A 115343-nucleotide genomic window follows, 5' to 3' on the forward strand; every position below is an offset into this window, starting at 1 on the left:
GGGCCGTTCGGGGTCGACGGCGGCACCCCGATCATCAACCCCGGCGAGTCCGCGATCCTGTGCTTCGGCGCGACGAAGCGTCAGCCGTGGGTGGTCCCTTCGACAGGCTCAGCGCGATCGGGGGGCGCCGAGGAGCGGATCGAGATCCGCGACGTGTGCACCCTCGCGCTGTCCTTCGACCACCGTCACATCGACGGTCAACTGGGCTCGCGGTTCCTCGCCGACGTCGCCGGCATCATGGCTGACCCGGCGCGGGCGCTGCTGTTCTGAGCCGACGCAGCACCTCCTTGGCCAGTCGGTACCTCGGCGCGATCCAGCGCGCGCGCTCGAGGTCCGCTCTGGCGCCCGTGGTGTCACCGGTGCCGTACTTCGCGATCCCCCGCTGCACGAAGGCGTCCGGGCGCATCGGGTAGGCGTCGGTCAGCCGGGTGAAGATCGTGAGTGCGTCGGCCGGCCGGTTCTGGGTGAGCCGGGCGGTGCCGAGCGCGAGCAGCGAGGCATACGTCGTCGGCGTACGGCGCAGGCTCTGCCGCGCGATCGCCGCGGTCAGGTCGGCGGCGGCCCGATCGCCCCGGTTGGCCAGCGCGGCCAGGGTCTGGGCCTCGAGCATGGACACGTCGGAGTCCAGTGGTCGCAGTGCCCGGGCGGTGGCGAAGTCGTGTCGTGCCGTGGTCAGGTCGCCGCGCCCGGCCGCGACCATGCCCCGTTGCAGAGCGATCTCCGAGACGCAGCCGAGCAGCAGCGCGACCGAGGCGAGGCTCGCGACGCCGACTGCAACCGGGCGATACCAGCCGGGCTCGGTGAACGCGGTGACCGGCCTCGGCTTCCGCTCCTTGGGATCCGGCACAGGCGGCGGCGCCTCGGCCAGCAGGCAGCCGGCCAGGTACGCGGCCAGGCACGTCGAGCAGGCGATGGTGAAGTTCGCGAGCATCACCACCGCATAGCCGGTGACCGCGACGAAGAGGCCGAGGCCGAGCGCACTCTGCCGCGCCGCGTGGTAGCCGATGCGCGCCACCCAGAACGCCAGCACGCACGCCGCCAGCAGCAGTGGGATGCCGCCGGCGAGCCAGACCTGCAGCACCACGTCGTGGGGCGAGTCGGCGTAGGTGTGGATGCCGGTGAAGCGCACCCACTGGTGGGTCTCGTGCCGGCCGAACGCGTCGACGTACCTGCTCGGTCCCAGCCCCAGCAGCGGATGGTCGCCGACCATCCCGAGGGTCAGCTTCCACTGCAGCCACCGGCCGGACACGGTCGCCCCCGACAGCAGCCGGTCCCGTGACTCCGGTACGGCGAGCACGGCGACCACGAGTACGCCGATCGCGCCGAGCACCGGTCTGACCAGGCGCCGGTCGCGACCCAGCGCGATCGCGACCAGGCCGAGCACGGTCACCAGCATCGGCATCCGGCTGGCGGAGATCGCCAGCGTCCCGATCGAGGCAGCGACGGCGGTCAGCTGGGCGCGGTCCAGGGACTCCAGCGCCACCGGGGCGAGCACCAGGATCGTCAGCATCGCGACCACGCCCTGGTCGGTGGCGTTGCCGAGCACCGACCCGCTGCGGACCCCGTTGCTGGACTGCCCCAGGGGGCTGATGCCGATTGCGTCGAGCGCGGAGAACGCGAACAGCAACCATGCGGTCCAGCACAGCGCGCGCTCCAGCTCCACCCCGGCTCGGGTGCCGTGCCGGCCCACGCGGGCCCCGAGCCACGCTGCTGCGGCGTACAGGCCGAGCATGGGCAGACCCTCGTATCGCGGCCAGCGACCGACGAGAGAGGGCAGTGGTGTGCTGCCCAGCAGCGCGGCCAGGGTGAACAGCGCCGCGCCGGCGACCAGCGTCCAGGTGATCTGCCGCGGCAGCCGCCCGGTGCGAGGAGCCAGCGCGCCGAAGGCGCACGCGATCGTCAGCACCAGCAGCTTGGCGAAGACGAACCGGGAGAACCCGCCTGGGATCCACACCAGGGTGGACAGAGATGCGAGCCAGATCGCGGTCCGGGCGTGCCGGTCGACGCCGGGACGACGACCGCCGCGCATCGGGGAGTTGCGACGCGTCCGCGCGGTGACCATTCGAGGGACTCCTCGGACTCGAAAACCGACCCTGCCGCCGGCGAGATCCGGCCGCGCAGACATCTTCCGCGCAAACCTGGACGAATTGTCGGATTTCGTGAACAAGGTCGGGCCGCTGGGTCCATGCTTCCCCTCGGCCGGGTTCTCGGGTGTGGTCACCTCGATTGTCCTGATGCGCATCCAGGAGGCTCGTGATGAGTCGATCCAGTCACGTTGTCGCTCACGGTTCGTCGCGCCGCTCCCGGCGTCGGGTCCTCGGCCTCGTCGCACTTGCCGCCGCGCTGGTGCTTGCGCCGATGCAGGGCGTGGCGCAGGCGAGCACCGGCACCGGCCGCACGATCACGGTCTCGGTGAACAAGCCCAACGGACTGCCCGCCGAAGGCGCGCCGGTGACCCTGTACTACGGCGGCAACGGCATCGACTACGGCAGCACCGACAGCCAGGGGATGTTCACCTTCAACCGGCTCTCGGCCGACTCGTTCAAGGTCGGCGTGGACCAGCAGGGCTTCGAGCCCTGGTACTACAACGCCAAGACGAGCCTGGACAGCGCCGACCCGATCGACCTGACCTCGAGCACCACGGCGGACGTCACCGCGAACCTGACCCGCGGCTACTCCATCTCGGGACACGTGGGCCTGCCGGCGAGGATCACCTCCGACCAGGTCGAGGTCGTGGCCTACCAGAAGAACGACTCAGGCGACTGGAACCAGGTGAGCTGGGATGCCAGCGTGGACAGCGGCGACTACGCGGTCGGAGACTTGTCGCCGGGCGTCTACCGCGTCTGTGTCGACGGCGGTGGCAACCACGGCAGCGCTGGCACGGCCCCGATCCCGATGGTGTGCGCCGGGGCCAGCAGCTCGGTCTACGACATCGGCTCGGCCGCGGACCTCACCATCGCGCAGGGCGGCCCCAACCTGACCGGCAAGAACATCAGCGTCAACCCGCCGTCGGTCAGCGGCACCGTGACCGATTCCGGCGGCTCCCCGGTCGACGGTGCCAGCGTGTCCGCCGCGCAGGGTGGCTCCAGCGTCGCGCAGACCACCACGGCCGACGACGGCAGCTACACGATCTACGCGCCGCCTGGTGCGACCGTCCTCGACGCGCAGGCGGACGGCTACGACGACCAACAGTTCAACAACGGCACGCCGATCAGCCTGTCCGCCGGCCAGCACCTGACCGGCAAGAACATCCAGTTCTCCGACCAGCAACAGAGCTACACCATCAACGGCAAGGTGACCGGCCCCGGTGGCGTCGGGCTCGGAGACGTCGACGTCACGGCCTACGACGCCGACGGCAACTGGGCCGGCGAAGCCACCACCGGCGGCCACGGACGGTACAGCCTCGATGTGGGCGACGGTAGCTACAAGGTCGAGTTCACCCCCGAGGACTACGGTGCCAGCGCCGGCTTCCCGACGACCTGGTACGGCGGGTCCACCAAGGCCACTGCGACCCCGGTGACGATCACCGACGCCGCCTCCGTCGCGTCCGGCATCGACGTGCAGCTTCCGGGAGGCACCGTGTCCGGCACGGTGACCGACCAGTCCAGCACGCCGCTCTCCGGCATCACCGTGACGGCTTACCGCTACAACGCCGACGACGACTACTGGGAGGGCGGCGCGCACACCTCTACCGGTGCGAGTGGTGCCTACACCCTGGCTCTTCCCAAGGGCGACGTGCGGGTCGAGTTCGGCGGCCAGGGATCGACCGCGGACCGGCGGGTCGAGGCGCGGTTCTACGGCGCATCGGACGACCAGGCCGACCACGGCACCGACGTCACGGTGGCCGACGGCGGAGCCGTCGCCGGCATCGACGGCAGCCTTTCCGCGTTGACCAAGGTCACCGGCACCGTCACCGACCAGGACGGCCAGCCCCTGGAGGACGTGAACGTCGACTTCTACGACAACGGCACCGACTTCTCCGCCCGGACCAACGCAGTGGGCAAGTACGTGGCGTGGGTGGCCCCGGGCAGCTACACCGGCACGACGTATCTCGTCGACTACACCCAGGACGACCAGTCCGTGACCGTCGCGAACGCGCCGATGACCGTCGACTTCACCATGGCCGCCCACGGAGTGCTCAGCGGAACGCTCGACGGCGCCGGCGGCCAGCCGCTGGCCGGCGCACGGGTGGGCGCCTGCGGTGCGAACGACTGCGAGAGTGTGCGCACCAACGCCAGCGGGATCTACCGGATCGGCGTCGAGGCGGGCAGCTACACCCTGCGGTTCAGCGCGGACGGCTACGTCTCGCAGTACTACAAGAACGGACGCACCGAGCGACAGGCCGACCCTGTCCCGGTCCTGGCCGGTGGCCACGACAGCCTCGACACGGTGACGCTGACCCAGACCGGCTCGATCGGGGGCACCGTGAAGGCGGGCACGAACGCGATCCCCGGCGCCATCGTGCGGGTCTATGCGCCCGACCGCGCCAATCGGGACGGGTGGTCGCGGGTGGGTTCGGCCACCACCGACGCGAGCGGAGCCTACGTCGTGGCTGGCCTCGACCCCGCCGGGACCTATCGGGTGGGCGCCACCTGGCGATCGCAGCAGCAGTTCTATCCCGCCGCCCGCACCGTGATGGCGGGCGGGGACGTCACCGGCGTGCCGGCGGGCGGGACGAAGACCGTGAGCATCAGCCTGAGCACGCCGTACCAGTTGACCGGCACGGTCACCGGCGGTGCCGCCAGCGCCGCGGCTGCGAACATCACCGTCACCGTGCAGCGCAAGCACGCCGACCGGTTCGGCAAGTTCTCCTGGCAGAGCGCCGGACGCTCGACCACGACGGCGACGGGCAGCTTCGACGTCCCGGTGTCGCCGGGCGCCTACCGGCTGAAGTTCAGCGACCCTGCCGGGCACCTGCTGACCACGTGGTACACCGGCGGCACGTGGAGCAGCCACCAGCAGGATGCGGCTGAGATCAACGCGACCAGCGCGGGCCAGTCGGGTCTCGACGCCGAGATGCCGGCGAGTGACACCATCTCCGGCACGGTCACGCTCGGTGGTGCGTCAGCCGACGGGGGCGTGGTCTATGCGCTGACGTCCGATGGTGCCGGCGGGTGGAGATATGTGCGGCACGCGGTCATCGACGCGAGCGGCAGCTACACCCTCGTCGGCCTGCAGGCCGGGACCTACCGGGTCGAGTTCGAGGTGGACGGCGCCGCGCCGGCGTACTGGAAGAGCAGCGGCACGGCGGGCACCCCGGATGGTGCGGACGACATCACCTTCACCTCGCTCAACCAGAAGCGAACGGGTATCAGCGCCGACCTCAGCACCGCGCCGACGTACGCCCTCTCCGGCAAGGTCACCCAGACCGACGGCACCACGGGCATCGGCGACATCGACGTGGAGATCACCCGGCAGCAGCCCGACAACACCTGGGAGTACTTCACCGACACCTACACCAACAACGACGGCACCTTCTCCCTCGACGTCCCCACGGGTGTCTACCGGGTGGCGGCCGTCAGCAACGGCGTGTACGCCGGGGCCTACTACGTCAAGGACGGCTCGGGCGACACCGCAACCCCGGTGACCGTGAACACGGCGCCCGTCAGTCTGGCCAACGCGATCAAGCTCAGCCCGATCCCGAGCAGCACAGTCTCCGGCACGGTCACCAAGACCGGTGGCGGGGCAGTCAGCGGCGCGAGCGTGATGCTCTGCCCGTCCTACAGCGACGAGCCCGGTGACTACGACTGCTTCGACGGCGCTGCCTCGACGACGACCGACGGCAGCGGGCACTACACGTTGACGGTGCAGGACGGCAGCTACCAGCTGCTGGTGACCGCGGACGGATACGTGCAGTTCGACCAGGCCGTTCAGGTGAGCGGTGACCAGACGGTCAACGTCCCGCTGAAGCAGGCGGGCTCGGTGTCCGGCACAGTGGCTGGCCCGTCCGGCGCGGTCGACGGCGGCTTCGAAGTGGACGTCTACACCCAGCAGACCGCGGGCAGCTACAGCTACTGGGACATTGCCGGCTACGACTACGTCACCTCGGGAGACAGTTACAGCGTCACCGGTCTCCCCCCCGGGACGTATCACGTCTGCATCACCGCCCCGACGGGGCTGGCCAACGAGTGCTACAAGGAGCAGCTCAACGACGACCCCCAGTCAGCGACCGACGTCAGCGTCACGGCCGGACAGCCGACCACCATCGACTTCGGACTCCAGGCGCTGCACCACCTGACCGGCACCGTGCGCGACAGCGTGGCGAGCACCGGGCTCGGGGACGTGGAGGTGGACGCGTACGCCCAGGTCGGGGGTCAGTGGACCTACTTCGGCGGTGCCGGCACCGAGGCGGACGGCAGCTACGACCTCGCCCTGCCCGGCGGCTCCTATGTGCTGGCGCTCACCGACGAGGGGGGGGACTACCCGTACAGCGTCTATGCGACGCCGACGTTGGCAACCGACCTCGACCACGGCACGCCCGTCTCGGTGAACGCCGACAAGACGCTCGACATCAGCCTGGTCAAGGGCGCTGCGATCGCCGGCACGGTGAAGTGGCCGGACGCGTCGGACAAGTACGGCTGGTCCACCACGGTCTCCGCGGTCGACACCCACAGTGGCAAGGTCGTGCAGACCCAGTACGTCGACAGCAGCGATCCCTACTACGCGCTGATGGGGCTCGAGCACGGCACCTATCGCCTCGACTTCGCCCGCTCCTCGACCCAGCGGCTCAGTGGGCCGGCGATGACGGTGCCCGAGGCGCAGTTCAGCGGCGGCGTCAACGAGGGCGCCGGCCCGGGCGGCGCGAAGACCTTCACGCTCACCTCCGGCGGCGCGCCGACCGTGGCGAACACCAGCGCCACGTTGCACAACGGACTCGTGCTGACCGGCACCATCTCCGACCCGCAGAACCATCCGCTGGCGGGGTGCTACGTGACGGCGTACACCACCGACGGGCACCTGGTCAGCCGCGGCTCGGACGACAGCGACGCCAGCGGCGGCTACGTCATCTCCGGTTTGACCAACGGCGCCTACGACCTGCAGATCTCCGGTGACGACGGCGGCGACTGCAACCAGGGCACTCGCTTCCTGACCGGCAGCAACGGCGCCACCTCGACGAGCGACGCGTCCCTGGCGACGGTGGCGATCAGCCGGAACAGCACCAATACCCAGAACATCACCTACGGTGACCCGAAGTTCGCCGCCGGCACGGTGACGATCAGCGGTGCATCGGCGGGCGGTCCGGTCGTGGGCACTGTGCTGACCGCGAACAAGGGGACCTGGACGCCGACGCCGACGTCGTTCACCTTCCAGTGGTTCGCCGACGGCGAGCCGATCGTCGGGGCCACGGAGAGCACCTTCACGCCGACGGCGGCACAGGTCGGCTCGAAGCTCTCGGTGACCGTCACCGGGCACGGTGCCGGGCATTCCGACACCGACAGCTCCAGTGCGCAGACCGCACCGGTGGTGCTGCCGAAGGTCGTCAACAACGCGGCACCGACGATCAGCGGCTCTCCCGTCCCGGGCGACACGCTGACCGCGTCGACCGGCACCTGGACCCCGTCCACCGGCCTGAGCTTCCACTACGCCTGGATGAGCGACGGTAAGCCCGCGGTCGGCGCAGCTGACTCGCCGACCTACCCGGTGCAGCCGGGCTCCGTCGGTGACGTGATCACGGTGACCGTGACCGCCCACAAGGACGGCTACCGGGATGGCACGGCGACCTCGGCCGGGACGACGGTGCACAACGCGGCGGTGACGGTCACGGGCACGCCGACGATCGGCGGCGGAGCAGCGACGGTCGGGCAGAAGGCCACGGGCGACGACAGCGGGGTCACCACGACCCCGACGGACGCGACCCGAACCTATGTCTGGAAGGTGGACGGAAGCCAGGTCGGGACCGGGAAGAGCTACACCCCGGCAGCCGGTGACGCCGGTCACCTGCTCACCTTCGAAGTGGTCGCCAACAAGGCGTCCTATGCAACAGGGACCGCCGACTCCACAGCGGTGACCATCGCCAAGGGCACGCTCGGCCACTCCGGATCGACTGCCATCACCGGCACCGTCAAGGTCGGCTCGTCACTGAGCGCTCCGAAGCTGACGTGGACGCCCTCCGACGTGTCGCTGGCCTACCAGTGGTACCGCGGGGCGACCGCGATCGCGGATGCCACCGGTGCGACGTACGACGTGAGCATCGACGACGTCGGCCAGCGGCTGAAGGTCGTGACCACCGCGACCGATCCGGGCTACCACGACGCCACCGTCACGTCGGGTCAGACGGGCGTGGTGCCGAAGGTCGCGGTGTCGAACACGGCCGCGCCGACGATCACCGGCACCGCCAAGGTCGCATCCACGCTGACAGCGCACGGTGGCACCTGGTCACCGGCCGACGTGACACTCGCCTACCAGTGGCTACGCAACGGAGCCGCGATCGCGCACGCAACCTCGCCGACCTACCACCCGGTGGCAGCCGACCGCGGCAAGGCGCTGTCGGTGAGGGTCACCGGGACTCCGACCGACACGCACTACGCGGCCGGCAGGGCCACCAGCGCGGCGACGCACAAGGTGGCTGCGGGGACGATCACCGGTGGCACGCCGACCATCAGCGGCAAGGCCAAGGCGGGCAAGAAGCTCACCGCACGCCCCGGCACCACCAAGCCCAGTGGCGTGATCGTGACCTACCAGTGGTTGCGCAACGGCAAGTCGATCAAGGGCGCTACGGCCTCGAAATACACCCTGACCAAGAAGGACCAGGGCACGAAGGTCAGCGTGCGGGTGACCCGGACCAAGGCGGGCTACACCACGCTGAAGAAGACCTCGAAGGCCACCAAGATCGCCAAGCCCAAGCCGAAGAAGCACAAGAAGAAGCACTGAGCGCAGCGGCGTTCTGCCGGCGGACGGGACGCGGCGGACCTGACTTTTCCCAGGTTAGGAACCCATGCGTCACCTTCACCCAGGAGAGTCGGTGTGTGAACGTGACGCTTCCTGGGTTCAGTCCGGACCGATGGGTTCCTAACCTGGGAAAGTCCGCCTTGGCACACCAAGCGTCAGCCGTCGGCCAGCCGGACCAGCCCGGCGAGGGTGGCGATGTACGCCGCCCCGTCGGGCCCCAGGTAGACCGAGGCGTAGTGGTTGTTCCACTGGATGCCGTTGCCGGTGCGCTGCTGCCACACGGTCCGTCCGGTGCGCACGTCGAGGGCGGTGAAGTACCAGCTGTCGTCGAGAGGGTTCGAGGCCGGCTTGGCATAGACGTAGACGAGCCCGGCACCCAGGGAGATCTTCGGCACTGATGTCGGGGCGGTCACCTTCGAGGTCCAGGCCACCCGGCAGTGCCCCCGGCGTACGACGACCCGCGCGACACCCGGCGTGGTGCTCTTCCCGAGCATCGTGGCCTGCACGCCGGTGTAGCCGTAGTTGTTCTCCACGACGACCCCGTGGCCTGCCTCGGCCAGCGTGTTCTCGGTGTCTGAGGCGCCCTTGCCGAAGACCGCGGCCTGGCAGACGAGCCGATGCCGCCGGTGGCCGTCGCGGCGGTAGAACTGCACGTGCATCCGCGGGTCGGCGTTGTCGGTGATCGCCACCAGGTGCTTGCCGATCAGCGTCGGGGTGGTGCCCGAGCCCTGGGAGAGCTGACCGGGCTTCTGGGTGGAGCCGCGGTCGTAGCGCTGTGACCAGCGGACGTACGGCGCCCCGCGCCGGTCGGCGGCCACCGAATAGAGCCGGTGGTCGGTGACCACGTAGATCGCGCCGGTCTCGTCGCCGGAGATCGAGTTGTAGATCCCCTGGCCGCGGAACCGGATCGTGCGCACCCGATGGGTCTGCGGATCCACGGCCCCGACGCGACCCTGCTGACTGGCGAAGAAGATCCGTCCCTTCCAGTCCGGCATCGTCGCGATCGCGCAGTCCTTGCCGGGGAGGGCGGAGGCGATGTCGTAGGTGGCGGTGTGCTTCAGCCCGGTCGCGGTCACCTTGATCCGCCAGATCTGCTTCTTCGTGGTGAGAACGTAGGCGCGGTCATGGTTGTCGAGGTAGAAGTAGGTACCGCCGCACAGGTCGGTGAACGGGTTCGACACCGAGGTCAGGTCACGGTTGGACGTGCGCAGGCTGGCGATCTGGCTGAGCGTGGTCGGGTCGATCAGCCGCATCGTGAAGCCGTCGAGACCGCCGCACAGCCCGACGATCCGGCCGCGCGAGTCGAAGGCGATGGTCGCGCACTCCGAGACGCCGTACGACGCGCTGCGGACCTGCAGGCTCCTGCCCAACGGGCCGGTGACGGCGTAGGCATTGGTCCCATAGGCGTCGTTGTGCATCGAGTTGGTGCCATTGGGCGCGAGGTGCGGGTTCTGCGGATTGCGCAGCACCCGCATCGGGCGTGCGCGTGCCGCGTGCCCGGTGAACGCCTGGCTAAGCACGTCGGTCGGCAGCGGCGGGATCGGCACGGCTGCTGCCTCGGGTGCCGCGGCCAGGGCCGGTACGGCGGCGGCCGCCGCGACGAGGCAAACCAGAACACGTTTCACATCTGGGTGCAACGAGACCGCGGCGCCACGGTCACGTGCCCTGCGGGCTCATCGGGTGCAGCAGCGCGTCGGTGCCGCCATCGACGAAGACCACCGAGCCGACCATCAACGCCGAGGCGGGGGAGAGCAGGAAGGCGATCAGCTCGGCGACCTCCTCGGGGCGGCCGGGGCGACCGAGCGCCGAGGGGTAGGCATCGGCGAAGGCTCCCAACTGCGGATCCTCGCGCAGCCGCGCGGTCATCGGGGTCGCGATCAGCCCAGGGGCGATCGCGTTGAGCCGGATCCCGGCCCTCGCCCACTCCTCCTTGACCCCCTCGCGGCGCACCCAGTAGGCCAGCGCCGCCTTCGAGGCCGGATAGGCGTGCACGGCCTCGGCCTGCGCCGCGAGCGCCCGGGCCCTCGGCTCGTCGCGCTCGAGGCATGCGGCGGCCAGGTCGGCGGACCAGCCGGGCTGGGCGGTGACGGAGTTGCTGCTGAGCGCGACCACGGCGGCGCCCCCATCGGCCGAGCCGGCCCGGGCCAGCAGCGGCCGCAGGCCCTCGACGAGTTCGACGGCGCCGAAGAAGTTCACCGACACCAGCAGCGCCGGGTCCACGCCGGTGAGCCCGGCGATGCCCGCGCACGGCACGACGCCGTGCACCCCGTCAGCAGCCAGCCCGGCCACCGCATCGATCACCCGTCGCCTGCCCTCGGGCGTGGACAGGTCGGCGGTGACGTCGGTGTCGCGCAGGTCGACGCCGATCACCCGGTGGCCCTGCGACTCGAGCAGCGTGCGGGTGGCAGCGCCGATGCCGGACGCGGCACCGGTGACGACGTAGGTACGGGCGCTCATCCGAGAAGCACAACTGAAACGTGTTCTATTGTCCAGCGAACCGCGCCGCTCGGCGGGAGGCCAGTACTCGCGGATCCTGCGCGATCAAGCCGGTCAGCTCCTGCTCCAGGACCGCGCCCACTCGGCGACAGAACTCCTCGGGCTCGTCGGCGGCGTCGGGTCGCTCCGGAACGATCCGGTCCACCAGCCCGCGGTCACACAGATCGGTCGCCCGCACCTGCTGGGCCCGCGCCATCTCGGGGGCGTGCTCGACGTCGCGGTGCACGATCGCGCTGGCTCCCTCCGGAGGCAACGGCGAGAGCCACGCGTGCTGGGCGGCCACCACCCGATCGGCGGGCAGGAACGCCAGTGCGCCGCCGCCGTTGCCCTCGCCGAGCATCAGGCACAGCGTCGGCGCCTCGAGGCTGACCAGGTCGGCCAGGCAGCGGGCGATCTCCCCGGCCATGCCCCCCTCCTCGGCCTCGGCCGACAGCGCCGCGCCAGGGGTGTCGATGACGGTCACCAGGGGGAGCCCGAGCTCGTGCGCGAGCCGCATCCCGCGCCGGGCCTCGCGCAGGGCGCCGGGACCCATCGGCTGGTTGGTCTGGCCGCGTCGGTCCTGGCCGAGGAAGACGCAGGGCGCGTCACCGAAACGGGCCAGGGCGATCAGCAGACCCGGATCCGCCTCTCCCTCACCGGTGCCGTTCAACGGGATCACGTCCTCGGCGGCGTAGCGCAGCAGCCGGCGTACGCCGGGCCGGTCCGGCCGCCGGGAGATCGTGATCGCCTGCCACGCATCGACGTCCGGGGTGTCGAGCTCGGAGGTGGGCGACGGCGCGCCGACCTGTGCGGGCCGCAACTGCAGGATCGTGAGCGCCCGGTCGAGGATGCCGGCGATCTCCTCGGGGGGAAGGACCGCGTCGATGATGCCGTGTGCATAGAGGTTCTCGGAGGTCTGCACGCCCTCGGGGAACGCCTCGCCGTACAGCGCCTGGTAGACGCGCGGGCCGAGGAAGCCGACCAGCGCGCCCGGCTCGGCCACGGTGATGTGCCCGAGCGACCCCCACGACGCCATCACCCCGCCGGTGGTCGGGTGTCGCAGGTAGACCAGGTAGGGCAGTCCGGCCGCCTTGTGTGCCGCGATCGCAGCCGAGATCCGGATCATCTGCACGAACGCCGGGGTGCCCTCCTGCATCCGGGTGCCGCCGGACACCGGCGCCGCGACCAGCGGGATGCCCTCACGGGTGGCGCGCTCGATGCCGGCAACCAGCCGGTCCGCAGCCGCGCGTCCGATCGAGCCGGCCAAGAATCCGAACTCGCACGCCAGCACGGCGATCCGGCGCCCGCGCATCGTGCCCTCACCGGTCAGCACCGACTCGTCGACCCCCGACCGCTCGGCGGCGGCCTCCAGCTCCGCGGCGTACGACGGCGACACCCCGGTGCGGTCGGGTGGCACGTCCCAGGAGACCCATGAGCCCTCGTCGAGGACCAGGTCGATCAGCTGGTGCGCGCTGAGGCGCCGCGGGGAGTCGCTCACCCGCTGGATCGTAGGCCAGTGGGTACGCCGCCGCCGGTAGGTAGCCCGAACGGGCCCTTCCGGTGCTGGGGCAGCTCGCGCACGAGCAGCGCGACCAGGTGACCCTGGGACTCCTGCCGGCCGACCTCGACGTACCCGCGGCCACCGTGGAACGCGAGCGACGGCTCGTTGGGCGGGTCGAGGTTGACCTCCAGGGCCATCCGGCCGTGCTCGCGGGCCCGCTCCTCCACCTCGTCGTAGACACGCGTGCCGAGACCGAGGCGGCGGAACGGCTCGGCAAGCACGATCCGGTCGAGGTAGTAGAAGTCGTCGTACCGCTCGGCGAACCAGCGGTAGTTGACCGAGTCGTACGGCGAGCCGGGGGCGAGCGTGACCACGAACCCGGCGAACCGGCCGTCGTGCTCGACGACGTGAGCGAGGTCGGCCTGGCCGGCCAGCGCGACCAGGCCCGGCACGTCGAGCGGGGCGAGGAGCTCGACGTGGGCCTGGTTGAGGGCCAGCACGGCCGCATGGTCGGCGGCGGTGATCGGACGCAGCCTCACGGGTAGCGGACCCCGGTGGCGTTCTCGCTGATCTCCCACAGCCGTCGCTGGACGTCGGGGTCGTGGGCCAGCCGACGGGACCGCACGATCCGTGGCCAGCCACGCATCTCGGCGAAGCCGCTCGGGCCGACGTAGGTGGACCCGGGCAGGTCGGCGGTTGCGGCCATCAGCGTCGGCATCGCACCCATCCGGGGCGACTGCCCGGCCAGGTGGAACGCGCCGATCAGCACCCGCCCCGCGTGGTTCAGCTCGCCACCACCGGAGGTGCGGCCGGTCGCCATCAGCCCGGTCGAGGCGTAGCCGGGGTGCGCGGCCAGCGCCGAGACCGGGAGCCCGGCGTCACGGAGTCTCCGGTCGAGCTCGTAGGTGAACAGCAGGTCGGCGAGCTTGGACTGCGCGTAGGCACGCCAGCGCGAGTAGTGGCCACGCTCGACCCGCGGGTCGCCCAGTGGTGCGGAGAGCGTCAGCCGGTGTGCCTGGGACGAGGTGTTGACCACCCGGCCGCCGCCGGAGGCGACCAGCGTCGGCATCAGCAGCCCGGTCAGCGCGAACGGGCCGAAGTGGTTGGTGGCCATCTGCAGCTCGAAGCCGTCGGGGGTGCGATGGTACGGCGTCGCCATCACGCCGGCGTTGTTGACCAGCAGGTGCAGCTCGCCGAGCTCGGCGGCCTCGGCGGCCGCCCGCCGGACCGCGCCCAGGTCGGCGAGGTCGATCACGAGCCGTCGGAGCCGCGCCTGCGGCAGCTGGGCGCGCAGGTCCGCCTCGACCGTGTCCAGCTTGGCCTCCGACCGCGCGGCGAGGACCACCTCGGCGCCCGCCCGGGCGAGCTCGAGTGCGATCGTCTCGCCGAGCCCGCTGGTCACGCCGGTCACCAGCGCCCGACGATCGGTGAGGTCGGGCATGTCCGCCAAGGACCAGGTCATGGCGTGACCGCCATCGAGGTGAGCAGCCGTCGGCCGAGCTCCTCGTCGCCGTCGTACGCCGCCTCGACGGCGTCCACGCCGCGGCGTCCGCCGGCGAGGACGACGAACGCCTCCGGGGTGAGCGAGACGCGGACCGTCGGCTGCTCGGGAACCGCTCGGATGGCGCGGCCGTCGTCGCCCATCCGGGCACCGAACCGACAGCTCGCCTCGGGCACCTCGATCAGCACGCTGGTGCCCGCCGGCGGGGCGACCCGCTTGCCCAGCACCATCGGCAGCGAGGCGCCGAGCCGCCGCAGTGTGTGTGCCGCCGCGGGCGAGTCGTAGCCCCCCGGTCGGCCGATCGCGCGGCGGATGTCCTGCTCATGCATCCATACGTCGAGGGGGCGGTTCGCGAGCAGGGTCTCGTTGTCCCACGGAGCGCCACCCGGTGTCCGGGGCGGGGCGCTGGAGCCGTCGACAGGCGGGTCGGCCCGGAGCGCGGCGTACCTGGTCGCGACGGCGCTCTCGATCTCGTCGGCGAGCTCGGCGACCGTGCGGTCCCGCCGGGCCAGCACGCCCTGCTCGGTGTAGCGGTGCATCGGGCCGCGCACATGCGCCAGGCCGTCGGGCACGTCGAGGGTCTCCTCCGGCGCACCGGCCAGCACCGCCTCGAGGTGCGCGGTGTGCGCGACGTTGTCGTGCACGCTCCAGCCGGGCAGGTCGGTGGGCAGTGTGACCTCGTCCTCGGTGAGCGTGCGAGCCAGGGTCACGAAGTCGGTGCAGGCGCGGTGCCAGGTCTCGACGTACGCCGCGAGTCGCTGCTGGCCGGTCATCCGGTCACTCATGTCCGCACCCTATGGCCGCCGCGGGACAATGGGAGCGTGACCTCCCCCACCGTCGTGCCCACCCTTCCCCGAACCCGCGCGCCCGAGCTGATCGGCCGCGGCTGGCTGAACACCGACGGCCCGCTGCACCTCGGTGATCTGCGCGGCCGGTGGCTGCTGCTGGACTTCTGGACGTTCTGCTGCATCAACTGCCTGCACGTGCTCGACGAGCTGCGACCGGTCGAGGAGGCGCACCGTGACGCGCTGGTGGTGGTCGGGGTGCACAGCCCGAAGTTCGCGCACGAGGCCGACCCGGTCGCGCTGCGGCAAGCCGTGGAGCGGTACGGCGTGGCTCACCCGGTCCTCGACGACCCCGAGCTGCGGACCTGGCAGGCCTATGCCGCGCGGGCCTGGCCGACGCTGGTGCTCGTCGACCCCGAGGGGTACGTCGTCGCCCACTACGCCGGTGAGGGCCACGCCCACGCGATCGACGCGATGATCACCGCGCTGTCGCCGGCGTACGCCGAGCGGGGCACCCTGCAGCCCGGTGACTCCCCTTACGTGGCGCCCGTGACCGAGCCGAGTGACCTGCGGTTCCCGGCCAAGGCCGTCCGGCTGACCGACGGCTCGCTGCTGGTGGCCGACGCGGGGCACGACCAGCTCGTCCACCTGGAGAAGGACCTCACCGCGGTCCGCCGGGTGATCGGCGGGTTCCGCGAGCCCAACGGCCTGTGCCTGCTGCCCACCGACGTCGCCGATGCGCTCGGCTCCGACGTGGTCGTCGCGGACACGGTCGGGCACCGCCTGGTCGGCGTACGTCTCCGCGACGGTCGGGTCAGGGAACTCGCCGCGGGTCTGAACAGCCCATGGGACGTCGCCTGGTGGCAGGACCGGCTCTGGGTCGCGATGGCCGGCGACCACACGCTATGGACCTTCGACCCGGTCACCGCCCGGATGGCGCATGCCGGCGGCACCGCCAACGAGGGTCTGCTCGACGGGCCGCTGGCAGCGGCCTGGTTCGCTCAGCCGAGCGGTCTGGCACCGGACGGCGACCGGCTCTGGCTGGTCGACGCCGAGACCTCGGCACTGCGCTACGTCCAGGACGAGACGGTGCACACGGTAGTCGGCGAGGGGCTCTTCGACTTCGGCTTCCACGACGGGGACCGGGGGCAGGCGCGGATGCAGCATCCGCTCGGCGTCGCCGTCTACGACGGGGCGGTGCTGGTCGCGGACACCTACAACGGCGCCGTACGACGCTTCGACCCCGCCACCGGTGAGCTGCAGACCGTGGCCAGCGGACTGGCCGAGCCGAGCGGCCTCGTCGTGGTGGACGACGCCGTCGTGGTGGTGGAGTCGGCCGCGCACCGGCTGGCGCCGCTCGCCCTGGCCTCGCACCGCGTCGAGGGCCCGGTCTCGCGGACCCACCGGCCGCCGACCGAGGTCGCGCCCGGCGAGCTTCGTCTGCAGGTGACCTTCGCGCCTCCGCCGGGGCAGAAGGTCGACGACCGATTCGGACCGGCCACCCAGCTGCACGTCAGCGCGACCCCACCGGCGTTGCTCCGCGCGGGCGACGGGGTCGGCACCGATCTGACCCGGACGCTCGTCCTGGACGAGACCGTCGGCGAGGGCCTGCTGCACATCGCCGCTCGGGCGGCCTCCTGCGACGCGGACGAAGGCGAGGGCCCGGCCTGCCGGATGCACCAGCAGGACTGGGGCATCCCGGTCCGGCTCGCCACCGGCGGACCGGCCGAGCTGGTGCTGCCGCTCGGGGGAGCCGCCCGCTGAGCGATCGAAACCCGTTTGCGCAGGCCGTGATCCGGATACGTTGACAACGTGAACTACTTCCGTTTTGTCGCCCTCGGCGACAGCCAGACGGAGGGTCTGAACGATCTGGCCCCCGACGGGTCGCCGCGGGGTTGGGCGGACCGGTTCGCCGAGCGGCTGGCGGCGACCAGCAGCCCGCAGCTGCAGTACGCCAATCTCGCGGTACGCCGGTGCCGGGCCGCGCACGTGCGCCACGTCCAGCTGCCCGCAGCGCTGAGCCTCCAGCCCGATCTCGCCGCCGTGGCGGTCGGGATGAACGACGTGCTGCGCCACGACTTCGACCTCGAGTCCGCCGCCCGCGACATCGAGGAGACCGTCGCGGCCCTGCGCGACACCGGCTGCGACGTGCTGACCATGACGTTCCCCGACATCGGCCGGATGATCCCGTCCATGCGCTGGCTACGCGCACGTGAGGTCGCGCTCAACGAGCGAATCACCCGCATCGCCCGGCGGTACGACGTAGCCCTGCTGGATCTGTTCCCGTTGGCGATGTGTGGGGACCGGCGACTGTGGAGCCACGACCGGATCCACGGGAGCAGTGAGGGGCACTGGCGGATCGCGGCCGGGATCGCCGAGCTCGCCGGCCTGCCCGGTGCCGACGCGGGCTGGCGCCGGCTCGAGCCCTCGTCCCGCAGGACGGGACGCGCGGGGGCCCTCGCGCGCGATGGTCACTGGGCGCTGACGTTCATGGCGCCCTGGTTGGGTCGCCAGCTGGGCCGGCGGCTGCTCGGACGCGCACCGGGCGCGGCGCCGGTCGCCAAGCGTCCCGCGCTGACCCCTGTCCTGGCGGTGCGACCAACCGGCCGAGCCGCTGCATCGGCTGCCGGCGCAGCGACCTGAGGGCTGCTCAGACGCGCGGCGGCGGGGGCTGGTCGGTGCGGCGCTCCTCCACGTGGGTGGTCCGTGAGCGCTGGGCGTTCATCACCAGGGCAAGGATGATCGCCAGGGCGCCGACGATGATCAGGATCCACCCCAACGTGTTGCCGTCGATGTGGTCCTGCCAGCTGCTCGGCAGGCTGACGGCGTCCGTGGCCAAGATCAGGCCGATGACGAGCAGCACGATTCCCAGGCCGATACCCATGGGTCCTCCTTCGGTCGGTGTGGCTTGCTCTGCCGCTCTTCTACCCAGTCGGGTCGGACATATGCGTCGAAACGCAGCGGCGGGGCCGCCCGTCTCCGGTGCGGCCCCGCTCTGATCGTCCTGCGAGGTTTAGAAGGACGCTTCGTCGAGCTCCATCAGCGAGAGGTCGGTGCCCTCGGCGATGGCCAGCTCGGCGGCGAGCTTGGGCAGCGTGTTGCGCGCGAAGAACTGCGCGGCCGCGATCTTGCCCTCGTAGAACAGCTTGTCGGCCTCGGACACCTCGCCACCCAGCTTCGTCAGCGCGACCTCGGCACCGCGCAGCAACAGCCACGCGCAGACGATGTCGCCGAGCGTCATCAGCAGCCGGCTGGTGTTCAGCCCGACCTTGTAGATGTTCCGGATATCTGCGTCGCCCTCGCCGGTGTTGCTGCTCTCGTCGGCGCTCATCAGGGTGTTGACCATGAACCCGACCAGGGCCTGGCCGTCCTCGAGGGCCTTGGCCAGCAGCTCGCGCTCGACCTTCAGCCGACCGTTGCCCGCCTCGGACTTCACGAAACCGTCGATCTCGCCGGCGAGGAAGCCGAGCGCCTGCGCCTGGTCCTTCACGATCTTGCGGAAGAACAGGTCCTGGCCCTGGATCGCGGTGGTGCCCTCGTAGAGGGTGTCGATCTTGGCGTCTCGGACGTACTGCTCGATCGGGTACTCCTGGAGGAAGCCCGACCCGCCGAGGGTCTGCAGCGACTCGGTGCCCAGCAGCACCCAGGAGCGCTCCGAGCCGTAGCCCTTGACGATCGGGAGCAGCAGGTCGTTGACCCGCTCGGCCATCTCGTCACGCTCGCCGTTGTGCTCCGCGATCTGCACCTTATCCTGCCAGGACGCGGTGTAGAGCACCAGCGCACGCATCGCCTCGGCGTAGGCCTTCTGCGTCATCAGCGAGCGCCGTACGTCGGGGTGGTGGGTGATCGTGACCCTCGGGGCGGTCTTCGCCGAGTTGGTCAGGTCCGCGCCCTGCACCCGCTCCTTGGCGTACTCCAGCGCGTTGAGGTAGCCAGTCGACAGCGTCGCGATGGCCTTGCTGCCGACCATCATCCGGGCGTTCTCGATGACCTGGAACATCTGGGCGATGCCGTCGTGCACCTCGCCGAGGAGCCACCCCACGGCCGGCTCGCCACCGCCGACACCGGCGTCACCGAAGGTGACCTCGCAGGTGTTGGAGACCTTGATGCCCATCTTGTGCTCGACGTTGGTGACGTAGGCGCCGTTGCGCGCACCGGTGAGCTCACCGGTCTCCAGGTCGAAGTGGTGCTCGGGCACGATGAACAGGCTCAGACCCTTGGTCCCCGGCCCGCCGACGCCCTCGACACCGGCCGGTCGGGCCAGCACCAGGTGGATGACGTTCTCGGTGAGGTCGCTGGTGGCGGAGGTGATGAACCGCTTGACTCCCTCGACGTTCCAGGTGCCGTCCGCGTTCGGGGTGGCCTTGGTGCGACCGGCGCCGACGTCGGAGCCCGCGTCCGGCTCGGTCAGCACCATCGTCGTGTTCCAGCCGCGGTCCACGATGTGCTGGGCGATCTTCTTGTCCCGGTCGTTGCCGTTTCGGTGGACCACGCCGGCGAACATCGGGCCCGCGCCGTACATCCACAGGGCCGGGTTGGAGCCGAGCACGAGCTCGCCCATCGCCCAGTTGAAGCTGGAGGGTGCCGGCGTACCGCCGAGCTCGGCCATGGTGCCCAGGCGCCAGTACTCGGCGTCCATCCAGGCCTGGTAGCTCTTCTTGAACGACTCCGGCAGCGGAGCGCTGTGCGTCTGCGGGTCGAAGACCGGGGGGTTGCGGTCCGCGTCGGCGAAGGACTCGGCCAGCTCCTCGCGGGCCATCCGGTCGACCTCGGAGAGGATCGAGCGCGCAGTCTCGACGTCGATCTCCTCGAACGGGCCGGTGCCGAGCACCTCGCCGCGGCCGAGCACCTCGAAGAGGTTGAACTCGATGTCGCGGATGTTGCTCTTGTAGTGGCTCACTGATCCACCTTTTCCACGTCGGGCCCGGTGGTCCGGGCATCGGTGCCGGTTAGGCTACTGACCGGTAACATCCATTATGGTCCCGGTCCGCCGGCTATGCAAGGCGAAGTCGAGTGACATGACAGACTTGGTGCATGCGGGTGTCGGCGAAGAGTGACTACGCCCTCCGCGCCCTGATCGAGATCGCCCTGCGTGGTGCGGGCCGACCCGTCAGTGCCGAGGAGCTCGGCCGGATCCAGGACATCCCGCACGGCTTCCTGCAGGCGATCCTCGCCGATATGCGCCGAGCGGGCGTGGTGGTCAGCCAGCGCGGACAGTCCGGCGGCTGGAGACTGGCCCGCGACCCCGGCGAGATCACCGTGGCCGACGTGATCAGGGCCGTCGACGGGCCTCTGGTCAGCGTGTACGGGCTGCGCCCGGAGTCGGTCTCCTACAACGGCAACGCCGAGATCCTCCAACTGGTCTGGATCGCAGCGCGCAGCAGCCTTCGTGACGTCTTCGAGCACGTCACGATCGCCGCCCTCGCCGATCAGCGGTTGCCCCCCGACGTCGCCGCGCGGACCACCGACGAGGACGCCTGGCGGCCGCACTGACGGGGGCGACACGCTGGCCGGACAAACTAGAACGCGTTACAGTTCGCCCATGATCGAGTCGGAGTTCATCACCTGGGACGCGCCGGACGGCGATCATCCGGCACGCCGGATGTCGCAGCGTTCGTACGACGCGGTGTCGCGCAAGGCCAAGGACGAGTGGTTGGCGCTCTTCGCCGAGGACGCCACTCTCGAGGACCCGGTGGGCCCGTCGTTCTTCGACCCCGAGGGCAACGGTCATCACGGGAAGGACGGGATCGCGGCCTTCTGGGAGATGGCGATCGCGCCGGTGGCCGAGTTCCGCTTCACCATCCGCGACTCGTTCGCAGGAGGCAACGCGTGCGCCAACATCGGCACCTTCTCCACGCGGATGGAGGACGGCACTCTCGCCGACACCGACCTGATCGCGACGTACCGCCTGGACGACGACGGTCTGATCCGGCAGATGAACGCGCACTGGGAGGTCGACCGGACCCTGGCCACGGTGCGCAAGGCCGAGAGCTGACTCAGGCGACCTCTCGCTGCACCCACTCCACGAGCGGGCGCAGCGCACGCCAGTCCGCGCGCACCCGGTCCACCAGGGCCGCCGAGTGGATCACCTCGTCGAAGCCGTACTGCCGAGCGACGACGAGCGACCGGTGCCGCAGCAGGTCGATCCGCGGGTGCGCCGGGTCGTAGCCCCGTGGCTTGGTCTTGAGTCGGTCGCCGCCGACCTCGAAGCCCGAGCGGCGCAGGGTCTGGAGCAGCCCCTCCAACTCCTTGCCGCGCCGGTCGTCGTCGATCGCAGTCCTGATCCGGGCCAGCTCGGCCGTCTCTGCGTGGTAGAACCCTGCGCCCACGCGAAAGCCGGGCGCGGCGATCTCGGCGTACCACCCGGTGGCGGGCCCGGCGGCGACGAACGCGCCCTGGTGGGTCTTGTAGGGCGTCTTGTCCTTGGCGAACCGGACGTCCCGGTGGGGCCGGAACACCTTCGCGGCGCCGAACTCGGCGGCCAGTGCCTCGGTGAGCGCGACCATCGGCGTCCGCACTGCTTCGGCATACGTCGCCTTGTGTGCCTCCCAGAACGACCGGGTGTTGTCCATCTCCAGGTCGTCGTAGAAGTCGAAGGCGGCCACGGGGAAGCCGGCGAAGTCGGTCACGCCTCCTGAGGCTACGTCGTGTGCGCGGTCGCTCGGGCGTGGAGCGGATGACGAGATGCGAACTCGCGACATCGACGGTGGGCAGAGTGTCGCGCTCTGCTCGCGCGGCAGACCTCCAGTGTTTCTTGGAGCGGATGACGAGATTCGAACTCGCGACATCGACCTTGGGAAAGTCGCGCTCTACCAACTGAGCTACATCCGCACGAGGACGACGCGGGCCGTCCATCGAGGAGTGATGATAGCCCACGGCCGGCGCGGCGTGCAGCGGTGCGCCATCTGGCGGCCGGTGCGCCGATACTTGGGCGGGGTTGGCAGACTGGCGCAGTCTTTGACCTCACCTCGAATCGAGTTCCTCGTGAAGCTTCGCCCCTCCGTTGTCGCGTCGATCAGCGTGCTGGCCACCGCCGGCATGGTCCTCACCGGCTGCGGGTCAGGCTCGTCGACAGCATCAAAGAAGCCCACGGAGTCGAGCAGCCCCTCGTCGTCGGCGTCCTCGGCCTCGAGCAACGTGTGCCAGAAGCTGGTCGACGGTCCGACCAGCGAGTCGGTGAAGGTGTCCGGTTCGTTCGGCAAGACCCAGAAGGCGGCGTTCAAGTCGCCGCTGCAGGCCTACGACACCGAGCGCACGATCGTGAAGAAGGGCAGCGGCAAGCCCACCCACGCGGGCGAGCAGGTCAACACCCTGGTGACGGTCTACCTGGGCAACGGCAAGTCGCTGGGCACCCAGCCGCTCACCCTGACGGTCGGCAACTCGTCCGTGCCGCCGGCCTTCGCCGCTGGTGCGTCCTGCCTGCCTTTCGGGACCCGCTCGGTGACGACGGCGCGTGCCCAGGACGTCTACGGGCCGCAGGGCAACCCGCAGGCCGGCATCAAGCCCACCGACTCGATGGTCATCGTCACCGACCTGCTCTCGCAGAAGAAGCCGCTGGTGCCGGCCGCCTGGACCAACGACGTCCCGAGCGTCACCTTCGACTCCAAGGGCAAGCCCACCGTCAAGCTGCCGAAGACCAAGCCGCCGAAGCAGCTCGAGCTGAAGGTCCTCAAGCAGGGCAGCGGCACGGTGGTGAAGTCCGGTGACACGGTCAACGTCGACTACCAGGGGATCAGCTGGAACACCGGCAAGATCTTCGACCAGAGCTACGGCCGCGCGCCGGCGAGCTTCGCGACCGACCAGGTGGTCGAGGGGTTCGGCGCCGCCCTGGTCGGCCAGAAGGTCGGCACCCGGGTCATGGTCACGATCCCGCCGAAGTACGCCTACGGGCCGAAGGGCTCGGGGCAGCAGTTGGGCGGCCAGACCCTGGTCTTCGTGATCGACATCCACTCCACCAAGGCCAGCTGAGCGGGTCGAAGCTCCCCCCGGCCGACTTCGGTCGATCCGCGGACAACGCCGACAGGCAGTGTGCAGACTGATCCCGCGCGTTCTCTGCGCGTGACCCGCTGCTCACCGGTCGACAGGGGAAGCTCGTGACCCGTCCATGCTTCGGAGTGGTTGCTCAGACCCGCTCGCGCAGCCGGGCTGCGACGCGCCGGGGATCGGTACGGCGCGTGGTGGCGGCGATCTCGATGGCAGCGATCGTGGTCGTCGGGCTGCCGGCGGCGTACGCCGATGGCGGTGCGCACGGCGGTCACGATGCGGGCGCCGCGCCGTCGGGGATGGCCAGGCATGGGTGGATGCCCGTCGCCGGCCCGCTGTTCAACGACCCGAAGGGGTCGTGGGCGGCACAGGACAACCAGATGCATAACGTCATCGAGAGCATCGCGCATGCGCCGCGGCACTCGGAGATCGACATCGCCACCTGGAGCTACTTCCTCGGGCGGGCGACCGACGCGCTCATCGCGGCTGCGCGGCGCGGGGTCGTCGTTCATTTCGTGATGGCGCGGGGGAAGTCCGAGGTCGGTTCGGACTTCGGCCGGCTGCGGGCCGCCTTCCGGGCACGGAACGCCGCGCACCCCCGTGCGAAGCGCAGCGTGGCACGCACCTGTGCCGCGACCTGCCGAGGCACCCACGGCACGATGCACACCAAGATGTTCCTGTTCTCCCGGACCGGTGCGGCGAAGGACGTGGCGATGTGGGGATCCCCGAACGTCACGACCAACGCGATCCGCCACCAGTGGAACGAGCTGTTCACCGTCGTCAACCGCACGAAGGTCTACGAGTACGCGAAGTCCGTCTTCCACCAGCTCTGGCGCGACCGGCCCCATCCGCAGCCGTTCGTCGTCCACTGGTTCGGTCAGGTCGGGCTCGCGCCGCTGCCCTACCGAGGCCGGATCGACTGGGTCAGCCGGCAGCTCGACAAGGTCAGCTGTCGTGACACCGTGACCGGATCGTCGGGCGGTCGCAGCGTACGGCGTACCCGCATCCAGGCTGCGAACGCCGTGCTCAGCGGGTCGGTGGGTGCCAGCGTGGCCCAGCACCTGCGGACCCTGTGGAACCGCGGCTGCATGGTGAGCCTGATGTACACCCGGCTGGACCATGTCGTGCACGGGATCCTCGAGTCGCCCGGCGGCCGAGGCCCGGTCCCGATCCACCCGGTGCACATCGACGTCAACGGCGACGGCATCTACGACGACTACCTGCATCTGAAGGTGCTCGCCATCCACGGCGACATCGGCAACCGTCCCGACGCCACGCTGGTGATGGACGGCTCGGCGAACTGGGCGAACCTCTCGCGCAGCAATGACGAGATGCTCGGCTACTTCAAGCGTCCTTGGGTCTACTGGGCGTACTCGCGCTGGCTGGACCACATGTGGCAGCACGCCCCCTGGTCGGCGCGGCTCGCCCCCGGGGCGCGAACCCTGCCCTCCCGGGACCGGTTCGCGCACGTCGAGCTGGACTGATTCCGAGCTAGCAGGGACCGATCGGCGCCAGCGCGGGTCGCTTGGGGGCGATGCCGTCCCCGGAGGACCGGCCGGTGAGCCGACGGTGCACCCACGGCGCGGCATGGGTGCGTGCCCACGCGAGGTTCGTCGCCCGCACCTCGCGTGCCGTGCGCTGCACCGGAGCCGGCGCCTCGAGCAGGGCCAGATCGTGCGGCACCCCGAGGGCCTCGAGTACGGCGATGGCCACGACCTGGTGCCCGGCAGGGCCCAGGTGGAGTCGGTCCTCGGCCCACATCGTCTCCGGCCGGTCCGGGCGCATCCGCCAGGAGTCGAGGACGACGGCACCGTGCTTGTCCGCGATCTCCCGGACCTGCTCGTTGTAGAGGGCGAACCGCCCCCTCAGGCGCGCAAACAGTCCCTGCGATCCCGGGTCGAATGCCGTGAACAATCCAACGACGGCCCCGCTGGCGGTGAGGGTGCCGACGGCTTCGTCGTACCTCCTCGCCAGGGCGTCGATGTCGACCTTGGGCCGGAGGAGGTCGTTGGCGCCGGCGTAGACGGTGACCAGGTCGGGCTGCAGGGCGAGCGCCGGGTCGACCTGTTCGTCGAGGATCGCGCCGAGCTTGCGACCGCGGATGGCGAGGTTGGCGTAGCCGAACTCGCTGTCGGCGCGCTGCGCACGGTCCGCAAGCGCCTCGGCCACCCGGTCGGCCCAGCCGCGCAGGCCGTTGGGCCGGGACGGATCCGGGTCACCGACGCCCTCGGTGAAGGAGTCGCCGAGAGCGACGTAGCGGTGGAAGAGCAGCGCGTTCACCGAAGCATTGTGGCCGACGGCCTCGTCATGAGACCAACCAGATGACCCCGTGGTGGCCGGTCCGCGTGGTGCCGTGGTGGTCGGTGCGGAACCAGAACCCATGGGGGCTCCGCCAGAGGATCAGCCCGGGCTTCGGCTGGATGAGGCGCCACTCGCCATGAGTCTTGAGCCGATGGCTCTGGCGGGTCAGGCGGGCGCCGTTGTGAACGCCGGTCTGACCGGGCGGTCCGCCGCGGGACGGTGGGACGTAGGGAACGCTGTGGTCGGTGTCCTTGCGCCTGCTGGTGTTGACCGACCAGGGGAACGGATCGGCGGGCATCCGCTGGTGCAGCGACTCCACGATCCGAGCAGGGAACTCGTAGCCGTCCACGGGGCGTTGGTCGGCGATGTCGAGCACCGGGGTGACGGTGACGTGGGCGTCACTGGAGGCGAGCCAGTCGCGCAGCTGGCCGACGGTGATCGGGCCATGGCCCTCGAGCCGGACGACCCGGCCGACTCCTGGACATGCGCGAAGGGCGTCGTCGGTGAGGTGGGCGAACAGCCGGACCTGCGGGCGGAGAACCTCTGCGTCGACACGGGCGAGTGCACCGCGGAGCGTCTCGTCGGGATCCAGCTCGTGGTCGACCTCGGCATCGGGGACGCCCTCGCCCTGCGCCGCGTCCAGCAGCAGCTGCAACGCCTCGGCGGGGTGGCCGAGAATCCCGACCGCTCGCGCCCGACGCTCGTCCATCGAAGGAGCCGACTGCCCGGACGTGTCGGCGCGATCGACCAACACCTGGGCAATCCGCTCGACCATCGCGGCGAAGACCACGATGTCGCCCGTGTGGGCGCGCGCGATCAACAGCGACAGCCCGTCGCCGTCGGGCTTGGTGCGTACGAACCGCGCGGTCTCGGCGTGCCGACGGGCCTCCTCGGCAGTCGCCGGATCTGCCTCGATCACCTTGGCGGCCACCAGGTCGAGGAACCGGCCCGCCGGCAGGGTGCCGCAGAACGGCGCGACCGCGGCGTCGACGTATCCAGCGGCCCGCGCGTCGAGCTTGCGGGTATCCCGCGCCACCCGCCGTGCCACCCAGGCGTCCAGTCGAAGTCCCTGAACGGCGCTCCAGAGTCGAGGCAGTCGGTGCCGGAGATCGAGCGAGTCCGCCATCAGGTTGCGCGCCGCCGTGGGGTGCTGGTGGCGCATCGCACCGAACTCGGCGGCACAGAACTCCTCCACCCACGGCGTGCCCTTGCCTCCGATCCCGACCAGCTCCGCGTCGCCGTCGCAGCGCACCCGGCGCTCGTCGTCGTAGCGGACCTCGCCGTGGAGATCGCACCAGTGCGCAGCGAGGGCGAGGAGGTCGGCCTCCGCCTGCATCTGCTCGGCCCGGTTGGCCTCGACCGCGAGCAGCACCTCACGTGCTCCGAGGTCGGCCAGCCGATCGAGATCCATGGCTCCATGGTAGTCGAATGTATGAGCGAATACAAGGAATCCTCGTCACAAGGAGCCTTGGCGAAGACGGCGCCGCGTCAGATCGCCCGCCACATCCGCAGGTGCGGTCCGATGACCGGGTCCTCCCACGGCTCACCGACGACGGCGAACCCGGCGCGGAGGTACAGCCCGCGCGCGGGGACCCGCGCGTTGCACCAGACCGTCCGGCCGCCGCGCAGCCGCACCTCATCGAGAAGTCGCTCCAGGACCTGACTGCCGAGGCCTGCTCGGCGATGCTCCGGTGCGGTCGCCATCCCACGGATGCGCCACGGCGCGGGGGAGGCCGGTTGCTCGGGCAGAGCCTCGGGCGCCGCCATCGCGCAGGCCAGCACCAGGTCGTCGCGCACGGCCGCCACCGCCAACGCGCCCGGCGCATCGGTCTCGGCGGCCATCTCCGCGACGCTCTGGTGGGGGCGGAGTACCTGTTGGCGCAGGGCGAGGGTCGTCGGGGGATCGACCAGCGTGACGACGTACGAAGCCATGGCACGAGTACATCAGGCGCTCCACGATGCACGCTCCCAGCGGCCCCGAGCGGTGCACTGGGTAGATTACGTTCCGTGCTGCTCAGTGACCGCGACATCCTGGCCGAGATTCGCGGCGGCCGCATCACGATGGATCCGTGGAACGAGGAGATGCTGCAGCCCTCCTCGATCGACGTGCGCCTGGACAGGTTCTTCCGGGTCTTCGAGAACCACAAGTACCCACACATCGACCCGGCGGCGGACCAGGCGGACCTGACCCGGGTCGTCGAGCCCGAGGGCGACGAGCCGTTCATCCTGCACCCGGGTGAGTTCGTGCTCGGCTCGACGTACGAGGTGGTCACGCTGCCCGATGACCTCGCTGCCCGCGTCGAGGGCAAGTCGTCGCTGGGCCGGCTCGGCCTGCTCACCCATGCCACTGCGGGGTTCGTCGACCCCGGATTCTCCGGTCACGTCACGCTCGAGCTCGCCAACGTCGCCACCCTGCCCATCAAGCTCTACCCCGGCATGAAGATCGGCCAGTTCTGCTTCTTCCGGCTCACCTCGCCCTCGGCCCACCCCTACGGCTCGGAGAAGTACGGCTCGCGCTACCAGGGGCAGCGCGGCCCGACGCCGTCGAAGTCGTACGCGAACTTCCACCGCACGCGCATCTGACTCGTCGCACGTCCGTTGCCGACCACGTGGGCGCGGCGGATACTTCTGGCGTGACCACGGCCGAGGACGGCAAGGGCGGCGACCTCGTCGGGCGGGAGCATGAGCGGGCGGCGGTCCTCGCGCACGTGCTCGGCGACGCCGATCCGGGCCGGCTGTTGCTCCTCGGCGAGGCCGGCATCGGGAAGAGCGCGCTGTGGAGGGCAGGGGTCGCCGCGGCGCGCGAGGCGAACGTGCGTGTCCTGGTCGCGCCCCCGGCGGAGGCCGAGCGGGACCTCCCGTTCGCGGTCCTGGGTGACCTCTTCGCCGACGTGCTGACCGAGGGCGTGGTCGCGCTCGCCGCGCCACGACGGCGGTTGCTCGAGATCGCCCTGCAGGTGCGCGACCCCGGGGTCTCCGCCCTGAACCCTCGTGGCGTGGCGCTTGCCGTGACGGAGCTGTTGCGGATCCTGGCGCAGCGCGGCCCGGTGCTGGTCGCAGTGGACGACGTCCAGTGGACCGACGCCGCGTCGGCGGCCGCGCTTGCGTTCGCGCTGCGTCGCCTTGGCCCGGCTCCGGTCCGGGTGCTCGCCGCCGCACGCACGCCGTGGCTGGGCAGGCACGAGGTCGGCTGGCCGATGGACGAGGCCGTGGTGCTCGACCTGCCCGGGCTGTCCCTCGGCGCGACACAGCATCTGATCTCCGGCAGGGTACGGCGGCTCCGGCATGTCGAGCTCCGCTGGATCCACGAGGAGGCTGCCGGCAACCCGCTGCACGCGCTCGAGCTCGCCCGCGCGCTTCGCGGCGCCGATGGAGCCGTGCCGGTGCTCGACCCGGGCACGCAGGTGAGCGACCTCGTCGTACGACGCCTCGGCAACCTGGATGCGCCGGCCGCCGAAGTGCTCTTGGCGGCGTCTCTGGGCCGTCGGCCCACGGTCGACCTGCTGGCGCGCGCCTGCGGTCGGCCCATCCTCGCCGATCTGGGCGCCCTCGTCGCGGCCGATCTCGTCCACGTGACCGGCGACCGGGTCCGCTTCCAGCACCCGCTGTATGCCACCGCCTGTGCGCAGGCCGCCGGCGCGGCCGAGCGCCGACGCGTGCATCGGCGACTTGCCGACGCCGCGGCCGAGCCCGAGGACGCCGTCCGGCATCTCGCCCTGGCCACCTCGGGGCCCGATGCGGCGGTGGCGGGCCGACTGGACGAGATCGCGCTGCGCGCCCGGCTGCGTGGTGCGCCGCAGGCCGCGGCGGAGCTGTCCTGGCTCGCGGGTCGACTGACGCCCGTCGATGACGAGGATGCGAAGACGACGCGGATCCTCGCCACCTCGCGCTACCTCGTGGACGCTGGCGCCACTGCGGCGGCCGAGCAACGGCTCCGCGAGTCGCTGGCGGTGTCGACAGAGCCCGGCACCCGACACCGCCTCTGGATGGCGCTCGGAGAGGTGGTCTACGAGAGCCGCGGTGTCGAGGAGGCGCGGGCCGTCACCGCCGCCGCGCTGGAGGAGGCAGGTGATGATCCGGCGCGGCGCGCGCAGGCCCTGGTGACGCGCACGTCGCGCACGGAGATGCCCGTTGACGAGCGCAGCGTGATGATCGACGAGGCCCTCGCGCTGCTGTCCACACTCGAGCATCCGGACCCCGACGTGCGCGCCCAGGCCGCTCGTGAGCAAGCGCTCTGCTCGTTCTACCTCGGCGACGGGCTGCCCCGCGCACCGCTGTACGAGGCAGCGGCGCTCGAGGCCGACCTCCGCCCGCCGCTCGCGGTCGCGTGGCGGGCGACCACGGTGCTGGGCGAGTGCGCCAAGTTCGTCGACGACTTCGCGGAGGCTGAACGGCTGCTGGCCGCTGCGAGCGCCGAGGCCGAGGTCGAGGGCGACGTCGGGTCGATCGCCGAGATCGACGGGCATCGCGCCGAGCTGGAGCTGTGGCTGGGTCGGTGGGACGCAGCCGAGGCGCTCGCGCGCGCCGCCGTCGACGATGCGGAGCAGAGCGAGCGACGCGGACGGATCGCGATGGCCCACTGCTACGCGGGCATGGTGGCCGCTCATCGCGGCGACCCGACGGCCGCCGACGCTCTGGCGGAAGCACTCGCGGAGGCTGCGCGCGCAGACAATGACTGGGTTCGTGCGATGACCTGCGGTGCGCTCGGCTTCCTCGGGTTGACGGAGGGCCGCCTGGATGCGGCCGGCGACGCCCTCGCCGAGGCGGATGAGTTCGCCCACCGCGAGCTGGTGTGCGAACCCCGGCAGTGGCGGTACCTCCCCGACTACGTGGAGGTGCTGATTGCGGCCGGGGAGGCCCAGCTGGCCGACGATCGGGCCGAACCGTTGCGACGCTGGGCCGGACGGGCCGGCGGCTGGGCCCGGGCGATGGCGCTCCGCGCCGACGGACAGATCGCCGAGGCGACCGGGGACCGGGATCGAGCCCTGAGGCTGCTCGCGGACGCGGCGGCGGCCTACGAAGCACTGCCGTTGCCGTTCGAGCTGGCGCGCGCCCGCCTCGCGCTCGGCTCTGCTCAACGGCGAGCGGGCAGGCGACGAGACGCGCGAGCCACGCTGGAGCAGGCCGTCGCCGGGTTCCGCGACCTCGGCGCACCGCTGTGGGCGGCTCGCGCGGACGACGAGCTCGCCAGGGTCGCCGGCCGTCCGGCCGTAGCCGATGACGAGCTGACGCCCGCCGAGCAACAGGTGGCCCGCCTGGTCGCGCGCGGCGCCAGCAACCGCGAAGTGGCGGCCGCGCTCTCGATCAGCCCGCGCACCGTCGAGGTCCACCTGGGTCGCATCTACCGCAAGCTCGGCATCCGGAGCCGGGCCCAGTTAGCGGCGGCGTACTCCTGAGGCCGGCAGCCACGAATACGTGGTTTCCCGGACGCGGCGATGCCACGACCCCTCCTAGGTTCGGCCGTGCGGCGTGAGAGCTGCCGCGTTCCGAACCAGACGAGGAGGCGTCCCATGCGCCACTACCTGCTCGAGTCGTTCCTGCCCGACCACACAACCGGTGCCGATATCGCGGCGGCGTGCAAGGCGGCGTCGGAGGAGGGGCAGGCGGTGTTGCGCCATCTCCTGGTCATGCCCGAGGCCGAGCTGTGCCTCTTCGTGGTCGAGGCGCGCACCCCGGAGATCGCATGCGTGCTCGTCCGTGCCGCCGGCCTCAGCGTCGACTGCGAGCCGACCGCGATCGCCGTCGTCGACGTCCCGGTCGCGGTCGGGGCTGACGCATGAGTACGACGCGCCGGCTCCTGGTCGGGGGCTTGGCGCTCGCCCTGCTCGTGGCTGTGCCTCTGGTCGGCGAGATGCGGGCACCGCTGGTGCCTGCTGCCGTCGCGGACACGGCGCCTACTGTTCCACTGCTCACGGGGGGCCTGATGATCTCCACCGGCACGGTCGGTGCGACGTTGGACCACAACTACAACTGTTCAGGGACCTGCCACGTGCAGGAGTCGACCGGCCCGGTCGGGTTCTCCGAGACAGACCTGGTCGAAGGATTGTTCCCGGGTGTCCAACGCGCACCCGCTTCGGACTGGCCGAGCCAGGGACCGGCTGTCATGGCACTGGCCTGGTCACCCGCAGAGGTACACGGACACTGGTCCGAGACCGTCACAGACTCGAGTGGCACTCGGACGTCGTCGTGTCAGACCACAGCACAGACGGAGCGGCCCTTTTCCAACCAGGACATGGTCCCGGGAGACTCCATCCCCATCCCCGAGGGTATGCAGGGGAACTTCTACCAGCCCCAGAGTACGTGCGACAACACCGACGTCTGTTGCCCGACGATGGACCCGCTGAACGAAGAGGCCGGCGCGGTAGGCAGGTACTCGACCCAACCCGACGTACCGGCGACTCCGTGGAAAGCCACGTCGACGGTGGTTGCGTCCGGAGACGACACCAGCCATTCCCAGTCCGACCCCTACGCGACGTTCACCCTGACCAACGCGAGAGTCACGCTCGCCTGCGCGATCTGCATCTCCGACATCACCTTCAAGCAGCTCGACGACCCGAGCAGCGGCGAGGAGGCGAAGTCGGTCGTCCCGGACACCGGGACGTACGACGGCAACGTCGTGGAGATCAGTGCGACGGTCCACAATGCGGCCGATCGTTCGCTGACCGTGCCCTTCTCTTTCATCGACAAGACCACCGGCAAGCCGTTGAACGAGGCGGACGGCGACCGCCTGGTCGAGCCGCAGACCATCGGCGCCGGCGCGACCACCACGATCACCTTCGACTGGGACACCCGGGGCACGGCGTGGCGACACATGCAGCCGATGCCGACCCACACGATCCAGGTCTTGACCGGATTCGGCGGAGCACAGCGCGACATCACCGTCCTGCCGAAGCCGGTGGTGCTGGTGCACGGGTGGAACTCGGATGCCTCGACGTGGGAGACGATGAAGTCGCTGCTCACCGCGAAGGACGAGCACTGGCCGGTGTTCGCGGTGGGTGACTCGTGGTCGCAGGCGGGGATGACGATGGACACCGACCCGGTGTCGGGCAACTCGATCGAGGCCAACGCGCGGGCGGAGGCGCGCTACATCGAGCACGTGCGATCGCTGACGAAGGCCCAGCACGTGGATCTGGTGGTGCACTCGATGGGTGGGTTGATCTCGCGCGACTACATCGACCACATGATGATGGGCGAGCCGCATCCGCCGGGTGGCAGGCCGTTGGTCTCGCACCTGGTGATGCTCGGTACGCCGAACCAGGGCTCGGCTTGCGCGTACGCCGCCGGCGGGGCGGCCGTGTACTTCGGCAAGGCGGTGCCGACGATCCAGCTGACGCCGGTGTACGTCGCCGACATCTTCGACAAGTACGTGCGCAACCAGCACGGCGTGCCGTTCTCGGTCGACGCGGGCACCGGCTATCCGGTCTGCTTCACCGGTGACGGCGACGGAGTCGTGACCCGGGACAGCGCGTGGTGGATCTACTCCGATGTCGGGGAGCGGCCGGGTGACCTGCACACCGACTTGCCCAGCGACCCCGCGATCGCCGACCAGTGGGTCATGGACCACGTCGCTAAGGCATGGTTCGAGGAGTCCACGCCGTCCGGGCGAAGGCCGTCACCCGCCCCGGAGCCGCCACCCGCGGTCCAGCAGGTCGCGATCGGGATGCCGGCGGTGGCACGTGGCCACGACGTCATCGTGAAGGTCCCCGTCACCACTGCCAAGAGACTGGAGGTGATCCTGGTCGGGCCGGCATCGGTGGCGGCCACCCTGCTCAGACCCACCGGTGCGGTCTCGGTATCCCAGAAGGCGGGATCGACGGCGGCCAGGCGCCCCTTCCGAAGTCTCCAGGTAGCCAAGCCGACGGCGGGGATGTGGAAGCTTCGGCTGCACCAGACCGCCGCGGCGTCGGCCAACGTGATGCTCTCCGCCTCCCTCCAGGGGGCGACCAAGACCGAAGGTGTGTCCGTATCGCGGCTCTCGGGACGCCGGCTCAAGGTGACCGCGAAGCTGCGCAAGGGCACTCACCCGATCACCGGCGCCACCGCGCAAGCCCTGCTGCGCCGTACCGGCGGCCGGCTGATCACGATCGGACTGGTCGACAACGGCACCCACGGGGACGCCCGCGCCCACGACGGGATCTACACCGCTACGACCGCTGCGCTCCCCGTCGGCGACTACTACGTCGTGGGGAAGGCGGTCAAGGCGACGATGAGGAGGTACGTCGCCTCGGCGATCTCCATCCGGTGACCGGGTGAGTCGCGGCCGCGCGAGTCAGTGGAAGCGAGAGGTGGACAGGTGCCGGGTCACGCGGGGCTCGCGGGCCCGGTCGATGCGCTCCTTGATGACCTGACGGGCCTGGATCGCGGTGAGGGTGTTGCTCATGATGTCTCCCTTGTGGCGTTGAGTTTCGATGGTGTCGCGATGTGTTCGAGGTGGCTTGACCCGTTTTGCTCAGACCTGGGCGAGGGTGATGTCCCCGCTGGCGGTGCGGATCCTCAGCTCGACGTGGTCCTGACCGTCCTCGGGCTTGCCCAGGGACGGGAGGTCGGAGCGGATCCGGCCGGACGCGCAGCTGATGTCGGTCCACACGGGCGTGCCCGCGGGGACGCCGACCCGGACGTCGCCCGACGAGGTGGAGGCTCGGATGCTGCCGCGCTCGGCGTGCCCCACGGTCAGCGAGCCGGACCCGGTCTTGAGGGTGAGCTGCCCGCTGGACCGCTGGACGGTGCCGCTTCCGGATCCCGTCTTGACCACGGTGGTCTCCGTCGTACGGCCCAGGGCGACGTCGCCGGAGCCGGTGGAGACGGCGGCCGAGCCGCCGACCTGGCCGACCTCGACCTCGCCGGAGCCGGTGCGGACCCTGAGCGCGTCGCCGACGGACCCGCAGGACACATCACCCGAGCCGGTGTCGATCACGACGGAGCCCTCGGCGTCCTCGATCTCGACCTGGCCGGAGCCGGACTTGGACCGGACCGCGCCGAGCCGTCCGGTGGCATCGACGTCGGCGGAGCCGGTCCTGGTGGTCAGGTCGCTTCCGGTCGGTAGCGTCACGGTGACCTGGTGGCTGTCGTTGCCGCCGAAGATCCGGACGCCGTGCCGTGGCGCCAGGACGGTGAGCCGCCGGCCCTCGAGCTCGACGGTGAACTCCTCGGCACGCGGCCCGCTGATCTCGACCGTGCTCTGTGACGTCTCGATCGCCGTGATGGTCGCCGAGCCGGAGCCGAGCTCGAGGACGAGCTCGACGGGGTCGGGTGTGTCGAACTGCTGGTGCATGATGACTGCCTCTCGAGGGTGTGTCGGTCCGCCGGTGGACCGGAGCGGTCCATCGGTGCGTGGGGTGTGCTGCGGCTCAGACCCAGCCGGACATCCGGCGGGAGCCTCCCTTCGAGCCGCGGGGGAAGTCGGAGTCCAGGAACGGGAGGCTGGACAGGTCGATGTCGATGTTGACCGCGTTCTCGCGGGTCGCGGTGCGCAGCACGTTGACGATCCAGGTGTTCAGCGAGCTGCCGTGCCGGGCGGCCAGCTCCTCGGCGCGCGCCTTGATGCTCTCGGGCAGCCGGAGCGTGATCCGCGCCAGGGTGCCTTCGTCGTCCTCGTCGGCGGGCTCGGCGACGGGCCTCGGCGCCACCGGCACGACAGCGTCATCGACGACGAACTCGATGTCCCGCCCATGCAGGCGCGCCTCGACGGTGCCCGAGCGCATCGCGCTGGTGATCTCCGCGGCAGCCTCGGAGAGCACCTCCATCAGGCTGAGCCGCAGTGCCGGCTCGAGGGAGGCGTTCAACCGCTCGGCAGCCTCACGGACTTCGTCGCTGCCACCCGCGGCGGTCTGGGCGAGGTCGATGCGGAGACGCTCGGCGTACGGCGTGATGTCCATGTGCATCACTATGACATCACCGTGACGTCATAGTCAAGCCGATGTGATGTCACGTTCAAGATGCTGGTGTCTGCGACGACGAAGGCGACCACGCGCCGCTCCTCGACGTTCGTGCTGCCGCCGATCTGACGGCGGTCGGGGAGGGCCACTGGCAGTCGTGACCCTCCCCGATCCGTTCGACCGAACTCAGAAGGCTCCGGTCCCGTTCGGGGTGCCCAGGCCGGTCGGTCCGTCCCAGCCGGTGCGCGCGGTGCACCACTGGCTGGTCGGGCAGCTGCCGTTGCTGCCGCTGGTGACGTCGAACAACGACCCGCTGTGCGAGTAGGGGATCGCATTCGCGTAGCCGGCGGTGTTGCCCGACATTGCGTAGACCGACGCGATGATGGGCGAGGACTCGCTGGTCCCACCGACCTGTGCCCAGGTCGACACGCTCTTCGACGTCGGGTAGTAGACGGCCAGACCGCCGTACGACGGGTCGGCCGCGGCCGACACGTCGGCGATGGCCCGCATCGAGCATCCGGTGTTGGCCCCTGAGGCCGCGGCGAGCGCGCCGTTCACGGTCGAGCAGCCGCTGCCGGCTCCGCTCCAGGCGCTCTCCGACCAGCCGCGGCTGTTGCCTGCGGCCACCAGACTGGTGCCACCGACGGCGGTCACGTAGTCCGAGGAGGCTGGGAAGCTGCCGCCCTGGTAGCCGTTGTCACCGGTCGAAGCAGTCACCGCGATGCCCGGGTGGTTGTAGTAGCCGCCGTACGTCGAGTCCGCGAGATCGCCCCCGCCGTAGCTGTTGCTGATCGCGACGACTCCGGCCTGACGCGCTGCGGTGCTGGCCGCCGTGCCCAGGTTGGCGATGCTGGCGGACTGCGCCTGTACGACCAGGATGTGGCAGTCGGGGCAGGCGGCGGAGATGGCGTCGACGTCGAGCGCGGTCTCCCCAGCCCAGCCTGCGTTGAAGCGAGGCAGGCTCGACCCGCCGTTCTGGTCCATGATCCGCAGGCACCCGTTGCCGGTGGTGCAGGCGGAGAGCCCGAACTGGCTGCGGTAGGTGGCGAGGTCACGTTCGAGGTTCGGATAGCCGTAGGCGTCGACGACCGCGACCGTGCGGCCGCCCGACGAGGCCGAGCCGAGCTTGTAGGCGTCCCGCAGCTGGCTGGGGGTCAGCGCCGTCGCCGGCGGCGTGCTCGTCGCCGGCACTCGGCCGGTGCTGTTCGAGACCAGGACCTCTGCGTCGCAGGATGCGACAGCCGCGTGGCCGGTGGCCGCGCAGACACGTTCGGCGTGGCGACCGTGCGGATGTGCCGGTGCGGCCTGAGCGGCGACGGCAGGCGTTGCTGCGATCAGCAGCCCTGCCAGTCCGAGGCCCATCGCCTTGATGGATGTGCGCAAGGTGTTCTCCTCTTCGCGAGTCCGACGGGTTGTCGGAGCTGCGAATCAACCTGTCGCCGGGAGGGCAGGGTTGACCAGAGGATCGCGGTTGCCAGATCTTGCGGCGCGAGAACTCGCAGAACCTCGGCGGTGCCGGGTGGGAGCTCCGCCAGCCTCAGCGGCGCCGCACGGCGGGCAGGGTGAGCGAGGACGGGTACTGCGCGCCCGCGTGGATCGTCATCACCGCCAACGTGCCGGGCGCCTCGGCCAGCGTCGGCAGCAGGTGGGGCACATCGAAGGCCTGTACGGCGATCCGTAGTCGGTGTCCCGGCTGGATCGACGCGCCGGTCGGGAACACCTCGACGTCCACCGGGGCCACCTGGCCGGGGGCCAGCTTGTGTTGCGACGCCTTGGTGAACGGGTGATAGGGCTGGATCAGCCGGCCGTCGAGGTAGCGGGACCGCGCCTTGTCCAGCGCGCGGAGCGAGATCACCTGCCACCCACCGGTCAGCCGGGACACGGTTCCGTCCGGCGCCTCGTCCTCGACCGCGACCGACAGCATCCCGTCGCCGCTGCTGCTGGAGACGAACAGGTGCGCGTCGATCGGACCCTGGAACCTGACCGCCCTGCCGACCGGACGGGTCTCGAAGACCACCCCGGTGCGGTCGTTGGTCGCGTTGTTCGTCAGGCACGGGTTGGCCAGGGGAATCTCGCTGGACGCTCCGGCGGTCCATTGGTCGGTGGAGCGGGTGCACAGGCCCGCGACCGGGATCGGGTAGACCGATGAGGTGCCGTCGGTGCCGGGGCCGGTGGTCAGCCCGCCCGCGGTCGACGGCGTGGACGAGCCGGAGAGGTGGTAGGTGACGGCTCGCCGGTCACTGCCCACCCAGTGCTGGGTGGTGCGCCAGGCGCCGGTCCCCTGCTCGTAGTAGGTGATCGGCGGGATGTCGGTGGCGAGGCCGGGATCGGGCATGCCCTTGACGTAGTGGTCGAACCAGCGCAGCTTCAGCTCGTCGAGCGAGCCCAGACCGGCGTCCTTGACCAGGGCGCCGCCGGAGGCCTGCAGGTGGTTCCACGGTCCGATGATCATCCGCACCGGCACGTGACGCTCGTCGAGGTTCTCGAACAACAGCGGGGTGCCACGCTGGAAGAGGTCGTACTCTCCGCTGATCAGGAACGTCGGCACGTCCACCTTGGAGATGACGTTGATCGGTGAGCGCTGGGCATAGAACGGTCCGTCGTACGCCGGCTCCTGGCCGAGCGCCGCCTTCGCCAGCAGCGGCGCAGTGAAGCTGGTCGCGCCCTGGGAGTGGTCGACCAGCGCCTTGAGGTAGATCGACAGCGCGGTCGCGTTCGGAGTCATCGGCGGGATGATGCCGGTGAACGTGACCAGGCCGAGCCACAGCGGGATGAAGCCCACATCGAGCTGACCACCCGAGGCGACCACGTCGCGGTAGACGTCGCCGGCCGGCACCTGGGGGAAGATCGCCTTCAGCCCCGGAGGCCGCCCCGCCGCGGCGAAGATCTGGTTGATGCCCATGTAGGACGGCCCGGCCATGGCGGTGTCGCCGTTGCTCCACGGCTGCTTGTGCGCCCAGGTCATCACCTCGGCGGAGTCCTTGTCCTCCCGGGTGCAGAACGCGCACCAGATGCCCTGCGAGCTGCCGGTGCCACGCGCGTCGACCGTGAGCTGGGCATAGCCGCGCTGCACCAGGTAGTCGGGGTTGCCGCCGGCCAGGCCACCGGCATACTGCTGGACATCCTTGTTGTAGGCGGTGATCGTGACGATGACCGGGAACCTGCCCGGGACGGCGTGCTTGTCCGCGTCGGCAGGCAGCAGCAGGTCTCCGTAGAGCACCGTGCCGTCGCTCATCGGGATGGCCAGGTTGGTCCGCTTGACCACACCGGGGTACTGCACCGGTCGCGGCTGCCAGGCACCGGTCGCCGCTCGGGCCGTGGCGGCCGGGCTGGTCGGCGGCGCCGGTACGGCGGTGGCCGGGGCCAGCGCCAGCGGCGTGCCCAGCAGGGCGAGCGCGAGGGCCGGCGCGGTCAGCAGTCGGGTCCGGAAGTGCATGGTCGTCCTCCCAGGTCGGGAGGAACAACGAGCACACGACCGGCGAAGTTACTGGGTCGTAGGTTCAGCGGACGAATGCCCGGGCCTGCTCAGAGGTCGAACAGTGACCCGGCCTGGTTGATGTCGGCGTCGGTCTTCGGCTGGTGCGACTCGCCCTTCTTGGGCTGCTCCGCCTCGGCCTGCTCCGCCTCGGCCTGCTCCGCCGTCGGCTCCTCCGCCTCCGTCGGCTCCGGCGCGGACTTCGGCGCAGCCGCCTCGGGTGCGGGCAGGTCGAACAGCGAGCCGCTGCCGAGGTTGCTGGCCGGCTGCGGCGCTGCCGCGGCCGGCTGTGCCGGAGCCGGCGCCGTCTCTTCCGCGTCGGCCGGCTGGGCAGGGGCCTCGGCAGCCTTCGCCGGCGTGGTCGGTGCCGCGATGTCGAACAGCGAGCCGCCACCGAGTCCGTCGGCCGGCTTGGTCTCGGCCGGCTTCTGGGCAGGCGCCTGCGCCGGCTCCTGGGCAGCCGTCGACTCCGTCGACTCCCTCGACTCCGTCGGCTGGTCGGCGGCCGGACCCGCCGGACGGGCCTCCTGGGACTCCTGCGGGCCCAGGTCGAACAGCGACCCGCCGCCCCGCCTGGCCTCGGTGGTGGCCTGGGCCTGGGTGGCTGCCGGCTCAGTCGGCGCCTCGGCCGAGGGCTTCGCCTCGGTGGCGGGGGTGTCGAACAGCGACCCTCCGCCGCTGGCCTTGGCGGCTGGGCCGACGTCCTGGGTCGCGGTCACCGTGGCGGCGGTCTGGGTCGGGTCGGCGGCGGCCGGCCTGGCCGCGGTGGCCGCACCCGCCGGGGTGGTGGCCTTGGCCTTGGGGGCCTCGCCCTTGACCGAGGCGAGCAGCAGCTGGGCCACGTCGAGGACCTCGACCTCCTCGCGCGCCCGTCCCTCGGACTGCTCCGCGGTCAGCCCGTCCTCGAGCATCACCCGGCAGAACGGGCAGCCGACGGCGATCTGGTCGGCGCCGGTGGCCACGGCCTCCTGGGTGCGGTTGACGTTGATCCGCTCACCGATGGTCTCCTCCATCCACATCCGGGCACCGCCGGCGCCACAGCAGAAGGAGCGCTCGGAGTTGCGCGGCATCTCGGTGAAGGTCGCGTCGGGGATGATTTGGAGCAGCTCGCGCGGCGGGCTGTAGACCTGGTTGTGTCGTCCGAGGTAGCAGGGGTCGTGGTAGGTGATTGACCGACCGGCGGCGTTGCCACCCGGAACGGCCACCGGGGTCAGCTTCTTCTCCCGGACCAGTCGGTTGAGCAGCTGGGTGTGGTGCACGACCTCGAGCTCGACGCCGAAGTCGGCGTACTCGTTCTTCAAGGTGTTGAAGCAGTGCGCGCAGGTCGAGACGACCTTCTTGACCTTCATCTCCTTGAAGGTCTCGGCATTCTGCTGCGCCAGGCCCTGGAAGACGAACTCGTTGCCCGCGCGACGGGCCGGGTCGCCGGTGCAGGTCTCGCCGTTGCCGAGAACGGCGAAGTCGACGCCGGCCAAGTGGAACAGCTCGGCGACGGCGCGGGTGGTCTTCTTCGCCCGATCCTCATAGGCGCCGGCGCAGCCGACCCAGAACAGCCAGTCGACGTCGTCCATCGACTCGACGTCCTCGCCGAGGACCCGGACGTCGAAGTCGAGGCCCTGGGCCCACTCCATCCGCGAGGTCGGCGACAGGTTCCACGGGTTGCCCTTGTTCTCGAGGCCGCGGAACAGCCCGTTGAGCTCGGAGGGGAAGTTCGACTCGACGAGCACCTGGTAGCGACGCATGTCCATGATGTGGTCGACGTGCTCGATGTCGACCGGGCACTGGTTGACGCAGGCGCCGCAGGAGGTGCAGGACCAGAGCACGTCGTCGGCGATGACGGCGCCCTCGGGCGGGTTGTAGTCGCCGCCGATGGCCTCACCGACGAGCGGGCGCTCGGCCAACGCGGTCACCGCGTCGGGGAGCGAGGCCCGGTCCTCGGGATCGGCGAGCAGGTACGGCGCCTTCTGCATCGCGTGGTCGCGCAGGCCCATGATGAGGAGCTTGGGGGACAGCGGCTTCTCGGTGTTCCATGCGGGGCACTGGGACTGGCAGCGGCCGCACTCGGTGCACGAGTAGAAGTCGAGCATGCCCTTCCAGCTGAAGTCCTCGATCGAGCCGACACCGAGCTTGGTGTCCTCGTCCATCTCCTCGACATCGTCCAGGCTGACCGGCTTGCCGTCGCTCATCAGCGGCTTGATGGCACCCAGTGCCACCGGCCGGCGGCCGAAGACCACGTTCAGCGGCGCCACGAAGATGTGCAGGTGCTTGGAGTGCAGCACGTCGATCAGGAAGACCAGCATCACGCCGATGTGCAGGAGCAGGCCGATGCCGATCAGCCAGGTGCTGTTGGGCAGCACGGTGCCGATGGTGTGCGAGATGAAGGCGGACCAGCCGTAGCCGCCGCCGTACCCGGTCGCCGAGTCGCGGGCCTCGACGGCAGCACGGAAGAGGAACAGCGTCCAGAGGACGTTGAAGATCATGAACAGCACGAAGTAGGCGCCGGTGGTGTGCGATCCCTGGAACCGCGACTCGCGTCCCAGCTTCTCCGGGGCGTTGCGCATCCGGATGAACCAGAACACCACGATGCCGACGAAGCACATGAACGCGATGAAGTCCTGCAGGAAGCCGAGCGGCCCCCAGCTGCCGAGGATCCACCAGTGCCACTCGGGGTCGCGCGAGATCAGGATCGCGTAGGCCTCGATGTAGACCGTCAGCAGGATCATGAACGCCCAGAAGACGAAGAAGTGCGCCGCGCCCGGAACCGACCACTTGAGCAGCTTCTTCTGCCCGAAGACCTCGACGACCTCGGTCCTGATCGCCGTACCGAGCCGCTTGGTGACGTTCTCGACCCGGTCCGGTGCGGGCTGGCCGGTCATCGCGAGCCGGAACAGGAACCACACCCGGTGGGCCGCGAGCGCCACGGTGATCGCGGTCATCAACAGACCCAGGATGAGCACGAGGTTCACGAGTCACTCCAAACTAGACGGCGTCATCCGCCGGTCCTCAGACTGTCGCGCCCGAGACTACGGGTAAATGCGGGCCGGGTCAGCACGAGTCCAGCGTTGTGTGAGCAATGCTACTTCTCGGTAACATTCGGTCCGGTGCGGCCCCACGCCTGCCCGATCGTGACGGTCCTCAGCGCGCTCCCCGCAGCCGCCGGCTGAGAGCGGCCGTGGTGACGAGCAACTGCTCGACGACCCGGTCGACCTCGACGCCCGCGTCGGTCGCGTAGGTGACCGCGACCCCGGCCACCGGCAGGTCGTTGTGGTCGAGCACCGCCACCGCGACGGACGCGAACCCGGGGGTGACCTCGTCCCGCTCGGTGGCATAGCCGCGTTGCCGGGTGTCGGCGAGCATGGTGCGCAACGCGCTCAGCGATCCCGGGCCGTTGCCGTGCCGCTGCACGAACGCCTCCCGATCGGGAAAGAGGGCACGGACCTGGCTGGCCGGCAGCGCCGCCAGGATCGCCCGGCCGCTCGCGGTCAGGTGGGCGGGCAGGCGTACGCCGACGTCGGTGACGAGCGGGGGCCGACCGGGCGCCCGCTCCTCCAGCACGTAGAGAACGTCACGGCCGTAGGGGACGGCCAGGTGCGCGGACTGGCCGACCCGATCCACCAGCGCGACCAGGGCACGCCGGGTGATGCGCTGGAGCGGCTCCTGACGGGCGAATCCGGTGCCGACCTCGAACGCCGCCACACCGAGCCCGAAGCGACGCTCCTCCTCGAGGTGGACCACGAAGCCCTCCTCGATCATCGCGTTGAGGAGGTGGTAGGCCGTCGACCGCGGCAGCCCCACGGCGCGGGCGATCCGGTCGAGCGGGACCGGGTCGGGCTGGGTCGCGAGGAACTTCAACACCCGCAGCGTGCGGGTGGCCGCCGGAACCTGGCCCATGCCGCGAAGCGTAGCCGTGGCGGACCGGCCGACGGGCCGGCTCGCGTCAGTACTGGTGGAAGAACCGTGCCAGCTGCGCCGGCCGTCGCGAGCCGGGGCAAAGCAGGTCGTGGTCGCGTCGGGTCGTCCACCACTGGGCCAGCACGGCGCGACCGCCCTGGATGGCGGCGCTCGGGTCGCTGCAGCGACCGATCGCCCCGCGCGGCGTGGTCGGTCCGGCGGTGCGCCACTCGGGTGCATGGAAATGCTTCCGGCCGATGATCCGCCGCCACAGCGAGGCGGTCGAGTAGAAGCCGATCCGGTGCCCGGAGCTCCGGTAGCCACGCACCAGGCCCTGGACGACGGCAGCGTTGAGGCCTCGACGATGCGTCCACGGACGGCTCATGGACGGCTCGACGTCGACCCAGACGAGGTCCGAGTGCAGCCCGACCCTCTTCATGGTGGCCAGATTGAACTTCGCCTGCCGATAGCCGACGTTGCGCAGCCGACCGACCAACCAGCGCGACGAATGCGGGCCGGCGTCGCCGTACCGGCGCAGCTCGTGCCGTGACGGGTAGCTCGTCACGGCGTATGCCGCGGCGTGCACGTGGTGGCTCCTGATCCAGCGCACCTGGGCGGCCAGGCAGGAGTTCGGGTGGAAGGCAGGGCCGTTGGTCAGCCCGACGACCACGAAGCGGGTCGGTCGCAGCGGCCTGGTGGCGAAGCCCTGGTGGCGGCCGCACTGCGGCCAGCTCACGTCGGTGCCCAGCATCCCCATGGCCGGGCGCAGGCCGATCGCGCGGCGGATGCCCAGCACGATCCGCGCCGGCATCCGCGGGTGGGCGTGGTGCCTCGTGTGGTGGCTCGTGTGGTGGCGGTGACGTTGCAGGTGTCGGTGATGGCGATGGTGGTGGTGGCGGTAGCCGTGGTGGTGGCCAGGGTCGTGGTGGTGGCGGTGGCGGTGGGTGTGGCGATGAACGTGGTGGCGCTCGCCATGGGTGCGCGGGCGCGTCTGGTGGCGCGCCGCCCGGTGCTGCCGGCGCGGCCGGCGATCGGCCTCGGCGCGACGGACCACGACGGCGTCACCGGCATGGCCGACGACGACGACCGGTCGGTGCTCCGGTGCCGGGGCCTGCTGGACCCACCCGACCGACCACGCGGCCGAGGCCATCGCGGTGGCCGCCGCCAGCGCCGCCGTCACGACCCACTTCCTCACGCCGCGTCCTCCCTGTTGGTCATGGCCGCAAGGAGGCTAGGTCGGTCGCTGCTGGCACCGTGGGAGAACGACGAAATCCGGTACTGCGGTCCAGACCGTGACTCGTAAACTCGGGTCCGGGGCCGTCGTCAGATCGTGCGGCGGTCCCCGCGCGGCACCAGTGGTGCCGCGATGATCGGGAAGAGGGCGCCGAGCGCGAACACGGCGGGATAGCCGATCTCGGCGATGCCGAGGCCGGCCAGGGGCGGGACCAGCGACGCGGCCAGGAACTGCGCGGTGTTCTGGACGCCGAGGGCCCGGCCGGACCAGAACGGCCCAGCCGACTCCGCTACCGCGGTGAACGCGAGACCGTTGTCGGCCACCGTCACCACAGTGGCGACCACCATCAGTGCCACGGCGACCGACCAGTCGAGGTGCGCGGTCAGGCCGAGGAGACCCATGGTCACCGCGGCTGCGACGGCCACCCAGCGCAGCGGCCGCATCCGCGACCCCACCATGTCGGAGATCTGGCCGACGCCGATCCGGCCCAACGCGCCGAGGATCTGGGCGACCGCGACCAGCGCACCCGCCGCGCCGGCGGACCAGCCTCGGGCATCGGTCAGCCAGACCAGCGCGAACGTCCAGGCCAGGAACTGCGGCACGACCAGCAGTACGGAGACCGAGTGGATCCGCGCGAGGTAGCGGTTGCCGACGTACGGGTTGGCCGCCTGGCCCTGTCGCGGGGAGGCTCGGGGCGGGTCGAGCACCACCGCCGCCACGAGCAGCACGGCGAGCGCCGCGGCGGCGGCCGGGACCCACAGGGCAGTCGAGACGCCGTGCTGCTCGGCGAGCACCGCGATCGTGACGGCGGCGACGCCGACACCCACGGGCTGCGCCATCTGGCGGATGCCCATCGCGAGCCCACGCCGGTGCGGTGGGAACCAGCCCACCACGACCCGGCCGCTGGCGACGTTGGTGCTGGCCGCGGCCGCTCCGGCGAGGAAGAGGCAGGCACCGAGGACAGGCGTGCTCCGGCTCGTGGCAGCCAGTGCCGCGAACCCTGCGGTCCCGGCCAGGCCGATCAACAGGGTCAGGCGCTCGCCGTGCCGGTCGACGAACAGGCCCCACGCGATCAGGGAGACCATCACGCCGATGGTCGGGGCCGCGGCGACGGCGCCGGCCTCGGCCAGGCTGAGGCCGCGCCGGTCGTGCAGGGCCGGGATCAGGAACGCCGGCCCGTGGGCGGTCACCGCCGAGGCCGCCTGGGCCAGGAAGCTGACCACCAGGATCGACCAGCGACGCGCCGGACCGACCGTGGTCGGATCGAGGGGCGGGACGCTCACGGGTCCAGTCAACGTGGGTCCCGCGTCGCCGGCTGGGCGATCTCACGTCGGGTGCTGTGAGATCCCCGACAGCCGCCCATGGCTCGTCTCGGATGTGAGACAGCGGCGACGGTGCCGGGGCTGGTGACCATGCGTCTGCACGGCTGGAATGGAGCCATGGCAGACATCGAGGTCGGGCCCGGCCCACTCAGTCCCCGCGACGTGGTCGCCGTTGCCCGCGAGGGAGCCGCCGTCCGGCTGGCCGCGGATGCCCTCGTCGCGATCGACAGGGCCCGCGCCGTGGTGGAGGAGCTGGCGGCGGCGCCGACTCCGGCGTACGGCATCTCCACCGGCTTCGGTGCGCTGGCGACCCGGCACATCCCCACCGAGATGCGGGCGCAGCTGCAGAAGTCGCTGGTCCGCTCGCACGCCGCCGGCTCGGGGCCCGAGGTCGAGCGGGAGGTGGTCCGCGGGCTGATGCTGCTGCGGCTGTCCACCCTGGCGACCGGCCACACCGGCGTACGACGGCAGACCGCGCAGCTCTACGCCGACCTGCTGACCCACCAGATCACCCCGGTGGTGCACGAGTACGGCTCGTTGGGCTGCTCCGGTGATCTGGCCCCGCTGGCGCACTGTGCGCTGGCCCTGATGGGCGAGGGACAGGTCCGCGACGCCACCGGCACCCTTCGACCGGCCGCCGAGGCGCTGGCCGAGGCCGGGCTCACCCCGGTCGAGCTCGAGGCCAAGGAGGGGCTCGCGCTGATCAACGGCACCGACGGCATGCTCGCGATGCTGGTCCTCGCGCTGGCGGACCTGTCGGTGCTGATGCGCACCGCGGACATCGCCGCAGCGATGTCGGTCGAGGGTCAGCTGGCCACCGACCGGGTCTTCGCCGCCGACCTCCAGGCGCTCCGACCGCACCCGGGCCAGGCCGCGTCAGCGGCCAACCTGACCGCGATCCTGAAGGACTCCGGGGTGGTCGCGTCGCACCGCGGCCCGGACTGCAACCGGGTCCAGGACGCCTACTCCCTGCGCTGCTCCCCGCAGGTGCACGGGGCGGCACGGGACACCTTCGACCACTGCGCCCTGGTGGCCGGCCGCGAGCTGGCCTCCGCCGTGGACAACCCCGTGGTGCTGTTCCCGACGGACGAGGCCGAGGGCCGGGTCGAGTCAAACGGCAACTTCCACGGCGCTCCGGTGGCCTACGTCCTCGACTTCGCGGCCATCGCGGCGGCGGACGTCGCATCCATCTCCGAGCGGCGCACCGACCGGTTCCTCGACAAGGCGCGCAACCACGGGCTACCGCCGTTCCTCGCCGGCGACCCCGGCGTCGACTCCGGGCACATGATCGCCCAGTACACCCAGGCCGCGATCGTCTCGGAGCTGAAGCGGCTGGCGGTGCCTGCCTCGGTGGACTCGATCCCGTCGTCGGCGATGCAGGAGGACCACGTCTCGATGGGCTGGTCGGCCGCCCGGAAGCTGCGCCGCTCGGTCGACGGGCTCACCCGGGTGATCGCCGTCGAGGTGCTCACCGGGGCCCGCGCCCTCGACCTGCGTCGGCCCCTCGAGCCGTCACCGGCGACCGGCGCGGTCGTCGACCTGCTCCGCTCGGCGGGCATCGCCGGCCCAGGGCCCGACCGGCATCTGTCGCCGGAGATCGAGGCGACGGTGGACCTGGTCCGCACCGGCGCGGTCCTCGACGCCGTCCAGGCCGTGATCGGCGAGCTGCGATGAGCCAGGCGGCGACCACGGGTCGCCCGGGCGACGCCCTCCAGGTCGAGCGCCGCACGATCGACTTCGTGCCCCCGGAGGAGCGGCACGGTCGTCCCGCGAGCCTCTTCACCGTATGGTTCGCCGCGAACACCCAGGTCACCACCGCCGTCACCGGTGCCCTGGCGGTGGTCGTCGGCCTGTCGCTGCCGTGGGCCGTGCTCGCGCTGGTCGTCGGCAACCTGGTCGGTGGCGTCGCGATGGCGCTGCACTCCGCCCAGGGCCCGAAGCTGGGCGTCCCGCAGATGATCCAGAGCCGCGCCCAGTTCGGCTTCTTCGGTGCCGTGCTCCCGCTGGTGCTGGTGATCTTGATGTACCTCGGGTTCTTCGCGAGCAGCGGCGTGCTGGGCGGTTCGGCGCTGTCGGAGTGGACCGGACTGCCCGCCGTACCAGCGATCATCGTGGTCGCGATCGTGTGCACCGTGCTGGCGATCTACGGCTACCGGCTCATCCACCGCTACGAGCGCTGGGTGAGCCTGCTCAGCGCTCTCGCCTTCCTCTACCTGTCCGTGGAGCTGTTCCGACAGCATGACGTCGGCGCCGCCTGGCACGCCGGTCACCTGTCCTGGGGCACGTTCGGCCTGGTCGTCTCCATCGCGGCCACCTGGCAGTTCACCTGGGGTCCGTACGTCGCGGACTACTCCCGCTACCTGCCCGCCAGCACGTCCACGAGGTCGACGTTCTGGTGGACCTACGGGGGTGCCATCATCGGCGCCTGCTGGGTGATGTGCTTCGGCGCCGCGGCTGCCGCGGTCGCACAGAAGGCGTTCGAGGGCGGCCAGGTGCAGTTCCTGGCCGGGATGGCTGCGCACGGCGTCGGCTGGCTCGTGCTGCTGATCATCATCCTCGGGGTGATCGCGGTGAACGTGCTGAACCTCTACGGGGCCTTCATGTCCACCACCACCACCCTCACCGTGGTGTGGCGCGGCCCGCTGGCTCCGAGCACCCGCACGGCGTACGTCGTCGGCGCGGCCGTGGTGGGCACCGCGATCGCCATCGCGGGTCGGGGCGACTTCCTGGCCAACTACACCAACTTCATCCTGTTCCTCTCGTACTTCCTGATCCCCTGGTCGGCGATCAACCTCGTCGACTTCTACTGGGTGCGCAAGGAGCGCTACGACATCGCGGCGCTGTTCGATCCGCGGCTGGGCTACGGGATGTTCAACGTCCGCGCGCTGACGGCGTACGTGATCGGCATCGTGCTGCAGCTGCCGTTCATGAACACGACGTTCTACGTCGGCTGGTGGGTCGACGACCTGGGCGGTGCGGACATCGCCTGGCTGATCGGCTTCGTCGTACCGGCCCTCGCCTACTACGTACTGCTGCGCGACCAGCGCATCCGACCCGACGACGCACGAGAGAGGCTGTCATGACCAACCCCCGCCTGCCGATCCACGCCGCGCACGGCACCGAGCTCAGCGCCAAGTGCTGGCAGACCGAGGCGCCGCTGCGGATGCTGATGAACAACCTGGACCCCGAGGTGGCCGAGAATCCCGCGGACCTCGTCGTCTACGGCGGCACCGGGAAGGCGGCGCGCAGCTGGGAGGCGTACGACGCCCTGGTGCGCACGCTGCGTGACCTCGAGCCCGACGAGACCATGCTCGTCCAGTCCGGCAAGCCGGTCGGCGTGATGCGTACCCACGAGTGGGCGCCGCGGGTGCTGATCGCGAACTCCAACCTGGTGGGCGACTGGGCCAACTGGGAGGAGTTCCGTCGGCTCGAGGAGCTCGGGCTGATCATGTACGGCCAGATGACCGCCGGCTCGTGGATCTACATCGGCACCCAGGGGATCCTCCAGGGCACCTTCGAGACGTTCGCCGCGGTCGCCGACAAGCGGTTCGGCGGCACCCTGGCCGGGACGATCACGCTGACCGCCGGCCTCGGCGGGATGGGCGGTGCTCAGCCGCTGGCGGTGACCATGAACGAGGGGGTCGCGATCTGCGTCGACGTCGACCAGTCCCGGATCACCCGGCGGATCGAGCATCGCTACCTCGACGTACAGGCCGACGACCTCGACCACGCGGTCGAGCTCGCACTGGCCGCCCGCGAGGAGCGGCGGCCGCTCTCGATCGGCCTGCTGGGCAACGCGGCCGAGGTGTTCCCCGCCCTGCTCCAGCGCCATCACGACCGCGTCGAGAGTGGCAACGGCCCGCTCATCGACATCGTCACCGACCAGACCTCGGCCCACGACCCGCTGTCCTACCTGCCGACCGGGGTCCCGTTCGCGGACTGGCACGACGACGCCGCTCGGGACCCCGAAGGGTTCACCAAGGAGGCGCAGGCGTCGATGGCAGCGCACGTCCGGGCGATGGTGGAGTTCCAGGACGCAGGCGCCGAGGTGTTCGACTACGGCAACTCGATCCGCGATGAGGCACGCAAGGGCGGTTACGACCGGGCGTTCGCGTTCCCTGGCTTCGTGCCGGCGTACATCCGGCCGCTGTTCTGCGAAGGGAAGGGCCCGTTCCGCTGGGCGGCGCTGTCGGGTGATCCCGAGGACATCCGCAAGACCGACGAGGCGATCCTGGAGCTCTTCCCCGAGAACGAGCGGCTGCGCAAGTGGATCACCATGGCGCAGGAGCGGGTGCACTACCAGGGCCTGCCTGCTCGGATCTGCTGGCTCGGGTACGGCGAGCGCCATCTGGCCGGCCTGAAGTTCAACGAGATGGTGGCCAGCGGAGAGCTGTCCGCCCCGATCGTGATCGGTCGCGATCACCTCGACTGCGGCTCGGTGGCTTCGCCGTACCGCGAGACCGAGGGGATGCTCGACGGCTCCGACGCCATCGCGGACTGGGCGCTGCTCAACGCGCTGGTCAACACCGCATCGGGTGCGACCTGGGTGTCGATCCACCACGGCGGCGGTGTCGGGATGGGCCGCTCGATCCACGCCGGGCAGGTCTGCGTGGCCGACGGGACCGAGCTCGCCGCGGCCAAGATCGAGCGGGTGCTCACCAACGACCCGGGCATGGGCGTGATCCGGCACGTCGACGCCGGCTACGACCTCGCCGTCGAGGTCGCCGCCGACCGAGGCGTCCGGGTCCCGATGCGTGAGTCCTGACCCGGCGGTCCTGGTCAGGCCATCGGCGAGGCGAACCAGGCCGTCCGGTGATCCCAGTCGCCCGGCCCGACCCGGGTGCCCGAGCAGACCATGATCGCCAACTGCGGCCTGCCGTCGGTGACGTAGTACGCCGGGTAGGGCTGGTCGGCCCAGATGCTCACCTTGCGGGTCACCTGGTAGCACAGGTGGGTGTCCTTGCCGCGGACGATGATCCGGTCCCCCCGGTGCAGGTGCTCGAGCAGCAGGTTGCCCATCGCGGGCGTGGAGAACCACGGCCACGTGTGCGTGTTGAGGATGACGTTGCCCTTCTTGGCGCCCGGCATCGGGCTGGGCTGCTCGTCCCACGCGAACTCGTGCTTGGCCGCATCGGTCAGCGGCAGCGGGCTGGGAATGTTGTTGGCGTCGCGGGGCAGTGCGATCACGGCCGAGTCGCGGGTGATGCCCGGGATGGTGATGCTGGTCGGCACGAACGGCCCGGCGGCCGGCTGCCCGCAGAAGTCCGCCCGCAGGGTCTGGCCGGGCAACACCTGCTGCGGCGCGACGTGGGCCAGGCGGTTCCGGGAGGCGTGCGCCGGCTCGGGCTCTGACGACAGTTGCCAGACCAAGGAGAGTACGGCGATGACCGCGGCCGCGGCTGCGACCGCGGACCAGTTGCGGCGGCCCCATCGAGGCGCGGTGAGCGCCATCGCACGGGAGCGCAGCGTCGCCCAGACCTGGGGCCTCATCGGGTACGTCGCCTTCGCCAGGCAGCGACCTCGGCGTCGACATCACGGGTCCGAGTGATCACCGGCGGTCCACCGAGGAGCTGCCGACGTGCCTCGATCACCCGTCTGTTGAAGTCCTCGAGCCGGTCGCGGACGACGCGCTCGGACCACTCCTTGTCCAAGCTGGCCTCGAGTTCGGCGTCCTCCTTGCGCAGCGCCAGGGCCGGTGGGAGCACGCCGGTGATCTGCTCGCGCTCGATGAGCTTCTTCAGCCACCAGTCGGGGTCGTGGCTGCTGCCGAGATCCTTGATCGGCTTCCCGGCACCGGGCAGGTTGTCGAACTCGCCCTTGGCCATCGCGACCCGGATCTGCTGGTCCACCCAGGAGGTCTGGTGCTGGATGCGCGCGGCAGCGGCGGAACGGTTCGTCCGGGCGTCGCGGGCGCTGCCCCGGTCCGGTCGTTCCGCGGAGTGCTCGGGCCGTCCCGTCGGCCTGTCGTCGCTCTCGGGCACGGCTCTACGGTAACCCGCCGGACGGCACCGGCGGATCCGACTTCGTGAACGGGGTGCCCAGCGCTCACGCGTCGAAGTCGACGCAGGCGGAGGCGCTGTCAGGGTAGGACTGACAGGTGAGCACGAACCCCGCCTCGACCTCGGCGTCCTCGAGGGCGTAGTTGCGACGCATGTCCACCGAACCGGCCGTCACGCGGGCCCGGCAGGTGCCGCAGACGCCGCCCTTGCAGGCGAACGGGAGATCGGCGCGGCTGCGCTGGGCCGAGTCGAGGACGGTCTCGTCGTACGGCAGCTGGAGCTCGGTACGGCGGCCGTCGAGCACCACCGTGATCGCGGCGGTCGGGCCGGAGACGCCGGGCTCGCGGTGTCGGACCGGCGGTGGAGCTGCGTCCTCGACGTAGAACAGCTCGGCGTGCACCCGCTCGGCGGGCACGCCGAGCTCGCCGAGCAGCGTGCGGGCGGACACGACCATCTCGTGCGGTCCGCACAGCCAGAACCCGTCGACGGCAGCGACCGGGACCAGCTCGTCGAGCAGGGTGGCGAGCCGGTCGCGGTCAAGGCGCCCGGTGAACAGCTCGACCTCACGTGGCTCGCGGGACAGGACGTGCACCAGCTCGAAGCGCGACCCGTGGGCATCCTTGAGGTCGGCCAGCTCCTCGGCGAACATCACCGAGCTGGCGTGCCGGTTGCCGTAGAACAACGTCACCTGGGCGTCGCCGGCTCCAAGCAGCGAGCCCGCGATGGAGAGCATCGGGGTGATGCCGGAGCCGGCGGCGATCAGCACGTGCCGACCGCCCGCCGCGGGGTCGGCGACGAAGCGCCCGGACGGCGGCAGTACCTCGACCGTGTCGCCCGGGCGGACGTCGCGCACCAGCCAGGACGACACGACCCCGTCGGCGACCTCCCGCACGCCGACCCGCAGGTCGGGGCCGACGGGGGCGCAGATGGAGTAGGAGCGGCGCTCCTCGCGGCCGTCGACCTCTCGCCGCACCGTGATGGACTGGCCGGGCCGGAAGGCGAAGTCGGCCGCCCACTCCTCGGGGACGTCGAAGGTGACTGCCGCGGCGTCGGCGCAGAGCGGCTCGACCTGGCGCACCCGCAGGGGCGCGAACCCGCGCGCCCGGGTGGTCGGCCTCGTCTCCGCCATCTCAGTGCTCCTTGACGTGGTCGAAGGTCTCGCCGCAGGCCGGACAGGTGCGCAGCGCCTTGCAGGCGGTGCTGCCGAAGTGGGAGAGCTCGCGGGTCTGCTCCGCGCCACAGCGCGGGCAGGGTACGGCGGCCGTGGCCCGACCCAGCGTGAGCGGGACCGGGCCGGTACGACGGGCCGCCGGTGCGGGCGGTGCGATCCCGTGCTCGGCCAGCAGCCAACGTCCCCGGTCGGTGATGTCGTCGCTGCTCCAGGCCGGGGCCAGCGACGTCCGCACCTGGGCGTCGGCGCAGCCGGCCCGGCGCAGCGCCAGCAGCAGGTCGGCGCGCATCGTCTCCATCGCCGGGCAGCCGGTGTAGGTCGGCGTGATCGTGACGACCACGTGCCCCTCCTCGAGCCGCACGTCCCGCAGCACCCCCAGGTCGGCCAGGGACAGCATCGGCAGCTCGGGGTCGGTGACCGACTCGGCTGCGGTCCGGGCTCGGGTCAGCAGGCCCGGGTCGTCCGGTCGTGGACGGTCCAGGACACGGGGTGAGTCGGACGACCTCACCTTCACCACCGCCCTGACGGGTGGGCCCGCGCCACGCTCTGCATCTCGGCGAGGGTGTGGCTGAGGTCCTCGGTGTGGACTCCGTCGCGGCCGCTGCGGCCGCTGACCGGGCCGACGGCGGGCACCTCCGGCACGTCCAGATCTGAGGCGGCCAGGACGTGGATCAGGGTGCGGCGTACCGACTCCTCCACCGCCGCCGGATCGACGCCGACTCCGGCCACGGACATCGCGGCCTCGACGGGGTGGCTGACGAAGAGCTCGGGCAGGAACGCCCACACGACCGCGAGGGCGGCCTCGGTGCGGGCGCGGGACTCGTCGGTGCCCAGGGCCAGGGTGCGCACCCATCGGGCGGCGTAGTCGCGGTGGTAGGCGACCTCGTGGATCCCCTTCGCCGCGATGGCGGCGAGCACGGCATCGTCGCTGTCGGCCAGTCGCTCGAGGAGCGCCAGGCGCCAGGCGCTGAACACCATGATCCGGACCACGCACTCGGCGAAGTCGCGGTCGTGGCGTTCGACGAGTCGGACGCAACGGAACTCGTGGTCGTCACGGAAGTAGGCGAGAGCGTCGTCGGCCGGGACGGGCGAGCCCTCGGGCAGCGGCGGCACCACGGTCGGGTCGGCGGCTCCGGCGCGGGCCAGCAGCAGCCTGGCCTGGCCGAGGAGGTCGAGGCCGATGTTGGCCAGCGCGACCTCCTCCTCGAGCTCGGGCGCGTGGGTCAGCCACTCCGCGAGCCGCTGGGACATCAGCAGTGCGTCGTCCCCGAGCATCAGGCAGTAGGTGGCCAGCGCGGCCCCGTCCACGCCGGTCGGCAGGGTCACGTCGACGCCGGCCAGTGGGTCGGAGAAGCCGGTGCCGAAGGCCCAGCGGCTCTCGTCGTGCGCCTCGGCGAGGCTGGCGTAGGCGGCGTACTCGTCGTGGTCGGGGTCGGTCATGTCTGCTCGGCCTCACATATGCGGGACGTTGTCGGGGATCTCGTAGAAGGTCGGGTGCCGGTAGACCTTGTCGGCGCTGGGCGCGAAGTTCGGGTCCTTCTCGGTCGGGCTGGACGCGGCGATCAGCGCGCTGCGCACCACCCAGATGGAGACGCCCTCGTTACGGCGTGTGTAGAGGTCGCGTGCGTGCCCCAAGGCCATATGGTCGTCGGCGGCGTGCAGTGACCCCACGTGCACGTGGTTGAGACCCCGCTTGGCCCGGACGAACACCTCGTAGAGAGGCCAGTCAGGCTGCACGCTCATGACGCGGCCTCCATCCCCGGTCCCTGAGCTTGTCGAAGGGCGAAAGCCGTCGCCGCCTCCCGCACCCAGGCGCCGTTCTCGTGCGCCTCGCGTCGTACGGCGAGCCGCTGGGTGTTGCACGGTCCGCCACCCTTGACCACCGCCATGAACTCGTCCCAGTCCGGCTCGCCGAAGTCGTGGTGCCCGCGCTCGGCGTTCCAGCGCAGCTCAGGGTCGGGCAGCCGCACACCGAGGGCGTCGGCCTGGGGCACGGTCATGTCCACGAACCGCTGACGCAACTCGTCGTTCGTGTGCCGCTTGACCCCCCACGCCATCGACTGGGCGGTGTTGGGGGACGCTGCGTCCGGCGGGCCGAACATCATCAGCGACGGCCACCAGAACCGGTCGACGGACTCCTGCACCATCGCGCGCTGCGCGTCGGTGCCGTTCATCATCGTCATCAGCAGCTCGTAGCCCTGCCGTTGGTGGAACGACTCCTCCTTGCAGATCCGCACCATCGCCCGCGCGTAGGGCCCGTACGACGAGCGGCACAGCGGCACCTGGTTGCAGATCGCCGCGCCGTCCACGAGCCAGCCGATCGTGCCGACGTCGGCGTAGGTCAGCGCGGGGTAGTTGAAGATCGATGAGTACTTCTGCCGGGACTCGATCAGCATCCGGGTGAGCTCGCCGCGGTCGACGCCGAGCGTCTCCGCCGCGGAGTAGAGGTACAGCCCGTGCCCGGCCTCGTCCTGCACCTTCGCGAGCAGGATCGCCTTGCGGCGCAGACTCGGTGCCCGGGTGACCCAGTTGCCCTCGGGCTGCATCCCGATGATCTCCGAGTGTGCGTGTTGCGCGACCTGGCGCACCAGAGTCCTCCGGTAGCCGTCCGGCATCCAGTCCCGCGGCTCGATGCGGTCACCGGCGTCGATGGTGCGCTGGAAGTCCGCGGCGAGCTGTGCGTCTGCCTCGGCCATTGCTCCTCCTTCGTGATGGGACCGGACGATCGGTGGGTTCGGGCCCTGGTCAGCTGCGGATGCCGTCGAAGACCATGGTGGCGACCTGGTCGGCCAGTCGATCGGTGGCGGCCTGCGAGGTGGGGCGGTACCACTCCACCAGCGAGTTGACCATGCCGAAGGCCAGCCGGGCGGTGGTCCGGGCGTCGACCTCGGCACGGACATCGCCCTCGTCGATCGCGGCACGCACCAGGGCGGCGACCTTGCGGTCGAAGGAGCGGCGCTGCTCCAGGGCCCAGCGCTCGGTGTCGGTGTTGCCGTGCACCCGCAGCAGCAGTGTCACCGACGGCAACTCGGCCGCGAGCAGGGCCACCATCGCCCGGACCACATGGGCCAGTCGGTCGACGGCCGGGCCCGTGGTCGCGCCCGGGGCTCGCAGCAGCGCGAGCATCGGCTCCACGGCACGTTCGAGGGCGAGCCGGAGCAGCTGCTCCTTGGACTCGATGTGGTGGTAGAGCGAGGACTTCGACAGCCCCGACGCGCGGGACAGGTCCTCCATCGAGGTGCCGTCGTACCCGCGCTCGGTGAAGACCTGTGCGGCGACGGCGAGCAGCGCGTCGAGGTCGTACCGGGGACGGGGCGAGCCGTCCGGCAGGGCGCGTGTGGTCGTCATCGGCCCTCCACAGCAGCCGGCTCGGGCGCGTGCCGGCGGATGCCGACCACCCGGAACCGACCCGCGACGAACTGGCCGTCGGCGTAGCTGGCGTTCGCCGCCGGGTTGCCGCCGGTGGCGTGGAAGTCGGAGAACGCCGCGGTCTGGTTGACGAAAACGCCGCCGGTGAGGTTCTCCGACAGCGCGACGCAAGCGCGCAGCGCGGCCGCCCGGACGCCGCCGATGAAGGCCTCGTCGATGGAGTAGACCCCGGCGGTCAGCGAGCCCTTCTCGCGGGTGACCTGCTCGAAGACGTCGGTCATCTGCTCGCGGGGCAGCGGCACCAGGAACGAGACCGGCCCGAAGCACTCTGCGGTCCAGCTCGGCCGGTCGGTGGGGTCGGCGAGGTGGACCAGCGGGGTGCGCACCCGGGCATCGGGCCACTCCGGTACGGCGACCGGGCGCGACTCCACCACCACGCTCTCCTTGGGCTGGCCGGCCAGCCGGTCGGCCACATCGTCGTTGACCAGCGCACCGAGGATCCCCGCTGCCCGCGCGTCGTCGCCGAGCAGGCCGTCCAGCGCGGTGCTCAGGTCGGCGGCGAACTCGGCCGGTGTCCTCAGCCCCTCGTCGGTGCGCACGCCGTCGGCCGGCAGGTAGATGGTCTGGGTGGTGGTGCACATCTGCCCGCTGTAGAGCGACAGCGTGAAGGCCAGGTTGGCGAGCGCGGCGCGATAGGCGTCGGTGGACTCGAACAGCACCTGATTGACGCCGGCCTTCTCGGTGTAGACCTGCTTGCTGACGCAGTGCTCCTCCAGCCAGGTGCCGAAGGCCGGGCCGCCGGTGAAGTCGATGATGCCGACCGCCGGGTGGGTGGCCAGGTCGGCCGCGAGCAGCTCACCCTCGGCCTCGGTCGCGAGCAGCACCAGGTTGGGATCGAAGCCGTGCTCGGCGAGCACCTCGCGCGCCACCGCCACCGAGATCGCCAGCGGCAACACGGCGCCCGGATGCGGCTTGACCACGCAGGCGTTGCCGGTGACCAGGCTCGCGAAGAGCCCCGGGTAGGAGTTCCACGTCGGGAACGTGTTGCAGGCGACGACCAGAGCGATGCCACGGCCGACGGGGGTGAACTCCTTGACCATCCGCAGTGGCGGGCGCTTGCCCTGGGGCTTCTCCCAGATCGTGCTGGTGGCGTGCCGCTCCTGCTCGGCCAGCGCATAGATGGTCGCCTCCAGGCCGCGGTCCTGGGCGTTCGGTCCGCCGGCCTGGAACGCCATCACGAAGGCCTGACCGGAGGTGTGCATCACGGCATGGGCCATCTCGAAGCTGCGGGCGTTGATCCGACCGAGGATCTCCACCGCGACCGACGCGCGGACCTGCGGGGTGGTGGCCTGCCAGGCCGGCAGGCCCTGGCGCGCGGCCTCGACGAGGGCGTCCACGCCGGCGTGTGGGTAGGTGACCCCGAGGGCCGGGCCGTACGGCGAGACCTCCGACCCGGCCGGGATGCCGTCGTCAGGGTGCCCCGGCAGGTCGAACGGCCGTCCGAGCAGGGCGTCGTACGCGTGCTGGCCGGCCTCGGCGGCTCCCTCGCCGTACACCCGAGGACTGGGGGACTCGTCGTACGCCGAGAAATAGGTGCGGTCATGTGCCGCGCGCTGGGCGCGCTCGAGCAGGTCTGCGTGGGTGGCGACGAGTGCGTCCAGGCTGGCGGGCATGCGGAGGCCTCCGAGGGGTTGACGGGAGCTCGATCGAGCACCACTATAGGACCGAACGTTCGGTCGGGCAAGGAGCGCACCCGCGACGGGCCCGCCCGCGCCGACCGTCAGACTCGGCGAGGAGGAGCCTGCATGGAGGACCGGACCCCCCGCCCGGGTGACCTGGAGCCCATCGAGACAGCGAGCGTCGACGAGCTGCGCGCCCTCCAGCTCGACCGGCTTCGGTGGAGCCTGCGACACGCCTACGACAACGTGCCGCACTACCGCCGTGCCTTCGAGGACGCCGGTGTCCATCCGGACGACCTCGACGAGCTCGCTGACCTCGCCCGATTCCCGTTCACCACCAAGGCCGACCTGCGCGCCAACTACCCGTTCGGGATGTTCGCGGTCCCGCAGGACCGGGTGGCGAGGGTGCACGCCTCATCAGGCACGACCGGTCGGCCGACGGTCGTCGGCTACACCCGCGAGGACATCCGCACCTGGAGCCGGGTGATGGCGCGGAGCATCCGTGCCTCCGGCGGCCGACCTGGGGACAAGGTGCACGTGGCCTACGGCTACGGCCTGTTCACCGGCGGCCTCGGCGCTCACTACGGCGCGGAGGAGCTCGGCTGCACGGTGATCCCGGTGGGTGGTGGGATGACCGAGCGCCAAGTCCGACTGATCGTGGACTTCGAACCGCAGGTGATCATGGTGACGCCGTCGTACATGCTCTCGATCGTCGACGAGATGGAGCGCCAGGGCGTCGACCCCCGCTCGACCTCACTGAGGGTGGGCATCTTCGGTGCGGAGCCGTGGACCAATGAGATGCGGCGCGAGATAGAGACTCGACTCGACATCCACGCCGTGGACATCTACGGGCTCTCGGAGGTGATGGGCCCGGGCGTCGCCAACGAGTGCGTGGAGACCAAGGACGGGCTGCACGTCTGGGAGGACCACTTCTACCCGGAGGTGATCGACCCCATCACGGAGAAGGTGCTGCCCGACGGCGAGACGGGCGAGCTCGTGTTCACCTCGCTGACCAAGCAGGCGATGCCGGTGGTGCGCTACCGCACCCGCGACCTCACACGGCTGCTGCCCGGGACCGCCCGCACGATGCGCCGGATGGAGAAGGTCACCGGGCGCACCGACGACATGATCATCCTGCGCGGGGTGAACCTCTTCCCGACCCAGATCGAGGAGCTGATCCTGCAGGTGCCGGCACTCACACCCCACTTCCAGTGCGTCCTCGAGCGCAGCGGCCGGCTCGACAGCCTCACCGTGAAGGTCGAGCGCCGGAAGGGGGCGACGGAGGCCGAGGTCGAGCTCGCCGCCGTCGAGCTCACGCATCTGGTGAAGAGCACCATCGGCGTCACGGTGGGCGTCGACGTGGTCGACCTTGCGGGAGTGGAGCGCTCCTCGGGGAAGATGCGGCGGATCGTGGACCTGCGGGCTCAGCGCTGACCCGCGAGGTGTAGGCCGGGGCGGCACGGGGAACGGGACAAGGGAGTCGACCCAAGGAGGCCGCACGCTCCCGTGACCGTCCTGATGCCCCCGGAGGAACCCGAGGACTGGCAGGTCGACGACGTCGTCGTGACCGAGCCGCCGGTGATCCGGCGCGCGATCGGCGCGGCCGCCATCGGCAACATCACCGAGTGGTACGACTTCGGGGTCTACGCCTACTTCGAGCCGACCATCAAGAAGGTCTTCTTCACCGGCCTCGGGGACACCGCGGGCACGGTCGCGACGTTCGGGCTCTTCGCGGTGGCGTTCCTGGTGCGGCCCTTCGGCGGCATGTTCTTCGGCCCGCTGGCCGACCGGATCGGCCGGAACACCGTTCTCGCCACGACCATGATCCTGATGGCGCTGGGCACCTTCGCCATCGGCTGCATCCCGAGTCACGACAGCATCGGGGTCTGGGCGCCGCTGCTGCTGCTGGTCGCGCGCTTGGTGCAGGGCTTCTCCACCGGCGGGGAGTACGGCAACGCGATGACCTTCATCGCCGAGTACGCCCCCGACCGCCGCCGCGGCTTCCTGGGGAGCTGGCTCGAGTTCGGCACCTTCACCGGCTATCTCATGGGCGCGATCGTGGTGACGGTCGCCGACGGCGTGCTGAGCACGCATCAGCTGCTGACCTGGGGATGGCGGATCCCGTTCTTCGTCGCGCTGCCGCTCGGCATCGTGGGCGTGTACCTGCGGATGCGGCTCGCGGACACCCCCGCCTTCGAGCGCCTCGAGGAGGAGTCGGCCGAGCGCGAGCGCAGCACCGGGGGCGAGTTCCGCGAGATCCTCGGGCTGTGGCGGTTCCTGCTGGTCTGCATGGGCCTGGTGCTGGTCTGGAACGTCACCAACTACATGCTCACCTCCTATATGCCGACCTACGTCACCGACACCCTCCCGTCGGCCCAGGGCGGCGGTGTCTCGAGCACGACCTCGCAGGTGATCCAGATCGTGGTGATGGTGGTCGCCCTGCTGCTGATCCCGCTCATCGGCCTGCTGTCCGACCGGGTGGGCCGCAAGCCGATCGCCTGGGTCGGCGCGATCGGCCTGGTGGTCCTGGCCTTCCCCATGATCCTGTTGATCCGGGCCCAGACCGAGGTGGGCATCTTCGGCGGACTGCTGGTGATGGGCCTGCTGCTGATTTGCTTCTCGGCCACGATGCCCTCCACGCTGCCGACGCTGTTTCCCACGGAGGTCCGGTCCGGCGGGCTGTCGATCTCCTTCAACATCTCGGTCTCGCTGTTCGCGGGTACCACGTCGGTGGTGGTGGGCGCCCTGGTCGGGGCGACCGGGGACCTCGACTGGCCGGCGTACTACCTCATCATCGCGGGCGTGATCGGCATCGTCTCGCTGGTGTTCCTGCACGAGCCCAACGGGCGGCGGATGTGGGGCTCGCCCCCGGCGGCGGGATCGCAGGTCGAGGCCCAGGAGATCGTCGACGAGCTCGACGCCGCCTGACCGTGTCGCTCACTTCCTCCGGCGCAGGCTGCGGGCGGTGAGCGGCCCGACCAGTCGCGGGCCGGCCAGGCGCTGCTCCAGCCGGCGGGCCTCCCGGCCGACCGGCTGCGCGACGTACTCACCGAGGATCACGCCCGCGGCCAACGCGATCGCGACCGCTGCGGCGTTGATCAGCGAGACCAGACCGCCGGCGGGGGTGCTGCCCTCGGCGAGCAGCGCGAGCCCGCGGTAGATCGACAGGCCGGGGAGCAGCGGAACGATCGCGGAGACCACGACGGCCAGGGCGGGCACCCTGAAGCGCGCGGCCACCCCGAAGCTGACCAGGCCGACCAGCACCGCCGCCCATCCCGATGACCAGGCGATGTCGAAGCCGTGCTCGTAGAGCGCGCCGTAGACGCCGGTGGCGAGCCCGCCGACCAGGCCGATCGGGAGCAGCGAGCGGATCGGGGCGTAGGAGGCGAAGGCGAACGCGGACGCGGTCACCACCCCGCCCACCGTGAGCAGGGGTACGTCGGAGAACGCGGACGCACCGGGGTGCAGATGGCCCAGCGAGACCCCCGCGAGCTTGGCCACGGTGAAGCCGCCGGTGACGCCGGCGATGATGCCGGCCGTCGACAGCATCGCCTCCAGGAGCCGGGCAGCGGCGGTGAGCGGGAAGCCGGTCAGGGCGTCCTGGACGGCGCCCATGAAGCTGACCCCCGCCAGCAGCATGATGATGCTGGCCGTGACGACGTGGCTCGGGTTGACGTTGATGCCCAGGGCGGCGACCCCGACGGAGAGCAGCGTCGCGAAGAGCCCGCCGGCCACCTGGAGGTAGAAGGTGGGCAGCCGTCCGGCGCCGAGCTTGCGCTGGATCGAGTCGATCCCGGCTGCCGCGACGAACGCGACGACGACGAGGATCGGGTCGCCGCCCAGCATCAGGCCGACCCCGCCGCCCATCACACCCCAGCCCAGGGTGACCGCCCAGCGCGGCATGCCGTGCCCGGTCGAGGTGATCCGGGCGACCCGGGCCCGGGCCTCGTCCCGGTCGACCCGGCCCTCGATGAGGTCGCGGACGAGGTGGTCGACCAGGGTGAGGTCGCCGTAGTCGATCTCCCGGTGCCGGACCTGGCGGCCCTGCATGATCGCCGGCTCCTCGAGGCCGGGCTGGTAGCTGATCGACAGGCTGGTGAAGGTGACGTCGGTCGACACCCGGCGCAGCCCGCACGCGTGGGCCACGTTGGACATCTGGGCGCCCACGTCGGCGGCGCCCGCGCCCGAGGACAGCAGCAGCTCCCCGACCCGGAGGGCCAGGTCGAGCGTTTTCCAGGTGTCCAGGATCTCGGGATCTGCCATCAGGCCTCCGTCACGACCACTGGCCGTGGTGCACGATCTCGGACAGCGGCGCGCGGGCACGGCGGACCGGGGAGCCGGGCACGCCACCGGGCTCCGGGTGGCCGACGGTGATCGCACCGACCGGCATCCAGTCCGCAGGAACGCCGAACTCGCGACGGAACGGCTGCACGGACTCCGGCGGCACGCCGAAGAAGCAGGCACCCAGGCCCTCGTCGACGGCGGTGAGCAGGATCAGCAGCGAGGCCATTGCGGCGTCCATGTGCCAGAACGGCACCGGCCAGCGGGACTCGTCGCGGTCCGTCCAGCCCTTGTCCCGCTCGCTGTAGCGGTCGAGATACACGTCCTTGTTCGACATCGGCACGATCAGCGCCGGCGCCGTACGCATCCCGTCGAGCCAGTCGTTGCTGGCGTCGGGGTCAAGCGTCGTCGCCGTCCAGAACCGGTGGACGTCGGCGGGGGTCTCTAGGCGCAGGAACGCCCAGCCCTGGCTGAAGCCGGCGCTCGGGGCACGCACGGCGTGGGCCAGCATTCGGTCGAGGACGTCCGGGTCCACCGGGTCGGGGGCGTAGCGACGGACCATGTGGCGTCGACGGACCACCTCTGCGAACTCCATGGGGCGAGCATGCCAGCACCGGCGGCATCGCCTCTGCGGCCCCGGCGTCTCGGATGTGAGACGTCGGGCCCGGCGTAGTGCGTTGACGTCGGTCGGCGGCCCCGCTGGACTGACCGGGTGAGCTTCGAGGCGATGTGGCGCGACCTGTCCCCGGTCGGCCGCTCCGGCATCTCGGGTGGCTACCACCGACAGCCCTTCGCGGCCGCCGAGCGCGAGGCGATGACGTGGTTCACCGAGCAGTGCCGTGCCCGGGACCTGCGGCTGCGCATGGACGGCAACGGCAACGCGATCGCGTGGTGGGGCGACGGACCCGGTGGGGTGCTCACCGGGTCGCACCTGGACAGCGTCATCGACGGCGGCGCATACGACGGGCCGCTCGGCGTCGTCTCCGCGCTGGCCGCCATCGACGAGCTCCGGGACCGCGGCGTCACCCCGGGGCGGCCGATCGGCGTCGGGGTGTTCTGCGAGGAGGAGGGGTCGCGCTTCGGGATCGCCTGCCTCGGCTCGCGGCTGGCCACCGGCTCGATCGGCCCCCAGCAGGCCGCCTCGCTGCATGACCGCGACGGCGTGGCGCTCCTCGACGCGATGGCCGCCGCCGGTCTGGAACCTGACCTGGGGCCGAGCCCGTTGCTGCAGGACGTCGGGACTTTCGTCGAGCTGCACGTCGAGCAGGGGCGCGACCTGGTCGACCGTGACCGGGCGGTCGGTGTGGCCAGCGAGATCTGGCCGCACGGGCGCTACCGCTTCGACTTCCGCGGCGAGGCCAACCACGCGGGCACCACGCGGATGGAGGATCGTCGCGACCCGATGCTCAGCTACGCGATGACGGCGCTCGCGGCCAACAAGCAGGCGCGGCTCGGCGGCCAGCGAGCCACCTTCGGTCGGGTCGATGTCATTCCGAACGGCACCAACGCCGTGCCCTCGCAGGTGACCGGATGGATGGACGCCCGCGGCGAGTCCGAGGAGGCCTTGGCCGCCCTGGTCGGTGAGGTCGAACGGCTCGGCACCGAGCGCGCCGGCCGCGACGGGACGACCTTGGAGATGACCCCGGAGTCGGTGTCGGCCGCGGTCCGGTTCGATCGTGACCTGGCGGCGCGGATCAGCGGAGTGCTTGACGGTGCGCCGGTGATCCCGACGATGGCCGGTCACGACGCCGGTGTGCTCTCCGCCGCCGGCATCCCCACCGCGATGCTCTTCGTCCGGAACCCGACCGGGGTGTCGCACTCGCCGGCCGAGCACGCGGAGATGGCCGACTGCCTGGCCGGGGTGACAGCCCTGGCCGACGTCCTGGCGGAGCTGGCTCGGTGAGCGGCCGCTCGTCGTACCTCCTGGAGCACGCGCTGGTCGACGGCGTCGTGCAGGACGACGTCCTGGTCGTGGTGGAGGGCGGCACGATCACCGGGATCGACCACTCGGTGCACCGGATGGGACCACTCGGCGCGCCGGATGGGACCACTCGGCGGATCGGGGGGCTGGTGCTGCCGGGGATGGCGAACTGCCACTCGCACGCGTTCCACCGGGCGCTGCGCGGGCACACCCAGGCGGAGCGCGGCAGCTTCTGGACCTGGCGCGAGCAGATGTACCAGCTGGCCGAGGACCTCACCCCGGACAGCTACTTCGCGCTCGCGCGGCAGGTGTACGCCGAGATGGCCGCCGCGGGCATCACCGCGGTGGGGGAGTTCCACTACCTGCACCACCAGCCCGACGGACGTCCGTACGACGACCCCAACGAGATGGGCCGGGCCCTGCTCGCCGCCGCCGACGACGCAGGTCTGCGCATCCGCCTGCTGGACACCTGCTACGTCGCGGCCGGGCTGGAGCGGGATGGTGCGGCCCGGGCCCCCGAGGGGGTGCAGCGCCGGTTCAGTGACGGCGACGCGACCCGGTGGGCCGAGCGGGTCGAGGCGTTCGGCGACGACCGGGTCGGCGCCGCGATCCACTCGGTGCGGGCGGTGCCTCGAGAGCAGCTCGCGACGGTGGCCGCGTGGGCGGCCGGCCGGCCGCTGCATGTCCACCTGTCCGAGCAGGTCGCCGAGAACGACGACTGCCTCGACGCGCACGGGCTGACCCCTACCCAGCTGCTGGCCGAGGAGGGCGTGCTGGGTCCGATGACCAGCGTCGTGCACGCCACCCATCTGACGTCCACGGACATCGACCTGCTCGGTCAGGCGGGCTGCTTCGCCTGCTTCTGTCCCACCACCGAGCGCGACCTCGCCGACGGGATCGGGCCCTCCCGCGCGTTGGCCGCGGCGGGTGCCCGGCTGACGCTCGGGTCCGACAGCCACGCCGTGATCGACCCCTTCGAGGAGCTGCGCGCCGTGGAGATGCACGAGCGGCTGGCGACCCAGCAGCGTGGACACTGGTCGGCCGCCGAGCTTCTCGAGGCCGGGACCGCGGTCGGTCACGAGTCACTCGGCTTCGCCGACGCCGGGCGGATCGCACCAGGGCAGCGTGCCGAGCTCGTCGTCGTGGACCTGGACACCTGGCGCACCCGTGGTGCCGGGGCGTCCGCCGAGACGGCGGTCTTCGCCGCGACCGCCGCCGACGTCACGGAGGTGCTCCATGGTTGACGCCGGTGCCGCGGAGCTGTGGACCGGCATCGGCGAGCTCGTCACCAACGACCCGTCCGTCGACGGCACCGCGCTCGGCGTGCTCACCAACGCCGCCCTGGTGGTCGCGGGCGGTCGCGTGGTCTGGGCGGGGCCCCGCACCCAGGCGCCGGCCGCCGACCTGGCCCGCGACCTCGGTGGCCGCGCCGTCGTCCCCGGCTTCGTCGACTCGCACTCCCACCTGGTCTTCGCGGGCGACCGGTCCGGCGAGTTCGCCGCTCGGATGAGCGGCCAGCCGTACGCCGCAGGCGGGATCCGCACCACCGTCGCCGCCACCCGCGCGGCCAGCGACGAGCAGCTCGGGGCGAACCTGGCCCGCCATGTCGCCGAGATGCGTCGGCAGGGCACCACGACAGTGGAGGTCAAGAGCGGCTACGGGCTGACCGTGCTGGACGAGGCCCGGAGCCTCGCCATCGCCCGGGAGCTCACGCCGGAGACGACCTACCTCGGTGCACACGTCGTGCCGGAGGGCACCACGGCGGAGGAGTACGTCGACCTGGTGACCGGACCGATGCTCGACCGGGCCGCGCCGTACGCGAAGTGGGTCGACGTGTTCTGCGAGGCCGGTGCCTTCGACGCGGACCAGGCCCTGGCCGTGCTACGTGCCGGAGTCGCCCACGGCCTGCAGCCCCGGGTGCACGCCAACCAGCTGGGTCCGGGCCCCGGGATCGGCGTCGCCTGCGAGGTCGCGGCGGCGAGCGCCGACCACTGCACCTTCGCGACCGACGAGGACCTGGCGAACCTCGCCGACGCCGGGGTCGTGGCGACCCTGCTGCCGGGGGTCGAGTTCAGCACCCGGTCGCCGTACCCCGACGCGCGTCGGTTCCTGGCGGCCGGCGTCACCGTCGCGCTCGCCACCGACTGCAACCCTGGGTCGTGCTACACCAGCTCGATGCCGTTCTGCATCGCCGTCGCGGTGCGCGACATGCGGATGACCCCGGCGGAGGCGCTGTGGTCGGCCACGGCAGGCGGTGCCGCGGCGCTTCGCCGCCACGACGTCGGCCGGCTCACGGTCGGTGCGCGCGCCGACTTCGCAGTGCTGGACGCACCGTCGTACGTTCACCTTGCGTACCGGCCGGGGGTGCCATTGGTGTCGGAGACGCACCTGGCGCCCGCGCCACTCGATTTGGGGGACGAATGACCGGTGTGCTGCGCCGTTCCCCGGTGGCAGGATTCCGGAGACCACTGGAGAAAGAGGATAAACATGCGTCGTGGAACCATTGCGGCCGTCGTCGCCCTGACGGCCGCGCTCATGCTCAGCGGATGTGGCTCGAGCTCGCTCAATGACACCGGCCAGCACAAGTCGACGGTCACCAGCAGTGTGAACAAGGCTGCTGCGGCGATGGTGCCGAAGGCGATCAAGGACAAGGGCACGTTGGTCGTCGGGTCGGACGCCAGCTACGCGCCCAGCGAGTTCCTGGCCGGCGACGGCACCACCGTCGAGGGCTTCGACGTCGACCTGTTCAACGCGGTGGCCAAGACCCTGGGCCTGAAGGCGACCTACCAGAACGCCAAGTTCGGCTCGATCATCTCCGGTGTCAACAGTGGCAAGTTCGACATCGGAGTGTCGAGCTTCTCGATCGACGCCGACCGCGAGAAGTCGGCGACGATGGTCAGCTACTTCTCCGCCGGCACGCTGTGGGCGGTGGCCTCGGGCAACCCGAAGAAGATCGACCCCACCAAGCCCTGCGGGATCAGGGTCGCGGTGCAGTCGAGCACCACCCAGTCGCTCGACCAGCTGCCGCCGTTGGTGAAGGCCTGCCAGAAGGCCGGGAAGCCCACCCACGTCGACTCCTACGACCAGCAGAACCAGGCCACCGCAGCGGTGGTGTCCGGCAAGGACGACGCCATGCTGGCCGACTCGCCGGTGATCGCCTACGCGGTCAAGCAGTCGAAGGGCAAGCTCGAAGCCGTCGGGAGCATCTTCGCCTCCGCGCCCTACGGCTACGTGCTGCCGAAGAGCGAGACGGACTTCGGCAAGGCGATCGTGGCCGCGTTGAAGGTCCTCCAGTCCAACGGTGAGTACGAGAAGATCCTCAAGAGCTGGGGCGTCGAGCAGGGCGCGATCAGCGACTTCGTGGTCAACCCGCCCGCGACGAGCTGATGTCCGACACCGACACGCGGCTGGCTCCCGGGGCATCCCCCGGGGGCCAGCCGGAGCGGCCGGGGGCCATCGACGCCGTCCCGGTCCGGCACCCGTGGCGCTGGGTGGCTGTCGCGGTCCTCCTGGTGCTCCTCGCGAAGGTCCTCGGCATCGTGGTCGGGAACCCCGCCTTCGACTGGAGCTTCATCGGCCAGGCGATGATCCAGAGCCCGGTCATCCGAGGCCTGCTGCTGGGCACGCTCCTGGGCACCGTCTGCGCGATGGTCGGGTCCGTGATCCTCGGAGTGATCCTCGCGGTCATGCGGCTATCGGAGAACAAGGTTCTCTCGATCCTCGCCTGGGGCTACATCTGGTTCTTCCGCGCGATCCCCCGGTACGTGCTGCTGTTCATGATGGGCGCGATCGGCGCCCTATGGCCCGACAACAAGGGCGGGCTGAGCCTGGGCGTGCCCTTCGGGCCGGACATCATGCACGCGTTGGGCTTCAGCGGGAAGCTGACCTTCCTCAACCTCGATGCCAACCATCTCTTCTCCGGGCTGGTGGGCGGCATCATCGGGCTGATCCTCTCCGAGGCGGCCTACATGGCCGAGATCGCGCGCGCGGGCATCCTGTCGGTCGATGACGGCCAGCGCGAGGCGGCGTGTGCGCTGGGCATGTCCAACGGGCTGGCGATGCGCCGCGTCGTACTGCCGCAGGCGATGCGGGTGATCGTGCCGCCGACCGGCAACGAGACCATCGCGATGCTCAAGGACACCGTGCTGATGACCGCGATCCCGGTCAACAGCGAGCTCTTCTTCCAACTCAGCCAGATCGGGGCCCGGACGTTTCAGGCATGGGGTACGGCGGTCGCCGCAGTGATCTGGTACCTCATCATCTGCAGCATCCTGATGTACGTGCAGATGCACGTGGAGCGGTACTTCGGCCGGGGGTTCGGCGGTCGACCCCCGGGCGGGACGCAGGGCTTTCGAGCGAAGATGCTCGGCCTCAGTGGAGGGATGTCGAGATGAACGAGATGCCGCTGGTGCACGCGGTCAACGTGCACAAGGCCTTCCACGGCAATGAGGTGCTCAAGGGCATCGACTTCGACGTCGAGGCCGGCGAGGTGGTCTGCCTCGTCGGCCCGTCGGGATCGGGCAAGACGACCTTCCTGCGGTGCATCAACCAGCTCGAGGACATCGATGCCGGCCGGATCTGGGTTGACGGGGACCTCGCGGGCTACCAGGAGAAGGGCGGTCGGCTGCACCGGTTGACGGACAAGGCGCTCGCGGCGCAGCGTCGCGAGATCGGGATGGTATTCCAGCGCTTCAACCTCTTCCCCCACATGACTGCCCTGGAGAATGTGATGGAGGCGCCGGTCAGGGTCAAGGGCGTCGCCAGGGACGCGGCCCGCAGCCGTGGTCTCGAGCTCCTCGCGCGCGTCGGCCTGAGTGACCGGTGCGAGCACTATCCGGCGCAGCTCTCCGGCGGCCAGCAGCAACGCGTGGCGATCGCGCGGGCCCTCGCCATGGACCCGAAGCTGATGCTCTTCGACGAGCCCACCTCCGCGCTCGACCCGGAGCTCGTCGGGGAGGTGCTCAGCGTGATGCGCGAACTGGCCCAGGCGGGGATGACGATGATCGTGGTCACCCACGAGATGGGGTTCGCCCGCGACGTCGCCGACAAGGTCGTGTTCATGGACGGTGGGGTCGTGGTGGAGCAGGGCGATCCGCGTGAGGTGATCAACAACCCCCAGCACGAGCGGACGAAGAGCTTCCTCTCGCGCATCCGCGAGGAGAACGACGAGTACGCCGCGGCGCTGCAGGAACGCACTGCAGCGGAGCAGGTCTGAGAAGCCGTCTGCAGCCGGTGGTGCCCATCTGAGGTAGGGCCGGGACGAAGCTAGGTCAAGCGTCCGATGGCCCGCCCTACCTCAGGGGGCGAACCTCGAGTCAACGACGATTCGAGGAGTTCGGCGATGAGCATGAGCATGAACAGTGAGCAGGTCCTCCGCTCCGAGATCAATTACCGGATGGAGCAGGGCCAAGGTCGTCCGGGGAGCCGGCTGAGCAGCTGGGCCCGGGCGGAGGGCAGGTCGGAGACGCTGGTGCGCCGCGGCTGGCGACGGGTGCGGCCGACGAGCGGGCCGGCCTGTTGAGCACGACTGCTCCGCTCTCCGCGCCCGACGCGGACCTGTCGGTGGCCCTTGGCATGATGGGCGACGTGTGGGCCGAGCGGAGCAGGACCGTCGGGCTCTTCGGGCGCGACCGCGAGCTTGCCGAGATGCGCGAGCTGGTCGGCGGAGCTGTGCCCCGATCGGCCGCACTGGTGGTCTCCGGGGACGCCGGGGTCGGCAAGACCAGGCTGCTCGGGGAGTTCGTCGACCGGCTCGACCGCGACGGCTGGCGGGTGCTGCTCGGCCACTGCCTCGACTTCGGTGACACCGCGATGCCCTACCTGCCCTTCACCGAGATGCTGCGACGTCTCGACCAGGTGGAGCCGGCGCTGGCCGCCGAGCTGGCCGCCGCCCACCCCGCGCTGGCCCAGCTGAGCCGCACCCAGCGCGGCTCCGACACCCCCAGCGACGGCCTCGACCGGGCCGAGATCTTCGCCTCGATGCACGCCTGCCTGGAGGACCTCGCCGGTCGGGGGCCCGTCGCGGTGCTCGTCGAGGACATGCACTGGGCCGACCCGTCGTCCCGCGACCTGGTGAGCTTCCTGCTGGCTCGTGGGTTCAGCGGACCCGTGGCGCTGATCGCCACCTACCGCTCCGACGACCTGCACCGTCGCCACCCGCTGCGCCGTACCGTCACCGAGTGGATGCGGCTGCCGGGCCTCAGGCGCATCCAGCTCGGCCCGTTGGGCGGACCCGACGTGCGCCGGATGATCGGCGCGATCATCGGCGGTGCCGAGGTGACCGAGTACGCCACCGACGTCGAGCGCATCGTGCACCGCGCCGACGGCAACCCGTTCTACGTCGAGGAGCTGGTCAGTGCCTTCCTCAGCGGCGGCTGGCAGCTGCCCGAGGACCTCGCCGACCTGCTCCTGGTCCGCCTCGACCGCCTCGACGAGCGGGCCCGGACCCTGGTGCGTGAGGCCTCGGTGGCCGGCCAGCGGGTGCCGCACGACCTGCTGGCGGCGGTGACCAGCCTGTCGGAGGCCGACCTCGACGCGTCGTTGCGGTCGGCGCTCGACCAGCACGTGCTGATCCGGTCGGGCGACCGGGCCTACATGTTCCGGCACGCCCTGCTCGGTGAGGCGGTGTACGACGACCTGCTCCCCGGCGAGCGGCTCCGCCTCCACAAGGCCTACGCCGCCGCGATCCGCAACCGGGTCGGCGGCGCCAGCCCGGCGGCGCTCGCCCGGCACGCGCACGCCTCCCACGACCTCCCGACGGCCCTGCTGGCGAGCATCGATGCGGGTCGCAAGGCGCTGGTCTCCGGCGGTCCCGACGAGTCCGCCCGGCACTTCCAGACGGCGCTGGAGATCTACGACCGTGCCGCCCGCGAGATGGACGACCCGCCGGACCTCGCCGAGCTGGTCAGCGAGACGAGCGAGGCGATGGCTGTCTCGGGCCACCCGCTGCGGGCCCTCGGGATGGTCTCCGAGCAACTCGCCGAGCTCCCCGCCGACGCATCCGCGACCAGCCGGGCGCGGTTGCTGCTCGCGATCGCCGAGGCTGCGCTGGTCACCGAGTCGCAGGTCGACCTGATGGAGGTGACCACCGAGGGCCTGGCGCTCGTGGGCGAGGCGCCGAGCAGTCTGAGGGCCAAGCTGCTCGCGGCCAGGGCCTGGGCCCACATCATCGTCAGCGACTTCGCCAGTGCCCGCGCCACCGCCGACGAGGCGCTGGAGATGGCCAGCAAGCTGCAGCTCCCCGCACTCGCGGCCGACGTCCGGCTGATCCTGACCCGGCTCAGCACCTTCGACGACTTCGGTGCCACCGCACGGGCCGAGCTCAAGGAGTCGGTCGCGGAGGCGCAGCGGCGCGGGGACTTCGAGGGGCAGCTGGTGGCGCTGTTCCGACTCGGCATCGTGCACTACGAGTACGCCGAGCACGACGCCGCTCGGGAGGCCTGGACCCAGGCGGCCGAGCTCGCCACGCGGCACGGCCGGCCGTGGTCGCCGTACGGCTTCGACGCCCGGCTCCGAGCGGCCATGGTGGCGCAGGTGACCGGCGAGTGGGACGAGGCGCTGCGCATCGTCGACGCCTCCGGGGAGTCACCGCCGTCCACGCTGCGCGCCCTGCTCACCAGCGTCGAGCTGCTCGTCGCCGCCGGACGGGGCGACACTGCCGCGCTGCTGCGCTTTCCCGCGGTGCGCGAGCGGTGGCGGCGAGACGGGTTGATCGCGATCCTGAGTGGGGCGGCGGCCATCGACCTGGTCGGCGCCCGCGACGGGCATGTCGGCGCGATGGCGACCTACCAGGACGTCGTGGACGTGATGAGCAGCATGTGGGAGCCGGCCTTCCAGGCACGGGTCCGGATGGCCGCGCTGACCCTCGGCCACCTCGTGGCGGCGACCCCGGCGACACCGTCCGCGGACCGTGCCGTGCTGCTCGCGGAGGCCGACCGTCTGGTTGCCGACGCCGACCTGGTCATCGACACCCTCAACGAGCGGGGTCGTCCCTTCGGCGTCGAAGGTCAGGCCTGGCTGTCCCGGGTCGCCGCCGAGCGCCAGCATCTCGGTTGGCTGTGCGGCACCGAGACCGACGTCGAGGCGCTCATCGAGGCCTGGCGGACCAACGTCGCGCACTTCGAGGCGTTCGGCGAGGTCCACGAGATCGCTCGGGCGCAGGCCCGACTCGCCGTCGTGCTCCGGGCCGCGGGTCGCGCCGACGAGGCCCGGGCGATCGCCGAGAAGGCCCGCCGGGCGGCGTCCCGGCTCGGCGCGCGTCCGCTGCTGACCGAGCTCGCCTCCTTCGAGAGCCGCGCCAACGGCGCCGACCGCTCGGCAGAGCTGACCCCGCGCGAGCGGGAGATCCTCGGCCTGGTGGCGCAGGGCCGCACGAACGGCGAGGTCGCGCGCCAACTGTTCATCTCGACCAAGACCGTCAGCGTGCACGTCTCGAACATCCTCGCCAAGCTGGGCGCCTCGGGTCGCACCGAGGCGGCGGCGATCGCGCGCCGCGAGCAGCTGCTCTAGCGACCCCTGCTCCGCGACGACAGCCCCGACCGCACGGCAACCGCCTCCTGAAATTCAACTGAACGGGGTTCAACAAGGGCCGCCGTACTCGTAGTATGGACGCCGCGGGGGATGAGCCGAGGAGGGTCGATGACCACGACCGAGGAACGCATGGCGCGGATGGCGCTGCCCGTCGCGACCCAACGGCGAGCGGCCGTCGATCCCAGCACGCTGCCGCCGGGGCCCGGCTGGCCCACCATCCTGCAGAGCATCGGCCTGCTCCGGTTCCGGCACGCGTTCATCCCCTGGATGCACCGCAGGTACGGCGACACCTTCACGATCCGGGTGCTGCCACAGCGCCGCTACGTGGTGGTCTTCCACCGTCCCGAGCACGTCAAGGAGATCTTCGCCGGCGACCCGGAGGTCTTCCACGCAGGCAAGGGCAACGCGATCCTGGGGCCGGTGATGGGCGAGCACTCCCTGCTCCTGGTCGACAGTGCGCAGCACAAGCGCGCCCGCAAGATGCTGATGCCCGCGTTCAACGCCAGCGCGATCCGCAGCTACCGCTCGGTGGTGACCGGGCTGGCCAAGGCGGAGGTGGCGAGCTGGCGTGAAGGGGTGCCGTTCGCCTCTCTGGAGCGGATGAACGCGCTGACCCTCGAGGTGATCCTCCAGGTGGTCTTCGGGGTGACCGACGAGCGCCGCCTCGGTGAGCTGCGGCCGTTGGTCAACCGCACCGTCAATGTCAGCCCGGCCGTCTTCCTCGGCTACAACTTCGCCCGGCTGCAGAAGCTTGGGCCGTGGCGCCGGGCGATCGAGAACCAGGTCGAGCTCGACCGGGTGATCCACGCCGAGATCACCGACCGCCGCACTCGTACCGACCTCGACGAGCGCTCGGACGTGCTCTCCCGGCTGCTCCTGGTGCGCGACGAGACCACCGGCGAGGGCCTGGCCGACGATGAGCTCCGTGACCAGCTGGTGACGCTGCTGCTCGCCGGCCACGAGACCACCGCGACGGCGCTGTCGTGGGCACTGCACGAGATCGGCAAGGACGCGGCGGTGGCCCAGCGGGCGCGGCAAGCCGCCAGCGAGGGCGACGACGAGCACCTCGAGGCGGTGCTCAAGGAGGCGATGCGGCTGCATCCGGTGATCCCGATGGTGGTGCGCCACCTGATGGCACCGGCGACCGTGGCCGGCATCGACCTCCCGCGCGGGGCCAACGTCGCCGCGTCGATCATCCTCGCCCACGAGAGCGAGGAGAGCCACCCCGACCACCTCGCCTTCCGGCCCGAGCGGTTCCTCGAGGGCGAGGTGCACCCGAACACCTGGATCCCCTTCGGCGGCGGTGTGCGACGCTGCATCGGCGCCGGCTTCTCGCTGATGGAGGGGGTGGCCGTGCTGCGCGAGGTGCTCACCACGTACGACGTCACGCTGCCGGCCGGCGAGCCCGCCGAGCGACCCAAGGTCCGCAACATCACCAGCGTCCCGCGCCGGGGCGCGCGCATCGTCGTACGCCGTCGCTGACCGCCCCGGCGTCGCCGAACAGGCCCCTCGTAGGCTCCTCGTGTGAAGCTCGAACGCAAGCACGCGCTCTTCCTGCTGGCCGTGGGCGTCTGGAACTGGCTGACCTATGCCCGGTTCACCAAGGCGCTGATCGACACGCCGGAGGACCGCCCCACCGGCTACTACGTCGCGCACTCGATCCTGATCGTGGTCAACGTGGTGATCGGCGGCGTCCTCGGCGCCTGGGGCATCAAGGCGCTCCGCGGCAGGACCCGCGACCAGCTCAGCTGAGCCGCTCGCGCACCTGGCCGTCGGTGAGGCCGAAGTCGGCCAGGGCGTAGGAGTGTCGCGGCGCCCGGACGCCCGAGCGGGAGGCGACAAGCTCGGCCTCGATCGCGGCGCGGACCGAGTCGCCCCACGGCAGTCCTGCGGCGGCGTACAGCCCCTGCACGGTGCCGACCGGGTCGGTCATGAGGTCGGCGTAGGCGACGTCGACGAACGCGCCGGGTCGCTCGCTCCGCGTCCTGAGGTAGGCCTCGTGCTCGCGGACGAGGAGGTCGAGCTGGGTGCGACCGATGGCGTCGCCGACGAATGCGGTCGAGGTGCCGCGGGTCGATGCCTCGGCCAACGAGCACATCGAGGCCACACAGGTCACCGGGTCACGGTGGGTGACCACCACCACGGCATCGGGATAGACGTCGAGCAGTGCGTCCAGGGCCATCAAGTGGCTCGGGTTCTTCAGGATCCAGCGCTTCTCCGCGTCGTTGAGGCCGATCAGCTGCAGCAGTCGGCGGTGCCGCCGGTAGGCCGGCGCCCAGTCGGCCCCCTGCAGCCACTCCGAGTACGCCGGCACCAGCGCCTGGGTCTCGAACGCCGCCGACGTCCCGACCTGCTGGAGCAGCCGCCAGCACTCCTCGTGGCTGGCCGCGTCGGAGTAGTGCAGCCCGGCGAGCTCGGGATGGGCCTCGTGGAACGCGTGGTAGCCCGTCTGCATCGCGGTGAAGATCGGGTCATCGTCCCAGCGCTCCCGCGGTGGCCGGGGCTGCGGCAGGTCGGCGAGCCACTGCTCCAGCCCCTGGTGTGCCGGGTCGGCGGTGAGCAGTCGCTGCAGCAGCGTCGTACCCGACCGGGGCAGGCCGGTGACCACGACCGGCCGCTCGACGGGCACCTGAGCACTGGTCGGGTTCGCTGCGAAGCCCTGCTCGGCCATCAACCGCGCGACCAGCAGCCCTTTCAGGCCGCCGCGCGCCCGGTGGTTGCCCGCGGGGGTGAGGCCGGCGGCCCCGCGGTAGTCCTCGAGCAGGACTCGCAGCCCCTCCTCGTGCTGGTCGCCGCCGAAGTCGGAGAGCCCGGTGGCCCGGACGGCGGCGGTGACGATCTCGTCGTAGCTGCCGACCGACTCACGCTCCCGCATGGAACTCCCCGCAGTCGACGTTGAGGATCTGACCGGTCACCGCGGAGGCCAGGTCGGAGGCGAGGAACAGGGTCGCCCGGGCCACCTCGTCGGGTGTGGCGAGCCGCTTCAGGTCGGTGGGCTCGGCCTTCTGCCGGTAGATCTCCTCGTGGGTGGTGCCGGCCTCCTGCGCCAACCAGTCGAAGTAGGCCTTGTTGACGTCCTCGTAGATGTACGACGGCGCCACGCTGTTCACCCGGATCCCGCGTGGACCCAGCTCGGTGGCCAGCGAGGAGGCCAGGTGGGCCAGGGTGCCCTTGGACAGCTTGTAGCCGGCGTACTCCGGCTGGGAGCTGTAGATGACGCAGGAGTTGACCATGATGATCGACCCCCGCGCCTCGGCGAGGGCGTCGGCGAAGATCGAGGACAGCCGCAACGGCGCGAACACGTTGGTCTCCTGCGCAGTGCGCAGCGCGTCGAGCCCGAGCGTGCTGATCGGATCCATCGGCGGGATGCCGAACGCGTTGTTGACCAGGCAGTCGACGCGACCGAACTCCTCCAGCGCCGCGTCGAGGAGATGCCGGCGCGCGTCCTCGTCGGTGATGTCGGTGGGGACGACCAGGGCCCGGCGCCCGTGGCCTTCGACCACCTCGGCCATCCTGCGCAGCCGCTTCTCGGTCCGCGAGGCGAGGACCAGGTCGGCGCCCATCCGGGCGGCCTCCTCGCCGAGGGCGCGGCCCAGCCCCGGTCCGACCCCGGACAGCACGATGACCTTGTCCCGCAGCAGCTCCATGGACGCACACACTAGAACGTGTTTCAGTTTGCGTCGAGCCCCGCTTCTGGCTCAGCGGGGGAGGTGGGCGACCAGCTCCTCGACCATCTCGGGGAACTTCGCGACCACGATCCGTCGAGCCGGGCACCACTCGCTCAGCGGGGGAGGTGTGCGACCAGCTCCTCGACCATCTCGGGGAACTTCGCGACCACGATCCGTCGAGCCGGGCACCACTCGCTCAGCGGGGGAGGTGGGCGACCAGCTCCTCGACCATCTCGGGGAACTTCGCGACCACGATCCGTCGAGCCGGGCACCACTCGCTCAGCGGGGGAGGTGGGCGACCAGCTCCTCGATCATCTCGGGGAACTTCGCGACCACGATCCGTCGAGCCGGGCACCACTCGCTCAGCGGGGGAGGTGTGCGACCGGCTCCTCGATCATCTCGGGGAACTTCGCGACCACGATCCGTCGAGCCGGGCACCACTCGCTCAGCGGGGGAGGTGTGCGACCGGCTCCTCGATCATCTCGGGGAACTTCGCGACCACGATCCGTCGAGCCGGGCACCACTCGCTCAGCGGGGGAGGTGGGCGACCAGCTCCTCGACCATCTCGGGGAACTTCGCGACCACGATCCGTCGAGCCGGGCACCACTCGCTCAGCGGGGGAGGTGGGCGACCAGCTCCTCGACCATCTCGGGGAACTTCGCGACCACGATCCGTCGAGCCGGGCACCACTCGCTCAGCGGGGGAGGTGTGCGACCAACTCCTCGATCATCTCGGGGAACTTCGCGACCACGATCCGTCGAGCCGGGCACCACTCGCTCAGCGGGGGAGGTGTGCGACCAGCTCCTCGATCATCTCGGGGAACTTCGCGACCACGATCGAGAGGTGACCCTCGCCCTGCTCGAGGTGCGGCACCACGCCGGGAAGGTGCTCGGCGAGCCACTGTCCGTGGTGGAACGGCACCATCAGGTCCTCGGTGCCCTGCCAGAGGTAGGTCGGCACCGCGAGGTCGTCGAGCTCGAATCCCCAGTGCCTGGTGAAGGCCAGGTCGTCGTCGAGCCAGCCGTACACCTCCTCGACGCCGCCCTGGAGGTTGCGGATCAGGTCCTCGCCGACCTCACCGGTGAGCACCGCACGGTCGACCTCGGGGAGCAGCGTGTCCAGGGTGCGGAGGACGCTGTCGGCGTCGCCGGCGATGATGCCCTCGCGGTGGGACAGCAGGAACGGCATCAGCGCATCCTCGCCTTGCAGGGCCAAGGTGAACTCCTCGACGTTGTCGGCCCCCATGCCCTCGAGGAAGTCGTCCTGGCCGGCGTACGGCTTGACGCAGCAGACCGCGAGCACGGCGAGCACCCGGTCGGGCAGCCCGGCGCCGGTCGCCAGGGCATGCGGACCGCCGCCGGACCCGCCGCCGGTGAGGATCTTGTCCGCGCCGAGGTGGTCGGCGATGGCGGCGACGTCCTCCGCGATCGACGCCACCGTGCGGCCCGGGTTGCGACTCGACCCGGCGGCGCCGGCGCGTGAGTAGGAGACGTAGCGCAGGCCGTGCTCGACCAGCACCCGGGTCTTGTCCGGGGGCTGGTAGTTGCAGCCCGGAGTGCCGTGGTGCCACACGAACGGGATGCCGTCCTCCGGCCCGGAGACCCGGACGTCGAGGACCCGGCCGTCCGGAAGGTCGAGCGCGATGCGCTGGGCAGTCTGCTGGGCATTCATGGTCCCGATCATGGCACCGCGACCCGAAGGGTCGTCAGCGGCTCAGCTGATCATCCGGCGCGCGATCCCGACCTGACGGGCCTCGATGCGGGCGGCGTACTCCGTCGGCGTGACGCGCTGGGCCGCGAGCTCGGGAACCCGGACAGCCAGCTCGTCGAACGCGACGACCTCCACCTGCGGCCCGTCCGACGCGCTCAGGTCGCGCGCCAGTCGCTGCCAGCGCAGCATCATCACGCCCTGGGGGTGGCCGGTGAGCTCTAGCCAGTTCGCGATCCCGGGATCCCGTTCGCTGATCACATAGCGCAGCAGGCCGTCCGCGTCGATGTGGGACTGGGCGCGGGTCAGGGAGGTCTGGTGGTGTTCGTAGTCGGTGGAGACGTACCAGCGGGACCCGACCTGGATGGCCTGGTACGGCGTGGCCTCGCACACCGGCACGGTGACGACCATCGCCTGGTCGTCCGTCAGGTCGTAGTGGCCGATCGAGCTGAACTGCGAGGCCAGTCCGCCGGGTGTCGACGCGGGCACGGTGAGCGTGTTGACGGGCTCCTTGTAGGTGAACCAATCGGGAAAGGCGAACCAGGTCTTGATCCGGCCCACGAGCATCTTCGCGGCCACGCCGTAGCGCTTCTCGACGCGAGCGGTCTCCCGTGGCCCGCGGGGGATGCCCGCGGTGTCGAGCCGCTGGATCCGGATCTGGCCGCGCTGCTCGGCGTTCCAGTCGTCGTACACCTCGCGGATGATCAGCGTGCTGCCCCTGCCCAGCTCCAGCTCGGGGCCGAACCGCCACTCGAAGGTCCCGTCCGCGGCGATCCGTCCACCGTGGCGGGCGAGCTCCCGGTCATCGAAGGCGGCGACCGTGGCCGGGAAGCCCTCGGCGGAGTAGGTGCCGGACATCACCTGGAAGGAGAGGTCCACGGTGGTTCCGCGGGTCCCGGAGACGACGTACGACGCTCCCGGCGCGAGGTAGGCGTTGAAGTAGACCGCGTCCGGGTTGTCCAGCCCCTGCCGGGAGTACTGATGGGTCGGGTTGATCAGCACCGGGTACTCGAGGTCGTAGTCGAACGCCATCTGCAGCGACGAGCGGATCGACCCGGCCAGGTAGTCCAGTCCCTCGGCCAGGTCCTGCTCGCTGATCGGGAACGGAGGGTTGCGGATCAGCGCCTCGGCCTCGGCGATCGCGTCGCGGAACGCTGCGGTCGCGTCGGACTCCGCCATGCTCAGCCCCCGGTCCGTGCGATGACGTTCTCCGCGAAGGACTCCAGGTGCCGGACCTTGTCCGCCAGCGGCTCGGTGTCCGGACCCTTGATGTAGGGGACTCGGAAGCCGACGATGCAGTCCGTGACCCCCTTGTCCTCGAGCCGTTTGACCCCGTCGGGGGAGTAGGCGTCCATCGAGATCACGTGGATCTCGAACGGTCGCGACTCGACGCCCTCCTCGCGACGGATCGTGGCGAGCCGGTCCAGAAGCACGTCGAGGTCGTCGGGTCCGCCGCCGTGCATCCAGCCGTCGCCCCGGCGTACGGCGCGCCGCAGCGCGGCATCGGAGTGCCCGCCGACCAGGATCGGGACTGGTTCGGTCGGTGCCGGAGTCTGCTTCATCGCCGGGATGTCGTAGAACTCGCCCTGGTAGGAGAAGTACTCCCCGGTGGTCAGCCCGCGCACGATGTCGATGCACTCGTCCATCCGCTTGCCCCGCCGGGCCCACGGCACACCGAGCGCGGTGAAGTCCTCGGGCCACGGTGAGAGCCCGACCCCGAGCCCGAGCCGGTTGCCCGAGAGCCACGCGATCGAGCCGACCTGCTTGGCGACCAGCACCGGCGGCCGCACCGGCAGCTTGAGCACGAACGGGGTGAACCGCAGGGTCTCCGTCACCGCAGCGAGGTGGGTGACCAGGGTGAGGGCCTCGATGAACGGCTTGTCCTCGAGGAACTCCCGGTCGCCGGTCTCGGTGTAGGGGTAGGAGGTGTCGGACTCACGCGGATAGATCAGCGAGTCCGCGATCGTCATCGAGGTGTAGCCCGCCGCCTCGGCGGCCTGGGCCAGGGGTGCGTAGTACGCAGCGTCGGTCATGGCCTCCGCATAGGTGAACCGCATGGCCAGACGCTAGCCCAGAACTGGAACGCGTTCTAGTCTGGGGTGCATGAACCTGGGCGAGCTGTCGGACCGGCAGGAGATCACCGACCTGATCACCCGTTACACCCGGGCGGTCGACACCGCGGACTGGGACGGCATCGACGGGGTGTTCACCCCCGACGCGGTCCTCGACTACCGGCCCAGCGGCGGGCCGATGACGACCCGTGACGAGGCCAAGGCGTTCATCCGCAACCTCGAGGGGTTCGATCGGTGGCAGCACCTGATCGGCCAGGTCGCGATCGAGCTGCGCGGTGACGAGGCCTCGGCGACGGCGTACTTCACCAATCCGATGGTCTCCCGGGGGCCGGACGGCGTGGAGAGGCTGTGGGAGGTCGGCGGCTACTACCATCATGAGCTGGTGCGTACGCCGGCCGGTTGGCGGTCGGTGAAGATGGTCGATGACCTCGTGTGGACAAGGACCTGAGGACCAGCCGATGAAGAGCAAGCCCAAGGGCCTGGACAGCAAGGCGACGAAGGTCCTGCTGAAGTACCTGTCGAGGGCCAACGTCGCGGTCTTCAAGGCCAGCAACGGCAGGCTGCTGGGCAGCTTCCCCTTCCAGGGCAAGCACGTGCCGATCTGCGTGCTGCGGCACACCGGCCGCAGGACCGGCCAGCAGCGCGAGACGCCGCTGATCTACCTGGCCGACGAGGACCGGCTCGTGCTCGTCGCCAGCCAGGGCGGCCGGCCGACCGATCCGGCGTGGTACCTCAACATCAGCGCGAACCCCGACGTCGAGGTCCTCACCAGGCAGGGGCGCCGGTCGATGCGGGCGCGTACGGCGGACGCCGACGAACGCGCAGCGCTGTGGCCGCGGCTGGTCGAGCACTACCCCGACTACGCCCAGTACCAGTCATGGTGCCCGCGCGAGATCCCGGTCGTGGTGCTCGATCCCCGCTGAGACTGCAGGATCGGTGGGGGTCAGGCCGGCTCGCCCCTCAGGGTGACGTCGATGTTGCCGCGGGTGGCCTTGGAGTAGGGGCACACCTCGTGTGCCTTCTCGGTGAGCCGCTGGGCCTGCTCGGCGTCGACCCCCGGGATCCTCGCCACCAGCGACACGGCCAGCCCGAAGCCGCTGTCGGTCTTGCCGAAGGTGACGTCGGCGGTGACCGTGGACTCGCTGGTGTCCAGGCCCTCCTGACCGGCGACCAGGTTGAGCGCGCCGTTGAAGCAGGCGGCGTACCCGGCGGCGAAGAGCGTCTCGGGGTTGGCGACCGGATTCGACCGGCTTCCCGGCTTGCCGAGGTCGAGGTCGACCACACCGTCCTCGGAGCTGACGTGGCCGCTGCGGCCGCCTTGGGCGGTCGCGGCGATCGTGTAGAGCGTCTCGTTCACGGACTCGAGTGGCATCTGGCCTCCAGTGCTGGGTGGGACGGGTCACCCCCAGCCTTCGCCGCCCGCGGCTCGGACGCAAGGCTGCCGGTTCCGTTCCTCTGGCTACTCTCGTATGCGTGAACGACGACAGGTCGGACGAGATCAGCTCGGTACTCCTCAAGGGCCTGGGCCTTCTGGTGTGCTTCGCGCTGGTGGTCGCGATCGGCACCTGGCTGGTCGTTCGAGTCCTCGGGCTCAACGCTGACGGCGACGGCGGCAGCGAACTCGCGCAACCGGTGCCGGTGACGCCGCTGCCGACGACCGCCCTGGCGGCCCCGCACGACAAGAGCGCCCGCGGCAAGCAGCACCACCACGGCCGTTCCGGTGCCAACGCGTCCGGTCGGGCGGACCTGAGGGCCAAGGGTCTGCACCTCTCGATGACGCCGCTGTCGGCCCACCCGGACGAGAGACTGAACATCACCGGCACCTACGCCGGGCACGACAACATCTCCCTGCAGGTCCAGCGGCTCGAGGACGGCACCTGGTCGGACTTCCCGACCCAGGCGCAGGTCAGCATGGGCACCTTCCAGACCTACGTGATGACCACCCGCACCGGGCCGAACCGGTTCCGTGTCTTCGACCCGACGGTCGACAAGGCATCGAACGTGGTGACCGTGACCATCCGCTGACGGACTCGTTGGCGGATCCGCGGGAGGCGCCGAGGGATCGGTCGAGGCACCTCCCGCCGTGCGGGTGCGGCCGTTCTCAGGTAATCTCGGTGCGCCCTCATGGGCAGGACAGACCGATTTCGGGGGACGACCGCTGCCGTGGTCGGACCGGTTTGCGAGGAATGATGAACAACGGACGCCGCCGCGGCACCGCTCGGACGACGACACGCAAGGCACTCATCGGGGCCGGCCTCGCCGGCGCCATGGTCGCCGCGGGTGTCGTGGTCACCCAGGCAGCAGCCGACTCACCACCGCAGCGCGTGCTGCAGTCGGTCAACGTCGACCTGGGCACGGACGGCACGCTCTACGGCATCACCGGGGTCGACGTCGCCAAGGTGGACGGCAGCGAGCCGACCACGAAGGACGCGACCTACGACCCGTCGAAGACCGCGTCACAGCTGCCTGTCCGGGTGCTCACCTCCTACCACGCCGGCGACCGGACGGGCACGAACCTGGCCGACCTCAAGGACTACAAGGGCCCGGTGCGCATCGATGTCACGGTGCAGAACACCACCATGCGCCCCGAGCGTCTGACCTACGACGTCAACGGCGCGAGCCAGCACGCCTACGCCCTCGTCGGAGTGCCGATGACGGTCGTCGCCTCGGCGAACCTCGGCAAGGACAACGTCGGCAAGATCGTCACCCACTCCGACGACGGTGGTCAGGTCACCAATGGGGTGCTCAGCCAGGACCGCTCCGGCAACGCCCAGGTGCAATGGGCCGCCCTGCTGGCCCCGCCGCAGCTCGCGCCCAGCACGACCTTCACGCTGGTCGAGAACGCCACCAAGTTCCAGATGCCCGACCTCGACATCAGCGTCCAGCCGGGTCTGTCCGCCGACACCTCGATCCGGTCGCTGATGCAGGCCGCGTTCAGCGAGGACGGCTCCAGCCAGCTGAAGCTCGAGACCCAGACCATCAACCTCGTCGGTCAGGTCACCCAGGTGCTCGCCGCGGCGGGCCACCAACTCGGCGAGGTGCAGCGCCAGCTGCACTACTCCGCCGGCACGCTCGGCAGCCGCACCATCGGCGACCTGACGTCGGGCACCCAGACCGTGGCATCGTCCACCAAGGCGCTGGCCGGCCAGCTCAAGGCGCTCCAGACCAGCCTCGGAGACGCGCTCAAGGGCACCCAACAGACCGCGGTCAGCCAACTGCAGGCCAGCGTCGACAAGGTCGGCAAGCTGCTCGGGAACACCTCGGCCCAACCTGCGACCGCCCGCCTCTCGGGGCCCGGCTGCGCCGCGCGGGTGCAGGCCACCAAGGGCGACCACACCGTCTACGGCCAGCTGAACCGGATGATCAGCCTGCTCAAGGGCCTCTCGGGCGCCACCGGTGGCTGCAGCGGCGCGATCCAGGCCGCGCTGCTCAAGACCGTCGGCACCGTCGACGCCCGCGGCAACGCGGTGTGCCCGACCGGGAGCACCAGTGCCATCTGCGCGATCAACGGCGCGGCCAGCAAGCTCGACGGACTGGTCTCGGGGTTGGGCACCAACCTCACCACCGCGCAGACGACGCTGACCGGTCTGCCGGTCGCTGACGCCGTCAGCGTGCTCACCGACCTCGGGACCGCGGTCACCACGCTGCAGACCGACGCGAAGGCGGCGCTGGACAAGAAGAACCAGACGAACGGCAAGTCCAACCTGTTCTTCGTCGAGATGCAGCTCGACAACCAGCTGACAGCCCTGCAGGGCCTGATCAGTGGCAGCCCGCTGCAGGCGAGCACCCTGGGCCAGCACGGCGACCTGATGACGGCGCTCGACGCCATCAAGACGACCGCCCAGGCCAACGCCTCCGCGATCGGCACGGCCGGCACCACCGGCAAGGCGACCTCCCAGGACGAGGTCACCGCCCTCCAGCAGCAGGTCTGTGCCCTGGCCGCGGAGCAGGACGCCAACGGTGACCCGCTCGTCGACTATGACAAGGACATCAAGCCGCTGCTGCAGCTGACCAACGGTCACGCCTGCAACGCGGCGGATCCCGCGCCGGGTGGTCCGAACGACTTCGGCGGGAAGTCGCTGGCCGACCAGTTCACCGCCCAGGCCGCCGCATGGAGCGGCATCGCCACCAAGGTCGACACCGCAGAGACCGCGGTCAGCGACCTGTCCACGAAGCTGCAGGACGTCCATGACCGGCTCGACACGTTGATCGGCGACCTCGACAGCTCGGGCTCGAACGTCGGAGGCAGCCTCAAGGGCATCCTCGACACGATCAACGGTCTCTACGACCCGGTATCGATCGACTGCAGCACCGACCCGAGCAGGTTGACCGACGACCTGGCCAAGGCGATCGCCTCGGTGAAGCAGATCCAGTGCCAGACCAACGGCGTGAACACCAAGCTGAGCACCGACTTCAGCGGCTTCGAGAAGAACGTCCAGACCTACCAGTCAGACGTGCACAAGCAGCTGGCAGTGGTCAACGACCAGCGCGTCTACAGCGACGACCAGATCAGCCGGCTGTTCGCTGCGGCCAGCGGGGGGCTGGACACCGCTGCGGGCACCATCCGTGCGGAGGGCAAGGCCTCGGTCGACCGCCAGAACGCCCGGCTGAAGAAGGAGTCCGTCGCGTTCGCCAAGACGCTGCAGAGCTCGGTCACGGGTGCGCTCAAGCAGATCGACTCGAGTGTGAACGCCTCCAACCGCGACCTGGCCTCCTCGGAGAAGCTGCTCAGAGGCGACCTGCGCAACGTGCTCGCCGACCTCGGCAGCCGCACCCGCGCGGGCAGCGGCCTGCTCGGCATCATGCAGGCCCAGGCCGCCCAGACGCGTACGTCGGCAGCTCGGCTCGGCCAGGCCGGCGCGCAGGCCAGTCAGTTCGGCAACGTGCGTGGCGCGGACCTGGGTGGCATCTTCCTGCAGCAGGCCCAGCTCCAGCGAGCCCTCGCGCTGCAGGCGAAGCTCCCGGCGTTCGCGACCACGCTGCCCGCGGGCAGCCAGCACGTCACCGTGTTCTCCTTCCACATGAGAGGCGTCCAGTGAACCGAGTCCTCGGTGCGGCCGCCCTGGCCGCAGCACTGGTGCTGCTCAGCGGCTGCGGATCGAGCAGCGGCGATCCGGTCCAGCCGACCGACGTCACGCTCGGCAGCCACCAGATACCCGACGACGTGCAGATCGGCCTGATCGTCACGCTGAAGTCCGCGCCCGGTCAGGGCGCCGAGTGGCTCAGCAGCGCAGCCGGCACCGAGGTGGCGACGTACCAGTACCACCTCGGCGGTCACCGGGTGACGCTCGACGTCGTCGACGACAAGGGCACCCGTTCCGGTGCGCGCAAGGCGGTGCAGACGCTGGTCGGTGAGGGTGTCAGCGGCATCGTCGCGGCCACCTCCGGTCAGCACCTGGTGGGGTCCCTCGACCAGGCGGCCGAGTCCGGCACCGCCGTGCTGCTGCCCTATCAGAGCAACCCGGCGGGCCTGCAGCGCAACGAGTGGCTGACCGGGCCCACCTCGACCCAGCTCGGCGCCACGATGGCCACGATGATCGCCGACAACGGTTGGCAGCACCCCCTGTTGGTGACCTCTGCCGGCCAGCGCGTCGACGGCCTGCCGAACGCGACAGTTCTCAAGGTCTCCTCGCACGCCCAGCCGGCCGCGGTGTTCCGCAAGATCCGAGCCGCCCGCACGTCCGAGGGCGTCGACATCGTGGTGCTCGCCGTCCCCGCCGACCTCCAGGCCGGGGTGGTGAAGGCGGTGCAGAGCGCCAAGCGCGACATCCCGATCCTGCTCGGCCGAGACGCGGTCAGCCCCACCTTCGCCGACACCCTGGTCAAGCTGGGTGGCAGCCTGGCGGGCCAGTTCACCACGGCCGGGCTGGACGCCGGCGACGTGACCGCGGTCGGCGCCGGTGCCTCCGGCGACCGCGCGGCGTCGTTCTTCTCGGCGCTCGGGCTCGCCTCGAGCGACGCGAACACCAAGGACCTGTTCGGGCAGGGGCCGTTCAGCGCCCAGGCCGGCTCCGCCGACATCGCGAGCCACGACGCCGTGGTGGCCCTCGTCGCCGCCGCCACCCAGGCCGGCAGCGCCGCCCCCGGCAAGGTGCTCGCCACTCTCGGCAAGCTCAGGGTCACCGGCAGCGCCGGGCTGGCCGGACCAGACCTCGACTTCACCCGCCAGAGCGCCGTCGCCGACTCCGACGTGCTCCCCATGCACGCCACCATGCAGGACCCCGGCGTCCGGCCCCCAGGTCTCGGCGACCCGACGCAGTTGTTCTGGTTCGCAGTGCCCGGTCCGCAGAGCTGAGCCATGGACGTGACCAGCCGCGCGCTCGGGAGCAACTACCGGCTCGTGTCCCGGATCGGCACCGGCGCGATGGGCGAGGTCTGGCGCGCCGAGGACATCGGCGCGGGCACCGACGTGGCGGCCAAGGTGCTGCGCAGCGAGTTCAGCCACAACCCGGAGATCGTCTCCCGTTTCGTCCAGGAGCGCTCCATCCTGATGGGACTCGACCATCCCGCGATCGTCCGGGTGCGCGATCTGGTCGTCGAGCGCGACCGGCTGGCGATCATCATGGACCTGGTCGACGGGTCGGACCTGCGCGCCGCCCTCCGCGAGGCCGGCACCCTGCCGCCCGCACTCGCCGCGCGGGTGGTGGCCCGGGTGCTCGAGGGCCTCGCAGCGGCGCACTCCCAGGGTGCGCTGCACCGTGACGTCAAGCCCGACAACGTGTTGCTCACCCACGACTGGACGCAACTGCGCCCGGACGCGATCCGGATCTCCGACTTCGGCATCGCCCGGCTCGCCCAGGACTCCACCGTCCAGGCGACCGGCCTGCTCGGCACACCGGAGTACATGCCGCCCGAGCTCTTCGAGCACGGAACGTCGAGCGCCGCGTCCGACGTGTACGCCGCCGGCGTGGTGCTCTACGAGCTGCTCGCCGGCCGCACGCCGTACGCCGGCAGCGGCACGGCGTACACGATCGGCAACCGCGCGGTCACGATGGAGCCGCCCCGGCTCGACCTGCCGGAGTCGCTGCAGCAGCTGCTGGCCAGCCTGCTCGCGAAGGATCCGCGGCGTCGCCTCAAGGCCGGAACCGCTGCCGAGACCCTCGTCGCGCTCGCCGACGACCTGGCCGGGGTCGACGCGCTGCCCGTGCAGCCCATCCCGACCAGCTGGGTGCGCACCCGTTCGTCCGACCTCGCGCACGGCACGATCCGGCCGGCGAGTGCGCCGGCGAGCTTCGACGTCGGTGGCACGAACCTCGACGTCACCTTCGCGCCGGAGACGCAGGCCGCGCAGGCCGGCGGCGAGGTCCGCGCGCTGGTCCCGGGAGCCGGTCCCGACCTGGAGGCAGGCGTCACCAACGTGGGCGCCGTGCCTGCCACCTATCACCCACCCGTGCTCGAGCCGGCGGTCCAGAAGCACGCCGATCGGCCAGAGCGGTCACGGGTTCGCCGCTGGCTGCTGCCCGGCACGATCGTCGTCGTCGTGCTCTGCGTCGTCGGCGGCTTCCTGCTGCTTCGTGGCCACGGCAGCGCCGACGACAAGCACGCCGCGATGACGACCGCCGTGTCGGCGCATCAGCAGGACGACAAGGTCCGCGGCACCGGCCTGCAGGTCAGCCGGGAGGCCAGCTACGACCCGGAGCACCACGAGGTCGAGCTGACCGTCAACCTCACCGCCGACCGGGTCCCGCTCAAGGGCCCGTTCCTCCAGGTGCTGCCGATGCCCGCGGGAAGCACCGAGTGCCCACTGCCGGTCTGGTCGGGAGCAGACAGCCAGCCGAACAACCCGCAGATCACCGGGATCACCGCGCCGTGCGGCTCTGTGCTGACGGTGCCGACCGTCCCGGCCAACGGCACCCGCACGGTCACCGCGAAGATCGCCATGGATCTGACCGGCTCCGACCCACAGCAGCAGCTGGCCAGCTGGCTGGACCGGACCGGGTCCCTCACGTCCTCCGCACTGAGTGACACCGGCAAGAACGACACCTGGTTCGCCAGCCAGCGCCTCCAGGACATCGAGGTGGTCGCGCCCGCTGCGGTGTCGGTGCACGCCCGCCAGCTGCGGGTGGTGCTCTACCCGGTCTGGCCGACCGGCGTCGACCGGATCCACCCGATGTTCAACAGCGCGATCGGGCGGTCCTCGCAACTGCTCGACCAGGCGGCAGGCGGCCTGCGCAACCTCAGCCTCTTCGACCGCTGCCACACGGCTGTGTCGGTCAACCGCGACCGCAGCATCTCGGTGCTGCACCAGACCGACCGCTGCACGATCGTGGTCAACGTCGGTAACCTCACCGGGCTGACCAGCACGCCCTTCCAGATCACCGACGCCGGCAGCTAGGGGGTGTCCGCCCGTGCGCATCTCGCTCACTGTCGAGACCGCTGAGCAGTCCGCCGACGTCCTGGTCGACTGCGACGACCAGACCACCGCGGCCGACCTCGCCGACGCCCTGTCGGGTGCGGTCGGTGCCTCGGGTGCCGAGCTCGTGGTGGGTGAGGACCCGGCCACTCCGTCCGCCCGGGTGGCCGAGCTCGGACTGCTCGACGGGCACCGGGTCGGGCTGGGCCACAAGGTCGAACCGCCACCGGGAGTCGAGACCAGAGGCTGGCAGCTGCACGTCGTCTCCGGGCCCGATGCGGGGGCGGTGTTCGCCCTCCCCGTCGGCGACCACGACGTCGGCCGCAGCGGTGTGGTGTCCTTCCTCGACCACGCGATGTCACGCCGACACTGCCGGATCACGGTGAGCACGAACGGCGCCACGATCACCGACCTGGGCTCGAGCAACGGCACCCGCCTCGACGGCGCCCTGCTGGAGGCGCAGCGGCCGCACCCCGTCGAGCTGGGCCAGATGATCGGCATCGGGCACTCGGTCGTGACGCTGCGACCCGCCCGAGCCACCGACGCGGTGATCGAGGCGGCCGAGCCCGGGCACGCGCACTTCCTCCGTCAGCCGCGGATGCTGCCGCCACGCACCACCCTCGAGGTGAAGGTGCCGGCGGCACCAGGGGACAAGCCGCGCCGTCGGATCCCGATGGTCGCGATGCTGATCCCACTGGCGATGGGGGTCCTGATGGCGTGGCTGATGAGCTCGCCGACGTACCTGCTCTTCGCGCTGATGAGCCCCGCGATGATGATCGGCAATCTCGTCTCCGACATGCGCGGCGGGGCCAAGGACCATCGCGCCCGGGTGGAGAAGTACCACCGTGACCTCGAGGCCAGCCAGCAGCAGCTGGCCGCAGCCGTGCACACCGAGCAGAACCGGTTGCGCTCAGAGCTTCCGGACGCTGCCGACACCTTCCTGACCTGCGTGCTGCCCGGACGCAGGCTCTGGGAACGCCGCCCCTACGACGTGGACGCGCTCACCCTGCGGGTCGGCACCGCCGACCTGCCCTCGACCGTGCAGCTCGTCGGCGGCACCTTCGACACCCAGGTCGACCAGTCCGAGCACCGTCTGCACTGCGTCCCGGTCGCCGTCGACCTCAAGAGGGCCGGCGTCATCGGCGTCGCCGCGCCGCACGACACGGTGGTATCCACGCTGCGCTGGTTGACTGTCCAGCTGTGCGCCTTCCACCCGACGCGCGACCTGGCCGTCACGGTGCTGACCAGCCGCGCCGAGGACCACTGGCGCTGGGTGCGCTGGCTGCCGCACCTGCGGCCGGGCACGGTCGAGGGCAGCACGGCGTACGTCGGCAACGACCCGGACTCGGTCTCGGCCCAGGTCTCCGCCCTGATCGGCCTGCTCACTGCCCGCAAGCAGGCGATGCAGGGGGGCCACGGGGTCAAGGCGGACAGCTTCCCCGCGCACGTGCTGGTGGTGCACGGCTACCGTCAGGTGCGCACCACGCTCGGGCTGGCACAGCTCCTCGACGAGGGGCCGAGCGTCGGGATCTACGCGATCTGTGCCGATGAGGACGAGCGGCTGCTCCCGGAGCGGTGCACCTCCACCATCGTCGCGGACCCGACCCGCCCCGACTTCGGAACCCTCCGGCGCACCGGCGAGTCCGACGTGGTCGACGTCCTGCTCGAAGGGGTGGCGGCCCCCTGGTGCGAGCGGGTCGCCCGGTCCCTGGCGCCCCTGGTGGATGTCGGGGCCGACCAGGGCGAGACCATGCTTCCCGACAGCGCCCGACTGCTCGAGGTCGTCGGCTTCGATCCGCCGCAGGCCGGGGCGATCCGCGCCCGGTGGGCGCTGGAGCCGCGGAGCACCGCGATGACGATCGGGGTCGGCCTCGACGGACCCTTCACCTTGGACCTGCGCCGCGACGGTCCGCACGGACTGATCGCGGGAACGACCGGCTCGGGGAAGACCGAGCTGCTCCAGACGATGATCGCCTCGCTGGCCCTGGTGAACCGTCCCGACGAGCTCAACTTCGTGCTCGTCGACTACAAGGGCGACAGCGCGTTCAAGGACTGCGTCAACCTCCCCCACACGGTCGGCAAGGTCAACGACCTCGACCCGCACCTGGTCGAGCGCGCGCTGGAGTCGCTGTCCGCCGAGTTGCGCTACCGCGAACACTTCTTCGCCGAGGCGCAGGTCAAGGACATCGAGGACTACCAGCTGCTGCAGTCCAAGGAGCCGCACCGTCCGTCGCTGCCGCGACTGTTGCTGGTGATCGACGAGTTCGCCGCGCTGTTCAAGGAGCTGCCGGACTTCGTCTCCGGCCTGGTCGGCATCGCCCAGCGCGGCCGCTCGCTCGGCATCCACCTGCTGCTGGCCACCCAGCGGCCATCCGGGGTGGTGAGCCCGGAGATCCGCGCGAACACCAACCTCCGGGTCTCACTGCGCGTCACCGACGCCGCGGACAGCGTCGACATCCTGGAGAGCCCCGACGCGGCCAGCATCGCCAAGAGCTCACCGGGTCGTGGGTTCGCCCGTCTGGGCGCCGGCAACCTGCTCTCCTTCCAGTCCGGACGTGTCGGCGGCCGGCGTCCGGGCGCGGTCCTCGACGAGGTGCCCCCGCCGTTCGTCGCGGCGGTGCCGTGGAAGGCGCTGGGCTACCAGCAGCCGCAGCCCCCGGCCGCGGTCGCCCGCGACGACGTCAAGGACACCGATCTCGCCTCGCTGGTCGAGGCGGTGCGCGCCGCGGCCGTCGAGGACGGCGTACCCGCGCAGCGTCAGCCGTGGCTGCCGGCCCTGCCCGAGAAGCTCACCATGGCGGAGGTGTACGACGACCTGCCGGCCGCCACGCTCGCCGTCCCGCCGCTGCCCTTCGGTCGCAGCGACCTCCCCCAACTGCAGGAGCAGCAGCCGGCGACCTTCGACCTCGTCCGTGACGGCCACCTGCTGGTGATCGGCTCGGCTCGCAGCGGACGCTCCCAGCTGCTGCGCACCCTCGCCGGTGCGATCGCCCGGCTCACCTCACCTCGCGACGTGCACCTCTACGGCATCGACTGCGGCAACGGCGCGCTGAACCCGTTCACCAGCCTGCCGCACTGCGGGGCCGTGGTGGGTCGCACCGAGCCGGAGCGGGCTGGCCGGCTCCTCGGGCGGATCGGCGCCGAGATGGATCGGCGGCAGATGCTGCTGGCGCAACACGGCTTCGCCGACATCGAGGAGCAGCGTCGGTCGCCGGAGTCCTCGCTGCCGCACCTCGTGGTGATGATCGACCGGTGGGAGGGCTTCACCACCTCGCTGGCCGACATCGACAACGGCGCGATGGCCGACATGGTCACCCGGATCCTGCGCGAGGGCGCCAGCCTCGGCGTCCACCTGGTCATCAGTGGCGACCGGACCCTCGCCGGCAACCAGATCGCGTCGATGACCGAGCACAAGTTCGCGATGCGGCTCGCCGACAAGGGCGACTTCTCGCTCATCGGCCTGTCGCCGCGCTCGCTCCCCGACCGGATGCCGCCCGGGCGCGGGTTCACCCCGGCCGGGATCGAGGGCCAGGTGCTGCTGCTGGACGAGGACGAGTCCGGCCAGGCACAGGCGGCCGCGTTGGTCAGGCTCGGCGAGGCGGCTCATGCTCGAGGCGAGCTGGCGGAGGTGGCCGACCCGGCCCAGCGGCCGTTCCGGCTCGACGTGCTCCCCAGCCGGATCACCCTGGAGGAGGCGCTCGCGCTGCGTCCAGCCGACGCCGCGCCGACCCTGCTGCCGCTCGCGGTGGGCGGTGACGAGCTCACCGCGATGGGCCCGGACCTCGCCACGAGCCCGAGCTTCCTGGTCGCCGGACCGCACCGCTCCGGGCGCAGCACGACCCTGCTCGCCGCCGTGCACGCCGCCGTGAGCTTCGGTGTGCAGGTGGTCGTCGCCGCCCCGCGACCCAGCCCGCTCCGCGACCTCGCCGGCACGGCCGGCGTGCTGCAGGTGTTCACCGACGACGAGCCCGAGGCCACCTACCGCGAGCTGGTGGCCAGCGTCCCGGGGCCGGTGCTGCTGGTGCTCGACGACGCCGAGGAGCTCAAGGACGCGCGCGCGGAGGACTACTTCGCCGAGATCGTCCGCGGCAACGCCGAGGGGCAGGTCGCGCTGCTCTTCGGCGGTGCGGCGGACGCCCTCCAGCTCGGCTTCAGCGGCTGGCACGTCGAGGCGCGCAAGGCCCGACGCGGACTGCTGCTGTCGCCGCAGGAGAGCGGCGACGGCGACCTGGTCGGGCTGCGGCTCCCGCGCAGCGCGGTGGGCCAGCCGGTCCAGCCGGGCCGCGGGCTGCTGCACCTGGGCGACGGGCAGCTGGTGCGGGTCGCCACCGTGCTTCCCTGAGCCGCCGCGGGCACCCTCGACCATGCAGGAAGGCCGCCCCTCCCCGGGCGGGGAACGGCGGCCTTCGACGGGCGCGTGGGCTCAGCTGTGCATCGCCTTGGCGAGCTCCTCGTCAGCGTGCTGGAAGGTCTCGGCGGCCTTGCTGAGGTACTGCGCCATGCCGTGCAGGCCCTCGATGGTCTTCTGGGTGCCCTTCGTGAACTCGTCGTACGACGCACCGAACGCACCCGAGGCCTTGTCGGTCTTGAAGTCCGTCTCGATGAGCTGGCGGATCTGGCCGTGGAGGGCCTGCAGCTGCTGCTCGATGTCGGTCTTCGCGTTGTTGAGCTTGGTCGCCTGGTCCCGCATCTGCTGGTAGGTGACGTTCACGTTTGCCACGAGATTCCCCCTTCAGGGCGTTGCGTCGATGTCCACGAGTCAAGGACAGGCCAACGCTACATCGCCGCCCGGTCTCGGACCCAGCCCGATCCTGCCCACAATCGGGCCGGCCTAACCGCCCCCTCGACGCCGCGCGAGCCCCGGCCAGCGGGCCTCCGGCGATGCTCAGCCGAGCCAGTCCATGGTGTCCGGGTGGGGCCCCTGCCGGCCGTCCTCGCCGCGGTCGAGGCCATCGATCGCGGCCATATCCTCGTCGCTGAGCTCGAAGCCGAAGACGTCGAAGTTCTCCCGCATCCGCTCGGTGTGGGTGGTCTTGGGGAAGACGACGTCGCCGCGTTGGAGCGCCCAGCGCAAGGCGACCTGGGCCGGTGTCTGCCCGAGCCGCTCGGCGATGCCGACGATGACCGGGTCATCGCCGACCTTGCCCTGGGCGATCGGTGCCCAGGCCTCGGTCACGATGCCTGCCGCCCGGTTCGCCTCGCGCACGGCCGCGTTGCCGAAGAAGGGGTGCACCTCGACCTGGTTCACCGCGGGAACGCCCTCGGTCTGCGCCGCGAGCCGCTCCAGGTGGGCGGGTTGGAAGTTGGATACCCCGATGGAGCGTGCCCGGCCGTCGCGCTGGAACTCGACGAGGGTCTCCCAGGTCGAGACGAAGTCGCCGCCGTACTGCGTGGGCAGCGGCCAGTGGATCAAGAACAGGTCCACGTGGTCGGTGCCGAGCCGGGTCAGCGTCTCGTCGAAGGCGCGTCGGGCGTCGTCGGGGCGGTGGAAGCCGTTGTTGAGCTTGCTGGTGACGAAGACGTCGTCTCGCGCGAGCCCCGAGGCGGCGATGGCCTCGCCGACGCCGGCCTCGTTGCGGTACATCTGAGCCGTGTCGATGTGGCGGTAGCCGACCTCCAGTGCTCGCGAGACCACGTCGGCGGTCTCTGCGGGCGGCACCTGGAAGACGCCGAAGCCGAGCTGGGGGATGGTGTTGCCGTCGTTGAGGGTCACGTTGGGAACAGTCATGAACCGCATGACAAGCGGCGGGCCCGAGGTATTCCGACGTCCCGCGGCCGTACGGGAACAATCCCCGAGCAGGCTGCGTTGGCACCCATGATGAGACTTGAGTTGTAATGACTCAACTTGTTTGACACACTCCGGGCAGCGTGAGCACAGTGCCCGGAGAGGGACCCGAGAAACCTGTGCACCAAGAGCGAAGGTAGGAAACACCATGGCACGAGCGGTCGGTATCGACCTCGGCACGACCAACTCCGTCGTCGCCGTCCTTGAGGGTGGGGAACCCACCGTCATCGCCAACGCGGAGGGGGCCCGGACGACACCGTCCGTCGTCGCCTTCTCGAAGTCCGGAGAGGTCCTCGTCGGTGAGGTCGCCAAGCGGCAGGCCGTCACCAACATCGACCGGACGATCCGGTCGGTCAAGCGCCACATGGGCACCGACTGGAAGACCGAGATCGACGGCAAGGACTTCAACGCCCAGCAGATCAGCGCGTTCGTGCTGCAGAAGCTCAAGCGCGACGCCGAGGCCTACCTCGGCGAGACCGTCACCGATGCAGTGATCACGGTGCCGGCGTACTTCTCCGACGCCCAGCGCCAGGCCACCAAGGAGGCCGGTGAGATCGCCGGGCTGACCGTGAGCCGCATCGTCAACGAGCCGACCGCGGCCGCGCTGGCCTACGGGCTGGACAAGGGCGAGTCCGATCAGACCATCCTGGTCTTCGACCTGGGCGGTGGCACCTTCGACGTCTCCCTGCTGGAGATCGGCGAGGGCGTCGTCGAGGTGAAGGCGACCAGCGGCGACAACCTGCTCGGCGGCGACGACTGGGACGCCCGGATCGTCGAGTGGATGGTCAAGAAGTTCAAGGACAGCAACGGCGTCGACCTCGGACAGGACAAGATCGCGCTGCAGCGCCTCCAAGAGGCCGCGGAGAAGGCGAAGATCGAGCTGTCCAGCTCCAGCGAGACGACGGTGCACCTGCCCTACATCACCCACGGTGAGTCCGGCCCACTGCACTTCGAGGAGAAGCTCTCGCGCGCCGAGTTCCAGAAGCTGACCCAGGACCTGCTCGACCGCTGCAAGGCGCCGTTCCAGCAGGTCATCAAGGACGCGGGCCTCGACGTGGGCAAGATCGACCACGTCGTGCTCGTGGGCGGGTCCACCCGGATGCCGGCGGTCGCCGACCTGGTCCGTCAGCTCACCGGCGGCAAGGAGCCCAACAAGGGAGTCAACCCCGACGAGGTGGTGGCGATCGGCGCCGCGCTGCAGGCGGGCGTGCTGAAGGGCGAGGTCAAGGACGTGCTGCTCCTCGACGTCACCCCGCTGAGCCTCGGCATCGAGACCAAGGGCGGCGTGATGACCACGCTGATCGAGCGCAACACCACGATCCCCACCAAGCGGTCGGAGATCTTCACCACCGCCGACGACAACCAGCCGTCGGTGGAGATCAAGGTCGCCCAGGGCGAGCGCCAGATGTGGGCGCAGAACCAGCCGCTCGGCAACTTCGAGCTGACCGGGCTGCCGCCGGCTCCCCGGGGCATCCCGAAGATCGAGGTCACCTTCGACATCGACGCCAACGGCATCGTGCACGTCTCCGCCAAGGACCAGGGCACCGGCAAGGAGCAGTCGATGACGATCTCCGGCGGCAGCGCGCTGTCCAAGGACGACATCGATCGGATGGTCCGCGACGCCGAGCAGTACGCCGAGGAGGACGCCAAGCGTCGTCAGGCCGTCGAGACCCGCAACCAGGCCGACAGCCTGGTCTACTCGACGGAGAAGTTCCTCTCCGAGAACGCCGAGAAGGTCCCCGAGGACGTGAAGACCGAGGTCCAGGCCGACGTCGACGCGCTCAAGAAGCTTCTCGAGGACGCCGAGGCCGACGCCGACGCGCTGACCGCCGGGATCACCAAGCTCGGTGAGTCCAGCCAGAAGATGGGCGCGGCGATGTACGAGGCAAGCCAGGCCGAGGCGGCCGCAGCCGGCGAGGGCGCCAGCACCGGCACGACCGACGCGGACGACGACGTGGTCGACGCCGAGATCGTGGACGAGCCTGACCAGTCAGGTGACGAGGAGAGCAAGTGACCACCGGACCCCAGGACGGACCCCTCGAGGAGGAGGCCCCGCTGCCGGGGCCTCCTCCCGGGGGAGCCGCGGATCAGCCGGACGAGGCCGACGCCGAGCGGGCGGCGGCCGAGTCCGAGCCGGCCGGCGTGACCGATCCCGGCGACCGAGCCGGCGCGACACCCGCGTTGGAGCAGGAGCTCGCCGAGCGCACCGCCGACCTCCAGCGGATCCAGGCCGAGTTCCTCAACTACAAGCGGCGGGTCGACCGTGACCGCGAGCTCGTGCGTCAGAACGCCGTGTTCGCAGTGCTCAGCCCCATGCTCGACGTACTCGACAGCATCGACCGGGCCCGCGAGCACGGTGAGCTCGAAGGCGGGTTCAAGGGCGTCGCCGACCAGCTCGAGAGGATCGTGTCCGGCCTCGGCCTGACTCGGTACGCCGAGCCCGGGGACGCGTTCGACCCGTTGCTGCACGAGGCGCTGTCGCACATCGGCACCGACCCCGGCGTGTCCGTGGTGACCTGCAAGCAGGTCGTCAAGTCCGGCTACCGGATCGGCGACCGGGTGGTTCGCGCCGCCCAGGTGCTGGTGGTGGACCCCGCCGAGATGACCGAGCCCGCCGAGCCGGCGGAGTCGTCAGACGACGAGTGAGGAGAGGAGGGGTGGTTCGATGAACAACGCCGACTGGGCGAACAAGGACTTCTACAAGGTCCTCGGTGTCGCGAAGGACGCGGATGCAGCCACGATCAAGAAGGCCTACCGCAAGCTCGCGCGGGCGAACCACCCCGACGGGCACCCGGGGGACACCGCCGCGGAGGAGCGCTTCAAGGAGGTGGCCGAGGCCTACGACGTCCTCGGTGACGCCGCCAAGCGCAAGCAGTACGACGAGATGCGCTCGATGTTCGCCTCGGGCGGCTTCCCCGGCGGGTTCCCGGGTGGCTTCGGCGGCCCTTCGACGGGCTCAGGGACCGGCGCCGGGCGGCCCGGAGGGCAGGGCTTCGACATCGGCGACCTGTTCGGGGACCTCTTCGGTGGCCGTGGCGGCGGGTTCGGCGGCCGGGCCCGGGCTCCACGGCCGAGCAGGGGCGCCGACCTCGAGACCGAGACCACCTTGTCGTTCACCGACGCGATCGACGGCACCACCATCGCGCTGCGGCTGTCCTCCGACGCGCCGTGCCCGACCTGCAGCGGCACCGGCGGCAAGCCCGGCACCCGCCCGCACATCTGCCCCGAGTGCGAGGGCAGCGGCATGGTGGTCAGCTCGGTCGGCGGCGCCTTCTCGATGAACGAGACCTGCCCGGTCTGCCACGGCCGCCAGCTGGTGTACGACGAGGCCTGCCCGACCTGCCACGGCTCCGGCCGGGGCACCTCGGACCGCACCATCCAGGCCCGCATCCCGGCCGGGGTGAAGGACGGCCAGCGGATCCGGCTGAAGGGCAAGGGCGCCGCCGGCGACCAGGGCGGACCGAACGGGGACCTCTTCGTCACCGTCCGGGTCAGGCCGCACAAGCTGTTCGGTCGCAAGGGCGACTCGCTCACCCTCGACGTCCCGGTGTCCTTCGACGAGGCCGCCCTTGGTGCGGAGATCAAGGTGCCCACCCTGGGCGGCAGCCCGGTGACCCTGCGGGTGCCGCCGGGCACGCCCAACGGCAGGGTGATGCGGGTCCGCGGCCGCGGCGTACCCCGCCGGGACGGCACTCGCGGCGACCTGCTGGTCACCATCGACGTACAGGTCCCGGCCACGCTGGGCGACGACGCCCGGGCCGCGGTCGAGGCCTACCGGGCCGCGAACCACGGCGTCGACCCACGCGCAGGGCTGGTGTCGTGATGGCACGCGACGGCTCGCGCGGCGCCCCGCGACCACCGGGGCCGAACGTCCCGGTCTACGTGATCAGCGTGGCCGCCGAGCTCACCGGTCTGCACCCGCAGACCCTGCGTCAATACGACCGGCTCGGGCTGGTCTCCCCAGGACGGACCGGCGGTGGTGGCCGGCGCTACTCGCTGCAGGACATCGAGCTGCTGCGCGAGGTGGTGGAGCTCACCTCGAGCGGCATCGGCCTGGAGGGCGTTCGTCGGATCCTCGACCTGGAGAACCAGGTCGCCGCGCTGCGGGCGCGCAACGCTGAGCTGCGCAGCCGCACCAGGGACCTCGAGGCCGCCCTCGCGGACGCAGTGACGGCACTGCGCGGCAGGAGGCCCAACCTGCCTGCGCTCCGGCCTGACGGGATCGTCAGCCGGTTCGAACCCGGACCTTGAGCCGGCACCGGGCCGTTCGGCCACGCGCTGAGAAGCAGTGACGGATACCCGCAGTAACGGATAACCTCAGCACGTTCCGGGTCGGCGAGGCGATGGGCGGGAAGATGACACACACGTCGCCACTGACGGTGGACTGGTTCTTCCAGCACGCCGACCTGCACGACTGGATCCACATCCTCACGATTCCGGTCTTCACCGGGGTCGTCGGCTGGCTGATCAACTGGACCGGGTTGATCATGCTCTTCTCGCCGGTCCGCTTCCACGGCATCACCGTCCCCGGCCTGCGTCAGCTCTCCCGCGTCCTGCCGCGCAAGGTCCAGGAGGTTCCCGGCTTCCTCCAGGGCGGCATCGGTTGGCAGGGCATCGTCCCGGCCCGCGCAGCCAAGATGGGCTCGATCGCCGTGGACAAGGCGATCGCCAAGCTGGGCACGCCGCGCGAGTTCTACACCCAGCTCGAGCCGGACAAGATCGCCGAGCACATCGTCACGGTCTTTCAGCCCGAGATGCCGCAGATGATCGAGCAGATCATGACGCGTGAGCACCCCGCGCTCTGGCGGGACCTGCCGCGCCCCGCGCGCCAGGCCGTGATCGCCCGGGTACAGGCTCAGATGCCGGTGGTGGTGCGCGGGATCACCGACGAGATCGGTGTGCACATCGACCAGCTGCTGGATCCGAAGATCATGGTGATCGAGCACTTCCGCGCCAACCCGGCCCTGGTCGTGCGGATCTTCCGCGACTTCGGCCAACGTGAGCTGAACCTGATGGTCGCGTTCGGCTTCATCTTCGGGTTCCTGCTCGGCATCCCGGTCGCGATCATCGACCACTGGTTCGGGATCTGGTGGTTGCTCCCGCTGCTCGGCGTGCTCGTCGGGTGGACCACCAACGCGCTCGGCATGTGGCTCATCTTCGAGCCGCCTGAACCTCGGCGGATCCTCGGCATCAAGGTGCACGGGCTGTTCCTGCGCCGGCAGGACCAGGCGGCCGAGGTCTACGCCCAGATCATCGCCGACGACGTGATCACGCTCGAGCGGATCGGCGACTTCCTGCTCGACGGACCGCGTGGCGACCGGACCAGGCAGATGCTGGCCGCGGCGATGCGGCCAGCGATCGACCAGGCAGCCGGGCCGGTGCGCGGCGCGGTCCGGATCGCGATCGGGGCGCGACGATTCGACAGCATCCGGGACGCGGTGGCCACCGAGGCGGTGGACCGGACGATCACCCCGTTCCGCGACCCTGAGTTCAGCAGACGACAGGCCGACAAGATCCGCACGCTCGTGGCCAGACGCACCAAGGAGCTGCCGCCGCGGGACTTCGTGGAGATGATGCGCTCGGCGATCAAGGAGGACGAGTGGATGCTCTACGCCCACGGGGCGGTCATGGGCTTCGCCGGAGGGGTCGTGCACCTGCTGCTGTTCAACGTGTGGCTGGCATGACCGCCGCGGAGACCCCGGACCTGACGAACCGGTCGGCCGTGCCGGACACTGGTCGGGTGGACGACGACGCGGGCAACCGGCTCCCCGCCCGGTGGGACGGCGCCGCCGAGGCACTGCCGGGGATCGCCCGGATCGCGGGTACGGCGTGGGCGCGGTCGGCCGCCTGGACGCTGGGCTCCTCGGTGCGGTCCGGCAAGCTGCTGGCCAAGGCGATGACGAACCCGGCCGCCGCCGGGGAGCTGGTCCAGGAGGTGGCCCGTGACCTCGCGGTGGCCACCCGCACGGTCTCCGATGTCGCACGGGCGGTGTCCGACGGAGTGCCGCTGCCCAGGGCCGTGCTCGACGGAACGCTGACCTTCAGCGCCGCCGTACTACCCGAGGCGGAGGTCCGTCACGTGCGCCGCGAGCCGAGCCTGCGCGAGCGCGGCGAGGAGCTGCTGCAGCGTTCCCGCGACGTGTGGAGCGACGAGGAGCCGCACCCGGCCTACGCGCGGATCATCGATGAGCTCGCCCCGGACGAGGGCCGAATCCTGCTGCTCCTGCTCCGCGGTGGACCGCAGCCGTCAGTGGACGTCCGCACCGGCGGTCCGGTGGGGATGGTCAGCTCGTCGCTGGTCGCCGGTGGGATGAACATGATCGGACCGCGGGCCGGAGTGCGCTACCTCGACGAGGTGCCGTCGTACCTGAACAACCTCTTCCGCCTCGGCCTGGTCTGGTTCTCGCGCGAGCAGCTCGAGGATCCGCTGGAATACCAGGTCGTCGAGGCTCAGCCCGACGTGCTCGAGGCGATGCACTCGACCCGGTTCACCAAGGTGGTGCGCCGCTCGATCCACCTCACCCCGTTCGGCCTCAACTTCTGCAAGACGTGCCTGGTCGACCGCGAGGAGACCACCGACCTGCCCACCCACCAGGTGCCGGACGAGAGCTGAAAGATCATCCGTCCGGCGGACTCCACAAGCCTGCGCACGTCCTAGCGTCATCGGGGCGGCGAGACGCGCCGCGGTGCGGACGACGGGTGGTCTCATGCGTATGTGGAGGTCTCTGACAGCTTCCGGTGCGACCGTGCTGCTGACTGCGGCGGTGATGGCGCTACCCGGCACCTCCGCTTCGGCGGGTACGACGGGCGGCGGCGGGACGATCGTCTACGTGCACGCGCACAACGTCTGGATCGCGACGCCGGACGGAAGGGTCCACAAGCGGCTGACCACCAACGGAACCGCGGCGCACCCGTACGAGTATCCGTCGGAGGACGATCACGGCCACGTGCTCGCGATCCGGGACACCGGCTTCGTCGTGCTGGACCAGGCCGGCCATGTGCTGCACAGCTATGCGGCGCCGACGGTGGGCTTCGGCTTCCTCGAGTACGCCAGCATCTCGCCGGACGGTTCGACCATCGGGTACGCGTCCGGAGCCGTCCAGACCGACTGCGGGTTCGTGCCCTGCCACACCTTCACCGACCACTCGTGGGGCTACATCGACACGGCGACGGGCCGCTCAGTCGGTGGCGACGGATCCCCGGACGACGTGCGCACCGGCTCCTGGCTCGGCAACAAGCGCACGCTGCTCGGCGACACCGTCAACACGATGTCGGTCCATCCGGCGACAGCCGCGGACAAGACGCTGTGGTTCACCGACTGCGACTACATCGATGACGACACCCCGCAGGACACGTGCCCGGGCAACCCCGGCTCGGAGTACTGGCACCTCTTCCCCGAGGCCTCGCCGTCCGGGACGGCCGTCGCGAGTGTGGTCATCGACCTGAACATCGACGGACCGGCGAGCGGCGAGGTGCCACGCACCACCTTCCTCGATGTGCTGGACACCCCGGACGTGCGGACCGGCAACCCGCCGGGACCGCCCACCGCGCCGCGCTGCACGCTCCCGGGCCAGGACACCGGTGGCGACGGCTTCCCCGGGATCCGTCAGGCCACTATCCAGACGCCGTCCTGGTCACCGGACGGGAGCGCGCTGGCGGTCGCGTTCAAGGGCGTCTCCGGCTGGCAGGTGTGGCGCATCGACGTGCCTGCCGACGTCAGCGACTGCGGCAGCTACGGCGGCGGCCCGATCATCGATGACGCCACCCAGCCGCGGTGGAGCCCGGCGCCGTACTCCCCACCCGCCCCGGTGACCAGGCGAACGACCAGGACGGCGCTCACCGTGTCCAGCCACCGGATCCGCAGGCACCACCGGCTGCGCCTCACCGTGCACGTGTCGCCGAGGTCGTCGACCGGCGCGGTCAGGCTGTTCGACCGCAGCCGTCGCCTCGGGCGGGTGTCGTTGCATCGAGGGGTCGCGACCTGGTCGACCAAGCGCCTCCGTGTCGGCAAGCACCGGCTGAGGGCGGCCTACGTCGGCGACGTCAGGAGTCGCGGCAGCCGCTCGAAGACGGTGCTGGTGAAGGTACGCCGCTAGGCGCGCGGCCAGGGACGTCCCTCGAGCGCCTCGATCGAGGTGTTGAACCGGCGCAGCAGGTCCGTCAGCGCGGCGACGTCCGCATCGTCCCAGTCTGCGAGGACCTTCTCGATGCCCGCCCGGGCTGCCCGGCGGTCCGACCGGAGCCGGCGCAGGCCTTCCCGGGTCGGTCGGAGCAGCAACGCGGCGCCCCCCTCGGGGTCGGCGACGCGCTCGACCAGCCCGGCGGTGCGCAGGGCGGCCATCTGCCGATTGACCGTGGAGACGTCCAGGCTGAACGCCTCGGCGAGCTGGGCGAGGGTCAGCGGTCCGTGCTCGAGCCGTCCGAGCAGGTGGTAGCCGGAGCGGTCGAGGAGCATCTGCTCGTCGTGCTGCCGGCTGCGCAGTTGGTGTCGCGCGAGCAGCGCCAGCTCGACCTCGAGGCCCCCGGCGCCCGGGGTCGCCGAGGGTCCCTGCCTTCCGGAGCGTTGCGACCTGGTTGCCAACGTGACGGACCTCTCGGGATCGGTAGTGTGCATTCTACACATTATGTGTACCATACACATGGGCCGATGGTCGGCCGATGATCAGGAGCTCTCATGCACACCAGCGCACCCACCGGCGCTCCCACCACTCGTGAGCCGCACCCACGGCCGGAGTTGATCGTCGGCGTCGCTTGCCTGTGCGGCATCGTCGTCGCGCTCTCCCAGACCATGATCATCCCGCTGGTGCCGAGACTTCCCGAGATCGTGCACGACAACGCCTCGAACGCGTCGTGGGCGATCACCGCGACCCTGCTGAGCGGTGCGGTCGCCACGCCGATCGCCGGCCGCCTCGGGGACATGTTCGGCAAACGGCTGATGCTGCTGGTCAGCATGGCGTTCCTGGTGATCGGCTCGGTCGTCAGCGCGCTCTCCTCCGGCCTCGTCGGGATGGTCGCCGGCCGCGCCCTGCAGGGCCTCGCGATGGGCGCGATCGCGCTGGGCATCAGCGTGCTGCGCGACGAGTTGCCAGCCGACCGCGTGGGCGCAGGCGTCGCACGGATGAGCGCTACGATGGGCGTCGGCGGGGCGATCGGACTGCCACTCGCTGCATTCATCGCCGACCAGGCGGACTGGCACACGCTCTTCTGGGTGACCGGCGGCCTTGCTGCGGTCTGCGCCATCGCCGTCGCGATCCTCGTTCCGGAGTCGCCGGTCCGGACGCCGGCCCGCTTCGACTTCGTCGGCGCACTCGGTCTGACCGCCGCGTTGACCACGCTGCTGCTGGCGATCACCAAGGGCGGCGACTGGGGCTGGGGCGACGGGCTCACCCTGGGCTTGCTGGCCGGCTCGCTGCTGGTGTTCCTGCTCTGGGGCGCGTGGGAGCTCCGGCGCACGGCGCCCCTGGTGGACCTGCGCATCTCGGCGCGCCCGCAGGTGCTGTTCACCAACATCGCCTCGGTCGCGGTCGGCTTCGCGATGTACGGCATGTCGCTGATCCCGATCCAGATCCTGATGGCGCCGAAGGTGGCCGGCTACGGGCTGGGTCTGTCGATGACCCAGGCCGGGCTGCTGATGGCCCCCAGCGGCCTGCTGATGTACCTCTTCTCCTCCGTCGGCGCGCGGATCTCCGCTGCACGGGGTCCGCGCACCAGCCTCGCCGCCGGCACCGTGGTCGTCGGGCTCGGCTACGTCTCTGCGCTGTTCCTGCGCAGCTCGGGGTGGGAGATCACGTTGTCGACCGCGATCATCGGGGCAGGTGTCGGCATCGCGTACGCCGCGATGCCCGCGCTGATCATGGGCGCGGTCCCGATCACCGAGACGGCGGCGGCGAACGGGCTGAACTCGCTGATGCGCTCGGTCGGCACCTCGCTGTCCTCCGCGGTGGTCAGCGTGGTGCTCGCCCACGAGGTGATCGACCTCGGGCCGGTCGCACTCCCGTCGTATCACGGCTTCACCGTGGCGCTGCTCATCTCGATCGCCGCCGCGGTCGTGGCGCTGGCCTTCACCGCGCTGATCCCGACCCGACGGCCGGCCGCGCCGGCAGCCGAGCCCGACGGCGCCGCCGAGCTCGCTGCGGTCTGAGCGCTGTCGGCCCACCCGCGCCCTCGAGCAGAGTTGAGGGGAATGGACTCAACTTTGACGGCGTTGGGTAGACAGTCCTCATTGACTCAGGAGGGCGCTCACCCACACCGAAAGGGCCCGAAGTGGACGGATCGAAGTTCACCACCCGCAGCGTCGAGGTCGTCAACGCTGCCCACACTCTCGCGGTCACCGAAGGCAACCCGCAGGTCGAGCCGGTGCATCTGGCCGTCGCCCTGCTGCGCCAGGACCAGGGCATCGCGCCCAACCTGCTCGCCAAGGCCGGTGCCGACGTCCCCACCTTGGCGAGCCGTCTCGACGAGGCGCTGCACGCGCTCCCCAAGGCGAGCGGCCAGACGATGCAGAACCCCACCACGTCCCCGGCGGTCACGAGGGTGCTCGCCCGGGCGCTCGACCTGATGGGCGAGATGAAGGACGAGTACATCGCCACCGAGCACCTCCTGCTCGCGCTCGCCCTCGTCGAGAGCCCGGTGCAGACCGCCCTCTTCAACGCCGGCGCGGGCGCCGACCGGTTGCGCGAGGCGATCAGTGCGGTCCGCGGCGACCGGCATGTCACCAGCCAGGAGGCGGAGGCGACCTACGAGTCGCTGGAGAAGTACGCCGTCGACCTGACCGCACGAGCCGAGGAGGGCAAGCTCGACCCGGTGATCGGCCGGGACGCTGAGATCCGGCGTGTGGTGCAGGTGCTCTCGCGTCGTACCAAGAACAACCCGGTGCTGATCGGCGACCCCGGCGTCGGCAAGACCGCCGTCGTCGAGGGGCTCGCCCAGCGCATCATTGACGGAGATGTGCCCGACTCACTGAAGGGCCGCCGGCTGCTCAGCCTCGACCTGGCCGCGATGGTCGCCGGCGCGAAGTACCGCGGCGAGTTCGAGGAGCGGCTCAAGGCCGTGCTCGAGGAGATCAAGTCCTCGGAGGGCCAGGTCATCACGTTCATCGACGAGCTGCACACCGTCGTCGGGGCGGGCGCGGGCGGCGACTCCGCCATGGACGCCGGCAACATGCTCAAGCCGATGCTGGCCCGCGGTGAGCTGCGGCTGATCGGCGCCACCACGCTGGACGAGTACCGCGAGCGGATCGAGAAGGACCCGGCGCTGGAGCGGCGCTTCCAGCAGGTCTTCGTCGGCGAGCCGAGCGTCGAGGACACCGTGGCGATCCTGCGGGGGCTGCAGGAGAAGTACGAGGCCCATCACGGCGTGAAGATCACCGACGCCGCCCTGGTCGCCGCCGCGATGCTCTCCGACCGCTACATCAGCGGGCGGCAGCTGCCGGACAAGGCGATCGACCTCATCGACGAGGCCGCCTCCCGGCTCCGGATGGAGATCGAGTCGTCGCCGGTCGAGGTCGACGAGCTCCGTCGCACCGTGGATCGGATGAAGATGGAGGAGCTCGCCCTCGAGCGCGAGACCGACGAGGCCTCGGTCGAGAGGTTGCGCCGGCTCCGTCAGGAGCTTGCCGACCGCGAGGAGGAGCTGCGCGGACTCGAGGCCCGGTGGGCGAAGGAGAAGGCCGCGCTGGAGGGCTCCGGCGAGCTGCGCAAGCAGATGGACGAGCTGCGCGTCGAGGCAGACCGGCTGCAGCGCGCCGGCGACCTGGCGGCCGCATCGGAGATCCTCTACGGGCGGATCCCCGAGCTGCAACAGCAGATCGAGGCGGTCGACGAGGCGGAGAGCGCGAGCGGCGCAGAGCGGATGGTCAACGAGGAAGTCGGCCCGACCGAGATCGCCGACGTGGTCGAGGCCTGGACCGGCATCCCCACCGGCCGGCTGCTCGAGGGCGAGACCGCGAAGCTGCTCCGGATGGAGGAGATCATCGGTGAGCGGCTGATCGGCCAGCAGGCTGCGGTCACCGCGGTCAGCGACGCCGTACGGCGCAGCCGCGCCGGCATCGCCGACCCGAACCGGCCGACCGGCAGCTTCTTGTTCCTGGGCCCCACCGGCGTCGGCAAGACCGAGCTGGCGAAGTCGCTGGCCGACTTCCTCTTCGACGACGAGCGAGCGATCGTACGGATCGACATGAGCGAGTACGCCGAGAAGCACAGCGTGGCCCGACTCATCGGTGCCCCTCCGGGCTATGTGGGGTACGACGAGGGCGGCCAGCTGACCGAGGCGGTCCGCCGGCGCCCCTACTCGGTCGTCCTCCTCGACGAGGTCGAGAAGGCGCACCCCGAAGTCTTCGACATCCTGCTCCAGGTGCTCGACGACGGCCGGCTCACCGACGGGCAGGGCCGCACGGTCGACTTCCGCAACACGCTGCTGATCCTCACCAGCAACCTCGGCTCGCAGTTCCTGGTCGACCCGGTGCTGGACGAGGCGCAGAGGCACGACTCGGTGATGAGTGTGGTGCGGCAGGCGTTCAAGCCCGAGTTCCTCAACCGGCTCGACGAGATCGTGATGTTCGACGCGCTGGGCAAGGACGAGCTGGCGCACATCGTCGACCTCCAGCTGAAGGCGTTCGACGCGCGATTGGCGCCCCGACGGATCAGCGTCACCGTGACCGACGAGGCGGGGCGCTGGCTGACCGAGAACGGCTACGACCCGGCGTACGGCGCCCGCCCGCTGCGCCGGCTGGTGCAGACGGCCATCGGCGACCCGCTCGCCCGGATGCTGATCGCCGGGCAGGTGCTCGACGGCCAGCACGTGGAGGTCGACCGTGAGGGCGACGGCCTGGCGATGAAGGTCATCGGCTGAGCAACGACCGCGAGCCGGGCCGGTGCTCTCAGGGCTGGCCCGGCTGGTAGTCGCCGGCGGCCTGCCGGGTGCTGATCGCCATCCGGTTCCAGCCGTTGATGGTGACGATGGCCATCAGGACCTGGCCGAGCTCGGGCTGGGAGAACACTCGAGCGGCCTCGTCCCAGACGTCGTCGGGCACGTGGGTGTCCGCCACCCGCGTGACCGCCTCGGTGAGGGCGAGCGCGGCGCGCTCACGGTCCGTGTAGATCGGGAGCTCCCGCCAGGCGCTGAGACCGTAGAGGCGCTGCTCGGTCTCGCCGGCGGCTCGCGCGTCCTTGGTGTGCATGTCGATGCAGAACGCGCAGCCGTTGATCTGGGACGCGCGCGTCTTGACCAGCTCGTAGAGGGTCGGGTCGATGCCGGAGCGGCGTACGGCGGTCTCCAGGTGGAGGTAGGCCTTGTAGAGGTCCGGTGCGGCCTCGTCGAGCGGGAGCCGGGGCGGGTCGACGGGTGCCGGGTTGACGGCTGTAGCAGTGCTCATGATCCGAACGTACGCCTCGTCCTGGGGTCGGCAAACGCAGGTCCCGGGCGGTCCGGGCTGCGCGACCTCACCGCGCTCTTGGTTCAATGGGGGGATGAGCGACGAGCAGCGCAGTGCCCGACCGAGCCAGGTCACCTGGGGCGCGGGCTTCGCCGTCCTCGGTGGGGCGCTCATGGTGGTCAGTGCCTTTCAAGGCCTGACCGATCTGCGCTCGATCGACACGCGTGCACAGCTCACCAAGGCGCTGGACAGCCCCGCCGCCCGAGGCCTCGGGGTCACCGTCGAGCAGGCCACCACCGTGATGCACGGCCTGCTCCTGCTCGCGGGGGCTGGCGCCGCGGTGCTCACCGTGCTGGCCGGGTACGCGCTGCTCGGACATCGCGGCGCCCGGGTCGGGCTGACCGTGCTCGCCGTGGTCGTACTGGTCTCCTCGCTGGCCGTCGACCCGCTGCTCGGCCTCGGGCTGGCGCTGGCGGTCTCGATGCTGTGGAGCCGGGCGGCCCGGGACTGGTTCGACGGTCGGCCGCCGGCCGTTGCGGACCCGGCCGCATCTGCGGCGCGCTCCGGCGAACAGCCGGCTCCGGTCCTCGAGTCCGGTGTCGAACCCCCCGAGGAGCCCGACGCGCGGCCGGCCGGACCCCAGCAACCGCCGCCGACGCACGGCTTCGGTGGACCGGCCCAGCCCGGACCGGCCCAGCCCGGACCGGCGTACCCGGCGCCGCAGTACCCCGCGCCGCAGTACCCGGGTGGTGGCTACCCGCAGAGCGCGTATCCACAGGCGCCGTACCCCCAGGGCCCGTACCAGCCGCAGCCACACCTCTACGGCCCGCAGCAGGGCGGCCCGCGCCGGGCACCCGGCGTGGTGCGGGCGCTCTCGATCGTCACCTGGGTCTTCTCCGGCCTGGCGCTCGCCGGCTTCGTCGTCACCGGCATCGTGCTCTCGGTCGACCAGAACGACCTGGTCGACCGGATCACCAGCAAGCCGGAGTACCAGAACCTCTCGCTGGATCGGGGGGAGCTCGTCGCCGCGGTGTGGGGCGTGCTGCTCGTCTTCGCCGCGTGGTCGCTCATCGCCTGCGTGCTGGCTGCGTTCGTGTGGCGCGGGCACGAGTGGGCGCGCATCCTGCTGGCGGTCAGCGCGGGGGTCACCGCGCTGTTCTGCCTCGCTGCGATGCCGGTCTCGATCGTGCATCTGATCGCCAGCGCCGTGGTCCTGGGCCTGCTGTTCTCCCCGACCTCGAGCCAGTGGTTCCGCGACCGACGCAACGGCGTCGGGCTGGCGCCCCAGGCCCCGCAGCAGCGGCCCTCGTCGAGCCAGGGGCCAGGACAGGGACCGGGCCAGGGTCAGCCGCCGGTCTGGTGACGAGACGGCGGCGACGTCAGAGCCGGTTCAGCCGACTGAGTCCCTCCTCGAGCACCGCGCGCTCCTTGCAGAACGCCCAGCGGACCAGGTGGCGGCCCTCGTCCGGGTCGTCGTAGAAGACCTGCGCCGGGATCGCGACCACCCCGGCGCGCTCGGCGAGATGCTGGCAGAACGCCAGCCCGTCCGGCAGGCCCATCCGTCGTACGTCGGTGGTGATGAAGTAGGTGCCCTCGCAGACATTCACGTCGACATCGAGGCGGGACAGCCCGGTGCACAACAGGTCGCGGCGCTCGGCCAGCTCCTTGCGCAGCGCCACGTAGAAGTCCTCGTGGTCATCGAGCGCGGCGGCGATCGCCGGCTGGAACGGCGCCCCGGAGGCGTAGGAGAGCCAGTTCTTGGCCCCCTCCACGGCGGCGACCAGATCGACCGGCCCGGTCGCCCAGCCGATCTTCCAGCCGGTGAACGAGAAGGTCTTGCCCGAGCTCGAGATCGTCAGCGTGCGCTCCGACATCCCGGGGAGGGTCGCCAGCGGGACGTGCTCGTGGTCGTCGAAGGTGAGGTGCTCGTAGACCTCGTCGGTCACCACGACGAGGTCGTGCGCGATCGCCAGATCGGCGACCGCCTGCAGCTCCGCGCGACCGAGAACCGTGCCGGTCGGGTTGTGCGGCGTGTTCAGCAGGATCAGCCGAGTCCGTGGGCTGATCGCCGCCTCGAGATCCGCACGCTCGAGTCGGAACAGCGGAGCCCGCAGCGTCACCGGCCGCCGTACGCCGCCGGCGAACTGGATCATCGCCCGGTAGCTGTCGTAGAACGGCTCCAGCACGACGACCTCGTCGCCGGGGTCGACCAGGCCGAGCATCGCGGCCGCGATCGCCTCGGTGGCGCCGGTGGTGACCACGACCTGCGCTGGCTCGAGCTCGATTCCGTAGTGCCGACGCTGGTGCCGGCGTACGGCATCGAGGAGCTCAGGCGCGCCGTGCCCGGGCGGGTACTGGTTGCGACCGGCGCGCATCGCATGGACGGCGACGTCCACCACGGCAGCCGGGCCGCTGACGTCCGGGAAGCCCTGGCCGAGGTTGATCGCACCCGTGCGCACGGCGAGCGCCGACATCTCCGCGAAGATGGTGCTGCCCACGCCGTCCAGTCGTCGAGCTGACCTGTCCATCGCTCCATCGTGCCGCACAATGGGCGCATGGCCCTCACCACCGACGCTCCTCCGGAGCCTCCCGCGAAGGCGAAGCGCCGCCGGGGACCCGCGTACTGGATCGGCCTGGGCATGCTGCTCGCGGGCCTGGCGGTGCTCGGCTGGCTGGCCTGGCAGTTCTGGGGCACCACGTGGGAGGCGCACCGCGACCAGCGCAAGAACGTGCAGCTGTTCGAGCGCGGCTCGCGGCTCACCGATGCCGAGGCCCTGATCCGGATCCCCAGGTTCGGCAAGAAGTACGTCGTGCCCGTGTACGCCGGAGTCAGCGAGGACGTCCTGGCCCGCGGCTTCGGCCATTTCCCGCACACCGCCGACCCGGGCCAGGTGGGCAACTACGCGCTGGCGGGGCACCGGATCACGCACGGACAGCCGTTGCGCGACATGCCCGAGCTGCGCCCGGGCGACAAGGTCATCGTGGAGACCCACCGGGCCACCTACACCTACGTCCTCGACACCAACCCCAACGATCTGGTCGTGTCATTCACCCAGACCTGGGTCCTCGACAAGCACCCGCACAACCCCACCCCGGGCGGAGTGGAGCCAGCGGCGCGCTACCACCGTCTGATCACCCTGACGACCTGCTCGGAGCTGTTCCACACCGACAACCGGATGATCGCGTTCGGGCACCTCGTCGGCACGAAGAAGCACCCCAGGCACGGCCCACGCCCGCTGCCCACCACGGTCGGCTGAGCCCGCGGCGAGCTCCGCCGGTAACCTCCGGGCCATGGACGACGCCACCCTTGCCCGTGACATCGACAGCTGCTGCCGCCTGACCGGAGAGTTCACGCTGCGCTCCGGGCAGGTGTCGCACGAGTACTTCGACAAGTACCTCTTCGAGTCCCAGCCCGCGCTGCTCGGTCGGGTGGCCGACCAGATGGTCGAGCTGCTGCCCGAGGGGACCGAGCTGCTCGGCGGGCTCGAGCTGGGCGGGATCCCGATCGTCACCGCGCTCTCGTTCCGCACCGGGTTGCCCGCCCTGTTCGTGCGCAAGTCGGCCAAGGAGTACGGCACCTGCAAGCTCGCCGAGGGCCCCGAGGTGTCGGGGCGCCGGGTGACCCTGGTCGAGGACGTGATCACCACCGGAGGCGCCGTACGCGACGCGACCCGCGCGCTGCGCGCTGCCGGCGCCGTCGTCGGCACCGTGGTCTGCGCGATCGACCGCAGCCCCGAGGCGGAGAACCCGCTCGTCGACGTCGAGCTGGACGTCCGCGCGGTGCTGACGAAGGCTCAGCTCGACGCGGTCAGGAGTTGACCCCTGACCTCTGGCGGTGCCGCCACGCCTCCCAGGCCAGCGGGATCGCGGAGAAGGCCAGGATCGCCAGGGTCGCGTAGTCGATGTTGTTCGCCAGCCAGGGCACGGTGTTGCCCAGGAAGTAGCCCAGCAGCGTGATCACCAGCACCCAGAGCCCGGCCCCGACCGCGCTCCACACGAAGAAGTGCCTGCGGTCCATCCGGATGACGCCGGCGACGACGGTGATGTAGGTCCGCACGAAGGGCACGAAGCGACCGATCACCAGCGCCTTGCTGCCGTGCTTGTCGAAGAAGGCAGCGGTCTGGTCGAAGTACTTGCGTTTGAGGATGCGTCCCTCATGCTGCTGCAGTGGTGGACCGACCAGCCGCCCGATCTCGTAGCCCACAACGTTGCCGAGGAAGGCTGCGACCGCGAAGGCCACCAGTGCGAGGTAGAGGTTCAGGTTCAGCTTGTCGCCGGCGATGAACAGGCCGATCGCGAACAGCAGGGTGTCACCGGGCAGGAACGGGAACAGCAGCCCACACTCCACGAACACGATCGCCAGGCTCAGCCAGACGAACTCGGTGTGGAAGTGCCGGAGCAGCCACTCGGGGTCCATCCAGGTGATGCCGAGCAAGTGGGGAAGGGGCGCGATCACTTGGCAGACCCTATCCGGGCGGACATGAAGACAGGGTGACAATTACTGTCTCCACGTGGATGCAGAGCCGCGGGCGCCGTACGACCCGATGCCGCACGGGCCTGCCGAGGTCGGGGTGGGCCCGTGGACCGGGCCGTGGCCGACCGGATCGCACTACGACCCGGACCTGCTTCAGCACGGCGACCGGCGCAACGTCGTGGACCGCTACCGCTACTGGACGATGGACGCGATCGTCGCGGACCTCGACACCCGGCGGCACGACTTCCACGTCGCGATCGAGAACTGGCAGCACGACTTCAACATCGGCACGATCGTGCGGACCGCCAACGCCTTCCTCGCCGCGGAGGTGCACATCGTCGGCAACCGACGCTGGAACCGTCGCGGGGCGATGGTGACCGACCGGTACCAGCATCTGCGCCACCACGCCGACGTCGCCGACCTCGCGACGTACCTGCACGGCCTCGATGAGCCGGTGAGTCTGCTGGGCATCGACAACCTGCCCGGCTCTGCGCACCTCGAGACCATGGAGGTCCCGCGCCGGGTCTGCTTCCTCTTCGGGCAGGAGGGGCCGGGACTCTCCGAGGACGCCCGTGCGCGGGTCGACGGGACCTTCTCGATCGCTCAGTTCGGCTCGACGCGGTCGATCAACGCCTCGGCGGCGGCGGCGATCGCCATGCACACCTGGGTCGTCGAGCACGCCGACCTCGGCGGCGAGGTGTGGCGCGGCTGATCAGCCGCTCAGACCAGCGTGAAGGTGGGCGAGCCGTGCACCAGGGAGCCGAGCAGCCAGAGCAGCGTCATGCCGGCGCCCACTCCGGAGAGCAGCCACGCCGCGCTGGGCAGGTGCAGGTCCCACCCGGTCCCCGGCGTGGTCGAGGCGCTCCTCCGGGCGGATTTCGCCAAGACACTCGCCGCGCCGCAGGCAGCCAGGGGCACGATAGCGATCAGCATGATCGCGGCTCGCCCGTTCGCGCCCAGCAGCATCGCCAGTCCCACGCCGACCCGATCCCAGCTGCCGAGGATGACCGTGAACGCGATCACCAGCGCCGCGAGCCCGCGCGCCTGTTGTGTGGAGACCATGGGCGAACGTTAGGGCTCGGCCGGCTCGGGCGCCAAGCACCAACGCGGGGGCCGTAGGGTGGAGGCGACGTGTCGGTCTGCCTGCAGGAGCAAATCCAATGCCCATCGCCACCCCCGAGAAGTACGCCGAGATGCTGGACACCGCGAAGGCCCAGGGCTTCGCGTTCCCGGCGATCAACGTGACGTCGTCGCAGACGCTCAACGCCGCACTCGCCGGCTTCGCCGAAGCCGGTTCCGACGGCATCGTCCAGGTTTCCACCGGTGGCGCGGAGTACCTCTCCGGGCCGACCGTGAAGGACATGGTGACCGGCTCGGTCGCCTTCGCCGCCTACGCTGTCGAGGTCGCGAAGAAGTACCCGGTCAACGTGGCGCTGCACACCGACCACTGCCCCAAGGACAAGCTCGACGGCTTCGTCCGTCCGTTGCTGGACATCTCGGCGGAGCGGGTGAAGAACGGCCAGCTGCCGCTGTTCCAGTCGCACATGTGGGACGGGTCCGCCGTACCGCTGGAGGAGAACCTCCAGATCGCCCAGGAGCTGCTCGCCCGGGCCGCGGCCGCGCACATCATCCTCGAGGTCGAGATCGGAGTCGTCGGCGGCGAGGAGGACGGTGTCGTCGGTGCGATCGACGAGAAGCTCTACACCACCCCCGAGGATGCGCTGAGGACCGTCGAAGCCCTCGGCCTCGGCGACAAGGGCCGCTACCTCACCGCGCTCACCTTCGGCAACGTGCACGGCGTCTACAAGCCGGGCAACGTCAAGCTGCGTCCGGAGATCCTGCAGAGCGCACAGGCCGCCATCGTCGAGAAGTACGGCGCCGACGCCGGGTTCGGCCCCAAGGCGCTCCCGCTCGACCTGGTCTTCCACGGCGGGTCCGGCTCGAGCGCCCAGGAGATCGCCGACGCGGTGTCCTACGGCGTGGTGAAGATGAACGTCGACACCGACACCCAGTACGCCTTCACCCGGCCGGTCGCCGGTCACATGTTCGCCAACTACGACGGCGTGCTCAAGGTCGACGGTGAGGTCGGCAACAAGAAGGTCTACGACCCGCGCTCCTGGGGCAAGGCCGCCGAGGCCGGCATGGCTGCCCGCGTCGTGGAGGCCTGCACCAACCTGAGCAGCACCGGCCAGTCGATCGGCTGAGCCAGGCTCCGCCCCAAGGAAGCCGCGCGTCAGGCGCCCCCGCCGTAGCCGGAGTGCTTGGGGCGCTCGTACCAGAACACCGCGACGAGGCCGAGGATGTAGATCGCCGCGGGGAGCATGAGCGACTGCTGCATCGCCTTGGAGAACAGCGCCGCGACGTGCGGATCGGGGATCTTGGCGGCCCCGGCGTCGCCGTGCGCGGCCGCACCGGGGAGGTAGTGGGCAATGCGGGAGTCCATCATCACCGCGATCGCCGCAGAGCCGACGACTGAGCCGACCTGGCGCACCGCGTTGTAGATACCCGAGCCTGCGCCAGCCAGGTGCATCGGCAGGTTGCGGGTGGCGGTCGCCGCCGTCGGGGCCCAGATGAAGGCGTTGCCGGTGCCGAGGATCACCAGGAAGATGGTGAGCTCCCACACCGGAGACCCGACCCTGAGCTGCGAGGCGAGGCCGAACATCCCGACGATGCTGAACCCGAATCCGACGCCGACGACCAGTCGCGGATGCAACCGGTCGGTGAGGTTGCCGACGAAGCGAGCCAGCACCAGTGACATCACTGCCATCGGGATCATCAGCAGTGCGGCCTGGGTCGGTGAGTCACCGCGGACCGCCTGCGCCCAGATCATCAGCGGGAAGCCCATCGACGCGCCGACGAAGCCCATCACGGTGATGGCCAGATTGGACACCGAGAAGTTGCGGTCGCGAAACAGGCTCAGCGGGACGAGCGGCTCGCGCCGGTTGCGCGCCTGCCACCACACGAACAGCACCAGCACCGCGACGCCACCCACGATCATCGCGATGATCCAGCCTGCCCAGTGCTTGTCGTGGCCCTCCTGGATGCCGAAGGCGAGGAGGAAGAGGCCCACCCCCGACAGCGCGACGCCGAGCCAGTCGAAGCTGTGCTGGTGTGTCGGCAGCTTGGGCACCAGCCGGACCGCCATCACGAAGCCGATGACGCCGACCGGGACGTTGATGAAGAAGATCCACTCCCAGCCCAGGCTGTCGGTCAGCACGCCGCCGAGCACCGGCCCGACCATCATCGCCACGCCCGCGGTGGCGCCCCAGACCGCCATCGCCTTGCCACGGTCGGAGGCCGGGAAGATCCGGGTGATGATCGCCATCGTCTGGGGGGTGATCATCGACGCGCCCAGACCCTGGACCACGCGGGCGACGATCAGCATCCCGATGCTGTTGGTCAGTCCGCACCAGAGCGACGCGATCGTGAAGACGGTCAGACCGATCAGGTAGAGGTACTTCGAGCCGTAACGGTCACCCAGCCGGCCGGTGATCAGCACCGGCACGGCATAGGCGAGCATGTAGGCGCTCGACACCCACACCACGTCGTTCACGCTGGCGTGCAGCTTCTCGATGATGGTCGGGGTCGCGACGGTCACGATCGTCAGGTCGACCAGGATCATGAAGAAGCCCAGCACCAGCGCGAAGAGCGCGGGCCACGGGTTGCTCTGCGTGGGCTGTTCGGGAGCCGTCGCCACGGCCTCGGTCTGGGTCACAGGGACACTCAACACC

The 115343-nt window shown here is 70.8% G+C and carries 95 protein-coding genes and 1 tRNA gene (2 of these 96 cut by a window edge); 49 read left to right on the plus strand and 47 right to left on the minus strand.

The window, feature by feature from the left end:
* Positions 1 to 270, plus strand: partial view of a dihydrolipoamide acetyltransferase family protein gene (locus tag Q9R13_RS14725; protein WP_310961923.1) — the end only. 1245 nt of this gene lie to the left of the window's left edge; only the last 270 of its 1515 coding nucleotides appear in the window; its start codon lies off the left edge, out of view; the stop codon is at positions 268 to 270.
* Here Q9R13_RS14725 and Q9R13_RS14730 read toward each other — a convergent pair.
* Entirely contained in the window at positions 236 to 2062 is a 1827-nt protein-coding gene (locus Q9R13_RS14730) for an O-antigen ligase family protein (RefSeq protein WP_310961924.1), read from the minus strand. The genes Q9R13_RS14725 and Q9R13_RS14730 overlap by 35 nt on opposite strands.
* Before the next feature lie 194 nt (positions 2063 to 2256).
* On the opposite strand from Q9R13_RS14730, the gene Q9R13_RS14735 reads away from it, so the two are divergent.
* Positions 2257 to 8871 (plus strand): carboxypeptidase regulatory-like domain-containing protein, encoded by a 6615-nt coding sequence (locus Q9R13_RS14735; RefSeq protein ID WP_310961925.1) that lies wholly within the window; start codon positions 2257 to 2259, stop codon positions 8869 to 8871.
* 173 nt (positions 8872 to 9044) lie between these two features.
* Here the strand turns inward: Q9R13_RS14735 and Q9R13_RS14740 are convergent, their stop codons facing one another.
* From Q9R13_RS14740 to Q9R13_RS14765, 6 genes are read right to left on the minus strand one after another with little or no spacing between them, the layout of a single operon-like run.
* Complete coding sequence (locus Q9R13_RS14740) at positions 9045 to 10514, minus strand: PQQ-binding-like beta-propeller repeat protein (RefSeq protein WP_310961926.1); 1470 nt, start codon at positions 10512 to 10514, stop codon at positions 9045 to 9047.
* Positions 10515 to 10545: 31 nt separating this feature from the next.
* Positions 10546 to 11346, minus strand: coding sequence for an SDR family oxidoreductase (locus Q9R13_RS14745; RefSeq protein WP_310961927.1), 801 nt, complete (start codon positions 11344 to 11346; stop codon positions 10546 to 10548).
* Positions 11347 to 11371: 25 nt separating this feature from the next.
* A complete protein-coding gene (locus Q9R13_RS14750) occupies positions 11372 to 12862 on the minus strand; it encodes a carboxyl transferase domain-containing protein (RefSeq protein ID WP_310961928.1) in 1491 nt (496 codons plus the stop codon).
* On the minus strand, positions 12859 to 13404 hold the full coding sequence (locus tag Q9R13_RS14755) for a GNAT family N-acetyltransferase (RefSeq protein WP_310961929.1): 546 nt from the start codon (positions 13402 to 13404) through the stop codon (positions 12859 to 12861). The genes Q9R13_RS14750 and Q9R13_RS14755 overlap by 4 nt, the downstream gene beginning before the upstream one ends.
* Complete coding sequence (locus Q9R13_RS14760; RefSeq protein ID WP_310961930.1) at positions 13401 to 14327, minus strand: oxidoreductase; 927 nt, start codon at positions 14325 to 14327, stop codon at positions 13401 to 13403. Before Q9R13_RS14760 ends, Q9R13_RS14755 begins: the two co-directional genes overlap by 4 nt.
* Entirely contained in the window at positions 14324 to 15151 is an 828-nt protein-coding gene (locus tag Q9R13_RS14765) for a maleylpyruvate isomerase family mycothiol-dependent enzyme (RefSeq protein WP_310961931.1), read from the minus strand. The genes Q9R13_RS14760 and Q9R13_RS14765 overlap by 4 nt, the downstream gene beginning before the upstream one ends.
* A 36-nt stretch (positions 15152 to 15187) precedes the next feature.
* Here Q9R13_RS14765 and Q9R13_RS14770 point away from each other — a divergent pair, with 36 nt between their 5' ends.
* Together Q9R13_RS14770 and Q9R13_RS14775 are read left to right on the plus strand one after the other, a co-directional pair.
* Complete coding sequence (locus Q9R13_RS14770) at positions 15188 to 16915, plus strand: thioredoxin-like domain-containing protein (RefSeq protein ID WP_310961932.1); 1728 nt, start codon at positions 15188 to 15190, stop codon at positions 16913 to 16915.
* A gap of 48 nt (positions 16916 to 16963) precedes the next feature.
* Positions 16964 to 17794 carry an SGNH/GDSL hydrolase family protein gene (locus Q9R13_RS14775; protein WP_310961933.1) on the plus strand — a complete coding sequence of 277 codons (831 nt, stop codon included), beginning with the start codon at positions 16964 to 16966 and terminating at the stop codon, positions 17792 to 17794.
* Between the two features lie 7 nt (positions 17795 to 17801).
* Here Q9R13_RS14775 and Q9R13_RS14780 read toward each other — a convergent pair whose 3' ends face one another.
* Positions 17802 to 18035 carry a DUF6458 family protein gene (locus tag Q9R13_RS14780; RefSeq protein ID WP_310961934.1) on the minus strand — a complete coding sequence of 78 codons (234 nt, stop codon included), beginning with the start codon at positions 18033 to 18035 and terminating at the stop codon, positions 17802 to 17804.
* A gap of 129 nt (positions 18036 to 18164) precedes the next feature.
* Positions 18165 to 20051, minus strand: coding sequence for an acyl-CoA dehydrogenase (locus tag Q9R13_RS14785; RefSeq protein WP_310961935.1), 1887 nt, complete (start codon positions 20049 to 20051; stop codon positions 18165 to 18167).
* Positions 20052 to 20185: 134 nt separating this feature from the next.
* Here Q9R13_RS14785 and Q9R13_RS14790 point away from each other — a divergent pair, with 134 nt between their 5' ends.
* Positions 20186 to 20644 (plus strand): RrF2 family transcriptional regulator, encoded by a 459-nt coding sequence (locus Q9R13_RS14790; RefSeq protein WP_310961936.1) that lies wholly within the window; start codon positions 20186 to 20188, stop codon positions 20642 to 20644.
* 49 nt (positions 20645 to 20693) lie between these two features.
* Positions 20694 to 21146, plus strand: coding sequence for a nuclear transport factor 2 family protein (locus Q9R13_RS14795; RefSeq protein ID WP_310961937.1), 453 nt, complete (start codon positions 20694 to 20696; stop codon positions 21144 to 21146).
* A 1-nt stretch (position 21147) separates the two neighbouring features.
* On the opposite strand, the gene Q9R13_RS14800 is transcribed toward Q9R13_RS14795, so the two are convergent.
* Positions 21148 to 21780 (minus strand): DUF2461 domain-containing protein, encoded by a 633-nt coding sequence (locus Q9R13_RS14800; protein ID WP_310961938.1) that lies wholly within the window; start codon positions 21778 to 21780, stop codon positions 21148 to 21150.
* 126 nt (positions 21781 to 21906) lie between these two features.
* Positions 21907 to 21982 (minus strand) — tRNA-Gly (locus Q9R13_RS14805).
* A gap of 153 nt (positions 21983 to 22135) precedes the next feature.
* Between Q9R13_RS14805 and Q9R13_RS14810 the strand changes: the two genes are divergently transcribed.
* On the plus strand, positions 22136 to 23119 hold the full coding sequence (locus Q9R13_RS14810) for an FKBP-type peptidyl-prolyl cis-trans isomerase (RefSeq protein WP_310961939.1): 984 nt from the start codon (positions 22136 to 22138) through the stop codon (positions 23117 to 23119).
* Positions 23120 to 23244: 125 nt separating this feature from the next.
* Complete coding sequence (locus Q9R13_RS14815; protein WP_310961940.1) at positions 23245 to 24618, plus strand: phospholipase D-like domain-containing protein; 1374 nt, start codon at positions 23245 to 23247, stop codon at positions 24616 to 24618.
* A 7-nt stretch (positions 24619 to 24625) separates the two neighbouring features.
* Here Q9R13_RS14815 and Q9R13_RS14820 read toward each other — a convergent pair whose 3' ends face one another.
* The 3 genes from Q9R13_RS14820 to Q9R13_RS14830 form a co-directional block, all read right to left on the minus strand.
* Positions 24626 to 25414 (minus strand): SGNH/GDSL hydrolase family protein, encoded by a 789-nt coding sequence (locus Q9R13_RS14820; protein WP_310961941.1) that lies wholly within the window; start codon positions 25412 to 25414, stop codon positions 24626 to 24628.
* 25 nt (positions 25415 to 25439) lie between these two features.
* Entirely contained in the window at positions 25440 to 26846 is a 1407-nt protein-coding gene (locus Q9R13_RS14825) for a hypothetical protein (protein WP_310961942.1), read from the minus strand.
* Positions 26847 to 26923: 77 nt separating this feature from the next.
* The gene (locus tag Q9R13_RS14830) at positions 26924 to 27367 is read right to left on the minus strand and encodes a GNAT family N-acetyltransferase (RefSeq protein WP_310961943.1); all 444 of its coding nucleotides are present in this window, start codon (positions 27365 to 27367) and stop codon (positions 26924 to 26926) included.
* A gap of 75 nt (positions 27368 to 27442) precedes the next feature.
* Here Q9R13_RS14830 and dcd point away from each other — a divergent pair, with 75 nt between their 5' ends.
* The 4 genes from dcd to Q9R13_RS14850 all read left to right on the plus strand — a co-directional run bounded on the left by dcd (position 27443) and on the right by Q9R13_RS14850 (position 33680).
* Entirely contained in the window at positions 27443 to 28018 is a 576-nt protein-coding gene (gene dcd, locus Q9R13_RS14835) for a dCTP deaminase (RefSeq protein ID WP_310961944.1), read from the plus strand.
* Positions 28019 to 28068: 50 nt separating this feature from the next.
* Positions 28069 to 30831, plus strand: a complete 2763-nt coding sequence (locus tag Q9R13_RS14840) for an AAA family ATPase (protein WP_310961945.1) — start codon at positions 28069 to 28071, stop codon at positions 30829 to 30831.
* A 114-nt stretch (positions 30832 to 30945) separates the two neighbouring features.
* Positions 30946 to 31215: a hypothetical protein gene (locus tag Q9R13_RS14845; RefSeq protein ID WP_310961946.1), complete on the plus strand. Its 270-nt coding sequence runs from the start codon at positions 30946 to 30948 to the stop codon at positions 31213 to 31215.
* Positions 31216 to 31856: 641 nt separating this feature from the next.
* Positions 31857 to 33680 (plus strand): esterase/lipase family protein, encoded by a 1824-nt coding sequence (locus Q9R13_RS14850; protein ID WP_310961947.1) that lies wholly within the window; start codon positions 31857 to 31859, stop codon positions 33678 to 33680.
* Positions 33681 to 33884: 204 nt separating this feature from the next.
* On the opposite strand, the gene Q9R13_RS14855 is transcribed toward Q9R13_RS14850, so the two are convergent.
* The 7 genes from Q9R13_RS14855 to Q9R13_RS14885 all read right to left on the minus strand — a co-directional run bounded on the left by Q9R13_RS14855 (position 33885) and on the right by Q9R13_RS14885 (position 43487).
* Positions 33885 to 34706, minus strand: a complete 822-nt coding sequence (locus Q9R13_RS14855) for a DUF4097 family beta strand repeat-containing protein (protein WP_310961948.1) — start codon at positions 34704 to 34706, stop codon at positions 33885 to 33887.
* Between the two features lie 76 nt (positions 34707 to 34782).
* Positions 34783 to 35310 carry a toxin-antitoxin system HicB family antitoxin gene (locus tag Q9R13_RS14860; RefSeq protein ID WP_310961949.1) on the minus strand — a complete coding sequence of 176 codons (528 nt, stop codon included), beginning with the start codon at positions 35308 to 35310 and terminating at the stop codon, positions 34783 to 34785.
* A gap of 186 nt (positions 35311 to 35496) precedes the next feature.
* Positions 35497 to 36693: a S53 family peptidase gene (locus Q9R13_RS14865; RefSeq protein ID WP_310961950.1), complete on the minus strand. Its 1197-nt coding sequence runs from the start codon at positions 36691 to 36693 to the stop codon at positions 35497 to 35499.
* 154 nt (positions 36694 to 36847) lie between these two features.
* Positions 36848 to 38746 carry a CocE/NonD family hydrolase gene (locus Q9R13_RS14870; protein WP_310961951.1) on the minus strand — a complete coding sequence of 633 codons (1899 nt, stop codon included), beginning with the start codon at positions 38744 to 38746 and terminating at the stop codon, positions 36848 to 36850.
* Between the two features lie 89 nt (positions 38747 to 38835).
* On the minus strand, positions 38836 to 41751 hold the full coding sequence (locus tag Q9R13_RS14875) for a (Fe-S)-binding protein (RefSeq protein WP_310961952.1): 2916 nt from the start codon (positions 41749 to 41751) through the stop codon (positions 38836 to 38838).
* A gap of 169 nt (positions 41752 to 41920) precedes the next feature.
* Positions 41921 to 42676: an IclR family transcriptional regulator gene (locus Q9R13_RS14880; RefSeq protein ID WP_310961953.1), complete on the minus strand. Its 756-nt coding sequence runs from the start codon at positions 42674 to 42676 to the stop codon at positions 41921 to 41923.
* 46 nt (positions 42677 to 42722) lie between these two features.
* Positions 42723 to 43487: a glycoside hydrolase family 25 domain-containing protein gene (locus tag Q9R13_RS14885; protein WP_310961954.1), complete on the minus strand. Its 765-nt coding sequence runs from the start codon at positions 43485 to 43487 to the stop codon at positions 42723 to 42725.
* A gap of 27 nt (positions 43488 to 43514) precedes the next feature.
* On the opposite strand from Q9R13_RS14885, the gene Q9R13_RS14890 reads away from it, so the two are divergent.
* A complete protein-coding gene (locus tag Q9R13_RS14890) occupies positions 43515 to 43979 on the plus strand; it encodes a hypothetical protein (RefSeq protein ID WP_310961955.1) in 465 nt (154 codons plus the stop codon).
* Positions 43980 to 43999: 20 nt separating this feature from the next.
* Here Q9R13_RS14890 and Q9R13_RS14895 read toward each other — a convergent pair whose 3' ends face one another.
* Complete coding sequence (locus Q9R13_RS14895; RefSeq protein WP_310961956.1) at positions 44000 to 45193, minus strand: MFS transporter; 1194 nt, start codon at positions 45191 to 45193, stop codon at positions 44000 to 44002.
* Between the two features lie 156 nt (positions 45194 to 45349).
* Between Q9R13_RS14895 and hutH the strand changes: the two genes are divergently transcribed.
* From hutH to hutU, 3 genes are read left to right on the plus strand one after another with little or no spacing between them, the layout of a single operon-like run.
* On the plus strand, positions 45350 to 46906 hold the full coding sequence (gene hutH, locus Q9R13_RS14900) for a histidine ammonia-lyase (RefSeq protein ID WP_310961957.1): 1557 nt from the start codon (positions 45350 to 45352) through the stop codon (positions 46904 to 46906).
* Positions 46903 to 48315 (plus strand): purine-cytosine permease family protein, encoded by a 1413-nt coding sequence (locus Q9R13_RS14905; protein ID WP_310961958.1) that lies wholly within the window; start codon positions 46903 to 46905, stop codon positions 48313 to 48315. Before hutH ends, Q9R13_RS14905 begins: the two co-directional genes overlap by 4 nt.
* Complete coding sequence (gene hutU / locus Q9R13_RS14910) at positions 48312 to 49997, plus strand: urocanate hydratase (RefSeq protein ID WP_310961959.1); 1686 nt, start codon at positions 48312 to 48314, stop codon at positions 49995 to 49997. Before Q9R13_RS14905 ends, hutU begins: the two co-directional genes overlap by 4 nt.
* A gap of 14 nt (positions 49998 to 50011) precedes the next feature.
* Here hutU and Q9R13_RS14915 read toward each other — a convergent pair whose 3' ends face one another.
* From Q9R13_RS14915 to paaN, 9 genes are all read right to left on the minus strand, one after another.
* The gene (locus Q9R13_RS14915) at positions 50012 to 50722 is read right to left on the minus strand and encodes a class F sortase (RefSeq protein WP_310961960.1); all 711 of its coding nucleotides are present in this window, start codon (positions 50720 to 50722) and stop codon (positions 50012 to 50014) included.
* Positions 50719 to 51213 (minus strand): DnaJ family domain-containing protein, encoded by a 495-nt coding sequence (locus Q9R13_RS14920; RefSeq protein ID WP_310961961.1) that lies wholly within the window; start codon positions 51211 to 51213, stop codon positions 50719 to 50721. The genes Q9R13_RS14915 and Q9R13_RS14920 overlap by 4 nt, the downstream gene beginning before the upstream one ends.
* A gap of 64 nt (positions 51214 to 51277) precedes the next feature.
* A complete protein-coding gene (paaE, locus tag Q9R13_RS14925) occupies positions 51278 to 52360 on the minus strand; it encodes a 1,2-phenylacetyl-CoA epoxidase subunit PaaE (protein WP_310961962.1) in 1083 nt (360 codons plus the stop codon).
* A gap of 1 nt (position 52361) precedes the next feature.
* Positions 52362 to 52910 (minus strand): 1,2-phenylacetyl-CoA epoxidase subunit PaaD, encoded by a 549-nt coding sequence (paaD, locus tag Q9R13_RS14930; RefSeq protein ID WP_310961963.1) that lies wholly within the window; start codon positions 52908 to 52910, stop codon positions 52362 to 52364.
* Positions 52911 to 52912: 2 nt separating this feature from the next.
* Entirely contained in the window at positions 52913 to 53842 is a 930-nt protein-coding gene (gene paaC, locus Q9R13_RS14935) for a 1,2-phenylacetyl-CoA epoxidase subunit PaaC (protein WP_310961964.1), read from the minus strand.
* A 12-nt stretch (positions 53843 to 53854) separates the two neighbouring features.
* Positions 53855 to 54145: a 1,2-phenylacetyl-CoA epoxidase subunit PaaB gene (gene paaB, locus Q9R13_RS14940; protein WP_310961965.1), complete on the minus strand. Its 291-nt coding sequence runs from the start codon at positions 54143 to 54145 to the stop codon at positions 53855 to 53857.
* Entirely contained in the window at positions 54142 to 55098 is a 957-nt protein-coding gene (paaA, locus tag Q9R13_RS14945) for a 1,2-phenylacetyl-CoA epoxidase subunit PaaA (RefSeq protein WP_310961966.1), read from the minus strand. The genes paaB and paaA overlap by 4 nt, the downstream gene beginning before the upstream one ends.
* Positions 55099 to 55147: 49 nt before the next feature.
* Positions 55148 to 55750: a TetR/AcrR family transcriptional regulator gene (locus tag Q9R13_RS14950; RefSeq protein WP_310961967.1), complete on the minus strand. Its 603-nt coding sequence runs from the start codon at positions 55748 to 55750 to the stop codon at positions 55148 to 55150.
* On the minus strand, positions 55747 to 57444 hold the full coding sequence (paaN, locus tag Q9R13_RS14955) for a phenylacetic acid degradation protein PaaN (protein ID WP_310961968.1): 1698 nt from the start codon (positions 57442 to 57444) through the stop codon (positions 55747 to 55749). Before paaN ends, Q9R13_RS14950 begins: the two co-directional genes overlap by 4 nt.
* A 132-nt stretch (positions 57445 to 57576) precedes the next feature.
* Between paaN and paaK the strand changes: the two genes are divergently transcribed.
* Together paaK and Q9R13_RS14965 are read left to right on the plus strand one after the other, a co-directional pair.
* Positions 57577 to 58884, plus strand: coding sequence for a phenylacetate--CoA ligase PaaK (paaK, locus tag Q9R13_RS14960; protein WP_310961969.1), 1308 nt, complete (start codon positions 57577 to 57579; stop codon positions 58882 to 58884).
* A gap of 72 nt (positions 58885 to 58956) precedes the next feature.
* Positions 58957 to 60378, plus strand: a complete 1422-nt coding sequence (locus tag Q9R13_RS14965; RefSeq protein WP_310961970.1) for an MFS transporter — start codon at positions 58957 to 58959, stop codon at positions 60376 to 60378.
* 9 nt (positions 60379 to 60387) lie between these two features.
* Here the strand turns inward: Q9R13_RS14965 and Q9R13_RS14970 are convergent, their stop codons facing one another.
* Together Q9R13_RS14970 and Q9R13_RS14975 are read right to left on the minus strand one after the other, a co-directional pair.
* Complete coding sequence (locus tag Q9R13_RS14970; RefSeq protein WP_310961971.1) at positions 60388 to 61713, minus strand: threonine/serine exporter family protein; 1326 nt, start codon at positions 61711 to 61713, stop codon at positions 60388 to 60390.
* A gap of 10 nt (positions 61714 to 61723) precedes the next feature.
* Positions 61724 to 62326, minus strand: a complete 603-nt coding sequence (locus Q9R13_RS14975; protein WP_310961972.1) for a nitroreductase family protein — start codon at positions 62324 to 62326, stop codon at positions 61724 to 61726.
* A 117-nt stretch (positions 62327 to 62443) separates the two neighbouring features.
* On the opposite strand from Q9R13_RS14975, the gene Q9R13_RS14980 reads away from it, so the two are divergent.
* The 10 genes from Q9R13_RS14980 to Q9R13_RS15025 all read left to right on the plus strand — a co-directional run bounded on the left by Q9R13_RS14980 (position 62444) and on the right by Q9R13_RS15025 (position 73933).
* Positions 62444 to 63634, plus strand: coding sequence for an allantoate amidohydrolase (locus Q9R13_RS14980; RefSeq protein WP_310961973.1), 1191 nt, complete (start codon positions 62444 to 62446; stop codon positions 63632 to 63634).
* The gene (locus Q9R13_RS14985; protein ID WP_310961974.1) at positions 63631 to 64896 is read left to right on the plus strand and encodes a formimidoylglutamate deiminase; all 1266 of its coding nucleotides are present in this window, start codon (positions 63631 to 63633) and stop codon (positions 64894 to 64896) included. Before Q9R13_RS14980 ends, Q9R13_RS14985 begins: the two co-directional genes overlap by 4 nt.
* A complete protein-coding gene (gene hutI / locus Q9R13_RS14990) occupies positions 64889 to 66076 on the plus strand; it encodes an imidazolonepropionase (protein WP_310961975.1) in 1188 nt (395 codons plus the stop codon). Before Q9R13_RS14985 ends, hutI begins: the two co-directional genes overlap by 8 nt.
* A 63-nt stretch (positions 66077 to 66139) precedes the next feature.
* Positions 66140 to 67039, plus strand: a complete 900-nt coding sequence (locus Q9R13_RS14995) for an ABC transporter substrate-binding protein (RefSeq protein ID WP_310961976.1) — start codon at positions 66140 to 66142, stop codon at positions 67037 to 67039.
* Positions 67039 to 68046 (plus strand): amino acid ABC transporter permease, encoded by a 1008-nt coding sequence (locus tag Q9R13_RS15000; protein WP_310961977.1) that lies wholly within the window; start codon positions 67039 to 67041, stop codon positions 68044 to 68046. The genes Q9R13_RS14995 and Q9R13_RS15000 overlap by 1 nt, the downstream gene beginning before the upstream one ends.
* Positions 68043 to 68867, plus strand: coding sequence for an amino acid ABC transporter ATP-binding protein (locus tag Q9R13_RS15005; RefSeq protein ID WP_310961978.1), 825 nt, complete (start codon positions 68043 to 68045; stop codon positions 68865 to 68867). Before Q9R13_RS15000 ends, Q9R13_RS15005 begins: the two co-directional genes overlap by 4 nt.
* A gap of 126 nt (positions 68868 to 68993) precedes the next feature.
* Positions 68994 to 69173, plus strand: a complete 180-nt coding sequence (locus Q9R13_RS15010; RefSeq protein ID WP_310961979.1) for a hypothetical protein — start codon at positions 68994 to 68996, stop codon at positions 69171 to 69173.
* On the plus strand, positions 69170 to 72160 hold the full coding sequence (locus tag Q9R13_RS15015) for a helix-turn-helix transcriptional regulator (RefSeq protein ID WP_310961980.1): 2991 nt from the start codon (positions 69170 to 69172) through the stop codon (positions 72158 to 72160). Before Q9R13_RS15010 ends, Q9R13_RS15015 begins: the two co-directional genes overlap by 4 nt.
* A 129-nt stretch (positions 72161 to 72289) precedes the next feature.
* Positions 72290 to 73663, plus strand: a complete 1374-nt coding sequence (locus tag Q9R13_RS15020) for a cytochrome P450 (RefSeq protein WP_310961981.1) — start codon at positions 72290 to 72292, stop codon at positions 73661 to 73663.
* A gap of 42 nt (positions 73664 to 73705) precedes the next feature.
* Positions 73706 to 73933, plus strand: a complete 228-nt coding sequence (locus tag Q9R13_RS15025; protein WP_310961982.1) for an SCO4848 family membrane protein — start codon at positions 73706 to 73708, stop codon at positions 73931 to 73933.
* Here Q9R13_RS15025 and Q9R13_RS15030 read toward each other — a convergent pair.
* The 5 genes from Q9R13_RS15030 to Q9R13_RS15050 form a co-directional block, all read right to left on the minus strand.
* Positions 73926 to 75056, minus strand: a complete 1131-nt coding sequence (locus Q9R13_RS15030; RefSeq protein WP_310961983.1) for a sulfotransferase family protein — start codon at positions 75054 to 75056, stop codon at positions 73926 to 73928. The genes Q9R13_RS15025 and Q9R13_RS15030 overlap by 8 nt on opposite strands.
* Positions 75043 to 75828 (minus strand): SDR family oxidoreductase, encoded by a 786-nt coding sequence (locus tag Q9R13_RS15035; RefSeq protein ID WP_310961984.1) that lies wholly within the window; start codon positions 75826 to 75828, stop codon positions 75043 to 75045. Before Q9R13_RS15035 ends, Q9R13_RS15030 begins: the two co-directional genes overlap by 14 nt.
* A 798-nt stretch (positions 75829 to 76626) precedes the next feature.
* Positions 76627 to 77520: an alpha/beta fold hydrolase gene (locus Q9R13_RS15040; protein ID WP_310961985.1), complete on the minus strand. Its 894-nt coding sequence runs from the start codon at positions 77518 to 77520 to the stop codon at positions 76627 to 76629.
* A 42-nt stretch (positions 77521 to 77562) separates the two neighbouring features.
* Positions 77563 to 78735, minus strand: coding sequence for a hypothetical protein (locus Q9R13_RS15045; protein WP_310961986.1), 1173 nt, complete (start codon positions 78733 to 78735; stop codon positions 77563 to 77565).
* Between the two features lie 2 nt (positions 78736 to 78737).
* A complete protein-coding gene (locus Q9R13_RS15050) occupies positions 78738 to 79613 on the minus strand; it encodes a TIGR03619 family F420-dependent LLM class oxidoreductase (protein ID WP_310961987.1) in 876 nt (291 codons plus the stop codon).
* A gap of 46 nt (positions 79614 to 79659) precedes the next feature.
* Between Q9R13_RS15050 and Q9R13_RS15055 the strand changes: the two genes are divergently transcribed.
* Together Q9R13_RS15055 and Q9R13_RS15060 are read left to right on the plus strand one after the other, a co-directional pair.
* Positions 79660 to 80076: a nuclear transport factor 2 family protein gene (locus tag Q9R13_RS15055; RefSeq protein ID WP_310961988.1), complete on the plus strand. Its 417-nt coding sequence runs from the start codon at positions 79660 to 79662 to the stop codon at positions 80074 to 80076.
* A 10-nt stretch (positions 80077 to 80086) separates the two neighbouring features.
* Entirely contained in the window at positions 80087 to 80551 is a 465-nt protein-coding gene (locus Q9R13_RS15060; protein ID WP_310961989.1) for a nitroreductase family deazaflavin-dependent oxidoreductase, read from the plus strand.
* Between the two features lie 20 nt (positions 80552 to 80571).
* Here the strand turns inward: Q9R13_RS15060 and Q9R13_RS15065 are convergent, their stop codons facing one another.
* On the minus strand, positions 80572 to 81000 hold the full coding sequence (locus Q9R13_RS15065; RefSeq protein WP_310961990.1) for an organic hydroperoxide resistance protein: 429 nt from the start codon (positions 80998 to 81000) through the stop codon (positions 80572 to 80574).
* A 101-nt stretch (positions 81001 to 81101) separates the two neighbouring features.
* Between Q9R13_RS15065 and Q9R13_RS15070 the strand changes: the two genes are divergently transcribed.
* The 5 genes from Q9R13_RS15070 to Q9R13_RS15090 all read left to right on the plus strand — a co-directional run bounded on the left by Q9R13_RS15070 (position 81102) and on the right by Q9R13_RS15090 (position 92323).
* The gene (locus Q9R13_RS15070; protein WP_310961991.1) at positions 81102 to 81653 is read left to right on the plus strand and encodes a hypothetical protein; all 552 of its coding nucleotides are present in this window, start codon (positions 81102 to 81104) and stop codon (positions 81651 to 81653) included.
* 164 nt (positions 81654 to 81817) lie between these two features.
* Positions 81818 to 84667, plus strand: coding sequence for a hypothetical protein (locus Q9R13_RS15075; protein WP_310961992.1), 2850 nt, complete (start codon positions 81818 to 81820; stop codon positions 84665 to 84667).
* Positions 84664 to 85923 (plus strand): type 1 periplasmic-binding domain-containing protein, encoded by a 1260-nt coding sequence (locus Q9R13_RS15080; protein ID WP_310961993.1) that lies wholly within the window; start codon positions 84664 to 84666, stop codon positions 85921 to 85923. The genes Q9R13_RS15075 and Q9R13_RS15080 overlap by 4 nt, the downstream gene beginning before the upstream one ends.
* A gap of 3 nt (positions 85924 to 85926) precedes the next feature.
* The gene (locus Q9R13_RS15085) at positions 85927 to 87963 is read left to right on the plus strand and encodes a serine/threonine-protein kinase (protein WP_310961994.1); all 2037 of its coding nucleotides are present in this window, start codon (positions 85927 to 85929) and stop codon (positions 87961 to 87963) included.
* A 13-nt stretch (positions 87964 to 87976) separates the two neighbouring features.
* Positions 87977 to 92323 carry an FtsK/SpoIIIE domain-containing protein gene (locus Q9R13_RS15090; RefSeq protein WP_310961995.1) on the plus strand — a complete coding sequence of 1449 codons (4347 nt, stop codon included), beginning with the start codon at positions 87977 to 87979 and terminating at the stop codon, positions 92321 to 92323.
* An 81-nt stretch (positions 92324 to 92404) separates the two neighbouring features.
* On the opposite strand, the gene Q9R13_RS15095 is transcribed toward Q9R13_RS15090, so the two are convergent.
* Both Q9R13_RS15095 and Q9R13_RS15100 read right to left on the minus strand, forming a co-directional pair.
* Positions 92405 to 92701, minus strand: a complete 297-nt coding sequence (locus Q9R13_RS15095) for a WXG100 family type VII secretion target (RefSeq protein WP_310961996.1) — start codon at positions 92699 to 92701, stop codon at positions 92405 to 92407.
* A 165-nt stretch (positions 92702 to 92866) separates the two neighbouring features.
* On the minus strand, positions 92867 to 93709 hold the full coding sequence (locus tag Q9R13_RS15100) for an aldo/keto reductase (protein WP_310961997.1): 843 nt from the start codon (positions 93707 to 93709) through the stop codon (positions 92867 to 92869).
* Between the two features lie 205 nt (positions 93710 to 93914).
* Here Q9R13_RS15100 and dnaK point away from each other — a divergent pair, with 205 nt between their 5' ends.
* From dnaK to Q9R13_RS15135, 7 genes are all read left to right on the plus strand, one after another.
* Complete coding sequence (dnaK, locus tag Q9R13_RS15105; protein ID WP_310961998.1) at positions 93915 to 95780, plus strand: molecular chaperone DnaK; 1866 nt, start codon at positions 93915 to 93917, stop codon at positions 95778 to 95780.
* Complete coding sequence (gene grpE / locus Q9R13_RS15110) at positions 95777 to 96412, plus strand: nucleotide exchange factor GrpE (RefSeq protein ID WP_310961999.1); 636 nt, start codon at positions 95777 to 95779, stop codon at positions 96410 to 96412. The genes dnaK and grpE overlap by 4 nt, the downstream gene beginning before the upstream one ends.
* Positions 96413 to 96431: 19 nt before the next feature.
* A complete protein-coding gene (dnaJ, locus tag Q9R13_RS15115) occupies positions 96432 to 97589 on the plus strand; it encodes a molecular chaperone DnaJ (RefSeq protein WP_310962000.1) in 1158 nt (385 codons plus the stop codon).
* Positions 97589 to 98017, plus strand: a complete 429-nt coding sequence (locus Q9R13_RS15120) for a heat shock protein transcriptional repressor HspR (RefSeq protein WP_310965101.1) — start codon at positions 97589 to 97591, stop codon at positions 98015 to 98017. Before dnaJ ends, Q9R13_RS15120 begins: the two co-directional genes overlap by 1 nt.
* A 104-nt stretch (positions 98018 to 98121) precedes the next feature.
* On the plus strand, positions 98122 to 99450 hold the full coding sequence (locus Q9R13_RS15125) for a hypothetical protein (RefSeq protein ID WP_310962001.1): 1329 nt from the start codon (positions 98122 to 98124) through the stop codon (positions 99448 to 99450).
* The gene (locus Q9R13_RS15130) at positions 99447 to 100379 is read left to right on the plus strand and encodes an Abi-alpha family protein (RefSeq protein WP_310962002.1); all 933 of its coding nucleotides are present in this window, start codon (positions 99447 to 99449) and stop codon (positions 100377 to 100379) included. The genes Q9R13_RS15125 and Q9R13_RS15130 overlap by 4 nt, the downstream gene beginning before the upstream one ends.
* A 133-nt stretch (positions 100380 to 100512) precedes the next feature.
* Positions 100513 to 101862, plus strand: a complete 1350-nt coding sequence (locus Q9R13_RS15135; RefSeq protein ID WP_310962003.1) for an Ig-like domain repeat protein — start codon at positions 100513 to 100515, stop codon at positions 101860 to 101862.
* Here Q9R13_RS15135 and Q9R13_RS15140 read toward each other — a convergent pair.
* A complete protein-coding gene (locus Q9R13_RS15140) occupies positions 101859 to 102380 on the minus strand; it encodes a MarR family winged helix-turn-helix transcriptional regulator (RefSeq protein ID WP_310962004.1) in 522 nt (173 codons plus the stop codon). The two genes, Q9R13_RS15135 and Q9R13_RS15140, sit on opposite strands and share 4 nt — an antisense overlap.
* 60 nt (positions 102381 to 102440) lie before the next feature.
* Between Q9R13_RS15140 and Q9R13_RS15145 the strand changes: the two genes are divergently transcribed.
* Complete coding sequence (locus tag Q9R13_RS15145) at positions 102441 to 103907, plus strand: MFS transporter (RefSeq protein WP_310962005.1); 1467 nt, start codon at positions 102441 to 102443, stop codon at positions 103905 to 103907.
* A gap of 122 nt (positions 103908 to 104029) precedes the next feature.
* A complete protein-coding gene (gene clpB / locus Q9R13_RS15150) occupies positions 104030 to 106615 on the plus strand; it encodes an ATP-dependent chaperone ClpB (protein WP_310962006.1) in 2586 nt (861 codons plus the stop codon).
* A 28-nt stretch (positions 106616 to 106643) separates the two neighbouring features.
* On the opposite strand, the gene Q9R13_RS15155 is transcribed toward clpB, so the two are convergent.
* Positions 106644 to 107138: a carboxymuconolactone decarboxylase family protein gene (locus Q9R13_RS15155; RefSeq protein ID WP_310962007.1), complete on the minus strand. Its 495-nt coding sequence runs from the start codon at positions 107136 to 107138 to the stop codon at positions 106644 to 106646.
* 94 nt (positions 107139 to 107232) lie between these two features.
* Between Q9R13_RS15155 and Q9R13_RS15160 the strand changes: the two genes are divergently transcribed.
* Positions 107233 to 108501 carry a hypothetical protein gene (locus Q9R13_RS15160; protein ID WP_310962008.1) on the plus strand — a complete coding sequence of 423 codons (1269 nt, stop codon included), beginning with the start codon at positions 107233 to 107235 and terminating at the stop codon, positions 108499 to 108501.
* A gap of 16 nt (positions 108502 to 108517) precedes the next feature.
* Here Q9R13_RS15160 and Q9R13_RS15165 read toward each other — a convergent pair whose 3' ends face one another.
* Positions 108518 to 109666, minus strand: a complete 1149-nt coding sequence (locus Q9R13_RS15165; protein ID WP_310962009.1) for a pyridoxal phosphate-dependent aminotransferase — start codon at positions 109664 to 109666, stop codon at positions 108518 to 108520.
* A gap of 27 nt (positions 109667 to 109693) precedes the next feature.
* Between Q9R13_RS15165 and Q9R13_RS15170 the strand changes: the two genes are divergently transcribed.
* Together Q9R13_RS15170 and pyrE are read left to right on the plus strand one after the other, a co-directional pair.
* Positions 109694 to 110395, plus strand: a complete 702-nt coding sequence (locus tag Q9R13_RS15170; RefSeq protein WP_310962010.1) for a sortase domain-containing protein — start codon at positions 109694 to 109696, stop codon at positions 110393 to 110395.
* A gap of 34 nt (positions 110396 to 110429) precedes the next feature.
* The gene (pyrE, locus tag Q9R13_RS15175; RefSeq protein WP_310962011.1) at positions 110430 to 110957 is read left to right on the plus strand and encodes an orotate phosphoribosyltransferase; all 528 of its coding nucleotides are present in this window, start codon (positions 110430 to 110432) and stop codon (positions 110955 to 110957) included.
* On the opposite strand, the gene Q9R13_RS15180 is transcribed toward pyrE, so the two are convergent.
* On the minus strand, positions 110947 to 111594 hold the full coding sequence (locus tag Q9R13_RS15180; RefSeq protein ID WP_310962012.1) for a DedA family protein: 648 nt from the start codon (positions 111592 to 111594) through the stop codon (positions 110947 to 110949). The two genes, pyrE and Q9R13_RS15180, sit on opposite strands and share 11 nt — an antisense overlap.
* Positions 111595 to 111682: 88 nt before the next feature.
* Here Q9R13_RS15180 and Q9R13_RS15185 point away from each other — a divergent pair, with 88 nt between their 5' ends.
* Positions 111683 to 112324 (plus strand): TrmH family RNA methyltransferase, encoded by a 642-nt coding sequence (locus Q9R13_RS15185; protein ID WP_310965103.1) that lies wholly within the window; start codon positions 111683 to 111685, stop codon positions 112322 to 112324.
* A gap of 8 nt (positions 112325 to 112332) precedes the next feature.
* Here the strand turns inward: Q9R13_RS15185 and Q9R13_RS15190 are convergent, their stop codons facing one another.
* Positions 112333 to 112674, minus strand: coding sequence for a hypothetical protein (locus Q9R13_RS15190; RefSeq protein WP_310962013.1), 342 nt, complete (start codon positions 112672 to 112674; stop codon positions 112333 to 112335).
* A gap of 98 nt (positions 112675 to 112772) precedes the next feature.
* Between Q9R13_RS15190 and fbaA the strand changes: the two genes are divergently transcribed.
* Positions 112773 to 113816, plus strand: a complete 1044-nt coding sequence (gene fbaA, locus Q9R13_RS15195; protein ID WP_310962014.1) for a class II fructose-bisphosphate aldolase — start codon at positions 112773 to 112775, stop codon at positions 113814 to 113816.
* A 29-nt stretch (positions 113817 to 113845) separates the two neighbouring features.
* Here the strand turns inward: fbaA and Q9R13_RS15200 are convergent, their stop codons facing one another.
* Positions 113846 to 115343: the 3' portion of a DHA2 family efflux MFS transporter permease subunit gene (locus Q9R13_RS15200; RefSeq protein WP_397218303.1), read on the minus strand. The gene runs 47 nt beyond the window's last position; the window shows 1498 of its 1545 coding nt (coding positions 48-1545); its start codon lies off the right edge, out of view — the gene reads right to left on this strand; its stop codon occupies positions 113846 to 113848.

The sequence above is a fragment of the Nocardioides marmorisolisilvae genome, from assembly GCF_031656915.1.
GTDB lineage: Bacteria > Actinomycetota > Actinomycetes > Propionibacteriales > Nocardioidaceae > Marmoricola > Marmoricola terrisoli.

Bases quoted from the DNA above. Each gene is read 5' to 3' on its own strand.
- Q9R13_RS14730 (WP_310961924.1), bottom strand. From the start codon at position 2,062: ATGGTCACCGCGCGGACGCGTCGCAACTCCCCGATGCGCGGCGGTCGT.
- Q9R13_RS14735 (WP_310961925.1), top strand. From the start codon at position 2,257: ATGAGTCGATCCAGTCACGTTGTCGCTCACGGTTCGTCGCGCCGCTCC.
- Q9R13_RS14745 (WP_310961927.1), bottom strand. From the start codon at position 11,346: ATGAGCGCCCGTACCTACGTCGTCACCGGTGCCGCGTCCGGCATCGGC.
- Q9R13_RS14760 (WP_310961930.1), bottom strand. From the start codon at position 14,327: ATGACCTGGTCCTTGGCGGACATGCCCGACCTCACCGATCGTCGGGCG.
- Q9R13_RS14765 (WP_310961931.1), bottom strand. From the start codon at position 15,151: ATGAGTGACCGGATGACCGGCCAGCAGCGACTCGCGGCGTACGTCGAG.
- Q9R13_RS14780 (WP_310961934.1), bottom strand. From the start codon at position 18,035: ATGGGTATCGGCCTGGGAATCGTGCTGCTCGTCATCGGCCTGATCTTG.
- Q9R13_RS14790 (WP_310961936.1), top strand. From the start codon at position 20,186: ATGCGGGTGTCGGCGAAGAGTGACTACGCCCTCCGCGCCCTGATCGAG.
- Q9R13_RS14795 (WP_310961937.1), top strand. From the start codon at position 20,694: ATGATCGAGTCGGAGTTCATCACCTGGGACGCGCCGGACGGCGATCAT.
- Q9R13_RS14825 (WP_310961942.1), bottom strand. From the start codon at position 26,846: ATGGATCTCGATCGGCTGGCCGACCTCGGAGCACGTGAGGTGCTGCTC.
- Q9R13_RS14830 (WP_310961943.1), bottom strand. From the start codon at position 27,367: ATGGCTTCGTACGTCGTCACGCTGGTCGATCCCCCGACGACCCTCGCC.
- Q9R13_RS14845 (WP_310961946.1), top strand. From the start codon at position 30,946: ATGCGCCACTACCTGCTCGAGTCGTTCCTGCCCGACCACACAACCGGT.
- Q9R13_RS14855 (WP_310961948.1), bottom strand. From the start codon at position 34,706: ATGCACCAGCAGTTCGACACACCCGACCCCGTCGAGCTCGTCCTCGAG.
- Q9R13_RS14860 (WP_310961949.1), bottom strand. From the start codon at position 35,310: ATGGACATCACGCCGTACGCCGAGCGTCTCCGCATCGACCTCGCCCAG.
- Q9R13_RS14870 (WP_310961951.1), bottom strand. From the start codon at position 38,746: ATGCACTTCCGGACCCGACTGCTGACCGCGCCGGCCCTCGCGCTCGCC.
- Q9R13_RS14880 (WP_310961953.1), bottom strand. From the start codon at position 42,676: ATGGGCCAGGTTCCGGCGGCCACCCGCACGCTGCGGGTGTTGAAGTTC.
- Q9R13_RS14885 (WP_310961954.1), bottom strand. From the start codon at position 43,487: ATGCCGGCGCGGATCGTGCTGGGCATCCGCCGCGCGATCGGCCTGCGC.
- hutH (WP_310961957.1), top strand. From the start codon at position 45,350: ATGGCAGACATCGAGGTCGGGCCCGGCCCACTCAGTCCCCGCGACGTG.
- Q9R13_RS14905 (WP_310961958.1), top strand. From the start codon at position 46,903: ATGAGCCAGGCGGCGACCACGGGTCGCCCGGGCGACGCCCTCCAGGTC.
- hutU (WP_310961959.1), top strand. From the start codon at position 48,312: ATGACCAACCCCCGCCTGCCGATCCACGCCGCGCACGGCACCGAGCTC.
- Q9R13_RS14915 (WP_310961960.1), bottom strand. From the start codon at position 50,722: ATGAGGCCCCAGGTCTGGGCGACGCTGCGCTCCCGTGCGATGGCGCTC.
- paaE (WP_310961962.1), bottom strand. From the start codon at position 52,360: ATGGCGGAGACGAGGCCGACCACCCGGGCGCGCGGGTTCGCGCCCCTG.
- paaC (WP_310961964.1), bottom strand. From the start codon at position 53,842: ATGACCGACCCCGACCACGACGAGTACGCCGCCTACGCCAGCCTCGCC.
- paaB (WP_310961965.1), bottom strand. From the start codon at position 54,145: ATGAGCGTGCAGCCTGACTGGCCTCTCTACGAGGTGTTCGTCCGGGCC.
- paaA (WP_310961966.1), bottom strand. From the start codon at position 55,098: ATGGCCGAGGCAGACGCACAGCTCGCCGCGGACTTCCAGCGCACCATC.
- Q9R13_RS14950 (WP_310961967.1), bottom strand. From the start codon at position 55,750: ATGACGACCACACGCGCCCTGCCGGACGGCTCGCCCCGTCCCCGGTAC.
- paaN (WP_310961968.1), bottom strand. From the start codon at position 57,444: ATGCCCGCCAGCCTGGACGCACTCGTCGCCACCCACGCAGACCTGCTC.
- paaK (WP_310961969.1), top strand. From the start codon at position 57,577: ATGGAGGACCGGACCCCCCGCCCGGGTGACCTGGAGCCCATCGAGACA.
- Q9R13_RS14970 (WP_310961971.1), bottom strand. From the start codon at position 61,713: ATGGCAGATCCCGAGATCCTGGACACCTGGAAAACGCTCGACCTGGCC.
- Q9R13_RS14975 (WP_310961972.1), bottom strand. From the start codon at position 62,326: ATGGAGTTCGCAGAGGTGGTCCGTCGACGCCACATGGTCCGTCGCTAC.
- hutI (WP_310961975.1), top strand. From the start codon at position 64,889: ATGGTTGACGCCGGTGCCGCGGAGCTGTGGACCGGCATCGGCGAGCTC.
- Q9R13_RS14995 (WP_310961976.1), top strand. From the start codon at position 66,140: ATGCGTCGTGGAACCATTGCGGCCGTCGTCGCCCTGACGGCCGCGCTC.
- Q9R13_RS15000 (WP_310961977.1), top strand. From the start codon at position 67,039: ATGTCCGACACCGACACGCGGCTGGCTCCCGGGGCATCCCCCGGGGGC.
- Q9R13_RS15005 (WP_310961978.1), top strand. From the start codon at position 68,043: ATGAACGAGATGCCGCTGGTGCACGCGGTCAACGTGCACAAGGCCTTC.
- Q9R13_RS15010 (WP_310961979.1), top strand. From the start codon at position 68,994: ATGAGCATGAGCATGAACAGTGAGCAGGTCCTCCGCTCCGAGATCAAT.
- Q9R13_RS15020 (WP_310961981.1), top strand. From the start codon at position 72,290: ATGACCACGACCGAGGAACGCATGGCGCGGATGGCGCTGCCCGTCGCG.
- Q9R13_RS15030 (WP_310961983.1), bottom strand. From the start codon at position 75,056: ATGCGGGAGCGTGAGTCGGTCGGCAGCTACGACGAGATCGTCACCGCC.
- Q9R13_RS15035 (WP_310961984.1), bottom strand. From the start codon at position 75,828: ATGGAGCTGCTGCGGGACAAGGTCATCGTGCTGTCCGGGGTCGGACCG.
- Q9R13_RS15040 (WP_310961985.1), bottom strand. From the start codon at position 77,520: ATGAATGCCCAGCAGACTGCCCAGCGCATCGCGCTCGACCTTCCGGAC.
- Q9R13_RS15045 (WP_310961986.1), bottom strand. From the start codon at position 78,735: ATGGCGGAGTCCGACGCGACCGCAGCGTTCCGCGACGCGATCGCCGAG.
- Q9R13_RS15050 (WP_310961987.1), bottom strand. From the start codon at position 79,613: ATGCGGTTCACCTATGCGGAGGCCATGACCGACGCTGCGTACTACGCA.
- Q9R13_RS15055 (WP_310961988.1), top strand. From the start codon at position 79,660: ATGAACCTGGGCGAGCTGTCGGACCGGCAGGAGATCACCGACCTGATC.
- Q9R13_RS15060 (WP_310961989.1), top strand. From the start codon at position 80,087: ATGAAGAGCAAGCCCAAGGGCCTGGACAGCAAGGCGACGAAGGTCCTG.
- Q9R13_RS15065 (WP_310961990.1), bottom strand. From the start codon at position 81,000: ATGCCACTCGAGTCCGTGAACGAGACGCTCTACACGATCGCCGCGACC.
- Q9R13_RS15075 (WP_310961992.1), top strand. From the start codon at position 81,818: ATGAACAACGGACGCCGCCGCGGCACCGCTCGGACGACGACACGCAAG.
- Q9R13_RS15085 (WP_310961994.1), top strand. From the start codon at position 85,927: ATGGACGTGACCAGCCGCGCGCTCGGGAGCAACTACCGGCTCGTGTCC.
- Q9R13_RS15100 (WP_310961997.1), bottom strand. From the start codon at position 93,709: ATGACTGTTCCCAACGTGACCCTCAACGACGGCAACACCATCCCCCAG.
- dnaK (WP_310961998.1), top strand. From the start codon at position 93,915: ATGGCACGAGCGGTCGGTATCGACCTCGGCACGACCAACTCCGTCGTC.
- dnaJ (WP_310962000.1), top strand. From the start codon at position 96,432: ATGAACAACGCCGACTGGGCGAACAAGGACTTCTACAAGGTCCTCGGT.
- Q9R13_RS15120 (WP_310965101.1), top strand. From the start codon at position 97,589: ATGGCACGCGACGGCTCGCGCGGCGCCCCGCGACCACCGGGGCCGAAC.
- Q9R13_RS15125 (WP_310962001.1), top strand. From the start codon at position 98,122: ATGACACACACGTCGCCACTGACGGTGGACTGGTTCTTCCAGCACGCC.
- Q9R13_RS15130 (WP_310962002.1), top strand. From the start codon at position 99,447: ATGACCGCCGCGGAGACCCCGGACCTGACGAACCGGTCGGCCGTGCCG.
- Q9R13_RS15140 (WP_310962004.1), bottom strand. From the start codon at position 102,380: ATGCACACTACCGATCCCGAGAGGTCCGTCACGTTGGCAACCAGGTCG.
- Q9R13_RS15145 (WP_310962005.1), top strand. From the start codon at position 102,441: ATGCACACCAGCGCACCCACCGGCGCTCCCACCACTCGTGAGCCGCAC.
- Q9R13_RS15155 (WP_310962007.1), bottom strand. From the start codon at position 107,138: ATGAGCACTGCTACAGCCGTCAACCCGGCACCCGTCGACCCGCCCCGG.
- Q9R13_RS15160 (WP_310962008.1), top strand. From the start codon at position 107,233: ATGAGCGACGAGCAGCGCAGTGCCCGACCGAGCCAGGTCACCTGGGGC.
- Q9R13_RS15165 (WP_310962009.1), bottom strand. From the start codon at position 109,666: ATGGACAGGTCAGCTCGACGACTGGACGGCGTGGGCAGCACCATCTTC.
- Q9R13_RS15170 (WP_310962010.1), top strand. From the start codon at position 109,694: ATGGCCCTCACCACCGACGCTCCTCCGGAGCCTCCCGCGAAGGCGAAG.
- pyrE (WP_310962011.1), top strand. From the start codon at position 110,430: ATGGACGACGCCACCCTTGCCCGTGACATCGACAGCTGCTGCCGCCTG.
- Q9R13_RS15185 (WP_310965103.1), top strand. From the start codon at position 111,683: ATGCCGCACGGGCCTGCCGAGGTCGGGGTGGGCCCGTGGACCGGGCCG.
- Q9R13_RS15190 (WP_310962013.1), bottom strand. From the start codon at position 112,674: ATGGTCTCCACACAACAGGCGCGCGGGCTCGCGGCGCTGGTGATCGCG.
- fbaA (WP_310962014.1), top strand. From the start codon at position 112,773: ATGCCCATCGCCACCCCCGAGAAGTACGCCGAGATGCTGGACACCGCG.